Genomic DNA, 108,905 nt, shown 5'->3' with positions numbered 1-108,905 from the left:
GATCGCGGCTGCCACCGCGAGCAGAGCGACGACGGCCCGCGCGTCCCGGTGCTTCCGCTTCGACGGCAGCGCCCAGGTGACGACCAGCAGCACCACGGCGGCCAGCCCCGCGCCGAGGCCCACGGCCTGCGCCTGGCCGAGAGACCGCTTCAGCGCCTCGCAGTCGTCCGGGCCGCAGCTGTCCAGGGCCATGGGCGAGAGGCCGTAGCCCATCAGGCCGATGAACAGCAGCGGCAGGACCACGAGGGCGGTGAGGAGGCGGACGCCCCAGCCGTGGGACCCGGCGGCGGGGTCGTGCTCGGGCTCGGTGCCCGCGGTCTCGGCCATGTCGGCGGCGGCGTTCGTCGTCATGCCCCCCATCCCACAGCGGGCAGCGTCCCGGCCGCACCGGCCGGCGTACTCGTCCCCGTCTGGGCGCAGCTACTCAGTTACTCGGTGCTCCCGCTCACTGCTCCGGTATCCCGTCCGTGTACTGGCCCAGGAGGGCCACGCTCACGACCGCCCCGGCGAAGACCTTGATCGCGCGGAGGGCGTGGGCGAAGGGGGATTCCGTGGCGGCGTGCTGCTCGGGGGAAACGGTGGCGGTGGTCATGTGTCCATGGTCGGGCGCCCCGCGCCGTCGCACATCGCTCTGGCGGCCCAATTGCGCAGGTCACCGCGTACGACTCCAGGCGCATTCCTCCCCTACGGGAGGTGGATGCCAACCCTGAGAGCCTCCCCGGGGCGCGACGGGCGCGCGGAAAAATCGTTCGTCGTCGGCAGCGGTGCTCATTAGAATCGCGCCTTCCCGCCCTCCGCCGCGTGCCACCGGCCGCGCCCGCGGAGCGGCCGCCGTCCGGACGGAAACCGGCGGCTCCCACGTTCACGTACGTCTGGAGGCCGCACCGTGTCCGCCACCCCCGACCCCCTGCAGCGCGAACGCGCCCACCTGGCCGCCTCGCGCGCCGCGCTGCGGGCCATGCGCGCCGACGCCGAAGCGCTCGACATCAAGGACGTCGCCGCCAACTGGGTCAACGCGCAGGTCCTGCAACGGCAGATCGAGGAGCGCATCGCCGCGCTCGCCGACATGGCCGGCACGCCGCTGTTCTTCGGCCGGCTGGACTACGCGTACGCGCCCGGCGCGGACCTGGCCGAGGGCGCCGGTGGCGAGCGCTTCTACATCGGGCGGCGGCACGTCCACGACGCCGACGGCGACCCCATGGTCATCGACTGGCGCGCCCCCGTCTCGCAGCCCTTCTACCGCGCCTCGAAGAAGGAGCCGCTCGGCGTCCTCACGCGCCGCCGTTTCGGCTACACCGGCGGCGAACTGACCGCCTACGAGGACGAGGACCTCACCGACACCGCCGGCCAGGAGCGCGCCAGCGCCCTGCTCCAGGCGGAGATCGAGCGGCCCCGCGTCGGCCCCATGCGCGACATCGTCGCCACCATCCAGCCCGAGCAGGACGAGATCGTGCGCGCCGGCATCGGCGCCTCGCTGTGCGTGCAGGGCGCCCCCGGCACCGGCAAGACCGCCGTCGGCCTGCACCGCGTCGCGTACCTGCTGTACGCGCACCGTGAGCGGCTGGCCCGCACCGGCACCCTCGTCATCGGCCCCAACCGCTCGTTCCTCCGCTACATCGAGCAGGTCCTGCCCGCCCTCGGCGAGCTGAACGTCGCGCAGGCCACCGTCGACGACCTCGTCGCGCACGTCGAGGTGCGCGGCACCGACACGCCGGAGGCGGCGCGCCTCAAGGGCGATGCCCGCATGGCCGAGGTGCTGCGCCGGGCCGTGCGTTCGGGCGTCACGATGCCCACCGAACCGGTCGTCGTCGTCCGCGGCTCCCGCCGCTGGCGCGTGCCCGCGTACGAGCTGGAGGAGATCGTCCGCGAGCTGCTGGCCCGCGACATGCGGTACGGCGCCGCCCGCGACGCCCTGCCGCAGCGCATCGCGCACGCCGTCCTCGTCCGTATGGAGCAGGCCGGTGAGGCGCCCGACGACCGCGTGCAGGACGCCGTCGCCCGCAATGCGGCCGTGAAGGCCGCCGTGAAGGCGGTCTGGCCGGCCGTCGACCCGGCGAAGCTGGTCCTGCGCCTGCTGTCCGACGCGGAGTTCCTCGCGGAGCACGCGGACGGGCTGCTCGACGAGGACGAGCAGCGCACGATCCTGTGGGCGAAGCCGCCGCGCTCGGTGAAGTCGGCGAAGTGGTCGGCAGCCGACGCCGTGCTGGTCGACGAGGCGGCCGACCTGGTCACGCGTACCCCGTCCCTGGGGCACGTGGTGCTGGACGAGGCGCAGGACCTCTCCCCCATGCAGTACCGCGCGGTGGGCCGCCGGTGCGCCACCGGTTCGGCCACGGTGCTGGGCGACCTCGCCCAGGGCACCACGCCGTGGGCGACGGGCAGCTGGGAGGAGGCGCTGCGCCATCTGGGCAAGCCGGAGGCGGCCGTCGAGGAGCTGACGCAGGGCTTCCGCGTGCCGCGCGAGGTCATCGCGTACGCGTCGCGGCTGCTGCCGGACATCGCGCCGGAGCTGACGCCGGCGTCGTCGGTGCGGGAGTCGCCGGGCGACTTCACGGTGCGGCAGGTCGCCGGGGACGAGCTGGACGGCGCGGTGGTGGAGGCGTGCCGGCGGGCGCTCGGCCGCGAGGGCTCGACCGGCCTCATCGCGGCGGACGACCGCGTTCCGGTGCTGGCCGAGGCCCTGACGGCGGCGGGCCTGGCGTACCTGGCGCCGGGTGAGGAGACGAGCGCGGAGGCCCGCCTCACGCTGGTGCCGGCGTCGCTGGCCAAGGGTCTGGAGTACGACTACGTGGTGCTGGACGAGCCGGCGGCGGTGGTCGCGGCGGAGCCGGATGTCCGCACGGGCTTGCGGCGGCTGTACGTGGCGCTGACGCGTGCCGTCTCGGGGCTGGCGGTGGTGCACGCCCGGGCGCTGCCGGAGCGGCTGGCCACGACCGCATAGCCCGCGCCCCGCCCCTGGCCACGGCCGGATGGCCCGCGCCCCGGCCCTGGCCCCGCGCCCCGGCCCCGGGCTCCGGCCCGCCCCGGCCCCCCGCTCACGCGTCCACGGCCGCCCGCCACACCCGTACCGCTTCCGCGGCCACCGGCGAGTCCCAGCCGGCCGGGCGGGCCGCGCCGCCGATGTGGAAGGCCGTGACGCCGGCCGACTTGAGGACCGGGACGTGCTTGAGGTGGAGGCCGCCGCCCGCCATGACGCGGGGTTCGGCGGCGGCGCCGGTCTCCGCGCCGGCCTCGGCGACCAGCGTCGCCAAACCGTCGTCGACGCCCGACGCCGAGCCCGCCGTCAGGAACGTGTCCAGGCCCGCGAGCCCCGCCAGCTCCCGCCGCACCGCGGCGCGGTCCGCCGCGCGGTCCAGGGCGCGGTGGAACGTCCAGCGCGCGCCCGGGCCGAGCGCCGTCACCACCGCGTCGACGGCCCGTACGTCGGCGCGCCCGTCCTCCGTCAGGAAGCCGAGCACGAACTCGTCCGCGCCGGCCTCCCGCAGCTCCGCCGCGCGGGCGCACAGCGCGTCCAGGTCGTCCGCGCCGCCCGCGGAGAAGCCGTCGGCCGCGCGCAGCATCACGCGTACGGGGATGTCGACGGCGGCCCGGACCGCCGTGAAGGTCTCCAGCGCCGGCGTCAGCCCGTCCGCGGCCATGTCGCTGACCAGCTCGAGCCGGTCCGCACCTCCGGCCTGTGCGGCCTCCGCGTCCTGGGGGCCGAGCGCGATCACCTCGAGGATTGGTCTAGACATGTAGAACAGCGTGCCACATCGGCGACCGCCGCAGAAACCCATCCGCGGAACCGGCCCGGAACCGGCCCGCAACCCGCCCGCCCCCGGTCCCCCACAATGGGGCCCATGGTCCCGACGCCGCAGTCCCCGTCCGCCGCCGCCCTTCCGCACGGCGCCCTCCGCGCCCGCTGGCGCGAGACCGTCGAGCGGGTCCGCAGCACGCCCGGACCCGACCCCGACCGCTACGCCGACGACCTGCTCGCCCGCTGGTCCGAACCGCAGCGGCGCTACCACACGGTCGCCCACCTCACCGCCGTCCTGGACCACCTCGACACGCTCGCCCCGCACGCCGACGACATCGACACCGTCCGCCTCGCCGCCTGGTTCCACGACGCCGTGTACCGCCCCGACCGCTCCGAGAACGAGGAACGCAGCGCCCACCTCGCCGAGCGCGCCCTGCCCGAGCTCGGCATCGACGCGGCCCGCACCGCCGACGTCGCCCGCCTCGTCCGGCTCACCACCGACCACGACCCGCAGCCCGGCGACCGCGACGGCGAGACGCTGTGCGACGCCGACCTCGCCGTGCTGGGCGGCACGCCCGAGGCGTACGCCGCCTACGCGGCCGCCGTCCGCGCGGAGTACGGCTTCGTGCCCGACGACGCCTTCCGCGAGGGCCGCGCCGCCGTGCTGCGCCAACTCCTCGGCCTGCCCCGGCTGTTCCGCACCCCGCTCGGCCACGACCGCTGGGAACTCCTCGCCCGCCGCAACCTCACCACCGAGCTGGAGCTGCTCACCACCGCGGCCGGCTGAGCCCCGGCCGACCGGATTGTGGGACGGCGCCTCCGGGGGGAATACCTCCGGGGGCGATCTTGCTGGCACTCGGTATGCCCCCTACCAGCCGCTCCCGCCCCTCCATGCCCGTCGCCGTCTACGTCCTGGGCCTGTCGGTCTTCGCCCTCGGGACGTCCGAGTTCATGCTGTCCGGGCTGCTCCAGCCCCTCGCCCGCGACCTGGGCGTCTCCATCCCGCAGGCCGGACTGCTGGTGTCCGCCTTCGCCATCGGCATGGTCGTCGGCGCGCCCGTGCTCGCCGCCGCCACGCTGCGGCTGCCGCGCCGCACGACCCTGATCGCGCTGCTCGCCGTCTTCGGCCTCGGTCAGGTGGCGGGGGCGCTCGCGCCCTCGTACGGGGTGCTGTTCGCGTCCCGGGTGGTGAGCGCGCTGGCATGCGCCGGGTTCTGGGCCGTGGGCGCCGCCGTAGCCGTCTCGCTCGTGCCCGAGGACGCGCGGGCGCGGGCCATGGCCGTGATGATCGGCGGCCTGTCGATCGCCAACATCGCCGGCGTCCCCGCCGGCGCGCTGCTCGGCCAGCACGCCGGGTGGCGGTCGGCCTTCTGGGCCGTGGCCGCCCTGTCCGCGGTGGGCCTCGTCGGCGTCGTCGCACTCGTCCCCGCGACCAAGCCCGGAACCGGCGCCGACACCCCCCGTCTCCGCCGCGAACTGGCCATCTACCGCGACCGCCAGGTCTGGCTCGCCGTCATCGCCACCGCGCTGAACGCCGCCGCCGTCTTCTGCCTCTTCTCCTACCTGGCCCCGCTCCTCACCGAGACCGCCGGCCTGAAGGAGAGCTGGGTGCCCAGCGTGCTCGCCCTCTTCGGCGTCGGCGCGCTCATCGGCACCGCCGTCGGCGGGCGCATCGCCGACGCGCACCTCTTCGGCACCATGTACGGCGGCATCGGCGCCTCCACCCTCGTCATGGCCGTCCTCGCGCTCACCGCCCACATCGCGGCCGCCGCCATCGGCCTGGCGGTGCTGCTGGGCGTCGCCGCGTTCACCACCGCGCCCGCCCTCAACGCCCGCATGTTCAACGTGGCCGGCGCCGCGCCGACGCTCGCCGGGGCCACCACCACGGCCGCCTTCAACACCGGCAACACCCTCGGCCCCTGGCTCGGCGGGCTCGTCATCAGCGCCGGCCTCGGCTACTCCGCCGTCGCCTGGACCGGCGCCGGCCTCGCCGCGCTCGCCCTCGCCACCACCGCCGTCGCCTCCCGGCTGCACGGCGGCACCTCCCGCGTCGTGGCCCGGTCCGCCGCCGCGCCCGCTCACGAACAGCGGGACGAGCAAGCCGCGCAGCCGACCGTCACCGGCTGACGTGCCTCCGCTCCGGGCGGCGCAGCCCCGCCGCCCGGAGCCGGCGCACCAGCTCCTTGCTGCCGGTCTCCTGCGCCCCCAGCAGCACCGCGTCCGCGTACCGCTCCTCCGGCACGTCGTAGTGATCGCCGTCGAAGGCGCGCGCGGACATCCCCAGCCGCGCCGCGAACGCGTGCAGCTCGTCGAACGACTCGTCGCTGACCAGGTGCGACCACAGCCGCCCGTGGCCCGGCCAGACCGGCGGATCGATGTACAGCGCCATCGCCGTGCGGCCGCTCAGCGCCGCAGCGCCGTCGCCAGCGAACCCACCGCGGCCACCACCACGGCCTGCTTGCCGCAGGTCCAGTGCGGGTCGGGGCCCAGCTCCGGCTCGACCGACAGGGCGTGCGGGTCCCCGGCGTCCGTGCACACCGGGCACAGCGGCCAGCGGCCGTGCCGCTCCAGCAGCGCGTCCTGGACGTCCTGCGCCACCAGCCCGGCCAGGAACGCCGCGCCCTCCGGCCACTGCTCGACCCACCACCGCCGGTGTGCCACCGCGTCCTCGACGAGCGACACCACGTCCGGGTCCGCCGCGTCACCCGCCACCAGGTCCGCCAGGACCAGCGCACGCGCCGCGTGCAGTGCTTGTTCGAGCTCCATGTGCTCCATTGTCCGCGTCCCGCGGGGTTGACGGCGCGGCGGCCCGGAAATAGCTTTCGCAGCGTGAGCGGCCACGTGAAGGAAACCTTCGCCGGCACCCCGCCGACGCCTCCCACCCCGCCGACGCCTCCTGCCGCGCCGACGCCGCCCGCGGCGCTCGCCGCCAAAGTGCGCACGCTCGCCCCCACCATGACGCGCTCCATGCAGCGCGTCGCCGAGACGCTCGCGAGCGACCCCGCCGGCGCCGCCGCGCTCACCGTCACCGGCCTCGCCGAGCGCACCGGCACCAGCGAGGCCACCGTCGTGCGCACCGCCCGCGCCCTCGGCTACCCCGGCTACCGCGACCTGCGGCTCGCCCTCGCCGCGCTCGCCGCCGCACAGGCCGCCGGCCGCGCACCCGCCGTCACCGCGGACATCACCGTCGACGACCCCCTGCCCACCGTCGTCGCCAAGCTCGCCCAGGACGAGGCCCAGTGCCTCGCCGACACCGCCGCCGCCCTCGACACCGCGGCCCTGGAGGCCGCCGTCGCCGCCGTGGCCGCCGCCCGCCGCACCGACGTGTACGGCGTCGGCGCCTCCCACCTCGTCGGCCAGGACCTCGTCCAGAAGCTGCTCCGCATCGGCCTCATCGCGCACGCCCCCGCCGACCCCCACCTCGCCGTCACCAACGCCGTGCAGCTGCGCGCCGGCGACGTGGCCGTCGCCATCACCCACTCCGGCCGCACCACCGACGTCATCGAACCGCTGCGCACCGCCTTCGAACGCGGCGCGACCACCGTGGCCATCACCGGCCGCCCCGACCGCGAGATCACCCAGTACGCCGATCACGTCCTCACCACGTCCTCCGCACGGGAGAGCGAGCTGCGCCCCGCGGCCATGTCGAGCCGCACCAGCCAGCTCCTCGTGGTGGACTGCCTGTTCATCGGCGTCGCCCAGCGCACGTACGAGACGGCGGCGCCCGCCCTGTCCGCCTCGTACGAGGCGCTGGCGCACCGGCACGACCCGCCGGACCGGCGCGACCGGCGCTGAGAGACACCGAGAGAGGAGAGCCGCCACCATGACCTCCGACGCATCCGGGGCTTCCCTCCCCGCGCTCCGCGCCCGGCTGGCGGCCCTCACCACCGAGGCGTACCGCCCCGACCTGGCGGACATCGACCGGCTGCCCACCCGCGCCATCGCCGAGATCATGAACGCCGAGGACGCCGGCGTGGCCGGCGCCGTCGCCGCCCGGCTCCCGCAGATCGCCGCCGCCATCGACGCCACCGCCGAGCGCATGGCCGCCGGCGGCCGGCTGATCTACGCGGGCGCCGGCACCGCCGGCCGGCTGGGCGTGCTGGACGCCAGCGAGTGCCCGCCCACCTTCAACACCGGCCCCGAGCAGGTCGTGGGGCTGATAGCGGGCGGCCCGCAGGCCCTGGTGACGGCCGTCGAGGGCGCCGAGGACGACGCCGCCCTCGCCGCCGCCGACCTCGACGCGCTCGCCGTCGGCGCCCTCGACACCGTCGTCGGCGTCTCCGCGTCCGGCCGCACCCCCTACGCCGTCGGCGCCGTCCGGCACGCCCGCGCCGCCGGGGCGCTGACCGTCGGCCTGGCCTGCAACGCCGGCTCGGAGCTGGCGGAGGCGGCCGAGCACCCCGTCGAGGTGGTCGTGGGCCCCGAGCTGATCGCCGGCTCCACCCGGCTGAAGGCCGGCACGGCGCAGAAGCTCGTGCTCAACATGGTCTCGACCATCACCATGATCCGGCTCGGCAAGACCTACGGGAACCTGATGGTCGACGTCCGCGCCACCAACGACAAGCTGCGCGCCCGCTCGCAGCGGATCGTCGCCCTCGCCACGGGAGCGCCCGACGCCGACATCGAGGCGGCGCTCGCGGCCACCGGCGGCGAGGTGAAGAACGCGATCCTCGTGCTGCTCGGCGACGTCGACGGCCCCACCGCCGCCAAGCTCCTCGACGCCTCGGACGGCCACCTGCGCGCGGCCCTGCGCGCCGCCGGGCCCTGAACCACGCCGCACCAGGCCGCACCGCGCCACGCCGCCCGGACCCGGGCCCCCGGACCAGTGAAAGCCCCGCCCCTCATGGAACCTCATGGAACAAGGCACCACCCCCGCCGGTGACGAGGAGACCGCCGCCGCCGTCCTCCCCCTCCTCGGCGGCCCCGGCAACGTCCGCTCCGTCGCCGCCTGCATGACCCGCCTGCGCGTGGAGGTGCACGACCGCGCCCGGGTGCGCGACGAGGCGCTGCGCGCGCTGCCCGGCGTACTGGGCGTGGTGGACGACCCCGAGTCCGTCCAGGTGGTCCTGGGCCCGGGCCGGGTCACCGGCGTGGCCCGGCACCTGGAGCGCCTGACGGTCGCCACGGCCCCGCCCCTCACCGGCGACGCCCTGGCCGCGCGCGGCGCCGCCCTGCGGGCCGGCCGGCGGGCCCGCAACGCCACCCCCGGCAAGCTCCTCCTGCGCCGGATCGCCCAGGTCTTCGTCCCGCTGATCCCCGCGCTCACCGGCTGCGGTCTGGTCGCGGGCCTGGCCGGGCTGCTCACCACGCTGCACCGCGCCCCCGGCCTGGTGCCGGCGCTGACGGCGATCGCGTCGGGCTTCATGGCGCTGCTCGCGGTGTTCGTGGGGTACGGCACGGCGCGGGAGTTCGGCGGTACGCCCGTCCTGGGGGCGGCCGTGGCGGCCGTCGTGGTGCACCCGGGCGTGTCCCACGTCGACGCGTTCGGCGTGGGGCTCGCGCCGGGTCAGGGCGGAGTGCTCGGGGCGCTGGCCGCGGCCCTGCTGGCGGTGGGCGTCGAACGGGTCTGCCGCACGGTGGTGCCGGCGGCGCTCGACACGCTCGTCACGCCGCTGCTCACGGTGTTGCTGCCCGGTCTGGTGACGCTGTACGGGCTCATGTACGCGGCGGGCGCGGTGTCGTCCGCGACGGGCCGCTTCGCGACCTGGCTGCTGGCGAACGGCGGCGCGGTCGCGGGGTTCGTGCTGGGCGGGCTGTTCCTGCCGCTGGTGATGCTGGGCCTGCACCAGGCGCTCATCCCGCTGCACGCGACCCTCATCGCCGAACAGGGCGCCACACCGCTGCTGCCGCTCCTGGCGATGGCGGGCGCGGGCCAGGTGGGCGCGGCGCTCGCGGTGTACGTACGGCTGCGGCGGAACGAGTCGGTCCGGGCGGTGGTCCGTTCGGCGCTGCCCGCGGGGCTGCTGGGCATCGGCGAGCCGCTGATCTACGGCGTGTCGCTGCCGCTGGGGCGGCCGTTCGTGACGGCGTGCGCGGGCGGCGCGGTGGGCGGTGGCGTGGTGGGGCTGCTCGGCCAGTTGGGCGGGGCGGTCGGCTCGACGGCCATCGGCCCGTCCGGCTGGGCCCTCTTCCCGCTGCTGAAGGACGGCCACGGCCCTGTGCACGCGGCGGCGGTGTACGGGGCGGGGCTGCTGGCGGGGTACGGGGCGGGGTTCGTGCTGACGTACTGCTTCGGGCTGAGCCGGCACGTACGCCGACAGCACTCCGGGGCCTGAACGCGCCCGAGGGCGGCACCCCTTGCGGGGTGCCGCCCTCGGCGTACAGCGTGCTGAACGACTGATCCTCCCTCCTCGCCCGCCTTCGGCGAGGAGGGGCCCAGATCAGAAGTCCATGTCACCGCCCGGCATGCCGCCCGGAGCGGCCGCGGCGGCCTTCTCCGGCTTGTCGGCGATGACGGCCTCGGTGGTGAGGAACAGCGCGGCGATGGACGCGGCGTTCTGCAGGGCGGAGCGGGTGACCTTCGCCGGGTCGATGATGCCCTCGGCGATCATGTCGACGTACTCGCCCGTGGCGGCGTTCAGACCGTGGCCGACGGCCAGGTTGCGCACCTTCTCCACGACGACGCCGCCCTCGAGACCACCGTTGACGGCGATCTGCTTGAGCGGGGCCTCCAGGGCGGCCTTGACGGCGGCGGCACCGGTGGCCTCGTCGCCCTCGAGGTCCAGCTTCTCGAAGACCGAGGAAGCCTGGAGCAGGGCCACGCCACCACCGGCGACGATGCCCTCCTCGACGGCGGCCTTGGCGTTGCGCACCGCGTCCTCGATGCGGTGCTTGCGCTCCTTGAGCTCCACCTCGGTGGCGGCACCGGCCTTGATGACGGCCACGCCGCCGGCCAGCTTCGCCAGGCGCTCCTGCAGCTTCTCGCGGTCGTAGTCGGAGTCGCTGTTCTCGATCTCGGCGCGGATCTGGTTGACGCGGCCCTGGACCTGGTCGCTGTCACCGGCACCGTCGACGATGGTCGTCTCGTCCTTGGTGATGACGACCTTGCGGGCGCGGCCGAGCAGGTCGAGACCGGCGTTCTCCAGCTTGAGGCCGACCTCCTCGGAGATGACCGTGCCGCCGGTGAGGATGGCGATGTCGCCCAGCATGGCCTTGCGGCGGTCGCCGAAGCCCGGGGCCTTGACGGCGACGGACTTGAAGGTGCCGCGGATCTTGTTGACGACCAGCGTGGACAGGGCCTCGCCCTCGACGTCCTCGGCGATGATCAGCAGCGGCTTGCCCGACTGCATGACCTTCTCCAGCAGCGGGAGGAGGTCCTTCACCGCGGAGACCTTGGAGTTGACGATGAGGATGTACGGGTCCTCGAGGACGGCCTCCATGCGCTCCATGTCGGTCGCGAAGTACGCCGAGATGTAGCCCTTGTCGAAGCGCATGCCCTCGGTGAGCTCGAGCTCCAGGCCGAAGGTGTTGGACTCCTCGACCGTGATGACGCCTTCCTTGCCGACCTTGTCCATGGCCTCGGCGATCAGCTCGCCGATCTGGGTGTCGGCGGCGGAGATGGAGGCGGTGGAGGCGATCTGCTCCTTGGTCTCCACGTCCTTGGCCTGCTCGAGCAGGGCGGCGGAGACGGCCTCCACGGCCTTCTCGATACCGCGCTTCAGCGCCATCGGGTTGGCACCGGCGGCCACGTTGCGCAGACCCTCGCGGACCAGCGCCTGGGCGAGGACGGTCGCGGTCGTCGTGCCGTCACCGGCGACGTCGTCCGTCTTCTTCGCGACCTCCTTGACCAGCTCGGCACCGATCTTCTCGTACGGGTCCTCGAGCTCGATCTCCTTGGCGATGGACACACCATCGTTGGTGATCGTCGGCGCGCCCCACTTCTTCTCGAGGACGACGTTGCGGCCCTTGGGGCCGAGGGTGACCTTGACGGCGTCGGCGAGCTGGTTCATCCCGCGCTCGAGACCGCGCCGTGCCTCCTCGTCGAACGCGATGATCTTGGCCATGTGAAGTGGTCCTCCCAGACGGGACGGGGGTCGATTGCGCAGGACCGCACAGGCGCCCGCGACGGACGGCTCGCGGACCCGGCGGTTCCTTGCTCCGCCCGGTCCCCGGACCTCACCGACGGTCCAAATCTGTCACTCTCACCCGGAGAGTGCTAAGCCCAATGATTAGCACTCGCCACCCGAGAGTGCAAGGCCGTCCCGCTCGAGCCTGCCCCGGACGACACGGCGGTACACCTCCGCTCCAGGAGACCCGGACATGCGCGAGGGGCCCGCGCCCGTAAGGACGCGGACCCCTCGGCGAGCTGAGTGAACCGGTGGTCGATGCGCGCCGGTCAGGCGGTCACCTTCACCATGTCCGCCTGCGGCCCCTTCTGGCCCTGCGAGATCTCGAACTCGACCCGCTGCCCCTCCTCGAGGGTGCGGTAGCCGTCCATCTGGATCGCGCTGTAGTGGACGAATACATCCGCACCACCGTCGACCGCGATGAAGCCGTACCCCTTCTCCGCGTTGAACCACTTGACGGTGCCCTGAGCCATGCCTAACTCCCCTATTACTGGCCCTTGCGCAGGACCGCACTTCGCGGACCCGGGTCAGACCTCACCCCCGGCACCCTTCCGCCCCTGACGGCACGGGAGCACCCCGGAGATGTGCGCCGGAACGCGTCGACCGCGGCTGAATGTATCTGCACGGATGCCGTCCGCAACAGGTCAGAGGGACGAGAATTCCAGGCGCCGCCGATCGGCTATTTCACCAGAATTCCCTTGAATTCCGGGCAAGGCAGGCCGGATAAAACACCACAAACCCGGCAATTCGTACACGCACTTCGTGCACAGATTGACGGGTTCTCATATGCGTTCGGCGATGACGCCGAGAGGGGGAACGCCACAACTGTATCGCGCTTCAACAGGCGGAATCGCCCCGTCCGTTTTGGGCCGGGGCGATTCCGGGGGCGATGACGTGAATGCGCGGGACGGCGCGGCTCAGCCGCCGGCGACGGCCGGAATGATCGACACGCCGGCACCGTCGGGCGTGGCGGCCGCGAGCCCGCCCTCGAAGCGGACGTCGTCGTCGTTGACGTAGACGTTCACGAAGCGGCGCAGCCGCCCCTCGTCATCGAGGACGCGTGTGGCGATGCCGGGGTGGTCGCGCTCCAGCGACGCGATCACGTCGCGCAGGGTGGCGCCCTCGGCGCTCACCTCGGCCTGGCCGCCGGTGTAGGTGCGCAGGATGGTGGGGATACGGACGGTCACGCTCATGGGGTCACCTCTGGGGCTCGGGGGGCAAACGGACAAGGGGCGGGGACGGGGGCGCTACAGCCCCGCCGCACGGAAGGCGTCCAGCGACGGCCGGATCGTGGCGCGCGGCCCGGCGGCCACCGCATCGAGCGTCTTGAGCCCGTCCCCCGTGTTGAGCACCACCGTCGTGAGCGAGGGGTCGAGCACCCCGGCCTCGACGAGCTTCCGCGTCACCCCCACCGTCACCCCGCCCGCCGTCTCCGCGAAGATGCCCTCCGTCCGGGCCAGCAACCCGATCGCGTCCACGATCTCCGCGTCCGTGACCTCCTCCACCGCCCCGCCCGTCCGGCGCGCGATGTCGAGCACGTACGGCCCGTCGGCCGGGTTGCCGATGGCGAGCGACTTGGCGATGGTGTCGGGCTTCACCGGGCGTACGACGTCGTGCCCGGCCTTGTAGGCGCGCGCGACCGGTGCGCAGCCCTCCGCCTGCGCACCGAAGATCCGGTACGGACGGTCCTCGACGAGGCCCAGCGCGATCAGCTCCCGCAGCCCCTTGTCGATCTTCGTCAGCTGGGAGCCGGAGGCGATGGGCACCACGATCTGGTCCGGCAGCCGCCAGCCCAGCTGCTCGCAGATCTCGTACGCCAGCGTCTTGGAGCCCTCCGCGTAGTAGGGGCGCAGGTTGACGTTGACGAAGCCCCAGCCCTCGCCCAGCGGGTCGCCGATGAGCTCGGAGCAGAAGCGGTTGACGTCGTCGTACGTGCCCTCGATGGCCACGAGGTCGCCGCCGTAGACCGCGGCCATGACGACCTTGCCGGCCTCCAGGTCGTGCGGGATGAACACGCACGACCGCAGCCCGGCCCGCGCGGCCGCGGCGCCCACCGCGCCGGCGAGGTTGCCGGTGGAGGAGCACGACAGGGTGGTGAAGCCGAAGGCACGCGCCGCCTCGACGGCGACGGCGACGACGCGGTCCTTGAAGGAGTGCGTGGGGTTGCCGGAGTCGTCCTTGACGTACAGGCCGCCGGTCACGCCCAGCTCGTGGGCGAGGCGGTCGGCCTTGACGAGCTTGGTGAAGCCGGGGTTGAGGTTGGGCTTCTCCGCGACGTCCGCGGGCACGGGCAGCAGCGGCGCGTACCGCCAGATGCCGGCCGGCCCGGCCTCGATGCGGGCGCGCAGCGCCTCGGGGTCGCCGGCCGGGAGGTCGTAGGCGACCTCCAGCGGGCCGAAGCACGCGGCGCAGGCGAAGACGGGGCCGAGCGGGGTGCGCTCGCCGCACTCGCGGCAGGACAGCGCGACGGCGGGGCCCAGGGAGACGGCGGAGTCGGCGGAGACGTCGGAGGTACGGCTTTCAACGGCTTGGACAGCCATGGCAGGCGAGGCCCTTTCTCCTCATCTTCCTCGCGGCGCACCTCGCCGCGAGACGGAATTGGCACCTTCCCCACCGGGAGCCTCGCCGCTGGTCGCGCCATGGATGCGCGGACGGGAGTACCGGCTGGAGGGTTGCCGGGGCTTCATCGGGCCGTGTCCCTCTGCCCCTCTGGATGAGCGGTGTGACGGCGGGCCCCGTGGTGGGGCCCGGTCGTGTTTGTGGGCGCGGGACGACGACCCCGGCACAGGGAGGCCGTCCGCGTTGTTCAAGACTGTAACGGAGAGGACGGCCGTCCGAGGGAGCCGTCCGCACCGCGAGATGCGTCACAAGGGCGCCCCTCACATCCGTCCACTCACATCCGTTCACATCCGTTCACATCCGTCGCATCAGGGAGTCGTACACGTGCTGGAAGAGGTGGAGCGCTGGCTGGCCCGGCGGTCCTGGTCCGCCGCCGACCGTCCGCTCGGCCGGCTGCTCGCCGCGAAACGCGCGTCGGGCACCACGGTCAGCGTCGTCCTGCCGGCGCTGAACGAGGAGGCGACGGTCGGCGCGATCGCGGCGACCATCCGGCGGGAACTGATGGCGCCGGAGGGCGTGCCCCTGGTCGACGAGCTGGTGGTGCTGGACTCCGGGTCGACGGACCGCACCGCGGAGGTGGCGGCGGCGGCCGGGGCGCGCGTGGTGCACCGCGACGACGTGCTGCCGCGGCTGCCGGCGCTGCCGGGCAAGGGCGAGGTGCTGTGGCGGTCGCTGCTGGTGACCGAGGGCGACGTCGTCTGCTTCGTCGACGCGGACCTGCGGGACTTCTCGCCGGCGTTCGTGTCGGGCATCGTGGGCCCGCTGCTGACCGACCCGGACGTGGCGTTCGTCAAGGCGATGTACGACCGGCCGCTGGGCGGCGCGGCGGGCGAGGGCGGCCGCGTCACCGAGCTGGTGGCCCGTCCGCTGCTGAACCTGCACTGGCCGCAGCTGGCCGGCTTCGTGCAGCCGCTGGGCGGCGAGTACGCGGCGCGCCGCTCGCTGCTGGAGCGGCTGCCGTTCCCCGTCGGCTACGGCGTGGAGCTGGCCCTGCTGGTCGACGCGCTGAACCAGGTGGGCCTGGACGCGCTGGCGCAGGTGGACGTCGGGGAGCGCAAGCACCGGCACCAGGACGGCCGGGCGCTGGGCCGGATGGCTGCGGCCATCTACCGCACGGCGCAGCTGCGGCTGGCGCGGGCGCACCTGGTGCGGCCGGCGCTGACGCAGTTCGAGCGTACAGAGGACGGTTTCGAGCCGCGCACGTACGCGGTGGACACCGAGGAGCGTCCGCCGATGGCCGGAATACCCGAATACGCGCGGCGGCATGCCGCGTAAGCGTACGTTTGAGCGGTTCTTCGCAGGGCAAGGCTTGCCCACATGGTCGTCGATGAGATCCACCGCTCCGCTCCGATCGTGCTGGCCTCCAACCGGGGCCCGGTCTCGTACCGGCTCGGTGAGGACGGCTCGCTGACGGCGGGCCGGGGCGGTGGCGGGCTGGTGTCCGGGCTGAGCGCGATCGGCCCGGAGGCCGGGGCGGTGTGGGTGTGCGCCGCCCTGGGCGAGGGCGACCGCGTGGCGGCCCGCCGGGCGGGCCGCAGACTGGACGCCGCCGACACCGGCGGCCAGCCGGTGCGGATGCTGGACGTGCCGGCGGAGACGTTCGCCGCGGCGTACAACGGCATCGCGAACTCGGTGCTGTGGTTCGCGCACCACATGCTGTGGCAGACGCCGCTGGAGCCGTCCTTCGACGCGGAGTTCCGTGCGCAGTGGGCGGCGTACGAGGCGTACAACGCGGCCTTCGCCGAGGCGGTGGCCGAGGAGGCGGCCGAGGGCGGCTGCGTGCTGGTGCAGGACTACCACCTCACGCTGGTGCCGGGCATGCTCCGGGTGCTCCGCCCGGACCTGCGCATCGGCCACTTCTCGCACACGCCGTGGGCCCCGCCGGACTACTACCGGCTGCTGCCGGACGACATCGCCGAGCAGGTGCTGCGCGGGGTGCTGGGCGGCGACCGGGCGGGCTTCCTGACGCACCGCTGGGCGGACGCCTTCGCGGCGTGCTGTGCGGCCACGCTGGGCGCGGAGGTGGTGCGGACGGCCGACGGCTCGGCGGAGGCGGTGCGCTTCGAGGGCCGTACGACGCGGCTCGGGGTGCACGGGCTGGGCGCGGACGCCGACTTCCTGCGCGAGCGGTCGCGCCGCGCGGACGTGGACGCGTGGCGGGCGCGGCTGCGCGAGCAGGTGGGGCCGGGCCGGCGCACGATCGTGCGGGTGGACCGCACGGAGCTGTCGAAGAACATCGTGCGGGGCCTGCGCGCGTTCCGGCGGCTGCTGGAGGAGCGGCCGCAGTGGCGCGGCCGGGTGGTGCACGTGGCGTTCGCCTACCCCTCGCGGCAGGACCTGGCGGTCTACCGCGACTACATGGCCGAGGTCGGCCGCACGGCGCAGGAGATCAACGCGGCGTTCGGCACGGAGGACTGGCAGCCGGTGGCGCTGCATCTGGACGACGACTTCCCACGCTCCCTGGCGGCGTACCGGCTGGCGGACGTGGCGCTGGTCAACCCGATCCGGGACGGCATGAACCTGGTGGCGAAGGAGGTCCCGGTGGTCTCCGACGACGGCTGCGCCCTGGTGCTGTCCCGGGAGGCGGGCGCCGCGGCGGAGCTGGGCGAGGACGCGCTGCTGGTCAACCCGTACGACGTGGAGGCCACGGCCCGCGCGCTGCACGAGGCGCTGTCGATGGACCCGGCGGAGCGGGAGCGGCGCACCAAGCGGCTGGCGGCCGCGGCCACGGCGCTGCCGCCGGCCCGCTGGTTCGTGGACCAGCTCGCGGCGCTGCAGGAGAGCTAGAGGAGGGCAGGCCGGGGCACCGGGGCACAACCCCGGCGCGCGAATGCCTCGGGCCGCCCCGGGCTCCCCGTCTGTCCGCACCGACGCGCGGGTAGCCCTGCGTACATGACAATAGGACCCCGTCGCCGGGCCGCGCTCGCCACGGCCGCCGCCCTCGTCCTGTCCCTGGGCGCCTGCTCGTCGAACTCCTCGTCGGGCACGAAGTCCTCGCCGACACCGTCCGGTGCGTCCTCCGGCTCGTCGCCCTCCGCATCCGCGCCGGCCGACGGCAAGGCCGCCGCCGTCCCCGTGGGCCCCGGCCCCCAGGGCTCGTACACCGTGCAGAAGCAGCCGTCCCAGGGTTCCTGCACGTACCGCTACACGAAGGACAAGCAGCCGCTGCCCGACCGGTCGTGCACGCCGGGCGCCACCAATCCCAAGGTCACGCAGGCCACCCTCAAGACGACGATCTGCCGCAGCGGCTACACCGCCGACATCCGTCCCCCGACGAACATCACCAGCCGGGAGAAGACGGCCAACGCCGCCTCCTACGGCTACACGGGCCCGCTGCGGGACGCCGAGTACGACCATCTGATCAGTCTCCAGCTGGGCGGCGACCCGAACGACGCGCGCAACCTGTGGGTGCAGCCGCCGTCCCCGGGCCACAAGCCGGGCGCGGGCCCGAACAACCCCAAGGACAGCGTCGAGAGCAAGCTGAAGGCGGCCATCTGCGCGGGGAAGACCGACCTGGTCAAGGCGCAGCAGGCGATCGCCACGGACTGGACGACCGCCCTTCAGGTCCTCGGCCTGACGAAGCAGGCCGAGGCGTCGAAGGACCCGAAGGCGGAGGACGGCGAGTAGTCACGGGGCAGTCCCGGGGCAGCCCCGGGGAGGGGCCCCGCCGGGGCTCAGACCCGGTCGGCCAGCGCCGCCAGCAGCCCGGCCACGCCGGCGGGCCCGTCCACCACCAGGTCGGCCCGCTCGGCGAGCTCCGTCACCTCGGCACTGCCGCTGCACACGAGCACGCCGGGCACCCCGTCCTCCCGCAGCCGGGCGACGGCCTCGAAGGCGGCGATGTCGCCCAGGTCGTCCCCGGCGTACAGCACGGCCTTGGCGCCGGTCTCGCGGACGTACTCCACCAGGGCGACGCCCTTGTCCATGCCGGGCGGGCGCAGCTCCAGCACCAGCCGGCCGGGCTCCACGACGAGGCCGTGCCGCTCGGCGAGCGCGGTCAGGGGGCCGCGCAGCGTCTCGAAGAGGGCCTGGGGGTCGGGGGCGCGGCGGGTGTGCACGGCGATGGCGCGGCCGCCCTTGTTCTCCGTCCAGGCGCCGGACCAGGCGCCGGCCGCGTCGAGGACGCCGGGGAGCTCGGCGCGCGCGGCGGCCACGCCGGGGTGCGGCTCGGGGGCGCGTACGGCACCGCTGACGGCGTCCCAGCGCTCGGCGCCGTAGTGCCCGAGCACCACGAGGTGCTCCAGGCCGGGCACCCCGGCGAACCCGCCGTACCGCACCGCCACCCCGGCCGGGCGGCCGGTGATCACGGCGACGGAGGCGAGCCGCGGCGCGAGCCGGGCCAGGGCCGGCACGGCCCCGGGGTGGGCGCGGGCCTGTTCGGGGTCGGGGACGATGTCGGCGAGGGTGCCGTCGAAGTCGAGGCCGACGACGGCGCGCCCCGGGTCGTCCAGCAGCGCGGCCAGGCCCTCGCGGCCGGCGGCGGTCACGGGTTCCGGTAGCGAATGGCTGCCCATGGGGCGACCCTACCGGGCGGCACGCCGCCGCGCGGCGGTTGTCCACAGGTCCGCCGGCGGCACGCCGTCCGGCGGACCCCGGCGGCCCGGCGGCGTCAGCGGCGCGCCCGCCGCGCCTCGCGCAGCCGGCGCAGCCGGTTGACGGTGACGGGGTCGTGGGCCAGGGCCCGCGGGTCGTCGAGGAGGACGTTGAGCAGCTGGTAGTAGCGGGCGGGCGTCATGCCCAGCTGCTCCCGTATCGCACGCTCCTTGACGCCCGGCCCGGCCCAGGACCGGCGCTCCAGGGCGAGGACGGCGAGGTCCCGCCCGGGCAGCTCGGACGATGCGCGCGGCTCGGGCGATTCCGGCAGCTCGGGCAGTTCGCTCTCCACGCCTTCCAACCTACTTGGCGGCCTCCAGGGCCGTCGCCTCGCGGTCGATCTCGCTGAGGACGGCGCGCGGGTCGGCGCCCTTGCGGACGGTCCCGCCGATCTTCTCCTTGATCATGGAGCTGATCTTGGCCCACGAGGTCTTGTCGGCGGGGTAGAAGTGGGCGTTCTGCAGACCCGCGAGGAACTGCCACAGCTTCTCGTAGGCGCGGTCGCCCTGCATGGCGGCGGAGGCGGACTCCGTCACGGGCAGCAGGTTGTACTGGCCGGTGAAGCGCAGGACGTTGGACTTGGTGTACACGAAGTCGAGGAACTTGCCCGCGAGTTCCCGGTTGCCGCCCTGGCTGAACGCCATCATCCAGTCGGCGACGCCCATGGTGGCGGTGGACAGGCCCTTGTAGCCGGGCAGCGGCGCCATCTCGTACTCGATGCCGTGGCCCTCGGCCTGCTGCATGAGGGTGGGGTGGCCGTTGAGCATGCCGACCTCGCCGCGCGTGAAGGCGTCGAAGACGTCCTGCCGGTTGGTGCGGGCCGGGTCGAGGCCGCCGACCAGGTCCTTGCCCACCAGCTCGTCGCGGAGCCAGGTGAACGCGTCGACGTTCTCGTTGGACGCGATGGTGTAGGCGCCGTTCTTGTCGGTGTAGCCGCCGCCGGCGCCCAGCATCCACAGGAACGTCTCGGCAGGGGCCTCCTCGGGGCCCAGCGGGAGGCCGAAGGGTATCTTCACGCCCGCCGCCTTGAGCTTGACGGCGGCGGCCTGGAGCTCGCCCCAGGTCTGCGGCGCCTTGGCGACGCCGGCCTTGGCGAACAGCTTCTTGTTGTAGAAGAGCAGCCGGGTGCTGGCCACGAACGGCAGGCCGTACTGCACGCGGTGCACCTCGCCCGCGCGGACCAGGCCGGTGATGAAGTCGGCCTGGGTGGGGATGGAGAGCATCTTGTCGACGCTGTACAGCTTGCCGGCGGCGGCGAAGTCGGCGTACGCGCCGATCTGCGCGATGTCGGGGGCCTTGCCGGCGGCGACCAGGTCGGCGACCTTCTTGTCGACCTCGGTCCAGCTGTAGACCTCGACGTCGACCTTGACGCCGCTGTGCTCCTTCTCGAACGCGTTCGCCAGGTCGTCCCAGTACTTCTTGGAGCTGTTGGCCGGTTTGTCACCGTAGTCGGCGGCGATCAACTTGAGCTTCTTGCTGCCGCCGGGGGTCGTGCCGCCGCACGCCGTCAGCGTGGGCGCCAATGCCGCCGTGGCGGCACCCGCCGCCGTCATCCCCAAGAACCGCCGCCGCTGCACTCCTGCTACCCACCTTGTGGTTCGTGTTCGTCCCGTGGAGACCGTGAATCTCTCCCCCCGGAGACCGTGGTTCTCATGGAGACCGTGAGTTTCTCCCGCGCGCCACCTTAAGGGCTACGTTTCCGGCGTTGCGCTTCGGTATCGCCGTAGTGGCCGTCCTCGCGGTCTTCCCCCAGGTCAGCGCGGACTGCTATGCACAGCGCGGACGCCCCGACGGCAGGACCGACGGCAAGGAGCCGTGAAGAGATGAAGCCCTCACGCACCTCACGCCCCTCACCCACCTCACGCACCGCCGAAGAACTCGCCACCCAGCCCGCCTGCTGGCGCCGCGCCGCCGGGACGGCCCGTACGGCGGGCGGCCTGCCCGTGCCGGGCGAGCGGGTGGCGGTGACGGGATGCGGCACGTCGTGGTTCATGGCGCAGGCGTACGCGGCGCTGCGGGAGGCGGCGGGCCAGGGCGAGACGGACGCGTACCCGGCGTCGGAGTTCCCCGTGCGGCGCCGCTACGACCGGGTCGTGGCCATCACCCGCTCCGGGACGACGACGGAGGTGCTGGACCTCCTCGGCCGGCTGACCGATCCGGCCACGACCATCACGGCAGACCCATCGCAACTCCCCCAAAGGCCTTCAGCGGAACATATCGCCATACCTTGGGCGGACGAGGAGTCGGTGGTGCAGACCCGGTTCGCCACCACCGCCCTCGCCCTCCTGCGCGCCGGGCTCGAACGGCACGGCGCGCTGCCGCCGGACGTCCGTACGGTCGCCGAGGCGGCCGCCCACGCGGAGGAGGCGCTGGCCGCCCCGCTGCCCCCGGCCGCCGTCCGGGCCGGGCAGTGGACGTTCCTGGGCCGGGGCTGGGCGTACGGCCTGGCGCAGGAGGCGGCGCTGAAGATGCGCGAGGCCGCGGGCGCGTGGACGGAGGCGTACCCGGCGATGGAGTACCGGCACGGCCCGGTGGCGATCGCGGGGCCGGGCCGGGTGACGTGGGGGCTGGGGCCGGTGCCGGAGGGCCTGGCGGCGGAGGTGGCCCGCGCGGGCGGCACGTACGAGGGGGTCGCGGGGCGCGACCCGATGGCGGAGCTGGTCCGGGCGCAGCGCCTGGCGGTGACGCTGGCGGAGCGCGCCGGCCGCGACCCGGACGCGCCCCGCAACCTGACGCGCAGCGTGATCCTGGACGGCTGACCGGGCCGGCGCGCAGGCCGGCCGGGGCCCCCGCCCGGCGAGTGGACTAGACCTTTCCATCCGTCCGCGCGAAACTACAGGCGTGAAACACGTCATCGCCCTCGACGTCGGCGGCACCGCCATCAAGGCCGCCCTCATCGGTGCAGACCACTCGCTGCTCCACGAGACCCGGCGCCCCACCGACCGCCACCGCGGCCCCGGCGCCGTCGTCGAGGGCATCCTCGCCCTCGCCGAGGAGCTCCACGCGCACGGCCTGCGCACGCTCGGCACCGCCGCGGCCGCCGCCGGCGCGGCCGTGCCCGGCATCGTGGACCCGGCCACCGGCACCGCCGTCTACGCCGCCAACCTCGGCTGGAAGGACGTACCGCTCCGCGACCTCCTGCGCGAGCGCCTCGGCGGCATCCCCGTCGCCCTCGGGCACGACGTCCGTACCGGCGGCCTCGCCGAGGGCCGTATCGGCGCCGGGCGCGGCGCCGGCCGCTTCCTCTTCGTGCCGCTCGGCACCGGCATCGCCGGCGCCATCGGCATCGACGGCCGCATCGAGGCGGGCGCCCACGGCGCCGCCGGGGAGATCGGCCACGTCGCCGTGCGCACCGGCACGGACGCCGTGGCGTGCGGCTGCGGCGGGCGCGGCTGTCTGGAGACGCTCGCCTCGGCGGCCGCCGTCTCGCGCGCCTGGGCGCGGGTGAGCGGCGACCCCGGCGCGGACGCGGCGGCGTGCGCCGCGGCTGTGGCGGCGGGCGACCCGCGCGCCCGCGCCGTGTGGCAGGAGGCGGTGGACGCCCTCGCCGACGGCCTGATCGTGGCGCTCAGCCTGCTCGACCCCGGCACCCTGATCATCGGCGGCGGCCTGGCGGAGGCCGGCGAGACGCTGTTCGCCCCGCTCCGGGAGGCGGTGCGGGAACGGCTCGCGTTCCGCACGATGCCCCGCATCGTGCCGGCGGCGCTGGGCGACCGCGCGGGCTGCCTGGGCGCGGGCCTGATGGCGTGGGACGCCCTGGAGACCGCCGGGACAGCTCTGCCCGGCCCCCGTACCCCCCACCACCCCAGCACCCCGAACCCCACCACTCCCACGGAGGTATCCGCCTGATGGTCGAACGAACGGTTCTCGCCGGCGCCCGCGTGGTGCTGCCGACCGGTGTCGTGGAGGGGGGCCGCGTCACGGTCGAGGGCGGACGCATCGTCGCCGCCGCCGGCGACGGACGCGCAGCGGCGGCGGAGTTCGTGCTGCCCGCGGACCACACCGTCGTCCCCGGCTTCGTGGACGTCCACTGCCACGGCGGCGGCGGGGCCTCCTTCTCGTCCGCCGACCACGACGAGGCCCTCACCGTCGTCCGCACGCACCGCGCGCACGGCACCACGACCCTCGTCGCGTCGACCGTCACCGGCGACCTCGACGACCTCGGCCGCCAGGCGTCCGTCCTCGCCGACCTCACCGAGCAGGGCGAGCTCGCCGGCATCCACTTCGAGGGCCCGTTCATCTCCCCGCACCGCTGCGGCGCGCACCAGCCGGAGCTGCTGCGCGAGCCGCACCCGGCGGACGTGCGCAAGCTGCTGGACGCGGCGCGCGGCGCCGCCCGGATGATGACGCTCGCGCCGGAACTGCCCGGCGGCCTGGACTCGGTGCGCCTGCTGGCCGAGAGCGGCGTGATCGCGGCGGTCGGCCACACCGACTCGTCGTACGAGGCGACGCGGGAGGCCGTCGACGCGGGCGCCACGGTCGCCACCCACCTCTTCAACGCGATGCCGTCGCTGCTGCACCGCGAGCCCGGCCCGGTCACGGCCCTGCTGGAGGACGAGCGGGTCACGGTCGAGCTGATCAACGACGGTACGCACCTGCACCCGGCCGTCCTGCAGCTGGCGTTCGCCCGCGCGGGCGCGGACCGGGTCGCGTTCATCACGGACGCGATGGGCGCCGCCGGCATGAGCGACGGCCCGTACCGCCTCGGCCCGATGGCGGTCGAGGTGCGCGACGGCGTGGCACGCATCAGCGAGGGCCCGACGGCGGGCTCCATCGCCGGCTCGACGCTGACGCTGGACACGGCGTTCCGGCGCGCGGTGACCGTCGACGGCCTGTCCCTCCCGGACGCCGTGCGGGCCCTGTCCGCGACCCCGGCCCGCCTGCTGGGCCTCGCCGACCGCGTCGGCTCGCTGGAGCCGGGCAAGGACGCGGACCTGGTGGTCCTCGACGGCGCGTACGAGGTCGTCGGCGTGATGCGCCGCGGCGCCTGGCTGGTACGCCCGGACTCGCCCCGAATGTCCGGCGACTGACGGCTGCTGACGCTGCCTCACCACAGCGGCGGCGGGCCCGAGGTCTGGGCCTGCCGCCGCTGTTTTGGCATGATCGCTGCGCATGTCCGCGACGCCGCCGAGGATGTCGGCCGGGCTGCCGTCCGCGAAACCGCCGCAGGGGCCGAGTCAACGAGAGAGGCGCAGATGATCCTCACGGTCACGCTCAACGCCGCGCTCGACCTGACCTACCGCGTACCCGTACTGACCCCGCACGCCGCGCACCGCGTCGCGCGGGTCACCGAACGGCCCGGCGGCAAGGGCCTGAACGTCGCCCGCGTCCTGGCCGCACTGGGCCACGAGACGGTGGCCACCGGCTTCGTCGGGGGCGCCACGGGCGAGGCCGTGCGCCGCCTGCTGGAAGAGAGCGCCGGCCCGCTGACGGACGCGCTGGTGCACGTCTCCGGCAGCACCCGGCGCACCGTCACCGTCGTGGAACCCGCCGGCGAATCCCCCGACCCGGCGGCGACGACGCTGCGCCTCGCCACCGAACCGACCCGCTTCGACGAGCCCGGCCCGCACATCACGCCCGAGGAGTGGGCGGCGTTCGGCGAGCGGTACGCGCGCCTGCTGCGGGACGCCCGCGTGGTGGCGCTGTGCGGCAGCCTGCCGCCGGGCGTGCCGGTGGGCGCGTACGCGCACCTCGTACGGCAGGCGCGGGCGCACCACGTCCCCGTGCTGCTGGACACCGCCGGGGAACCGCTGCGCCGCGGCATCGCGGCCCGCCCCGACGCGGTGAAGCCCAACACGGCGGAGCTGGCGGCCCTCACGGGCTCCACGGACCCGCTGCGCGCCGCGCAGGACGCCCGCCGCCGGGGCGCGCACGTGGTGGCGGCGTCCCTGGGCCCCGACGGCATGCTGGCGGTCACGCCCGAGGGCACGTGGCTGGCGGCCCCGCCCCGCCCGCTGTACGGCAACCCGACGGGCGCCGGCGACTCGGCCGTGGCGGCCCTGCTCGCCGGCTGGCTGGAGGGCCGGCCGTGGCCGGACCGGCTGGCGGACGCGGTGGCACTGTCGGCGGCGACGGTACGGGCGCCCGCGGCGGGCGAGTTCGACGCGAAGACGTACGACGACCTGCGCGACCGGATCCGCGTGTCGCCCCTGTAACCGGCGTAACGCCTCGCCGCGCTGGGAAGAGCAGTGCTCATGACACTCGTCCGCACCGGCGACCTCATCGGCGAGGCGCGCGCCGCCGGCAGGGCCGTCCTGGCCTTCAACGTCATCACCGTCGAGCACGCCGAGGCCGTCGCGGCGGGCGCCGAGGCGGCGGGCGCGCCCGCCGTCCTCCAGGTCTCGGAGAACGCCGTGAAGTTCCACGGCGGCCGGCCCGGCCCCCTCGCTGCCGCCACAGCCGCCGTCGCCCGCGCGGCCGCCGTCCCCCTCGCCCTGCACCTCGACCACGTGGAGAGCGAGGAGTTGCTGCGCTCGGCCGCCGTGCACGGCTTCGGCTCCGTCATGTTCGACGCCTCCCGCCTGCCGTACGCCGACAACGTGAAGGCGACGGCGGAGGCGGTCCGCTGGGGCCACGCCCGCGGCATCTGGGTGGAGGCGGAACTGGGCCGCATCGGCGGCAAGGCGGGCGACGCCCACACACCGGGCGTCCGCACCGACCCGGCCGAGGCGGCGGCCTACGTCACGGACACCGGCGTGGACGCCCTCGCCGTGGCCGTCGGCAGCACGCACGCCATGACGGAACGCACCGCCACCCTGGACCACACCCTGATCGCAGCCCTCCGCACGGCAGTCCCGGTCCCGCTCGTCCTGCACGGCTCCTCGGGCGTCCCGGACGAGGAACTACGCCGCGCCGTCCAGTCCGGCATCACAAAAATCAACGTCGGCACGGCCCTGAACAGGGCCTACAGCGCCGCTGTACGCGCCTACCTGGAGACCCACCCCACGGTGGTGGACCCCCGGAAGTACCTCGCGCCGGCGCGTAGGGCGATGGCGGAGACGGTGACGGCGTACCTGCGGGCTACTTGCTGAGCCAGATCTGGTCGAGGTGCACTTCGCACCGGTTGCCGGGCTCGCAGGAGAGCTTGATGACGTTGGTGCCCTTGTTGAGGTCGATGTTGGCCCAGGTGTTCTTCCACCCGGCCTCCCAGTCGCCCTCCTTCGTGCCACCGAAGTTGTTCATGCGGATGGCGCGGGTGTCGCCCTTGCCGTTGGCGGTGATCGTGAGGTCGGCGTCCTTGCCGGGCACGCCGTAGCGGACATTGAGCTTGTACGTCGCGGCCGCGTCCACGTCCACGGTCCACTCGACGGCGGCACCCACCGAGTTCATCCCGGTGATGTACAGACCACCCTCGGACTGAGCGCCCTTGACGGTCCTCTCGGTCGTGGCGCCACCGCTGAGCTTGAGCGTCGCGGCGTCGCGCTTCAGCAGTCCGGCCGCCGAGGGGTTCTTGGACTTGTCGTCCTTGCCCTGCTTCTTGTCCTCGTCGTCCTTCTGCTTGCCCGAGTCGTCCTGGTCCTTGCCGTTGTTCTGGGTGACGACCTTGTCGCTGCTGCCGCCGGCCTGGCCGCCCTTGTCGTCCGAGCTGTTGGTCATCATCGCGACGCCGATGCCGCCCGCCACGACCACCACGACGGCTATCGCGGCTATGAGCAGCCCGCGCCGCTTCGGCCGGGCCGCGCCGGGCGCGGGCTGGGCGGCGTGGCCGGACCGGGCGGGCGTGCCGCCCGGGAGGGTCTCGGGTGCCGCGTAGTGCGGGTTCGGCTGCCGGGCGGCGGACTGCTGGCCGCCGTACGTGCGTGAGCCGACCGGGCGCACCTGGTTGTACGACGTGCGCGGGACGCCCGGCTGGCGGGCGGCGCGGCCGTCGTCGGTCTGCCCGTCACCGCCCTCCGAGCGGTACAGGTAACCGAACGGGTCGTCGTTCTCCGGCGTCCCGGTGCCGTTCGTACCGGCCGTCATCCCTGTCACTCCCCACATGGTGCTGCCCATCGGCTGCCCACGCTCGTACGCTCAACGGTCGGCGGCGCTGCCGCACCGGCGCAGCCTACCCCGAGCCGGGCGGACCACGCCGGGCGGCAGTCGTACGGAACGGGTGTAAAAACGGTCGTAAAGCAGGCGTAAGTCAGCTGTAAGTGCACAAGCGACCCGCGCACCACGGCGTGCGGCCCGGCGCGCGTCGGCCGACGTGTCAGCCCGCGCGTCTGCCCGCCTTGGCGCGCGACCGCTTCTCCCGGTACATGCGCTGGTCGGCGGAGTGCAGCACCTCGTCCGCGGACATGCCGCAGCCCGCCCAGCCGATGCCGAAGCTGGCCCCGACCCGTACCGCCCTGCCGTCGACCCGCATGGGCGGCAGGATCGCGTTGCGCAGCCGCTCCGCGAGGTCCTCCGCGTCGGCCAGTCCCAGGCCGTCGGCGAGGACGACGAACTCGTCGCCGCCGAGGCGCGCGACCGTGTCGCCGTCGCGGACACCGTTGCTGAGCCGCCGCGCGACCTCGATCAGCACCGCGTCACCGGTGTGGTGCCCGTACTGGTCGTTGATCGACTTGAAGCCGTCCAGGTCGCAGAAGAGGACGGCCAGGCCCTTGGCGCCGTCCGCGCCATCGGCGTCCGGCGCCACGACGTGCTCGTGGTGGTCGTAGGCGTGCCGGTCGTAGCCGGCGCCGTACTCCTCGGGCGGGAAGTCGGGCGCGTACTCGCACCCGGCGTCCGCGCCGAAGCCGTGCGCGGCACCGCCGGCCACCGCGTCGAGCCCGTGGCCGTGGCCATGACCGTGGCCGTGGATGGCCACGCCGTCGCCGTCCACGAAGCCGTCCCGGAAGCCCTCCGGGTACGCGCCCGGGTACGCCCCCTGGAACGTGCCCTCGTACACGCCCGAGGGGGCACCCGCGTGTGCGCCCTGGTGCGCGCCCTGCGGCGCCGTGAGCGCCGGCGCGTGCGTCTCGCTGCCCGGCGGCCGGCCGCACAGCCGGGCTGCGAGGCGCGCGCGCAGCTCGGCGCTGTTGGGCAGGCCGGTCAGCGAGTCGTGGCTGGCGCGGTGCGCCAGCTGGAGCTCGTGCCGCTTGCGCTCCTCGATGTCCTCCACGTGGGTGAGGAGGAACCGTGGCCCGTCGGCGGCGTCGGCGACGACGGAGTTGCGCAGCGAGACCCAGACGAACGTGCCGTCGCGGCGCGCCAGGCGCAGCTCGGCGCGGCCGCCCTCGGCGGACGTGCGCAGCAGCGTGCCGATGTCGTCGGGGTGCACGAGGTCGGAGAAGGAGTAGCGGCGCATCTGGGAGGCGGAGCGGCCCAGCAGCCGGCACAGGGCGTCGTTGGTGCGGTGCAGCCGGCCGTGCTGGTCGCCGCCGAGCTCGGCGATGGCCATGCCGCTGGGCGCGTACTCGAACGCCTGCCGGAAGCTTTCCTCACTGGCCCGCAGCGCCTGCTGTTCGCGTTCGAGCCGGACCAGGGCGCGTTGCATGTTTGCGCGAAGACGAGCATTACTGATCGCAATCGCCGCCTGGGAGGCGTACATCTGGAGCGCCTCACGGCCCCAGGCGCCGGGGCGGCGGCCGTTGCGCGGCTTGTCGACGGATATGACGCCGAGGAGCTCGCCGCCGGCCGGGCCGGTGGTGAACATGGGCGCGAAGAGGCGGTCCATGGGGTGCCACTCCTCCGCGAAGCGCGGCGCGGGCCCGCCGGTGTGCCACTGGGGGACGTCGTCGTCGTCGAGGACCCAGCCCTCGGTGTACGGGATGAAGCGGAGGTCGCCCCACTGCTCGCCCATGGCCAGCCGCCGCTCCCAGGACACCCGGGAGCCGACCCGCCCGGCCATCAGGGCCTCCGCGCTGGCGCTGCCGGCCACGGCGGCGACGACGAGATCGCCGTCGGGGCGGACGAGGTTGACGGCCGCGAGCTCGTAGCCGAGGCCGGCGACCACGCCGTCGGCGACGGTCTGCAGGGTGTCCGCGAGGCTGCGCGCGGTGTTCAGGTCCGCGATCGCCTTATGGACCTGCCTCAAGGTCGCCAGGCGGACATACGGCTCCGACTCGGTCTCCATAGCTCGCTCTCCCCCGAGACCTCGACAGCATCTCCAGACTTGTACGTGTGGCTCGTCCGTTTACCGGGCCACTGAATCACAGCGAGCTGACCACCCGGTACACAGGGTCAACAATTACCGCCCTATGTGACTCATGTCACATGATCGGATGAACGTCGCCTACTGGCGTTCGAGCGGCCTTTTATGCTTCGTGAACGCAAATCGCCGGGTCGGGCACATGCCGCCCGCATACCTCCCCACCTGCGACGACATGGCCGGAGCAGACCCGGATGAACGGCGTGCGACGAACAGCGGAACAGCATGTGAACACGGTCGGCGCGGACCTCCGCAAAGGACCGGCGCGGGCCCTAGGACCCGTCTGGTCCCCCAGCCCGATGCGCCGCCCGGGCCGGGCGAGCTAGCGTGCGGAATGTGTTGCAGACGACTTCGGCTCCCTCGGCCCCCGAGACCGGCATAGCTCATTCTGAAGGAGTGACCGCCGACGAATTCCGCGCCGCCCTCGCCCGCCTCGCCGCGGGCGTGGTGCTGGTGACCGCGCACGACCCCGAGGACGGGCCGCGCGGCGAGGACGTCGGGATGACGGCCACGTCCTTCATCTCCGTGTCCCTGGACCCGCCCCTGGTGCTGATCAGCGTCCGCGACGGCTCCCGCATGGACGAGCTGCTGGAGCGGCAGCCCCTGTGGGCGGTCTCCGTGCTCTCCGAGAGCCAGCGGCACATCGCCGGGCGGTTCGCGATGAAGGGCCGGGTCAGCGACCGACTGCTGTTCGAGGACATCGCCTACGAGCGGGGCGCGGCCAGCAGCGCGCCGCTGGTGCGGGGCGCGCTCTCCGTCCTGGAGTGCCGGACGGAACAGCGGGTGCGCGCCGGGGACCACACGCTGGTGGTGGGCCGGGTGCTGCGCGCGGACGCGCCGCCGACGGAGAGCGGCCCCCTCGGGTACTTCCAGGGCAAGTACCGCCGCGTCACGTAAGAGGCCGTGGGGGCGGTGGGGGCGGTCGGCGAGGGGCGTCAGCCCCAGTCGCGCCCGGTGCGGCCCCGCTTGGTCTCGCCGCGCTGCTTCTTCTCGCGCAGCCGCCGCTCGTTGATGCCGCGCGGGATCTTCGTGGGCCGCCGCTTCCGGGGCGGGGGCGCCGACGCCTCGGCCAGCAGCGCCGCCAGCCGTACGGCCGCCGCCTCGCGGTTGCGCCACTGCGAACGGTGCTCGGAGGACCGTACGGCCACCACGCCGTCGACGAGCTGGCCCGCGAGCCGCTCCAGGGCGCGCTCCTTCCACACCTCGGGCAGGGCCTGCGTCGCGGCGAGGTCGAAGCGCAGCTCCACCTGGCTGTCGCTGGTGTTCACATGCTGGCCGCCCGGCCCGGAGGAACGCGAGAAACGCCACATGAGCTCGGCCTCGGGCAGCGAGACGGAGCCACGGATGACGTAGGGACCGGACATGTGTCCCATGTTCCCCCGGCGGGCGGGCCGGCGTCACATCGTTTTGTCGGGCGCGACTGGAACCCGGGGCGGGGGGATCGGCGTTTACCGGGGTGACTGCGTGCCGCAGGGCCGCATCGCAGCACCGACGTATCGAAGTACCGATGCATCCGACGAAAGGGACACATCCCATGGCTGTAAGCCTGTCCAAGGGCGGCAACGTCTCCCTCACCAAGGAGGCCCCCGGCCTGGCGGCCGTCACGGTCGGCCTCGGCTGGGACGTCCGCACCACCACGGGCACGGACTTCGACCTCGACGCGAGCGCCATCGCCGTGAACGCGGCGGGCCGGGTCTACTCCGACGCCCACTTCGTCTTCTTCAACAACAAGTCGACGCCGGACCAGTCCATCGTCCACACCGGCGACAACCGCACGGGCGAGGGCTCGGGCGACGACGAGCAGATCAACGTCAACCTGGCGGCCCTCCCGGCCGACGTCGCCAAGATCGTCTTCCCGGTCTCCATCTACGACGCCGAGCAGCGCGGCCAGAACTTCGGCCAGGTCCGCAACGCCTACATCCGCGTCGTCAACCAGGCCGGCGGCGCCGAGATCGCCCGCTACGACCTGAGCGAGGACGCGGCCACCGAGACGGCGATGGTCTTCGGCGAGCTCTACCGCAACGGCGCGGAGTGGAAGTTCCGCGCGGTCGGCCAGGGCTACGCGTCGGGCCTCGTGGGCATCGCGAAGGACTTCGGCGTCAACGTCTGAGGCGCGGGCGGGGGGTGGGGCCGCGCCCGGCTCCACCCCCGTTCCTGTCGCGTGCTGCGCCGTCAGGCGGCGGTGCGGGTGAAGAACTCCAGGTTGTGGCCGTCGGGGTCGTTGACGTAGAAGCCCCGGCCGCCGTGCATGGCGTTCAGCTCACCGGACCGCTTGTGGTACGGGTCGGCCCAGTACTCCAGGCCCTTCTCGACCACGCGGGCGTGAATGGCGTCGAACTCCTCGTCGCTGACGTGGTAGGCGAGGTGCTGCATCTGGATCTGGTCGCGCGGGATGAAGTGGTCCGCGTAGTCGATCGTCACGCCGTTCTCCACGACGACGGCGGCGAACGGCCCGTTGACCGCCGGCTCCGGGGCGCCGATGAGCTCGGCGAAGAACCGGGCCGCCACAAAGCGGTCACTGCTGTTGACGACGGTGTGGTCCAGACGGACGGGCATCGGTGGCTCCTCGACGAGCTGACGTGTGTAAGGGTCTCTCTCGACTTGCACCTATGACAGTACGCGGAGGGCGCCGCTCCCGCATCAGACCGGGGCCCTAGGCCGCACAGTTGCACGCGCACGGTCGTACGGCCTGCCCCCCTGCTCGAACGGCCTCGGTCTCAGGTGAGGTTCTCCTGCGCCCACCGCGAGACCCCGCCCAGCGCGGCCGCCGCCCTGTCGACGGCGCCGGTGGCGACGGGCTGGCCGGCCTGGCCGTCGTAGCCCTGGAGGCCCGTCTCCGCCTCGACCATCCGCGCAACGCGGTACAACTCCTCGGCCGCCCGCCGGGCGTCCGGTCCGGCGTGGCGGTAGGCCACCTGGAGCGCGGCCGAGTCGCCGTCGTAGTCCAGTTGCAGATAGCCCGGCGGCGCCGTACGGCACAGCGTCAGGCAGGACGGGTACTCCTCGCACTCGACCGGTCCACCCACAGCCTCGCCCACCCGTCGCACGAGCCGCTCCCACACCGCGCGCTGACCGGCGGTCAGCCTCATCGGCTCGGGGTCGGCGTCCGGGTCGTACGCCGCGTTGATGTCGTCCAGCACCTCGTCATAGGTGCGGCCGGCAGGGACGCGCAGGAAGTGGATCTCGTAGGGCACCATCCGTAGCGTACGGACCGCCGTGCCCCGTGCCTCACTCCAGCGTGCAGGCGACGCACCGCACGGCGAAAGGCCGGCCCCCTTCGCCGACCATCACCGTCTCGCCGCGCCCCGCGCACACCGTGCACCCGCGCCAGGCCCCACGGCCCCGCGCCCGTCCCCGCGCGGCCTCGCGTTTCCGGTGGAAACGCACCACGTCCGCCTGCCGGGGGTCGGCCCACTCCCGCGGCCGCTGAATCCCGTACCCGGAGTCACTGTCGGCCATGCGAAACCCCTTCGTCGACGAACGTGGGGGGACTGTACCGCCCGGCCACCCGCCCCGGACCGCGTTGTCAGTGGCCCGTGCCATCGTGGGTCCCATGCTTGCGATCCGCGTGGAGACGGAGAACGGCCGGCGGTACGTGGAGCCGGCGGCCGGCGAACTCGACGGCCTGGTGCGCCGCATAGGCGGCGACGGCGACCGGTTCCTCGTCGTCCAGCGCGTCCCCGACCTGCCCGACGTCTTCATACAGGTGTGGCACGAGGAGAGCGGCGACTACCTGCTGGAACACCGCGCCGGCGACCCCGGCCGCCACTTCCAGGTGGCGCTGGACGACCCCGGCACGGTCGCCGCCACGATGACCGCCTGGGCGCGCCTGGCGCCGGACTGGGATGCCGGCCTCGCATGGGAGCCGCTCGCCTTCCCGCCCGCGGCCCCCGTACCGCCGCTGGAGCTGGACGAGGCGGAGCGCAGGGATCTGGAGGAGTGCGTCCGTACGGCACTGGCCGGTGGCTACGTGACGCGCGACGGCCTGGCCGAACTGGCCGAGGACCACCTCGTGTCGGGCGACCGGCGCCCCGTCACGCCGGACCAGGCCCGTCACCTGGCCGACCGCATGTGGCTGGAGCGCGTCGCCGAACAGGCCGGCTGGCCCGTCGAGACGGACCCGGACCGCGTCCACCGCGCCTTCACCGCCCTGGAGTCCACGGGCGTCACCGCGCGCGAGAACTTCACGTGCTGCTCCACCTGTGGTCACGCGGAGATAGCCGAGTCGGGGGCCCCGGACGCCCGCGGGTTCGTCTTCTTCCACCACCAGAGCACGGACGCCGTGGCAGCCGGGCACGGCCTCACGCTCCACTACGGCGGCTTCGACGACTCGCCGGAGACGACGACGGCGGTCGGCCACGAGGTCGTGGCGGCGCTGCGGGCGGAGGGCCTGACGGTGGAGTGGGACGGCGACGCGCGGAAGGCCATTACGGTGGCACCGCTGACGTGGCAGAAGCGGCTGGTGGGATAGGAGCGACGCGACACATGGTCTTCGGGAGGAACGCGGCGAGGCGCGGGGACACCGAGCCCGGCCTGCCGGTGGCCGACTGGCGTGACGTCCGGCGCTTCGTCGTCGACATCGTGGAGCGCGAGGCCGGCCCCGGCCGGAAGCGCCCGGTGCTGGGCTCGGGCGGCAACGCGATACGCGTCCCCCGCCGTGTCGGGCAGGACCGTGTGAAGCAGCCGTGCGCGTTCGTGGGGTCCGGCACGGTCGGCGTCCGTGACACCGGCAGGGTGGTCTACGCGGACCAGGAGCGGCAGCGGGTGCTGTGCCGCCTCGACGAGGTGCCGGGCGAAAGCGGCGGGGACGAGCGGCGCTACGTCGTGCGCGACGGGGAGGGCCGGGAGATCGGCACGGTCCGCCGGGTCCCGCCCTCGAACGCGGTGGTCCGCCACACGTGGCGCATCGAGCAGCCGGGCCGGCCGGAGATCGTGGGCCGCAACAAGTGGGTGGCGGTGCCACGGCAGGAGGTACCGGCCCGCGCACTCGGCACGCTCCTCGGCGGCATGCTCGACTCCGCCCTCTCCTTCGGCGCCGAGGAAGGCGACCAGCCGCGGGAACGGACGCTGCTGTGGCTGGCGGACGAGGAGGAAGTGATGCAGTCCACCGGGCCCGACTTCCGCATCGAGGCCGCCTGGCTGGACCGTCGCCTGGCGTTCGCGGTGGCGTGCCTCGGCGACCGCTGAAGCGGGCCGGGGCCCGGCTCGCTACCGTTCCCGGGCGGTGGATTTCTACATCTCCCGGGCGGCGGAGGTGAGCGACATGTCCGCGTAGCGTTCGCCCGCCACCCGGCCGGCGATCGGCTCCAGCAGCGCCAGTTCCCCGGCGGTGAGCGTGATGCGCGTGGCGGCCGCGTTCTCCAGGAGGCGGGCGCGCTTCCGGGTGCCGGGGATCGGCACCACGGTCAGGCCGTGCACCTCGGCCCGTTGCTGCACCCAGGCCAGGGCGATCTGCGCCGTGGTCGCGCCCCGCTCGGCCGCGATCCGGTGCAGGGGCGCCAGGAGAGCGGCGTTCGCCCGGGCGTTGTCGCCGGTGAACCGCGGCAGCAGCTGCCGGAAGTCGCCGCCGGAGAGGTCCTTGTGCGCGTCGGCGAAGGCACCGGTCAGGAAGCCCCGCCCGAGCGGCGAGTACGGTACGAACGCGACCCCGAGCTCCGCGGCGGCGCCCACCGCGCTGCGTTCGACGTCCCGGCTGAAGACCGACCACTCCGTCTGGAGGGCCGTGATCGGGTGCACGGCGTGCGCCTCCCGCAGCTCCGCGCCGGTGACCTCGCTCAGGCCGAGGTACTTGACCTTGCCCTCCCGGACGAGGTCGGCCATGGCGCCGACCGATTCGGCGAGCGGCACCTCGGGGTTGCGGCGGTGCATGTAGTAGAGGTCGATGACGTCGGTGCCGAGCCGGCGCAGGCTCGCCTCGACGGCCTTCCTGATGTAGCCGGGGTCGTTGCGGATGGCCCGGTACGAGGGGTCGTCGGCGCGGTACTCGAAGCCGAACTTGGTGGCGAGGGTGATCTCGTCGCGGTGCGCGGCGACGAACGGCGCGAGGAACTCCTCGTTGGCGCCGGCCCCGTACATGTCGGCGGTGTCGATGAGGGTGACGCCCGCCTCGACCGTGGCCTCCAGCGTGTCGCGGGCAGCGGCGGTGTCCGTCTCCCCGTAGGCCGCGCTGATGCCCATGGCGCCGAAGCCCTGGATGCCGACGAGGGGGCCGCCGGTGCCGAGTTCGGTCCTGCGTATCTGTTCGGTGGTGTTGCTCATGGTGGCGCTCAGGCCCCTTCCGGCGCCCGGTGGGCACCCGCATAGAAATCGATCTTTGCGTCGAGCACGGCGACGGTGTCCTGGAGCTCCGCGATGCGCGTGAGGACCTCCTGGCGGGTCCGCTCCAGGATGTCCCGCCGTTCGTCGTAGGTGGCCTCGCCCTCGAGGACCAGTTCCGCGAACCGCACCATGTCGGCCACCGGCATCCCGGTCAGCCGCAGCCTGCGCACGAAGTCGAGCCAGTCCAGGTCCCGGTTGCCGAACAACCGTTGCCCACTGTGCGACCGCTCGACCTGCGGCATCAGCCCGATCTGCTCGTACCAGCGCAGCGTGTGGGCCCTGAGCCCGGTGAACGCCGCCACCTCACTGATCGTGTACCGGTCCTGGCCGTCGGGCCGGGGGTGGTCCGACCCGGCGGCCACACAGATGTCGTTCGCCGTCATGCCGATCACGCTAGGACCTTCAAGTGCACTTGAAGCAAGAAGACGGTGGTAGCACACCATGGCACCACGTGGCACCACGCCGCGCCGACCACCGTTTCCCCAGGTCAGGCAGCACAGCAAAGCCCCCGACACTTCGATGACACCATCGGGGGTTGCATGTGGCACCAAAGTGGTGCCACACTAACGTCATGGATCTGACTCCGTATGTCGACACCCTCCGCCGTGAACTCGCGGTGGCCGCCGAAGCCGGCGGGGACGATGCCCGCGAGCTGGCCGAGCGGCTCACCACTCCGCTGGAGTCGGCGACCCGCCTGACCATGCTCAACGTGCTCTCCGCCGCGATGGACGAGATCACCCGCGAACTCGCCCCCGGCTCGGTCGACGTACGGCTGCGCGGACTCGACCCCGACTTCGTCGTGACGCTCCCGCCCTCCCACGGCGGCTCCGCCGAGGCCGCGGCGGCCGCCGGGCCCGCCGAGCCGCTCGCGGCCCCCGCCCCGCCGCCCGCCGACGGCGACGAGGGCGGTACGGCCCGCGTGAATCTGCGCCTGCCGGCGCACCTCAAGGCGCGCGCCGAGGAGGCGGCGAGCCGTGAGGGCCTGTCGGTCAACGCCTGGCTGGTACGGGCCGTGTCGGCCGCGGTCGACGGCGGCACCCGGCCGCGTGCGCCGCAGAAGACCCACACCGTCGGGCAGAGCATCACGGGCTGGGTGCGCTGACCGCACCGCCCGCCCCTCCCCCTTCACACCACGTCACACCACGTCCCACCTGCGGGGACGCCCCCACGACCCAAGAGGACGGTACAGCCATGCCTTCTTTCGCCACTCCCGAGCCGATCGCGGTCACGGCGCAGGTCGAGGCCGGTTCCATCCGGTTCGCCGCGAGCGACCGCTCCGACACCGTCGTCGAGGTGCGGCCCCGCGACCCGAAGAAGGACCTCGACGTGCGGGCCGCCGACCAGACCGAGGTCACGTACGCGAACGGTGCGCTGACGGTCCGGACGCCCAAGCCGCGCTACCTCGTCGGCCGCACCGGGGTCGTCGACGTCACCGTCGAACTGCCCACGGGTTCGCGCGTCGACACGACCGGCGCCTGGGCCCAGGTCGTGGGCGAGGGCCGGCTCGGCGAGGTCCGCGTGAAGACCTCGTCCGGGGACGCCCGCCTCGACACGACCGGCCCGCTGAAGCTGACCGCGTCGCACGGCACCATCACGGTCGGCCACGTCCAGGGCCCGGCCGAGATCACCACCAGCTCGGGCAGCCTGCGCGCCGGCGTCCTCGACGGCCCGGCCGTCCTGAAGAACTCGCACGGCAGCACGACCGTCGACGCCGCCCTCGGCGAGCTGCGGGTGAGCGGCGCCCACGGCGACATCGAGGTCCGGCGCGCCGCGGGCTCGGTCACCGCCACCACCGCGCACGGCACCGTGCGCGTCGGCGAAGCGGTTCGCGGCACCGTGCAGCTGGAGACCTCCTACGGCTCCATCGAGGTCGGTGTCCGCGAGGGCACCGCCGCCTGGCTCGACGTCAGCTCCGGCTCGGGCCAGGTCCGTAACACGCTGACCGCGACCGAGGGCCCGGACCAGGCCGAGGAGACCGTCGAGGTCCGCGCCCGGACCCGGCACGGCAACATCGACATCCTCCGCGCCAAGGCGTGAGCGCTCCCCTCCTCGGCACCACCCGTCACCCGCCGCCACGACCTCCGAACGGGAGGGCCCCATGGGCTCCTTTGTCATGCTCACAACCAGCCGTGCGGACGGCCGGCAGCCGTCCACCGCCACCTCCGCCGCCATCTCCGCCACCAACCTGCGCAAGTCCTACGGCGACAAGCTCGTCCTCGACGGCATCGACCTGCACATCCCGGCCGGCAGCATCTTCGCGCTGCTCGGCCCCAACGGCGCCGGCAAGACCACCGCCGTCAAGATCCTCTCCACCCTCGTCTCCCCCGACGCCGCCTCCGGCGACATCCGCATCGCCGGCCACGACCTCGCCACCGACCCCCAGGCGGTCCGCGCCGCCATTGGCGTCACCGGCCAGTTCTCCGCCGTCGACGGCCTGATCACCGGCGAGGAGAACATGCTCCTCATGGCGGACCTCCACCACCTGTCCCGCCGCGAGGGCCGCCGCACCGCCGCACGGCTCCTGGAACGCTTCGACCTCGTCGACGCCGCGAAGAAGCCGGCCTCCACCTACTCCGGCGGCATGAAGCGCCGCCTCGACATCGCCATGACCCTCGTCGGCGACCCGCGCATCATCTTCCTCGACGAACCGACCACCGGCCTCGACCCACGCTCCCGCCACACCATGTGGGGCATCATCCGCGAACTCGTCACCGGCGGCGTCACCGTCTTCCTCACCACGCAGTACCTGGAGGAGGCCGACGAGCTCGCCGACCGCATCGCCGTGCTCCACAACGGCCGGATCGCCGCCGAGGGCACCGCCGCGCAACTCAAGCGGCTCGTCCCCGGCGGGCACGTCCGCCTCCGCTTCACCGACCCGGCCGCGTACCGGTCCGCCGCCATGGCACTGCCCGAGGCCGGCCGGGACGACGAGTCCCTCACCCTCCAGCTCCCCAGCGACGGCAGCCAGCGCGAACTGCGCTCGATCCTCGACCGGCTGGACTCGGCCGGTATCGAGGCCGACGAGCTGACCGTGCACACGCCCGACCTCGACGACGTGTTCTTCGCCCTGACCGCCCAGGAGACCGCCCGATGAGCTCCCTCTCCCTCGCCCTCCGCGACTCGTCCACGATGCTGCGCCGCAACCTCCTGCACGCCCGGCGCTACCCCTCCCTCACGCTGAACCTGCTCCTCACGCCGGTCATGCTGCTGTTGCTCTTCGTCTACGTCTTCGGCGACGTGATGAGCGCGGGCATCGGCGGCGGAGGCGCGGACCGCTCCGCGTACATCGCCTACCTCGTGCCCGGCATCCTGCTGATGACCATCGGCGGCACCGTGGTCGGGACGGCGGTGTCCGTCTCCAACGACATGACCGAAGGCATCGTCGCCCGCTTCCGCACGATGGCGATCCACCGCGGTTCGGTGCTCGTCGGGCACGTCGTCGGCAGCGTGCTCCAGTCCGTCATGAGCGTCGTCCTCGTGGGCGCCGTCGCCGTGGCCATCGGCTTCCGCTCCAAGGACGCCGGCCCCCTCGAATGGCTCGCGGCGTTCGGCCTGCTCGTCCTCTTCGCCACCGCCCTCACCTGGATAGCGGTCGGCATGGGCCTCGTCAGCCCGAACGCGGAGGCCGCGAGCAACAACGCCCTGCCGATGATCCTGCTGCCGCTCCTGTCCAGCGCGTTCGTCCCGGTCGATGCCATGCCCGGCTGGTTCCGGCCGGTCGCCGAGTACCAGCCGTTCACGCCCGCCATCGAGACCCTGCGCGGCCTGCTGCTCGGCACCAGGATCGGCCACAACGGCTGGCTCGCGGTCGCCTGGTGCGTGGGCCTCGCGGTGCTCGGCTACGCCTGGTCGACGTCGACGTTCCACCGCGACGGGAAGTGAGACCGGCCCCGTCCGGCGAGCGGCCGGTCAGCCGGTCATGGGGGCGCAGCGCATGCCGATGTAGACGCAGCGTGTGCCGTCGGGCAGGGCGGAGAAGACCACCGGCGTGTAGTCCGTACTGAAGGCCGAACCCACGCCCGTGCCGGCGAAGGCCGTCCCCGTGACCGGCAGCAGGTCGATCCCAAGGGGCTTCGAGAAGTCCTTCATGCCGTCGACGAATTCGTAGAGCGCGTGCCCGGCGCCGTCCTTCTCGGTCACCGTGATGACCACGCCCTCGCGCCGGTACGTACCGACGAGCGGTGCCCAGTCCACCACGGGCGGCGTGGCCGGCGGGGCGAAGGGCTCCGGCATGGCCACCCCCGCCAGATCGGCGAGCAGCTCGCGGTAGAGCGCCGCGTACACCTCGCGCGCACCGCCGCCGTTGGTGAGCAGCGCGACGGCGACGCCGGCCGACGGCACCACGCGCAGGTAGCCGTACTGCCCGATGGAGGCGCCGTCGTGACCGTATCCCTCGACACCGTTCCAGTCGTACAGGGTCCAGCCCAGGCCCCAGCCGTCCGAGCTGACCGTCCACTTGTCGGGGCAGTCCACCACCCGGCGCTGCATCAGGGCGACCGTCCCCTCGGAGAGCACGCGGGTGCCGTCCTCGGCCACACCGCCGGCCAGGTGCATCCGTGCGAACCGGGCGAGGTCGCCCGCGGTGGCGATGACCCTGCCGTACGGGCCCGCCGACCGCGGCATCATGTCCCACTCCGGTGCCGGTGCAGGATCCTGGCCCGGCTCGCCCAGGTGCCCCATGGCTGCGCGGAAGCGCAGCGCCTCTTCGGGCAGGGTCATGGTGTGCGTGAGACCGAGCGGGGTCAGCAGCAGGTCCTTGAGCGCTTCGTCCCACGTCGTGCCGGTCACCACCTCGACGATCCGGCCGAGCACGTTGTAGCCGACGCTGCTGTACGAGATCGCGGTGCCGGGCGGGCAGTCGAGCGCGACGTCCTTCGCGGCCTCGACGTACTTGGCGAGGCAGTCGTCGCCGCGCCCGCTGTCGTGGTTGAAGTCGCAGGTGAGCCCGCTCGTGTGGCTGAGCAGGCGGCGGATGGTGATCATCCTGGTCGTTTCGGGGTCACCGACCGAGAACTCCGGCAGCACGTCCGTGACCGGCGCGTCCAGTTCGAGCCGGCCGGACTCGACGAGCTGCATCACCAGGGTGGCCGTGTAGAGCTTGGCTATCGAGCCCATCTGGAAGACCGAGTCGGTCGTCGTCTCCACGCCCGTGCCGCGGTGCAGGACGCCACTCGCCCATGCGTGGACGGTTCCGTCGACGAGAACGGCCAAGGACGCTCCCGGCACGTGGTGCTCGGCGCAGAGCTGGTCGAGGCGGGCCTGCCACCGGGCGAGATCCAGCTTCCGCCCGGCCGAGTTCCGGGTCCCCCATGCCCCTTCGACGCTCCAGTTGCCCTGTTCGTCAAACTTCATACCGTTCCGCACAGTTGACTCCCCCTCGACGCAAGGCGTTCTCGCGATGCGAACACTGTACGCATCAGCGATCACCGTTCGCAAGGTGCGTACGGCGTCGACTACGGTGAGAGGCAACAAACAGCAGATCGACCCATGGGAGTGAGCGCGTATGCCTGCCGACGCGAAGCCGATCACCTCGGTGTGGACTCGTCCGCACCGCCCGCAGCGCGAGCAGCTGACGCGGGAACAGATCGTGGCCGCGACGATCGAGCTCCTGGACCTGGAGGGCGTCGAGGCGCTCAGCATGCGCAAACTCGGCACCCGCCTGAACGCCGGCGCCACGTCCCTCTACCGCCATGTGGCCAACCGGGACGAGCTGATCCAGCTGGCCGTGGACGACGTGTTCGGCGAACTGGACCCGCCGGCCGCCGTCACCCGCGGGACATGGCGCCCGGCGGTCGCCCGCGCCGCCGCCGATCTGCGGGCGATGGTCCTGCGCCACCCGTGGGTCGGCCCCGAACTCGGCCAGGTCGGCCTCCTCCACGTGGGCCCGAACGCCGTCCGCATGACATCGGGCCTTCTCGCACAGTTCAAAGCGGCCGGATTCCCCGCAGGCGAGGACGACCAGGCCACGGGTGCCCTCATGGCCTACGTCATCGGGGTCGCCACCAGCGAGGCCGCCTACCTCTCGTTGATCACCCGCAGCGGCGTCCCCGAACGCGAATGGCTGTCACACCACAGCCCGGACTTCGACGAGGACGCGGATCCGCAGCGACTGCGCGACGACCGCTTCGCCTACGGACTCGACCGAATTCTGGACGGCCTCGCCGGCCGGCTCACGCCGGGGAAGTGACTGTGCCTTTGCCGCGCTGGGAGCGCGGCGCGGTGCGGTTGGGCACTGGCGGCCCCTAAGCGGACGTCTGCTTCAGCTCGGCGATGAAAGCGGCCCATGCGGGCCGGGGCGGGGAGAGGGTGGGCCCACCGGGGCGTTTGCTGTCCCGTATGAGGACAACAAGGGGGTTGTTGGGGGCGACTTCGACGCAGTCGTCATGCCCTGAGCCACCACCACCCCCGCTGTAGCTGCTCTTGCGCCAAGCCGGGCCAGTTATGTGCCCTTCCGCGATCATCTGCCGTACTCCTCCGCGACGGATTCCACCAAGGCCAAGGATGCCTCTCGCGGCAGTGCCGCAGCTCGCGCGAAGTCGTAGGCGAGCTGGAGCTTGGCGACCAAGGCCGGATCGTCCAGCAGGCTGCCGCTCATGGCACCTTCGGTGTACGCCACAGGCGGGGCGTCGTCAAAGGCCATGAGTTTCACGTACCCGCCTAGCACGGGCGCGCCCGAGCTGAAGGGCAGGACCTGCATGACGATGCGCTCTCGGCGCGCCAGCTCGGCCAGCCTCGCCAGCTGCTCGTGCATGACTGCGGCTCCACCCGTCGGCCGTCGGAGAACGTGCTCGTCGATGACAGCCCACAGCACGGGCTTCGGCGCCTGCTCCACGAGGTACTGTCGCTCGAGCCTCCCGGTCACCCACGCCTCGACCTCGGATTTCTCCGCCAGGGGGAACGCACCCCTGAAGACGGCGAAGGCGTAGGCCGCCGTCTGGAAGAGTCCCGGGACGAACATCGGCGTGTACGTGTGGATCTCGGTGGCGATGCTTTCCAGGTATGCAGCCTCAGCGAAATAGTGCTGCGCTCCCGTGCTGTCGATCAGCTCCTCACACACCCGCACGAAGAAGCCGTCCGTCTCCAGTTCGGTGTCGATCCGCTGCGCCACGTCCTTCTGCGGTTTCCTGCGCCCTGCCTCGAACTGGCCGATGTACGAACCGGAGCAGAACACCCGCCTGCCCAGCTCATCCTGTGACAGGCGGAACTTCTCACGACGCAGCTTCAGCTCGGAGCCGAAGAAGTCCCACCCCAACTTTCCCTGCCGGATCCGTCCAGCACCCCGCGAACCCATGGCCATGACCTAACTCTCCCCTCCTACACCGACGTTGTGGGCAACAACCCCCTTCCGGACCCTAATCACGCGCCGCGAGGCTGTGACCGCAATCCGCAAGCACAACCCGAAGGGGACATTCCGTGACCTACCGCGAAGGCGCATACGTGGTGGACACGCGTAGCGCGGCGCTCGGGCAAGTCGTCGGGCGCGACGGGGCCGACGTGCAGGTGAGGGAGCCCGGCAGCGGGCGGGAGTGGGGCGTGCCGCCGGACGCGTTGCGGCTGGCGAGTCACGCGGAGCGGGTGGCCGCCGGGTTGCGGGAGACCGCGGCGCTGCTGGCTCCCGGCTCGCCCGTGGGGTGCACGGAGTGCACCGACCTGGAGGCCGCCCGCCGCGCAGCCGTCAACCGCGGTGGGCACGACGCGATCGTGGACGCCACCGTGGCGCTGCGCACCCACTTCCGTGACGCCCACATCCTGTGGCGGAGGCCCAGGTGAAACCGGGAAGAACGTGCGGGCACGACGCGTCGTGGACGTACGACGACGGCGGCGGCGCCGCGCGCTGCACCCGGTGCGATACCCGGCGGTTCGCCGATTATGCCGCCGTGCGGCCCCCGGGTCTCCCGGAGGCGACGGAGGGCGAAACGTCAGGGTTCCGTCAGGGACCTACCCGGTGCCGCGGCTCTGGGGTGGAAGCGCAGAATGTGCGCATGAGTTCCTCTGCCGAACCTCAACCACGGCCGGCACGCAGGCATGTCGCGTCCCAGGTCGTCATGGCGGTCGTCCTCGCACTCGCGGCGTCGATCCCGCTGTTCTTCTTCGCGCGACCCGCGCTGGAGGAGGAGCGGGCCTACACGGCCTCGGCCGTGTGCACGACGGGCGGCCGCGACTGCCGTCACACCGTGGCGGCCACCGTCGACAAGACGGAGACCGAGTCCACGGGCAAGAAGTCGGGGCCCTACTACTGGCTCTCCCTCACCGAGAAGGACGGCACGGCCCACCGGCTGCGCATGGACGGTGAGTACCCGGTCTTCGCCAACGCGTCGCGGGGCGACGCCGTGACCGTCACCTACTGGCGCGACCGGATACGTTCGGTGGAGCTCGGCAACCTGCGGCAGTCGACGGCCGAGGACCCGCGAGGGGCCTACCGCATGCCGACCGCCATAGGTCTGACCCTGCTCGCGCTCGCCTACCTCTTCGCATGGTCGGCCTGCTGGACGGCCCGTTGGGCCGGCAGGACGCGCGCGGCGTTCCCGCGGGAGCTGAGGGTGCCGGCGGTGGTCTTCACACTGCTCGTCGGCGGGGCGTTCGGCGCTCCCTTCGTCACGGACGGGCCGGGGCCGGCGGCCCTGCTGGTGGCGGGGGCCGCCGTGGTGGTCACCGCGCTGTCCGCGGTGTGGACAGCCGCGATGCGCCGCCGGCACACGGACGACACGGTGCCGCTCGTGCCGCGGGTGCCCGACGAGGAGAAGGTGTTCCCGGGCGTGGTGCACGGCGAGGTGCCGTACGACAGGCCGGGCCGTGTCGTGCTGGTGGTGGGGCCGGGGGTGTTCGCCACCTCCCTCGACCCGACCGGGACGTCGTACCGCACGGCCGTGCCGCGGACGCTGGTGCCGGTGCGGGTGCGCCCGCCGTACGTGACGGACCCGCACGCGGGTGCGTACCCCAAGTTCCTCACCCTCGAATGCCTCGACGGCGAGACGCCCGTCTTCATATCCGCCGCGGAGAAGCACCTGCCCTGGGTGCTCGGCATGCTCGGCGCCCCCGTACAGACCACGGCCCCGCAACCCGCGTCACCGAAGTGAGCCCCGCCCGCCCCGTCGGCGCCCCGGGCGCCCCCTGGGTCCGGATGCGGGCGGGGCGGACGGCGACGATCCTGAAAGGAGGCAAGGGGGGACGGACGACACGAAGCGACAGGAGGACGTCATGGGGATGCTCGACAAGCTGAAGAGCATGGTCAAGGGCCATGAGGACGTCGCGCGGCAGGGCGTGGAGAAGGGCGGTGACGCGTTCGACGCCCGGACCGGGAACAAGTACCAGTCGCAGGTCGACACCGCTCAGCAGAAGATCAATGAGCAGCTGGGCACTCAGGAGCAGCGCCCCGGCGACGAGCAGCCCCCGCGCTGACCAGCACGCCGCACCGGCTCACCACAGCCTGGCTCACCACAACCTGTCCGTCTCGCCCGGATACAGCGCGATCCGGGCGCCGCGGAACGTGTGCGCGTGCTGCCGCGCCCGTTCCGTGAAGAACGCGGCGAGCGTCACCTTGTCGAAGCCCGGCGTGTCGCTGGGGAAGGGGGCCTGCGGTGTGCCGCCCAGGAGGACGGTGCCGTCGAGCACGGTCCAGCCCGCGTTCTCGTAGAAGGCGCGCAAAGGGCGGTCGCAAGTAAAGATCCCAAGGTCCGCACCGCGAATTGCCATGATTTCTTGGGCGGCGGCCACGAGCCGCCGCCCATTTCCTTTGCCTCGTTGATCAGGGGCCGTGACGACCGCGCTCAGTCCTGAGATGCGGTAACTCCGGCCTTCGTGCTCGATTTCCTTGCTGAGAATGTCGAGCGCCGCGATCACGGCGCCACGGGCCGTCACGAGAAGCACCGTCCAGGGGTCGAGTGCCGGGTCGTGGGGGCTGTCGCCCGCGTCCGGCCACGCCTGTTGGTGAAGAACCGTCACCTGTTCACGCAACGCTGCCGGAACCTTTGCCTCCGCATAGCGGACGATGCACGGTTCCTCGCGCTCCGTCGCCCCCGGTGTCACACCCTCCCCCTCCACCTGCCCGTCTTTGGGCGGGAATGACACCGTACCTTCCCCTCCCCTTACGCCGAATTGACGTCCGTTCAGGTCCAATCGGATCGAGCCGTTCCGGCCAACGTCACGTGACGGACAGTTGAACACCTCGCCAGTTCAACCCAACTCACCGCATAGCGGACGCAATTCACCGCCATTCGTTTACCAACAGATCAAATCCTTGTTGCGCCCCTGTCAAACAGACGTTTTCGGTGGCACGCTCTCCTCAATTCGCTCATGTAGCACTCCTGTTCTCTCGGGCGGCTGTTCGCGGCTGCCCGTAACCCCCCTCATAGGAGCCAGAGTTGAGAAGCATGTCCGCCACCTCCCGTAAGAACACCGTGCGCGCCGCCGCCCTCGTCGCTTCCGCGGCCATGGTCGTGATCGGCGTGCAGACGGGTTCTGCCACCGCTTCGGCCGGCAAGAGCACGAGCGAGCCGCTCGCCCTCTCCGCCGGGGCGCGGACGACCCTCATCAAGGACGCCCAGGGCCAGGCGAGCGCCACCGCCGGCACCATCGGCCTGGGTGCCAAGGAGAAGCTGGTCGTCCGGGACGTCATCAAGGACGCGGACGGGACGGTGCACACCCGCTACGAGCGGACGTACGACGGGCTCCCGGTGCTCGGCGGCGACCTCGTCGTGCACCAGAAGAAGAGCGGCACCAAGAGCGTCGACAAGGCGACCGAGGCGAAGATCGCCGTGCCCAGCACGACGCCGTCCGTCGCGCCCTCGACGGCCAAGAAGGCCGCGCTCGGCGTGGCCGCCGACCAGAAGACCGCCAAGGCCGACGCCGGCAAGGCCCCGCGCAAGGTGATCTGGGCCGCCGACGGCAAGCCCGTGCTGGCCTGGGAGACCACGGTCACCGGTGTGCAGAAGGACGGCACCCCGAGCCGCCTGCGCGTGATCACGGACGCCACCAGCGGCAAGAAGCTGTACCAGGAGGAGCAGATCCACACGGGCTCCGGTACCAGCACCTACAGCGGCACGGTCAACCTCGACACCACCAAGACGTCCGGCGGCTACGCGCTGCAGGACGGCGTGCGCGGCGGCCACAAGACGTACGACCTGAACCAGGGCACCGACGGCACGGGCAACCTGTTCACCAACTCCACCGACACGTGGGGCGGCGGCCGCCAGACCGCGGGCGTGGACGCGCACTACGGCGCGGCCGTGACCTGGGACTTCTACAAGAACGTGCTGGGCCGCACCGGCATCCGCAACGACGGCCAGGCCGCCTACTCGCGCGTCCACTACGGCACCGGCTATGTCAACGCCTTCTGGGACGACGACTGCTTCTGCATGACGTACGGCGACGGCGAGGGCGACTCGCACCCGCTGACCTCGCTGGACGTGGCCGCGCACGAGATGAGCCACGGCGTCACCGCCGCCACCGCCAACCTGCGCTACAGCGGCGAGTCCGGCGGCCTCAACGAGGCCACCTCGGACATCTTCGGCACCGCCGCCGAGTTCTACGCCAACAACCCGGCCGACCCGGGCGACTACCTCATCGGCGAGAAGATCGACATCAACGGCGACGGCAGCCCGCTGCGCTACATGGACAAGCCGAGCAAGGACGGCGCGTCGAAGGACTACTGGTCCTCGTCGCTCGGCAGCGTCGACGTCCACTACTCGTCCGGCCCCGCCAACCACTTCTTCTACCTGCTGTCCGAGGGCAGCGGCCAGAAGACGGTCAACGGCGTGACCTACAACAGCCCCACCTACAACAACGTCAAGGTCACCGGCATCGGCCGGGACAAGGCCACCAAGATCTGGTACAAGGCCCTGACCACGTACTTCACCTCCACCACCAACTACAAGGCGGCCCGCACCGCCACCCTGAAGGCCACCGCCGACCTGTACGGCTCGACGAGCGCCGAGTACAAGGCCGTGGCCAACGCCTGGACCGCGATCAACGTCAAGTGACCCACAAGCCCCACCTGACGTGACCCCGACCGGGCCCGTGTTCCCGCCGTCCCTCCACGACGGCGGGGGCACGGGCCCCGGCGCGGGTCCGTACCATCGAAACGTGATCGACCTCGGCTACTCCCTCTCCCGCCGCTTCCCCGACCCCCCGCAGACGGACTACCGCACCGCGGAGGTGCACGCGCTGCGCCACGACCTGTTCTGCGGCGACGTCTACCTCGCGGACGTCAAGGCGGACCGGGAGCTGTCCACAGCCTGGGGATGGGTGCCGGTCCTCGACTTCGCCTGGGCGCTGTGCGACATCGTCGAGCGCCTGGACCGCGACCCGCGCGGCAGCCGGTCGGCCGAGACGCAGTTCGCCGAGCTGGACTTCACCGAGTCCACCGACTGCCTGGTCTTCGAGCGCCGCTTCGGCTGGGTCGACGTCACCGCCGACTGGGCCCCGGACGAGCCGCCGCTCACCTTCAACCACCAGGAGCTGCGCCGCGAGGCCCGCGACTTCCTGCACGACCTGATCGCCGACCTCGCCGACATGCACGAGGGCCTCGCGGACAACCCCGTCGTCTGGGACCTCCAGAGCCGCTACCCCCGCGTCTAGCCCCTCCGAACAGGCACGACGCGCCCGCCCGCCCTACGCTGGAACGCGATGCGGGCACAGCAGACGGCCAGAGGTGACCCCCGCCGCTGGTGGGGGCTGGTGGTCATCGCCCTCGCCCAGCTGATGGTCGTCCTCGACGCCACCATCGTGAACATCGCGCTGCCCTCCGCCCAGCGCGACCTGCACATGTCCGACACGAACCGGCAATGGGTGATCACCGCCTACACCCTCGCCTTCGGCGGGCTGCTCCTCCTCGGCGGCCGGGTCGCCGACCTCATCGGCCGCAAGCGCGCCTTCCTCGCCGGCCTGGCCGGCTTCGCCGGGGCCTCGGCGCTCGGCGGCGCCGCGCACACCGCCGGGCTGCTGTTCACCGCCCGCGCCCTCCAGGGCGGCTTCGCCGCCGTCCTCGCGCCCGCCGCGCTGTCCCTGCTCACCACCACGTTCACCGACCCCCGCGAACGCGGCAGGGCCTTCGGCATCTACGGCGCCATCGCCGGCGGCGGCGCCGCCATCGGCCTCATCGCCGGCGGCCTGCTCACCGAATACCTCGACTGGCGCTGGTGCCTGTACGTGAACGTGCCCATCGCCCTCGCCGCCGTGCTCGGCGGCACCTGGCTGCTCCACGACCACCGGCCCGGCCGCGCCGAACGCCCCCGGCTCGACCTGCCCGGCGTACTACTGGGCTGCGGCGGCCTCGTCGCGATCGTCTACGCGTGCAGCGAGGCCGAGCCCCGCGGCTGGGACGATCCCCTCGTCCTCGGCCTGCTGTGCGGCGGCGTCGCGCTGCTCGCCGCGTTCCTCCGCTGGCAGGCCCACGCCGCCGACCCGCTGCTGCCGCTGCCCGTCCTGCGCGACCGCGACCGGGCCGGGGCGCTGCTGGTCATGGCGCTGGCGTTCATGGCCATGTTCGGGCTGTTCCTCTTCCTGACGTACTACCTCCAGCAGGTCCTCGGCTACTCGCCGCTGCGCACCGGCCTCGCCTTCCTGCCGATGTCCGCCGCCATCGTCGTCTCCTCCACCCAGATCTCCGCCCGCCTCCTGCACCACCTGCCGCCGCGCGTCCTCATGACGCCCGGCGCGTGCCTGGCGGCGGGCGGGCTGTTCCTGATGGGCTTCCTGCCCGTGGAGCCGGCCTACGTCAGCCACGTCCTGCCCGCCGAGATCCTCACCGGCCTCGGCATGGGCCTGCTCTTCATGCCGGTGATCGACACGGTCACCTCACGCGTCGCACCACGCGACGCGGGCGTCACCTCCGCCACGGTCAACACGGCGCAGCAGGTCGGCGGTTCGATCGGCACGGCGCTGCTCAACACGATCGCCATCTCCACCGCCACCGCCTACATCGGCCCGCGCCTCCACGCCCCGGCCACCGCCGACGGCCTCTCCCCGGCCGTACGCGACCGGATCGTCAAGGAGGGGGTGGTGCACGGCTTCGACGTGGCCCTCCTCTGGGGCGCCGGCATCATGCTGGCCGGCGCCGCCGTGGCCTGGACGGTGATCACCCGCCCCGCCGCCGCCCGTACGCCCACCGCCTCCGACCCGGCCACGGCGTACGCCACCGACTACGACCCCCACCGCATGCGCGCCGACTGAACCGAAAAGCAGTGGCGCGCCCGGTCCGGCCCCCGCATGCTGCCCCCATGCTGATCCGCGACGCCGAGCCCGGCGACTGGGCCGCCATCTGGCCGTTCTTCCACGAGATCGCCGCCGCCGGCCGCACCTACACGTACCCCACCGACCTCACGTCGGAGCAGGGCCGCGCGATGTGGATGCTCACCGCCCCCGGCCGCACGGTCGTCGCCGTCGACGAGACCACGGGCGCCGTCCTCGGCAGCGCCAAGATGAACCCCAACCACATGGGCCCCGCCTCCCACATCGCGAGCGCGAGCTACATGGTCGCCGCCGAGCACCGCGGCCGCGGCGTGGGCCGGGCCCTGGGCGAGCACAGCATCGCCTGGGCCCGCGCCGAGGGCTACCGCGCGATGCAGTTCAACGCCGTCGTCCAGACCAACACCGCCGCCGTCGCCCTCTGGCACTCCCTCGGCTTCACCACCGTCGGCACCCTCCCCGAGGCGTACCGGCTGCCCGACGGCAGCTTCACGGGCCTGCACATCATGCACCGCCACCTATAAGGCACGGGGTCAGCGCACCACCCGCAGCTCCCGCTCCGTGTTGTTGAGGCGGCGGCCGCCCGACTCGGTGCACACCACGATGTCCTCGATGCGCACCCCGAAACGGCCCGGCAGATACACCCCCGGCTCGATCGAGAAGGTCATCCCCGGCACGAGCGGCAGGTGCTCGCCCTCCACCAGGTACGGCGGCTCGTGCGTCGTGACGCCGATGCCGTGGCCCGTGCGGTGGATGAAGTACTCGCCGTAGCCCGCCCGGCGGATCACCTGCCGCGCCACGCGGTCCACGTCCTGGCACGCCGCACCCGGCCGTACCGCCTCGAACGCCGCCTGCTGCGCCTCCCGCACCAGGTCGTGGACCTTCCGCTCCTCCGCCGACGGCTCGCCCACGTGCACCGTACGGGTCGTGTCCGAGCCGTAGCCGTCCTTGAGGCCGCCGAAGTCGAGGACCACCATGTCCCCGTCCTCGATCACACGCTCCCCCGCCTCGTGGTGCGGGTTGGCGCCGTTCGGGCCGGAGCCCACGATCGTGAAGTCCACCTGTTCGTGGCCGTGCTCCCGCAGCAGCCGCGCCAGGTCGGCCGCCACCTCGCGCTCCCGGCGGCCGGCGAACGGCAGCTCCACGACGGCCTCGAACGTGGCGTCCGCCGCCGCGCCCGCCGCCGCCAGCCGGTCGACCTCGTACGCGTCCTTCACCGCCCGCAGCATCGGCAGCGCCTCGGTCAGCGCGCCGTAGCGCGACTCCGGCAGCGTGCGCTGCAACGCCAGCAGGTGCAGCGCCCAGGCGTTGTCGGACACGCCGAACCGGCCGCCGCCGGCCAGGAACTCCGCCGCCAGGCCGTACGGGTCCTGCCCGTCCGTCCAGCCCGACAGCTCGAACGCGCCCGCTCCCGGCGCCTTTTCGGCGTCCGGCCGTTCCAACTGCGGGACCACGAGCAGCGGTTTGCGGTCCGGCACCAGCAACAGCGCCGTCAGCCGCTCCGTCTCGGCCGGCGGCGCGTACCCGCACAGCCACACCAGGTCCGGCCCCGGCGTCACCACGAGGCCCGCCAGCCCCGCCCCGGCCGCCGCCCGCACGGCCCGCTGCATGCGCGCCGCGTAGAACTCGACATCGCTCATGGGGGCAGCGTAGACCCGTAACGGATCACGCACCCTCCGGAAACGGAAAAAACGGACCGCAGGCCCCTGGGCCCGCGGTCCGTCGTGGTGAGCCGCCTGTCGGACTCGAACCGACGACCTTCGCTTTACAAGAGCGGTGCTCTACCAGCTGAGCTAAGGCGGCATGCGCACCGCAGTCTACCCACACCGCCCTCACCCCCCGCCACCTGCTGACAAGCAACCCGCACACAGGTACCGTCACCGGCAGTCCGTCCCCCTGGACGGACCACGCAGGACCACTCCCTCTACAACGGATCGTCCGGCACGTTCCTGCCGGTGAAGGGACCACGAGAACACCATGGCCACGGTCACGTACGACAAGGCGACCCGGATCTACCCCGGCGCCGACAAGCCCGCCGTCGACCAGCTGGACATCGCGATCGAGGACGGGGAATTCCTCGTCCTGGTCGGCCCGTCCGGCTGCGGCAAGTCCACCTCGCTGCGCATGCTCGCCGGCCTGGAGGACGTCGACGGAGGCGCCATCCGCATCGGTGACCGCGACGTCACCCACCTGCCGCCGAAGGACCGGGACATCGCCATGGTGTTCCAGAACTACGCCCTCTACCCGCACATGACCGTCGCCGAGAACATGGGCTTCGCCCTGAAGATCGCGGGCGTGCCGAAGAGCGAGATCCGGCAGAAGGTCGAGGACGCGGCCCGTATCCTCGACCTCACCGAGTACCTCGGCCGCAAGCCCAAGGCGCTCTCCGGCGGCCAGCGGCAGCGCGTCGCCATGGGCCGGGCCATCGTCCGGGAGCCGCAGGTCTTCCTCATGGACGAGCCGCTGTCCAACCTCGACGCCAAGCTGCGCGTGCAGACCCGCACCCAGATCGCCGGGCTCCAGCGCCGCCTGGGCATCACCACGGTGTACGTCACGCACGACCAGGTCGAGGCCATGACGATGGGCGACCGCGTCGCCGTCCTCAAGGACGGCCTGCTCCAGCAGATCGACTCGCCGCGCAACATGTACGACCGGCCGGCCAACCTCTTCGTCGCGGGCTTCATCGGCTCCCCCGCCATGAACCTGATCGAGGTGCCGATCACCGACGGCGGCGTGAAGTTCGGCAACAGCGTGGTCCCGGTCGCCCGCGAGGCGCTGACCGCCGCCGCCGACAAGGGCGACCGCACCGTCACGGTCGGCGTCCGGCCCGAGCACTTCGACGTCGTCGAGCGCGGCGGCGACGCCCTCCGCAAGGACTCCGGCGACGGCGCCGCCCCGGCCGGCCTGGCCGTCACGGTGAACGTGGTGGAGGAGCTCGGCGCCGACGGGTACGTGTACGGAACGGTCGAGGTCGGCGGCGAGCAGCGGGACCTCGTCGTCCGGGTCCCCGGCCGGCAGGTGCCGGACAAGGGCTCGGTGCTGCGCGTCGTGCCGCGGGCGGGCGAACTGCACGTCTTCTCCACCTCGTCCGGCGAGCGCATCGGCGACTGAGCGGTCCACCGAGCGTTCCCCGGGGGTCACCCGATGGGGTGTGCCGAAAACCCCGGCACACCCCTCATTTCGAGCGGTGTACGTCAATCCCGGTCCTTCGGCGACCGGGCAGACATCGCCCGATCGGGTTACTAAATGTCGCCGCCGCATTACGCGTCGCTACCATCTGCGGCATGAACCAGGCCGCCCGCCGCATCGGCAGAACCCTCGCCCTCGTCCTTCCGGTCGTTCTTGTGCTCTCGGGTACGCTCGCGGTCACGCGCGTGCCCTGGGCCGCACCGAACGCCGAGTCGCAGGTGCTCACCGCCTCCTCCGACAACGCCTCGACCGTCGCCACCGTCCGCGCCCCGCACGAGGTGCTGCGCGACCGGCTGCTGAGCGAGCTGCAGGAGAAGAACCCCGGCGTCGCACTGACGCACCTCCAGGAGGCCACCAACGGCCGCCCGTCGCTCGCCGCGCACTGCGCCGAGATCGCCCGCGCGCTGGGCCGCGCGGCCGTCGCCAAGTACCGGTCGGTCAAGCAGGCGCAGTCCTACGCCCGGCCCGTCTGCGACGTCTCGTACGCCACCGGGGTGGTGGGCCAGAGCCACTGACCACCCGCGGGGCGCCCGGCGCGCCCCCGTACGGCCTGGGCGGCCCCACCGGCCGCACCCCCGCCCGCGGCACGGCATATCGTGCGGAGCATGACCGGCACGCAGCCCAGCCCGTACCACCACGCGACGTACCACCACGCGAACCGACGTCCGACGCAAGCCGTGATCCTGGCCGGAGGCCAAGGGTCACGGCTTCGTCCGTACACCGACGACCGGCCCAAGCCCATGGTCGAGATCCCCGGCACCGGGGTGCCGATCATCGGCCACCAGCTGGCCTGGCTCGCCGAGGAGGGCGTCACCGACGCCGTCGTCTCCTGCGGTCACCTGGCGGAGGTCCTGCGCGACTGGCTCGTGGCGGCCCGCGACGACCTGCCGCTGCGCGTCACGACGGTCGTGGAGCCGGAGCCCCTGGGCCGCGGCGGCGGCCTGCGGTACGCCGCCGCCTCCCTCCCCCGGCCCGACGAGCCCTGGTACGCCACCAACGGCGACATCTGGACCCGTTTCTCGCTGCGCGAGATGGCCGCCTTCCACCAGGAGCGCGACGCCGTCGCCACGCTGGCGCTGGCCCGCCCGCGCATCCCCTGGGGCGCGGTGGAGACCGACGAGTTCGGGCACGTCCTCGACTTCGTCGAGGCGCCGCCGTCGCCGTACCTCATCAACGCCGGCGTGTACGTCTTCTCGCCGGAGTTCACCGCGCTGCTGCCGGAGCGGGGCGACCACGAGCGGACGACGTTCCCGCGGCTGGCCCGCGAACGCCGCCTGGCCGGCTTCCCGCTGCCGCAGGGCGCGTACTGGCGGGCGATCGACACGGCCAAGGACCTCCAGGAGGCGGCGAAGGAGCTCGCCGCCCGCGGCTGAGCACGGAAAGAACGGGAGGGGCTCCCCACGCGGGGAGCCCCTCCCGTTTCCGCAGGAGTACGGGTCTCAGCCCAGCAGGCCGCCCAGCGCCCCGCCGCCGCCCGTCGGGCCGCCGGAGCCGCCCGAACCGCTGCCGGAGCCGCCCGTGGACGTCCCGGTCGTGGAGCCGGAGGAGCTGTGCGGCGGCGCGGCCGGGGCCGGCGCCTGGCGCGGCGACTGGGGCGCGGGCCGGGAGCTGCCGGCGCTGCTGCCCGCCGGGCCGCCGCCGGCCGAGCCGGCCGGGGTGTGCGGCGTGCCGGGTGCCGACGGGGTGGCGCCGGGGGTCGGCGCCTTGTGGTTGCTGGGCGTCGGCTTCGGCGTGCCGGCCACGGCGGGCCCGTGCGAGCCGCGCGGCGTGGAGGACGAGGGCCGCTGCGGCAGCGGCGAGCCCGGCAGGCTGTTGGCGGGCGGCGCCGGGGTGCCGGTGGTCTCGGGCACCCGGGCCGACCGCACCGCGCCACCGAGCATGGACCCGGTGAGCAGCGAGATGCCGATGAGCACCGTCGCCATGATCGTGCCGCGGCGCAGGACGCGGCGGCGCAGGTCCCACAGCCCGGCGCGGGGGCCGAGCCGGCGCCACGCCTCGGAGGCGAGGCGGCCGTCGAGGGAGTAGAACGGGGCGCCCGCGATGATCAGGGGGCTCCACGCGGCCAGGTAGATGATGTCGGGCGCGTCGTAGACGGGGGCGGAGCGCCAGCTGACCGTGACGAGGAGGACCACGGAGAGCAGGGCGCCGATGGCGGCGGCCAGCCGCTGCCAGAGGCCGAAGATGGTGAGGACGCCGACGACGACCTGGAGGAAGGCGACGGTGAGCCCGGCGCCGACCGGGTGGCTGAGGGCGAAGTCCCGCAGCGGCGTGCCCAGGCCCCAGGGGTGGAGCTGGTGCAGCCAGGCCACCATGGAGCCGCGTTTGCCGCCGTCGAAGTAGACCGGGTCGCAGAGCTTCCCCATGCCGGCGTAGACCGTGACGATGCCGAGGAACACGCGCAGCGGCAGCAGGACGACGCCGAGGTTCATGCGGCGGCCGGGGTAGTAGCCCTGGCGTTCGTCCTCGGCGCGGCGGGCGCGCTCGTCCTCGTCGTACTCGTCATCCGCCCCGTCGTACTCGTCGTACGCGCCCTCGGCGGAGCCCGTCCCCCGCTCGTAGCGGTCGTACCCGTCGTACCGGTCCTCGTCGTAGGCGCTGCCCGTGGGGCGGACGCCGTCGAGGAGGGGGGTGGCCCGGGTGGCGTCCGCGGGGTCGCGGGGGCCGACGACGGTGGTGGGGGTGTCCACGCCGATGCGGGGCAGCACCTGTGTGGCGCCGGCGTCCCCGCCCGCGGCGAGGGTCCCGGGGCTGCCGGAGTCCCGGACCGCGTCGAGGAGTTGGGTGGATGCCGAGTCGCCCGGCCCCGTCCGCCCGCTCCACACCACGGGGGCGCGGCGCTTGGCGCCCGCGGTCTTGACGGTGGGCAGCTGCGCCGTGGTCGCTCCTGCGGCGGTCGGCCGGCCGGTGCGCGGGGGGCGGGCGAGCTGCACCCGGAAGCTCATGTGATTGACGATGACCTGCGCGGGGTCGGAGGGGACCTTCACCGTGCTCAGCGCGGGCTGGTCGTCGAAACCCGAGGAGCTTCCCCCCGTAGGTGTGCGGGGTGTTCTGGTGTCCACACTCATCTAACCGAGTGACCGGAGGTTAGGACACTGCCTTGACCGCTTGGATGTGTCCGAGACCCGTCAAGCCGATCAAGAAGCCACGGAGAAGCCGCAAGAACCATCGGCGGCGGACAGAAAGAGGCGGCGGCCGGGGATCACCCCGGCCGCCGCCTCACAGCACTCGTGTTCAGGCCCGGCGGCGCGACGCCTCGTAGAGGACGACGCCCGCGGCGACGCCCGCGTTCAGCGACTCGGCGCCACCCGGCATCGGGATGCGGACCCGGTAGTCGCAGGTCTCGCCGACGAGGCGGGAGAGGCCCTTGCCCTCGCTGCCCACGACGATCACGACCGGGCCGTCCAGGACGTCGAGCTCGTGCAGCTCGGTGTCGCCGTCGGCGGCCAGGCCGACGATCATCAGGCCCTCCTTCTGGTACGCCTCCAGGGTCCGCGTCAGGTTGGTGGCGCGGGCCACGGGCGTCCGGGCGGCGGTGCCGGCGGAGGTCTTCCAGGCGCTGGCGGTCATGCCGGCCGCGCGGCGCTCGGGGACGACGACGCCGTGGCCGCCGAACGCGGAGACGGACCGGACCACGGCGCCGAGGTTGCGCGGGTCGGTGATGCCGTCGAGAGCGACGATCAGCGCGTCCTCGCCGTTGTCGGCGGCGTGCGCCGTCAGGTCCTCGGGGTGCGCGTAGTCGTACGGCGGGACGGAGAGGACCAGGCCCTGGTGGTTGAGGCCGTTGGTCATCCGGTCCAGCTCGGGACGCGGGGCCTCCATGAGGTTGAGGCCCTTGCCCGTGGCCAGCTGGATGGCCTCGCGCACGCGCTCGTCGCTGTCGACGAACTGCTGCACGTAGAGCGTGGTGGCGGGCACGCCCTCGCGCAGCGCCTCGACCACGGAGTTGCGGCCGACGACCAGCTCGTTGGTGCCCTTGGGGCCGCCGCGCCGGGGCGCGGGGCGGCGGGCCGCCTGCTTGGCCTTGGCCTGGGCGAGCCGGTTCTTGACGTGTCCCTTACGGGCGGACGCGGGCGGGGTGGGGCCCTTGCCCTCCAGGCCCCGGCGCCGCTGCCCGCCACTGCCGACCGTCGCACCCTTCTTGTTGGACGTGCGGCGGTTCCTGCGCTGGCTGTTGCCGGCCATGGGTCACCTGTTTCTTCACTGCCAGAGCCGCCGGACGCGGCTCGTCATAAACGTACGTACGAAAAGTGTCTCTCAGGACAGGGACCAGCGCGGGCCGGCCGGGGTGTCCTCGATCGCCAGGCCGGACTGCTGGAGCCGGTCGCGGATGGCGTCGGCGGTCGCGTAGTCCTTGCGGGCGCGGGCGGCCTCGCGCTGCTCCAGCACGAGGTGGACGAGGGAGTCCACGGCGCCGTGCAGCTCCTCGCTGCGGCCGCCGCCGGTGCCGGCCCACTGCGGGTCGAGCGGGTCGAGGCCCAGGACGCCCAGCATGGCGCGGACCTCGGCCGTGCGGGCGACGGCGGAGTCCTTGTCGTCGGCGGTCAGGGCGGAGTTGCCCTGGCGGACGGTGGTGTGCAGGACGGCGAGCGCCTGCGGGACGCCCATGTCGTCGTCCATGGCCTCGGCGAACGCCGCGGGCACCTCGGCCGCGGGCTGGACGGGGCCGGCCAGCTCGGTCACGCGCTGGAGGAAGCCCTCGATGCGGGCGAAGGCCGCCTCGGCCTCGCGCAGGGCCTCCGGGCTGTACTCGATCATCGAGCGGTAGTGCGGGGTGCCCAGGTAGTAGCGCAGCACGATCGGGCGCCACTGCTTGAGCATCTCGGAGACGAGGACGGAGTTGCCCAGCGACTTGGCCATCTTCTCGCCGCTGATGGTCACCCACGCGTTGTGCAGCCAGTACGCGGCGAAGTCGTCGCCGAACGCCTTCGCCTGGGCGATCTCGTTCTCGTGGTGCGGGAAGATCAGGTCCAGGCCGCCGCCGTGGATGTCGAACGCCTCGCCCAGGTACTTGTGGGCCATGGCCGAGCACTCCAGGTGCCAGCCGGGCCGGCCGCGGCCCCAGGGCGTCTCCCAGCTGGGCTCGCCGGGCTTGGCGGCCTTCCACATGGCGAAGTCGCGCGGGTCGCGCTTGCCGGTCTCGCCCTCGCCGGAGGGCTGGAGCAGGTTGTCCAGCTCCTGGTTGGAGAGCTCCAGGTAGCCGGGGAAGGAGCGGACGTCGAAGTAGACGTTGCCGTCGGCGGCGTAGGCGTGACCGCGCTCGATCAGGCCGCGCATCATCTCGACCATCTCGGTGACGTGGCCGGTGGCGCGGGGCTCGACGGTGGGCGGCAGGCAGCCGAGGGCGTCGTACGCGCTGCCGAACGCGCGCTCGTTCTCGTAGCCGATCGCCCACCAGGGGCGGCCCTGCTCGGCGGCCTTGGCGAGGATCTTGTCGTCGATGTCCGTGACGTTCCGGACGAAGGTCACGTCGTAGCCGCGGTAGGTGAACCAGCGGCGCATGATGTCGAAGTTGAGGCCGGAGCGGATGTGGCCGATGTGGGGCGGCGCCTGCACGGTGGCACCGCACAGGTAGATCGAGACACAGCCCGGCCGGAGCGGGGAGAAGTCACGGATCTGCCGGGCGCGGGTGTCATACAGGCGAATGGTCACGGCACCAGGGTAGTGGGCTCGCGGAGCGGGCCCGGCACCACACGGGGGCGGGGGCACGACGGGGGAGCATTTTTTCCGTTATGTGCTTTATGCGGCATAAATACAAACGCCTCTGGTAGCTTCCGCGGCACAACTCGACTACGACTTTCCGATGAGACGCGAGACCGCCGCGGACCCCAGGAGGGGCGTTGCCTTCCACTCTTCCGGTTCAGCAGGAGCACCCGGAACAGAAGCCGGAACAGAAACCCGGGCCGAACCCCGAGCAGCATCCCGGGCAGAATCCCGGCCAGAATCCCGGGCAGAAAACGCCCCACGTGCCGCCCCCGGCGGGCGGCCGCGGCGTCCGCCGCCCCAGGCTCCCCGCCCTGGACGGCCTGCGGCTGTGCGCCGCCCTGATGGTGGTGGCCTACCACTACGCGGCCTTCGACAGCGGCGCCTGGGGCGCACCCGCCCGCACCGTGTTCCCGGTGGGCCACGTGCCCGCCTCGTACGGCTGGCTGGGCGTGCAGCTGTTCTTCCTCATCAGCGGCTTCGTGATCTGCATGAGCTGCTGGGGGAAGACCGTGGCCGACTTCGCCGTCTCGCGCGTGACGCGCCTCTTCCCCTGCTACTGGTTCGCCGTCCTCGCCGTCTCGCTGGCCGTCACCCTGTGGCCCGTCGTCAACGACGCCCCCGCCCCGCGCAGCGTCGCCGTCAACCTCACGATGCTCCAGGACCCCCTGGGAGTGGAACCGGTCGACGGGGTCTACTGGACCCTCTGGATCGAGATGCGGTTCTACCTGCTCTTCGCCCTGGTGGTGTGGAAGGGCCTCACCTACGCACGGGCGGTCGGCTTCTGCGCCGTGTGGGGCTTCGCCGCCGTGCTGGCCAGGGCCGCCGACAACCAGGTCCTCGACCAGGTGCTCATGCCGCAGGACTGCTGGTACTTCATCGCCGGCATCGCCTTCTACCTGATGCACCGCTTCCGCCCCAACGCCGTGCTGTGGCTCATCACCGGCGCCTGCCTGGCGATCGCCCAGCACGACCTGCTGGAGGCGCAGTCCCGCGCCGAGAGCCATATGGGCCACCATGTGCCCAAGTGGCCGACGCTGGTGCTGGTGACGCTGTTCTTCCTGGCGGTCATGGCGATCGCCCTGGGCTGGACGCGCCGCCTGGACTGGCGCTGGCTGCCCGCCGCCGGAGCCCTGACGTACCCGCTCTACCTGCTCCACGAGCGCATGGGCTGGATCGTCATCCACTACGCCGACGGCCACGTGCCCCGCGGCGTCCTGCTGTGCGGCCTGGTCGCCGGCATGCTCGGCGCGGCCTGGGTGGTCCACCGGGTGGTGGAACGCCCGCTGTCGCGGGCAGTGGGGCGGGGGCTGCGGCGCGCGGTGACCGAGATCCGCTCGCGATGAGCCGGCATCGGTTACGGATGGAGTCCTTGATGGACACGCGCGCGGCCGTTCTGTGCCAGCATGCCTCGCACGGCCGCGCGGAGACGGAGCCCGACGGGGTCCGCCGGTGCCGTGCCGGGCCCCCACCAGCGCCACGGGAGAGGACCTCATGCGCTTCACCGGACCAGTCACCGGACGGGGCGAGGGCGACGGCGGCCGGGAAGCCCTCCGCCGGCAGCCCACCACGGGCAGACCCCGGCTGTACGTCCTCGACGGCCTGCGCATCCTCGCCGCCCTCATGGTCGTCGCCTACCACTACACCGCCCTGCGCGGCGGCTGGGGCCGCCCCGCGCACGAGGTCTTCCCGCACCTGGAGACCGTCACCCGCTACGGCTGGACCGGCGTCGAGGTCTTCTTCCTCATCAGCGGCTTCGTCATCTGCATGAGCACCTGGGGCCGCACCCTGGGCGACTTCGTGATCTCCCGCGCCACCCGCGTCTACCCCGCCTACTGGGTGGCCGTCCTGCTCACCGCCTGCGTCGTCATGCTGTGGCCGCAGGTGCGCAGCGTGAAGAACTGGGACGTGGTGCTCACCAACCTCACCATGCTCCAGCAGGGGCTGGGCGTGTGGGACGTCGACGGCGTCTACTGGACGCTCTTCGCGGAGCTGAAGTTCTACGTGCTGTTCGCGGTGGTGGTGGCCACCGGCGTGACGTACCGCAAGTGCGTCCTGTTCTGCGCGGTGTGGACGGTGGCCGCGGTGACCGCGCCCCAGGCCGGCAGCAAGTTGCTGGAGCTGTGGGCCCAGCCGCTGTTCGCGCCGTACTTCGTCGCCGGCATCGCCTTCTACCTGATGCACCGCTTCCGGCCCACGGCCCTGCTGTGGGGCATCGTCGCCGTCTCCCTGCTGCTGGCCCTGCACACCGTGCCCAAGCGGGTGCACGACAACGTCGAGGGTGCCGTGCCCACCTGGCCGGCCACCCTGATCGTCACGCTGGCCTTCGCCCTCATGGCGCTCATCGCGCTGGGGCACCTGGACCGCGTGCGCTGGCGGTGGCTCACCACCGCGGGCACGCTCACGTACCCCCTGTACCTGCTGCACCAGTACATCGGCATGACCGTCGTCTACGCGCTGCGCGAGCGCGTCCCCGCGCCGCTGCTCGTCGCCGGGCTGGTGCTCGTCATGCTGGGCGCCGCCTGGCTGCTGCACCGGCTGGTGGAACGGCCGCTGGGCAAGCGGCTGCGGACGGCCCTGCGGACCGCCATGGACGACGTACGGACCGGCGGCGCCGCGGCCGGGCCGGCGGGCCTGCCGCTCCCGCTGCTGCGAGAGACGCGCCCGTACGACCCGGCGGCCGCGGCCGAGCCGGTCAGAGGGAGCCGACGACCTTACGTGGGGTGAGGCGGAGGACGACGCGCTGCGCGTCGTCCTTGGCGGCCGGGTTGAAGTCGGCGTAGTCCTTGCCGGTGTACTTCCGCGACAGCTCGTCGATCAGCTCGTTCCCGCCCTCGGTGGTGATCTCGACCGTGCCGCGGACCTCCACGTACGTGTACGGCGCGTTCGGCGGGTTGATCATCACCGTCATGCGCGGGTCGCGGCGCAGGTTGCGCTCCTTGCGGCGGCCCACGGTGGTCGAGACGAGGAGGTCGTCGCCGTCGCGCTTGATCCAGGTGACGGAGAGCTGCGGGCTGCCGTCGGGCTGGATCGTGGCGACGACGGCGAAGACGGGGTTGTCGTCGATGTACTTCTTCAGGTCTTCGGACAGGGCGGACGCCATGGCGGTCTCCGGAGGTGGGGGCGGTCGTTGTGCGGGGATCCCTTCCCCGCCCGCCCCCTTCCCGTAACCGGGGGGAACTCCCCTAGGCCCGGCACACCAGGGCCGTGGCGATGGCCGCGAGGCCCTCCGCCCGGCCGGTCAGGCCGAGCCCGTCCGTCGTGGTGCCGGAGACCGAGACGGGCGCGCCCACGGCGGCCGAGAGGGCCTTCTGCGCCTCGTCGCGCCGCTTGCCGATCTTCGGGCGGACGCCGATCACCTGGACGGCCACGTTGCCGATCGTGAAACCGGCCTCCCGGACGATCCGCGCGGCCTCGGCCAGCAGGGTGACGCCCGAGGCGCCCGACCACTCGGGCCGGTCGGTGCCGAAGTGCGCGCCGAGGTCGCCCAGGCCCGCGGCGGAGAACAGCGCGTCACAGGCGGCGTGCGCGGCGACGTCGCCGTCGGAGTGGCCGGCGAGGCCGTACGCCTCGCCCTCCCACAGCAGGCCGGCGCACCACAGCTCGCGGCCCTCCTCGAAGGCGTGCACGTCGGTGCCGACGCCGATGAGCGGCAGTGGCAGTGGCATTTCAGAAGCCATCGTTGGCCCTCCTGCGGGCGAGTACGGCCTCGGCCAGGACGAGGTCCAGCGGCCGGGTCACCTTGAACGCCTCCTCGTGGCCGGGCACGACCACCACGGGCAGCCCGAGGCGCTCGACCATCCCGGCGTCGTCGGTGGCGCCCTCGCCCTCCAGGGCGACCTTCTCGTGCGCCTCGGCCAGCACGGCCCGGGCGAAGCCCTGCGGCGTCTGCACGGCGCGCAGCAGCGCCCGCTCGGGCGTGGCGACGACCGGCTCCGGCTCGCCGCTGCGGGGCTCGACCTGCTTGACGGTGTCGGCCAGCGGCAGCGCCGGCACCACGGCGGGCGCCCCGGCGCGCACGGCGGCGGCCACGGCGTCGACCACGTCGACGGGGACCAGGGGGCGCGCGGCGTCGTGCACGAGCACCGTGGCGACGTCGGCGGGCAGCGCCGCGAGGCCCAGCCGGACCGACTCCTGGCGGGTCTCCCCGCCGGCGACGACCTGGACGTCCGTCCGGGTGCTGTCGTGGTCGGCGAGCGGGTACGCGTCGAACAGGGCCCGCACCTCGGCGACGCCGTCCGGCGGGGCGACCACCACGACGAGGGAGACCGCGCGGGAGGCGGCCATCGCCCGGACCGCGTGGACCAGCATCGGCGTGCCGCCGACGGCCCGGAGCGCCTTGGGCGCGCCGGGGCCGAGTCGGACGCCGCGGCCGGCTGCGGGAATCACGGCGGCGGTGCGGGAAGGGGCGGGTGTGGCCTGTGCGGCGTCTCGATCAGACATTGCGTTCGCGTTCAGGTTTGCTTCCTCGGCCGAATTGGGTATGGCCTCACCGTGCCGGGCACGCTGCCCCGACCAGCCCCTTCCGTGACGACTGGCCGGGCCGTTGCCCGGGCCCGGCACGCCGAGTGACGGCGTTCACACGTTTACAGCGGTACAGCGGTTCAACGCATTACGTGCGGTACAGCCGTTCGCAGCTGAAGATGCCGCAGCGCCCGGCGGACAGCACGAACGGATGTCGTGCGTCCCGCGGGCACCGCGGCAGTTCTTCGTCGGGTCTTCGTCGGGAGCCCCGTGCGTCAGGAGGCGAGGACCTCGTCGAGCAGCGTCTCGGCCTTGTCCTCGTTGGTGTTCTCCGCGAGGGCGAGCTCGCTGACCAGGATCTGGCGCGCCTTGGCGAGCATGCGCTTCTCGCCGGCCGACAGGCCGCGCTCGCGCTCACGGCGCCACAGGTCGCGGACGACCTCCGCCACCTTGATCACGTCGCCGGACGCGAGCTTCTCGAGGTTCGCCTTGTAACGACGGGACCAGTTCGTCGGCTCCTCGGCGTACGGTGCACGCAGCACCTCGAAGACCCGGTCCAGCCCGTCCTGGCCGACCACATCGCGAACACCGACGAACTCCGCGTTGTCCGCCGGCACCCGAACCGTCAGGTCACCCTGGGCGACCTTCAGCACCAAGTAGGTCTTGTCCACGCCTTTGATCTGGCGAGTTTCGATGGCCTCGATCAGCGCGGCCCCGTGATGGGGATAGACCACGGTGTCGCCAACCTTGAACGTCATGTGACAGGTACCCCTTCCGTGGCTATCCAGTCTAACACGGGACATGGCGGTTCTGAATGGCGTTTCCGCAGGTCAGGGCATATCTCGGGGCTTGACAAGTGTGTCGGCGACGTGCTGAGGAGGGGTTCCGGAAGCAGGTATTCGCAGGTCGGAGCCGTAGTACGGGTGGGGCGAAACGCGCACGTTACACCTGTCGGACGGCCGCCGCGAGCGGTCGAACGGTCCGTTTTGCCGGGCTCCGGTCGGCGCGGTTCCGGTACTCCGATCGGGGCGCGCGGGCCTTCCGCGGCGCCATTCCGGAATTGATCAAGTACGGCTTGATCAATTCCGGAAGATGTTCTTGCGGGGCCGCCCGGCTGTTCTTCCTCATTGATTGCGGAAATCCCCCGGAGTCCCCTCCGTGACACCTCCGGGACACCTGCGCGGCGCACCGGGGGAACCCACCGGCGGGACCCGTGTTGACCATGGGGCGGGTCGGGTGCGGCGGCCGTGGGGCGGCTCGGTAACCTAAGCCCGCTGACCCAGACCCTTATCTCGTACGTACCTCGTACGCGACCTCGTCCAAGGAGATGCCGCCGCCGTGAGCAGCAGCCTTCGACGCGGCGCTCTCGCCGCCACCGCAACCGTGCTCTCGATCGCCTCGCTCTCCGCCTGCGGGGCGGGCAACAGCGCGCAGACGCTCGAAGTCAAGCCGGACAACGCCGCCACCTCGGTCGGCGACATCAAGCTGCAGAACGTCAACGTGATCACCCAGCCCGACCAGGCCGCCTCCGGCCCGGCCGTGATCACCGGCGCGCTCTTCAACAACGGCGACCACGACCAGGAGCTCCGCTCGGTCAAGCTGGTCGGCAAGAACGTCACGGCCCAGCTCACGCCCGCCAAGGGCCAGAGCAAGCTGATCGTGCCCGCCCACGGCTCGGTCGTGCTCGGCGGCAAGGACAACGCCTCCGCCGTGCTGCCGCAGGGCCGCCAGGGCATGAAGGACGGCGAGAACCAGCGCGTCGCGTTCGACTTCAGCTCGACCGGCGAGGTCGCCATCGCAGCCTTCGTCGTGCCGGCCAAGAGCTACTTCAAGGAGTGGGGCCCCGCCGAGGGCTCCCCCGCCTCCTCCGCCTCCCCGTCGGCCTCCGGCCAGCCGTCCGGTGCCGCCTCGGCCCCGGCGGGCCAGGGCCAGCCGCGCCAGGGCCAGCAGGGCCGTCCGGGCGGGCAGAACGGCGAGTCGCCGGCGGGTTCGCCGGCCGCCGCGGGTCACTGAGACGCCGCGCGACAGCACGTATACGGGCGGGGCCCGGAAGGCATGCCTTCCGGGCCCCGCCCGCATGCCGTGGTGATCACGGCTCGAACTTGTAGCCCAGCCCCCGCACCGTGACCAGGTAGCGCGGCGCCCCCGGGTCCGGCTCGATCTTGGCGCGGAGCCGCTTGACGTGCACGTCGAGCGTCTTGGTGTCGCCCACGTAGTCGGCGCCCCAGACGCGGTCGATGAGCTGCATCCGGGTCAGCACGCGCCCGGCGTTGCGCAGCAGCATCTCCAGCAGGTCGAACTCCTTCAGCGGCAGGTCGACCTTGGTGCCGCCGACGGTGACCACGTGCCGGTCGACGTCCATGCGGACCGGGCCGGCCTCCAGCGCGGCCGGGGTGACCTCCTCCGGCTCGCCGCGGCGGCGCAGCACGGCGCGGATGCGGGCCACGAGCTCGCGCGAGGAGAAGGGCTTGGTCACGTAGTCGTCGGCGCCTATCTCCAGGCCCACGACCTTGTCGATCTCGCTGTCCTTGGCCGTCACCATGATCACGGGCACGTTGGAGCGGGAGCGCAGCTGCCGGCAGACCTCGGTGCCGGGCAGGCCGGGCAGCATGAGGTCGAGCAGGACGAGGTCGGCGCCGTTGCGTTCGAACTCCTCCAGCCCGTCGGGGCCGGTGGCCGCGACGGCGACCTCGAAGCCCTCCTTGCGGAGCATGTAGGACAACGCGTCGCTGAAGGATTCCTCGTCCTCGACGACGAGCACTCGGGTCACGGAAGGACCTCCGGTCGGGTCATGGGGCGGTACTGCGCGGTCGTTACGCGCGCTGAGGGCGGAACGGGGGGTCGGTGCGTGGCGGGCGTCACGGGCGGGGCCCGCGCGCGGGGAAGGGGCCGACGGCGCCGGTCAGGTCGTCGGTGCTGCCGGCGGTGAGGTCGTCGGCGAGGCCGGCATCGGCGGCGTCCGCGGCGTCTTCGGTGTCGCTGTCCTCGCCCACCGGCAGCCGGCGGGCGCGGCGGTCGCGGTCGCGCCCGGCGCCGGCCTCCGGCAGCCGCAGCGTGAACGTCGAGCCCTGGCCCTCCGCGCTCCACACGGTGACCTCGCCGCCGTGGGAGGCGACGACGTGCTTGACGATCGACAGGCCCAGGCCCGTGCCGCCGGTGGCCCGGGAGCGGGCGGGGTCCACGCGGTAGAAGCGCTCGAAGACGCGCTCGCGGTCCTTCTCCGATATGCCGATGCCCTGGTCGGTGACGGCGATCTCGACGAGGTCGCCGCCGGGGGCGGCGACGCGGCGGGCCGCGATGCCGACGCGCGTGCGCGCGGGGCTGTAGTTGACGGCGTTCTCCACGAGGTTGCCGAGGGCGGCGGCGAGCTGGCCGCGGTTGCCCCAGACGCGCAGCCCGTCGGAGCCGCCGGTGGCGATGGTGATCTGCTTGGTGCCGGCCTGGTGGCGGCAGCGGTCGACGGCCTCGTCGACGAGCTCGTCGACGCGCACGGGCTCGGCGTCCTCCAGCGGGTCGTCGTTCTGCACCCGGGAGAGGTCGATGAGCTCCTGCACCAGGTTGGTCAGCCGGGTGGCCTCGATCTGCATGCGCCCGGCGAAGCGGGTGACGGCCTCGGGGTCGTCGGCGGCGTCCATCACGGCCTCGGAGAGCAGCGAGAGCGCGCCGACGGGGGTCTTGAGCTCGTGGCTGACGTTGGCGACGAAGTCGCGGCGGACGGCCTCGATGCGGCGGGCCTCGGTGAGGTCCTCGACCAGCAGCAGGACGAGCCGGGAGCCGAGGGGCGCGACGCGCGCGGAGACCGCGAGGGCCTCGCCGCCGCGGCCGGTGCCGCGGCGCGGCAGGTCGAGCTCGACCTGCCGTATCTCCCCGTCGCGCCGGGTGTCGCGGGCCATCTGGAGCATCGGCTCCACGGCGAGCTTGCCGCCGCGGACCAGCCCGAGCGCGTACGCGGCGGAGCTGGCCTTGACCACGGTGTCGGCCTCGTCGAGGACGACGGCCGAGGAGCGCAGCACCGACAGCACGGTGTCGACGCCGGGCGGCAGCACCGCGTCGGTGTGCAGGGAACTGCGGGTGGGACGTTTCTGGTCCCGCTCGCTCCAGCGGAACGCCAGCATGGCGATCACGCCGGTCCCCACGCCGGCGATCGCTGCCGCAGCGGCGACGGCCGCGTCCACGTTCATGTCTCCAGGTTATGCGTGCTCCACGGGTCCTCCACAGCCCAATGGGGGACACCCCGAACACCCGTTGCCGAGAGTTCACCTTCAGGACGGCGGTGGTTCACCGCGGGGGTCGGCGGCCGTCGCGTACCGGCCGGATGGTGGCAGCGTGCCCGGGGTATCGGACCGGGGCGGGAGCCGTACAGGAACCGGAAGAGAAGAGACAGGACATGCGGGACGCGTACCACGAGGAGCTGGACTCGATCGGCGAGGGCCTGGTCGAGATGGCCCGGCTGGTCGGCTCCGCGATCGGGCGCGCCACCACGGCGATCCTGGACGCGGACCTGAAGCTGGCGGAGTCGGTGATCGCCGCCGACGCCAAGGTCGACGACCTCCAGCGGGACCTGGAGGCGCGGGCGATCAGCCTGCTGGCGCGGCAGCAGCCGGTGGCGACGGACCTGCGCATCGTGGTGACGTCGCTGCGGATGAGCGCGGACCTGGAGCGCTCGGGCGACCTGGCCCAGCACGTGGCCAAGCTGGCCCGGCTGCGCTTCCCGGAGTCGGCGGTCCCGGGCGACCTGCACGCGACGGTGCTGGAGATGGGGCAGCTCGCGCAGCGGCTGATGGCCAAGGCGGCCGAGGTGATCATCACCAAGGACGTGGACCTGGCGATGCAGTTGGAGCACGACGACGATGCGATGGACCTGCTGCACCGCACGCTCTTCCAGCATCTGATGGACGACCGCTGGCGGCACGGCATCGAGACGGCCGTCGACGTGACGCTGCTGGGCCGGTACTACGAGCGCTTCGCCGACCACGCGGTGTCGGTGGCCAAGCGCGTCGTCTACCTCGTGACGGGCGAGCACGCCGACGAACTGCAGGGCGCTCCGGAAGCGGGCCAGTGACCCACTGTGCTCCCATGCGCCCTCGGTGCGCCCGGACAGGTGCCCGTACGAACCATTGACGGGCGTACCGGGCCGCCTTTTGACTGGGGTGGAAGGCAGACCCCTTCGCGAGGAGGAATCCGATGAGCGGCTGTCAGTGTGGTCCCGGGTGCTCGTGCGGCTGCCAGAACGGCGGCTCCTGCCAGTGTGGCGGCAGCTGCAGCTGACACCTCACCCATGTCACTCGCGGAGAAGGGCCCCCGGCCGGCACACGCCGGCCGGGGGCCCTTCCCTTGCGCGGTCATCAGCCCGTCGCGCCCGCGTACGCCAACCCGAGGCCGGCGGGCTCCGGTTCCGGCCACTCCCAGCCGAGGCCGGCGAGGGCCCGGGCCCTGGCCTCGACCACGGCCATGCGGGCGGCGCGTTCGGTCTCGTCCACGTGGGCGGCCTGGCCGGTGACCTGTCCGGGCCACTTGCGGTAGAGCAGGCCCGTCTCGGCGGTGAACCACCCGGTGGCGACGGCGTTCAGCGCCAGCAGCAGCCCGGTGTCCTCGGAGGCGGGCAACGCCATCCACCCGCCGAGCGCGGTCAGCAGGTGACGGCGGACGCAGAGCGTCGCGGGGTGGACCTGCGCCCGGTGGCCGTGCGCCTTCCAGTGCCGCAGCACGTCCCCGCGCGCTATGGGCCCGTCCGCGGGGTCCTGGTCGAACCCGACGGTCGACCCGTCGGGCAGGAGGTCGAGGGCGCGGCAGGTCGTCCACCCCACCTCGGGGTGGTCCAGGAACACGGACAGGTCCCGGGCCAGCGCCCCGGGCGTGAGGACGTCGTCGGCGTCGAGCACCCGGACCACCTCACCACGGGCCCGCGCGAGCCCCATGGTCCGCGCCATGCCCGCCCGCCCCGGCCGGCCCTGCCCGAAGCTGATGCGCGGGTCGTCCGGCAGGTGCGGCACGACATCACCGGACTGACCGTCCTCCTGCACCACCCATTCCCAGTCCCACCCGTCGGGCAGCTTCTGTTCGGTGAGCGACGCGTACGCCTGGGGCAGGTAGTGCGCGCCGGGAGCGTGCACGGCCGTGATGACGGTGATGAGCTGGTTCTTGATCACCACCCGTTCGTACGCCGCCCCCGGCACTGCCCGCAGTGAGGCAGGACATAGAAGGAGGGGTTACTTCTTCTTGCCCTGGTTCTTCACGGCCTCGATGGCGGCCTTGGCGGCCTCCGGGTCGAGGTAGCGGCCGCCCGGGGTGACCGGGTTGAAGTCGGCGTCGAGCTCGTAGTGGAGCGGGATGCCGGTGGGGATGTTCAGGCCGGCGATGTCGGCGTCGGAGATGCCGTCGAGGTGCTTGACCAGGGCGCGCAGGCTGTTGCCGTGGGCGGCGACCAGGACGGTGCGGCCGGCCAGCAGGTCCGGGACGATGCCGTCGTACCAGTACGGCAGCATGCGGACGACGACGTCCTTGAGGCACTCGGTGCGCGGGCGCAGCTCACTCGGGATCGAGGCGTAGCGCGGGTCGTCGCTCTGCGAGAACTCGGTGCCGTCCTCGAGGGCCGGCGGCGGGGTGTCGTACGAGCGGCGCCAGAGCATGAACTGCTCCTCGCCGAACTCGGCCAGGGTCTGGGCCTTGTCCTTGCCCTGGAGGGCGCCGTAGTGGCGCTCGTTCAGCCGCCACGAGCGGTGGACGGGGATCCAGTGCCGGTCGGCGGCCTCGAGGGCGATCTGCGCGGTGCGGATGGCGCGCTTCTGGAGGGACGTGTGGACCACGTCCGGGAGCAGGCCGGCGTCCTTGAGCAGCTCACCGCCCCGGAGCGCCTCCTTCTCGCCCTTCTCGTTGAGGTTGACGTCCACCCAGCCGGTGAACAGGTTCTTCGCGTTCCATTCGCTCTCGCCGTGGCGGAGGAGGATCAGCTTGTACGGTGCGTCGGCCATGACCACGAGCGTAATCGACGTGCGGGGCGCGCCGCCGCCCGGGGACAATTGACGCGAACCGTCAATTGAATGGCGTGGACACGACGAAGTCGGTAAGTTGCGAGTACGTAGAGCACCACTTACCACTCGGGGGTTGTCGCGCCATGTCCACACCATCCGCAGCAGGGTTGCTCCAGGCCGCCCGACGGAGCATCGGCGGGTTGCCGCGGGCCTTCTGGTGGCTGTGGACCTCCACCCTCATCAACCGGATGGGCGGCTTCGTCTCCGTCTTCCTCGCCCTCTACCTCACCGTCGACCGCGGCTACTCCGCCTCCTTCGCCGGCCTCGTCGCGGCCCTGCACGGACTGGGCGGCGTCGTCTCCTCCATCGGCGCCGGCGTGATGGCCGACCGCCTCGGCCGCCGCCCCACCCTGCTCATCGCCCAGCTGGCCACCGCCGCCAGCGTCGCCGTGCTCGGCCTCGTACAGCACCCCGTCGCCATCGCCGCCGTCGCCTTCCTCGTCGGCATGAGCAGCAACGCCTCGCGCCCCGCCGTGCAGGCCATGATGGCCGACATCGTGCGCCCCGAGGACCGGGTGCGGGCCTTCGCCATCAACTACTGGGCCATCAACCTCGGCTTCGCCGTCTCCGCCGTCGCGGCCGGCGCCGTCGCCCGCTACAGCTACCTGATCGGCTTCTTCGGCGAGGCCGCGCTCACCCTCCTGTGCGCCGTCCTCGTCTTCGTGAAGATCCGCGAGAGCCGTCCCGAGCCGGACGCGGGCGCCGCCGGCGAGCCGGACGTCAGCATGGGCACCGTCCTGCGCGACGGCCGCTTCATGGCCGTCGTCGGCCTGTCCTTCCTCATGGCGCTGATCTTCATGCAGCACGCCACCGCACTGCCCGTCGCCATGGGCGAGGCCGGCTGGAGCAGCAGCGACTACGGCATGGTCATCGCCGTCAACGGCGTCCTGATCATGGCCCTCCAACTGCCCGTCACCCGCTTCATCGAGCACCGCGACCCGCGCATGCTGCTCGTCGTCTCGGCACTGCTGGCCGGCTACGGCTTCGGGCTCACCGCCTTCGCCGGCTCGCTCGGCGGCTACGCGCTCTCCATCGCCGTCTGGACCCTCGCCGAGATCGTCAACTCGCCGACCCAGATGGGCCTGGTCGTACGGCTGTCCCCGGTCACCGGCCGCGGCCGCTACCAGGGCATGTACAGCATGTCCTGGTCCGTGGCCGCGCTCGTCGCACCCCTCGCCGGCGGCGCGGTGATCGACACCTTCGGTTCCGACGCGCTGTGGGGCGGCTGCGCGGTCGTGGGCACGATTGCTGCGCTGGGGTACTGGGCGCTGATGCGGGGGTTGCCGTCGTCCGACCACGGGCCGGCCAAGGATGCGGCCCCCGCGGCCGACGAGGTACGCGAGGCGGAGCAGGCCGCGACCTGACCGGCAGCGGGGTTTCGGGGGCTCCGCCCCCGGGCCCCCGCGCCTCAATCTCCGGAGGGGCTTTCCTTGGTGATGCGGCTGAACGCCTCCAGGTTGCGGGTCGACTCGCCCCGCGCCACCCGCCACGCGTACTCCTTGCGGATCGACTCCGCGAAGCCCATCTCCAGCAGCGTGTTGAAGCTGCCGTCCGCGTTCTCCAGGATCACGCCCAGGATGCGGTCGATCTCCTCCGCCGTCACCGCCGCCAGCGGCAGCCGGCCCACCAGGTAGATGTCGCCCAGCCGGTCCACCGCGTACGCCACCCCGTACAGGCGCGTGTTGCGCTCCAGGAGCCAGCGGTAGACCGCCTCGTGGTTCTCGTCCGGGCGGCGGACGACGAAGGCGTTCACGGACAACGAGTGGTTGCCGACGACCAGCGAGACCGTCGTCGACAGCTTGCGGGTGCCCGGGAGCGTCACCACGTACGTGCCCTCGGAGGGGCTCTCCCAGGTCAGTCCCGCGTCGCGGAGCGCCTTCTCGATCAACTCAGCCATGTGCCGAGCGTAGGCGAGAGCGCCGCTCGCCGACCGCCGCGGTGTACACCTCGGCGGTCGCCGCCGCCGCGACGTCCCAGCCGAAGCGCCGGGCGTGCCGCGCCGCGGCCTCGCCCATCCGGTCCGCCAGCCCCGGCTCGTCGGCCAGGCGGCGCAGCACCTCCGCGTAGTCGGCCGGGTCGTGGCCGTCGACGAGGAAGCCGCTCACGCCGTCGGCCACCGCCACCGGCAGGCCGCCGACCGCCGCCGCGAGCACCGGCGTGCCGCACGCCTGCGCCTCGACGGCCACCAGCCCGAAGGACTCGCTGTGCGAAGGCATGACGAGCACCGACGCGGCCCGGTACCAGTCGGCGAGCCGGTCCTGGCCCACCGGCGGGCGGAACCGCACCACGTCCGTGATGCCCAGCCGGGCCGCGAGCTTCTGCAGGCCCTCCGGCTTCGCCAGGCCGCTGCCGCTGGGCCCGCCGACCACCGGGACGACCAGCCGCGACCGCAGGTCCGGGCGCCGGTCCAGCAGCTCGGCCACGGCCCGCAACAGCACGTCGGGCGCCTTCAGCGGCTGGATGCGGCCGGCGAACAGGGGTATCAGCGCGTCCGCGGGCAGGCCCAGCCGCTCACGGGCGGCGGCCCGCCCGTCCGCGGGCCGGAACCGGTCGAGGTTGACGCCGGGGTGCACGACGGCGACCCGCGCCGGGTCCGCGTCGTAGTGGTGCACCAGCTCCGCGGCCTCGCCGTCCGTGTTGGCGATCAGCCGGTCCGCGGCCCGTACGATCTGCGTCTCGCCGATGACGCGGGCCGCCGGCTCCGGCGTGTCGCCCTCGGCCAGCGCCGCGTTCTTCACCTTCGCCATGGTGTGCATGGCGTGCACCAGCGGCACGCCCCAGCGCTCGGCGGCCAGCCAGCCGACGTGCCCGGAGAGCCAGTAGTGCGAGTGCACCAGGTCGTAGTGGCCCGGGCGATGCCCGGCCCAGGCGCGCATCACACCGTGCGTGAACGCGCACAGCTGCGCCGGCAGCTCCTCCTTCGCCAGCCCCTCGTACGGGCCGGCGTCCACGTGCCGTACGAGCACGCCCGGCGCCAGCTCGACGGTGGGCGGCAGCGCGGCGGTGGTGGCCCGGGTGAAGATCTCCACCTCGATGCCGATCTCCGCCAGCCGCCGGGCCAGCTCGACGATGTAGACGTTCATCCCGCCCGCGTCGCCGGTGCCCGGCTGGTGCAGGGGGGAGGTGTGGACGCTGAGCATGGCCACCCGGCGGGGCCGGCGGGCCGCGCCGAAGCGCCGCAGCTGGGGCTTGGGGAAGGGGCCGAGGGTGCCGAGCGTACGGCCGCGGCGGGCGCCGAGCCGTGCTGCGTACTGGCTCACCGTGCGTGTCCTCCGTCTGCGTCCGTCGTGGTCCGTGCCTCACCGGGGCAACACCGACCGGGCCCTTCGGCCTTCCCGCTTTGCCAAACGGTGACGTTACCTCTGGTTACAGAGTGCCCGACCTGCGACGATTCCGGCGCGCCGGGCCCCGGGCAGTACGGTGTGCGCATGGCTCGGCCCATCGGCGCGGTGACGCGCGGCACCACCAACCCCAACCGGCTGCGCCGCATGGACCGCTGGATCGCCGCCACGCACGCCGCCGCACTGCGCCGCGCCGACGACCCGCTGGCCGTCGACCTGGGCTACGGCGCCGCGCCCTGGACAGCCGTGGAACTCCTGACCCGGCTGCACCGCGTGCGGCGCGACGTCCGCGTCGTCGGCATCGAGATCGACCCCGAGCGGGTCGCGGCGGCCCGCCCCTACGAGCGCGAGGGGCTGACCTTCGCGCACGGCGGCTTCGAGGTGCCGCTGCCCGGCGGCCGGCGGCCGCTGCTGATCCGCGCCGCGAACGTCCTGCGGCAGTACGACGAGGACCAGGTCGCCGAGGTCTGGGGCCGGCTGTGCGCGCGGCTCGCCCCGGACGGGCTGCTGGTCGAGGGCACCTGCGACGAGATCGGGCGCCGCCACGTGTGGGTGGCGCTGGGGCCGGCCGGGCCGCGGTCGGTGACGTTCGCGGCGCGCCTGGCGTCGCTGGACACGCCGTCGGACCTGGCCGAACGGCTGCCCAAGGCGCTGATCCACCGGAACGTGCCGGGCGAGCCGGTGCACGCCTTCCTCCGCGACTTCGACCGCGCGTGGGCGGCGGCCGCCCCCTACGGGGCGCTCGGCGCCCGGCAGCGCTGGATCCGTACGGCACACGCGCTGGCCGCCGGCTGGCCCGTGCTGGACGACGCGCGCCGCTGGCGCCAGGGCGAGCTGACCGTGCGCTGGGAGGCGCTGGCCCCGGCATAGGTGCGGGCGTTCCGCCACGGCGGGCGCGGCGCTGCTTTCCTTGCGGTCATGTCGTTGTTACTTGTGATTCAACCGCGGTTGCGAGTCTTGCGGAATGCAGCCCGCCGCGCCCCGAACCCCCGTACGACGCCTCCGCGCCGCCCCGGAGGCCCCGGATCCGGCCACGGAGCCGTCCGCGGACCCGTCCCCGGCGGCCTCCGACGCGTCCGGCGCGCCTGTCCGGCGTGCGGCGCGGAACAATGAAGGTATGACGCAGTCGTCCCCCGGCAGCGAGCGCGGCGGCAGCGACCGCGGCGGCACCGACGCGGTGGGCTTCATCGCCGCGCACCGGCCCAACGCCGCCGTGCTCAGGGGGGTCCCGCAGCTCGACGGCCTCGCGGGGCTCGACAGCCTCGCCGGGCTCGACGGCGTCGAGGAGCTCGTCGACGGCACCGGCGGCGGCTTCCCCGCGGGCCGGTCCACGGCGACCGCCGCGGGCCCCGGCCCCGGTCCCGGCGAGGAGCCGCTGCCCGGCGGCCGCTTCCTGGACCGCGAGCGCAGCTGGCTGGCGTTCAACGAGCGCGTGCTCGAACTGGCCGAGGACCCGGCCACGCCGCTCCTGGAGCGCGCCAAGTACCTGGCCATCTTCGCCGGCAACCTCGACGAGTTCTTCATGGTCCGCGTGGCCGGCCTCAAGCGCCGCATCGCCACCGGCGTGGCCACCCGCTCCGCGTCCGGGCTCCAGCCGCGCGAGGTGCTGGAGCTGATCTGGACGCGCTCGCGCGAGCTCATGGCGCGGCATGCCGCCTGCTTCCAGCAGGACGTCGCGCCCGAGCTGGCCGACGAGGGCATCCACCTGATCCGCTGGCCCGAGCTGACCGAGAAGGAGCAGGGCCGCCTCCTCACCCTCTTCCGGCAGCAGATCTTCCCCGTCCTGACGCCGCTGGCCGTCGACCCGGCCCACCCCTTCCCGTACATCTCGGGGCTCTCCCTCAACCTCGCGGTCGTCGTCCGCAACCCGGTCAGCGGCCACGACCACTTCGCGCGCGTGAAGGTGCCGCCGCTGCTGCCGCGCTTCCTGGAGGCGTCGGCGCAGCGGTACGTCCCCGTCGAGGACGTGATCGCGGCCCACCTCGACGAGCTGTTCCCGGGCATGGAGGTGCTGGCGCACCACATGTTCCGGGTGACGCGCAACGAGGACCTGGAGGTGGAGGAGGACGACGCGGAGAACCTGCTCCAGGCGCTGGAGAAGGAGCTCATGCGGCGCCGCTTCGGCCCTCCGGTGCGGCTGGAGGTCGAGGAGACCATCGACCCGTACGTCCTCGACCTGCTGGTCCGCGAGCTGAAGATCACCGACGCCGAGGTGTACCCGCTGCCCGGGCCGCTGGACCTCACCGCGCTGTACGCCATCGCCGACCTGGACCGGCCCGAGCTGAAGTTCCCCAAGTTCGTCGCCGGCACCCACCGCGACCTCGCCGAGGTGGAGTCCGCGTCGCCGCCCGACGTCTTCGCCGCGCTGCGCGAGCGCGACGTGCTGCTGCACCACCCGTACGACTCGTTCTCCACGTCCGTGCAGGCGTTCCTGGAACAGGCCGCCGCCGACCCCGACGTGCTGGCGATCAAGCAGACGCTGTACCGCACCTCCGGCGACTCCCCCATCGTCGACGCCCTCATAGACGCCGCCGAGTCGGGCAAGCAGGTCCTCGTCCTCGTCGAGATCAAGGCGCGCTTCGACGAACAGGCCAACATCAAGTGGGCGCGGAAGCTGGAGGAGGCCGGCTGCCACGTCGTGTACGGCCTGGTGGGCCTCAAGACGCACTGCAAGCTGTCGCTCGTCGTCCGGCAGGAGGGCGAGACGCTGCGCCGCTACGCGCACGTCGGCACCGGCAACTACCACCCCAAGACGGCCCGTGTGTACGAGGACTTCGGGCTGCTCACCGCGGACCCGCAGGTCGGCGCGGACCTCTCCGACCTGTTCAACCGGCTGTCGGGCTACTCGCGCCGCGAGACCTACCGCCGGCTGCTGGTCGCCCCGCGCTCGCTGCGCGACGGCCTCGTCGCGCGCATCGCCAAGGAGGCCGCCAACGCGCGCGCCGGCCGCCCCGCCTCCGTCCGCATCAAGGTCAACGCGATCGTGGACGAGGCCGTCATCGACGCCCTGTACCGCGCCTCGCAGGCGGGCGTGCCGGTGGACATCTGGGTGCGCGGCATCTGCGCCGTGCGGCCGGGCGTCGCCGGGCTGTCGGAGAACATCCGCGTGCGCAGCGTCCTCGGCCGCTTCCTGGAGCACTCGCGCGTCTTCTGCTTCGGCAACGGCGGCGAGCCCGAAGTGTGGCTGGGCAGCTCCGACCTGATGCACCGCAACCTCGACCGGCGCATCGAGACGCTCGTCCGCGTCACCGACCCGGCCCACCGGGCCTCGCTCAGCCGGCTGCTGGAGGTCGGCGTCTCGGACAGCACCGCCTCCTGGCACCTGGGCCCCGACGGCAACTGGACGCGGCACGCCACCGACGCCGACGGGCGGCCGCTGCGGAACGTGCAGGAGATGCTCATCGACGCGCGGAGGCGCCGGCGTGGACCGTCGGCCTCGTGAGACGGCGTACGGCGGCCATGAGGACGCGGCGGGGAACACGGCGCTTACGGTCGCCACGGTGCCAGGGGGGCAGCAGCACATGACGCGGGAGACGACGCTCGGCCGTACAGCGGCCGGCGGGACGACGGCCACCGCCGGGGAGGTGCTCTCGGGCTACCTGCACGGCCAGGCCACCGACTTCCTGCGCAGCCTGCGCGTCTACACCGACAACGGCGCGGACGCGGAGGACGCGTGGGAGGCGGGCCACGCGCTGCGGCGCGCCGCCCGGCGCATCACGGGCACCCTGTACGTGTACCGGCCGCTGACCGACCCGGCGTGGACCGACCCGCTGCGGGCCGAACTGACGTGGCTGTCGGAGCTGCTGGGGCGGGAGCACGCGTACGCGGCCCGGCTGGCGCGGCTGCGCGGCGCCCTCCACCGGCTGTCGGGCGCGACGGGCCCGGAGATGGGCGCGGCCCGCGCCGGCGCGCTGCTCGACCGGCAACTGACCCTGGCGCGTACGCGGGCGCACACCGCGGCCCTGCGCGCCGTGGGCTCGGACCGCTTCCACGCGGCGGTGGACGCGGTGGCCGTCCTCGCCTCCGAGGTACCGCTCGACGCGGAGACACGCGACCTGCCGGCCGGGCAGGCGCTGGCGCGCCTGGCGGAGGAGACGCAGCGGCAGTTGCTCGACGCGGTGGAGGCGCTGCCGCTGGCGGTGGCCGGCCGCGCGTACAACGCGGAGGGCCTGACCCAGGGCGACACGCCCTGGCACGAGGTGCGACGGCTGGTGCGGCTGCGCCGGTACGCGCAGGAGGTGCTGGACGAGCAGGCCGCGGTGGCGTGCGGAACGCCGTCGGCGGCGGTACGGCTGCTGGGCGCCGGGCAGGCGCTGGACAGGCACCGGGACGCGGCGGAGGCGGCCGCCGCCGCGGCCGCGGCGGCCTGCACTCCGCGGATCGCCGCGGCGACGGCGTACGCGCTGGGGGTGCTCCACGCCGACCAGCGGCAGGAGGTGGAGGCGGCGCGCTACACGTTCGGCCGCATCTGGCAGCGCCTCGTCGGGGCAGAGGTGGGGGTGGGCTGAATGACGGACGCGGGTACGGGGGCGGGGACGGTACGGGCGGCGGGCTGCGTGCTGTGGCGCCGGAGGACGCACCCCGGTGAGGGGATCGAGCTGGCGCTGGTGCACCGCCCCAAGTACGGCGACGACTGGTCCCTGCCCAAGGGCAAGCTGAAGCGGGGCGAGGACTGGCTGGCCTGCGCGGTGCGGGAGGTCCGCGAGGAGACCGGCATGGAGTGCGCGGTGGGCCCGCCGCTGCTGGTGCTGCGGTACGACGTGGCGGGCCGGCCCAAGGAGGTCCGCTACTGGGCGGCGGAGGCGACGTACGGGACGTTCCGGCCGAGCCGGGAGGTCGACCGGCTGCTGTGGCTGCCACCGGCGGCGGCCCGTGCGCGGCTGACGCACGCGCACGACCGCCCGCTGGTGGACGCGCTGCTGGAGGTGGTGTAGCCCCGGCCGTGGGGACGGGTCCCAGGCGGGTCTCGGGCGGTCTCAGGGGTACGCGCGGCGTACGTACGCCAGCGCCGCCGCGGCCAGCGCGACGGCCGCAGCCGCCGTCAGGCCCGCCTCGGCCCACTGGAGCTCCCACAGGTGGGACGCGGGGTGGTAGTCGAGGTACCAGCCGAGCGCGTCGTGCTGGGTGACGCACTGCTCGGGGGTGATCCCCACCTTGCAGCCGGGTTCGGGGACACGGCCCCCGTCGGGCGTGATCAGGCCGCGCTCGACGACCCAGTCGCCGGGGCCGAGGATCAGGCCCGGCATGTCCTTCGACAGCTCGGTCACGGGCGCCACCAGGCCGCTGTCCCGTAGCGTGCCGATCAGCCACTCCAGCACTCCGGAGGCGACGAGCGTCACGGCCATCGCGCCCACCGTCCGCCGCACCAGCAGCCCCACGAGCGCGCCCGCCGCGACGGCGAGCAGGCAGCGCGCCACGGGCAACGGCCCGATGGTGTCGAAGACGGAGTGCCACCGCTCGCCGGGCAGCAGCGACGCCGGCACGACGCTCCACGCCCAGGTGCGCGCCGCCGTCAGCAGCGACACGCCGCCGAGCACGGCCACCACCGGCACCGCCAGCTTGGCCGCCAGCCAGCGCGCCGGGCTGACCGCCTGCGTCCAGGCCATGCGGTACGTCCCGGTCTCCAGCTCCCGCGCGACCATCGGGCCCGCGACGAACAGCCCGGCCAGCAGCGGCAGGTAGCCCAGGAACAGGCCCGAGTAGTGCAGCAGGTCGCCATAGACCGAGCGGAAGTGCTCGACGGCGGCCATCCGTTCCACGGCGCAGTCGGCGCCCGACACGTCGCAGGCGTCCCGCAGGCCGTGGCGGTCGATGTAGCCGGCCATGGTGAAGCGCAGCCAGACGAGTTCGACGAGGAGGGCCGCCAGCAGGCCCAGCGCGATCCAGGCGGTCGTACGGTGCTGGCGCAGGACCAGCCACGCCGCGCCGCGGGGGCGGGGCAGCCACGGCCACCGCTCCCCCTCCTGCTGCCGCATCGTTTCCGCAGCGGGAGAGCCGGTCGTCGTCCGCTGCTCGTGGTGGTGTCCGGTCACGGCCGTCATGCCGCCTCCACCTCCCGCCGGAAACCGGGCCGGGGCTCGGCGCTCGGCGCGATCAGCGCGGGCGCCGCGGGGGCGCGCAGATGGGCCAGCACCATCTCCTCCAGGGACGGTTCGGAGACCTGCCAGTCGCCGGCGACGGGCCCGTCGGTCCGCAGCAGCGCGGTGAACTGCCGCCCGCGCGCCCGCGCCTCCACCACCTGGTGCGTGGCGAACTCGCGGGGCACGCCCTCGCCCTCGTACCGGCCCATCACCAGCCGGTGCGCGGAGAGCAGGTCCTCCACCTCGCCGGCCAGCCGCACCCGCCCGTCCGCGACCATCAGCAGATAGTCGCAGGCGCCCTCCAGCTCGGTCAGCACGTGCGAGGCGAGCACGACGGTCGTGGCGCGCTCGGCGGCCTCGGCCATGAGGGCGGCCATCATCTCGTGCCGCACGAGCGGGTCGAGGTCGCTCATCGGCTCGTCCAGGAGCAGCAGCCCCGGCCGCTTGCCCAGCGCCAGCGCGAGCGCCACGCGGGTCCGCTGACCGCCGGAGAGCGTGCCGACGCGGGCGTCGAGGGGGATGTCACCGGCGCGTACGAGCCGCTCGGCGACGCCCTGGTCCCAGCGGCCGGGGTTCAGCTCGTGGCCCATGCGGAAGGTGTCGGCGACGGTGAAGGACGGGTACAGCGGCTTGTCCTGGCCGACGTAGGCGACGCGCGGCCGCACGCCGGGGTCGGCGGGCTCGCCGCCGAAGACCCGCAGCCGGCCCGCGTCGGGCCGGCGCAGCCCCGCGGCGAGGGCCAGCAGCGTCGACTTGCCGGCGCCGTTGGGGCCGACCAGCGCGCACACGCGCCCGGCCGGCAGCCGGAACGCGCAGTCGCGCAGCGCCCAGCCGCGCCGCCGGTACTTCACCCCCAGGCCGACCGCTTCCAGGGCGGTGCGGTCCGGGAGGAACGTGAGGTCTGTCATCGGCTCCCCGCTCGGTGATCGGTGGGCTGATCGGTACTCGTCGGTGGGCGGCTGCTCGTGCGCCGGTCAGCGGGCGCCGGCGGGGTGGCCGGCTTCGTGGGTGGCGTCGTGGGTGGCGTGGGCGGTGTCATGGAGGGGCCGGTCGCCCGCCGGCCGGTCGCCCGTCTGCTCTGGGCTTCCGTAGCTCTCCTCCAGGACGGACGCGACGAGCGCGGCCACGTCCTCGCGGTCGAGGCCGGCCGCGCGGGCCCGTTCCATCCAGGCGCCCAGCTCGACGCGGAGCGGCGAGCCGGCGGCCGCGCCGGGCCGGGCGAGGGAGCGCCGGACGAAGGTGCCGAGCCCGGGGCGCGCCTCGACCAGGCCCTCGCGGTCGAGCTCGCGGTAGGCCTTGAGCACGGTGTTGGGGTTGATGGCGGTGGCGGCGACGACCTCCTTGGCCGTGGGCAGCTTGTCGCCGGGCGTGAGCAGCCCGAGCCGCAGCGCCTGCTTCACCTGCTGGACGATCTGCAGGTACGTGGCCACACCACTGCGCCGGTCGATGCGGAACTCGACCACGCGCACCACCCTTCCACTACTTGACTAGTGAAAGGGTGATGGACCGGGTCCTGCCCTGTCAAACGACGCGCCGCCGGACGAGGCGCGAGGGTGACGAGGAGCGGGGGCTCAGCTCTCCGTGCGGTACATCAGGTCCGTCTCGTGGGTGACGAAGCCCAGCCCCTCGTAGACGCGCACGGCCGCGGCGTTGTCCGCGTCGACGTAGAGCATCGCCGTCGGCAGCCCCCGCCCGGCCAGGTGCCGCAGGCCGATCGTCGTCAGGGCCTTGCCGAGGCCGCCGCCCTGGGCACCGGGGCGGACGCCGAGCACGTACACCTCGCCGAGGCCCTCGTCCGCGTGCACCTTCGTCCAGTGGAAGCCGACGATCTCCCCGGCCCGCTCGGCGAGGAAGAAGCCCTCGGGGTCGAACCAGTCCTGCGCCTTGCGGTCGTCCAGGTCGCGCTGGGTGAGCGAGCCCTGCTCGGGGTGGTGCGCGAACGCCTCGGCGTTCACCGCCAGCCACGCCGCGTCGTCCTCACCCGGCCGGAACGTCCGGACGGACACACCGTCCGGCAGCACGGCCTCCGCCGTCTGCGGGCCGTCCGGGCCGGTCAGCGGGCGGCGCATCTGCCGCAGCTCACGGAACAGGCTCATGCCGAGCACCTGCGCCAGGTGCCGGGCGGCGGGGTGACCGCCGTGCGCCCACACGCGCAGCCGCTTGCCCGACTCCGCCATCAGGGCGTTGCCCAGCGCGCGCCCGTGCCCGCACCCGCGGTACGCGGGGTGCACGACGAGCTCGCCCGCCGGCGCCTCCACGGGGTCGCTGCCCTCCAGCTGCCCGTACCCCACCAGCCGGCCGGTGGCGTCGTGCAGGAGGACGTGCCGTACGCCCTCGCGCCGCCCGTCGAGCTGGAGCCGCCCCTGCTCGGACACGGCCGGCTGCCCGTCCTCGGCGGCGGCCTCCCCGATCAGCGCCAGCACCTCGCCGGCCTGCACGGGGGACAGTTCGTCGAGCACATCGACCCGCCGGCGCCCGTTGTCGTCGTCCATGCCGTCCATGTCGTCCGTGCCGCCCATGCCGTCATTCACCACGTCGCTGCTCATGGGGCGAGCCTACGGCGCGTCCTGCACGCAGCCGACACCCATCCGTAACCCGCCCCCTCCTGCCGGGCTACGCGCGTCAACCGTATGCTGCGCCCGACCTGACAACACCCTTCACCACCAGGGGAACACATGCTCAGACGGCTGACCTCGACCGCCGCCGTCCTCGCCGTCTCGACCGGCCTCACCGCCGGCCTCACCGTCGGAACGGCCGCCGCGGCCACCGGCCAGGAACCCGGCCACGGTCACGGCCACGGCCGCACCGTGGACGTCCAGCTGCTCTCCTTCAACGACCTGCACGGCAACCTCGAACCGCCGCAGGGCTCGTCGGGGACGGTCAGCGAGACGCAGGCCGACGGCAGCAAGAAGGCCATACCGGCGGGCGGCGTCGAGTACCTCGCCACGGCGCTGCGCACCGCCCGCAAGGGCCACGAGTACTCGGTCACGGCCGCCGCCGGCGACATGATCGGCGCCAGCCCGCTGATGTCGGGTCTCTTCCACGACGAACCGACGGTCGAGGCGCTGAACAAGCTGAAGCTCGACGTGACGTCGGTAGGCAACCACGAGTTCGACGAGGGCCGCACCGAGCTGACGCGCATGCAGCGCGGCGGCTGCCACCCGAAGGACGGCTGCTACGAGAAGGGCCGCACCTACAAGGGCGCCGACTTCCCCTACCTCGCGGCGAACGTCACCGACGCGAAGACCGGCCGGCCGATCCTCAAGCCGTACACGATCTGGCAGCACAAGGGCGTGAAGATCGGCTTCATCGGCGTCACGACGAAGGACACGCCGAACGTCGTCACGGCGGAGGGCGTCAAGGGCCTGAAGTTCGCCGACGAGGTCGAGACGATCAACAAGTACGCCAAGGAACTGGACCGCCAGGGCGTGAAGTCCATCGTGGCCCTGATCCACGAGGGCGGCATGCCGGCCTCGGGCGCGTACAACTACGACTGCGACACGCCGGGCGCCGGCGCGGGCATCTCCGGCCCGATCACCGACATCGCGAAGAAGGTCACGCCGAAGGTCGACGCGCTGGTCACCGGCCACACCCACCAGGCGTACGCGTGCACGGTCCCCGACCCGTCGGGCGCGCCGCGCACGGTGACGTCGGCGGCGTCGTTCGGCCGGCTGTACACGGACACGACGCTGAAGTACGACCGCGCGACGAAGGACATCGTCCGCACGCGCACCACGCACCTCCGCGCCACCAACCACGTCGTGAACCGCGAGCAGCCCAAGGCCCCGGACATGACGCGCCTGATCGACCACTGGAAGAACCTGGCGGCCCCGGTCGCCAACAAGCCGGTGGGCTACATCAGTGCCGACATCAACGGCCGCGGCTCCGACCAGTACGAGACGCCGCTCGGTGACATCATCACGGACGCCCAGGTCGAGGCCCTCGCCCCGGCCGACAAGGGCGGCGCCCAGATCGCGTTCATGAACCCCGGCGGCCTCCGCTCCGACCTCGCCTACAAGGCGTCGGGCCAGGAGGGCGACGGCGTCGTCACGTACGGCGAGGCGTTCACCGTCCAGCCGTTCACCAACATGATGCAGACCGTCGACCTCACCGGCGCCCAGGTCCTGGCCGCCCTCCAGCAGCAGGTCAGCGGCCCCAACGAGGCCCAGCCCAAGATTCTCCAGATCAGCCGGGGCCTCACCTACACGCTCGACCTGACGAAGAAGGGCGCCGACCGCATCGTCGCCTCGTCGGTGAAGGTCGACGGCACCGCCCTGGACCCGGCGAAGACGTACCGCGTCGCCGCGAACGAGTTCCTGATGGGCGGCGGCGACGGCTTCCCGGCCTTCAAGGAGGGCAGGAACAAGAAGATCGGCCCGTCGGACCTCGACGTGTTCATCCAGTACCTCCAGGCCCACTCGACGAAGGACAAGCCGCTGTCCCCGCCGAAGGCGGAGCGCATCACGGTCCTCAAGTAGTGCGGTGAGCGCGGACTCTGCCCGTGGCGAATCTGCGGCGGGCAGAGAAAGCGCATCGGGGGCTCTCCCAAGGCCAAGAGTGGGGGCAACAACCTCTCCCACTCCGGCAAGGAGACCCGATGACTCCCCTCGTGGCGACTCCCCTCATGGAGGAGGGCGGCACACCGCCCAGCCGCTTCGACGACCACCTCGCGGCACAGCTGCTCGCCCACCGGATCGTGCTCCTGGGCACGGAGGTCGACGACGTGTCGGCCAACCGGGTGTGCGCGCAGCTGATGCTGCTCTCGGCGGAGGACCCGCGCACCGACATCGGCCTGTACATCAACAGCCCCGGCGGGTCGGTCAGCGCGGGCCTCGCCATCTACGACACGATGCGGCTCATCCCGAACGACGTCTCGACGCTGGCGATGGGGTTCGCCGCCAGCATGGGCCAGTTCCTGCTCACGGTGGGAGCGCCCGGCAAGCGGTTCGCGCTGCCGAACGCGCGCATCATGATGCACCAGCCCTCGGCGGGCATCGGCGGCTCGGCCGCGGACATCGCGATCCAGGCGGAGAACCTCGTGTTCACCAAGAAGGCCATCGAACGCATCACCGCCGAGCACACCGGTCAGAGCGCGGAGACGATCGCCCGTGACGGCGACCGGGACCGCTGGTTCACGGCCGAACAGGCCAGGGAGTACGGGATGGTGGACCAGGTCGTGGAGTCGCTCGCCGACATCCGTCCGGTCGTGTCGCGCCGACGGATGGGGCTGTGACATGGGGTCGTACACGGTTCCCTACGTCGTCGAGCGCACCGCGCAGGGCGAGCGGTCCTACGACGTCTTCAGCCGGCTGCTGAACGAGCGGATCATCTTCATCGGCACCGAGATCGACGACGGCGTCGCCAATGTCGTCATCGCGCAACTCCTCCACCTGGAGTCGGCGAACCCCGAGCGCGAGATCTCGCTCTACCTGAACTCCCCGGGCGGGTCGTTCACTTCGCTGATGGCCATCTACGACACGATGACGTTCGTGCAGGCGCCGATCTCCACGTTCTGCGTCGGCCAGGCGGCGTCGACGGCGGCGGTGCTGCTGGCCGGCGGCGACCCGGGGCGCCGGTTCGTGCTGGAGCACGCCCGGGTCCTGCTCGGCCAGCCCGCCAGCGGCGGCCGCCGGGGGACGGTCTCCGACCTCACCCTCGCGGCCAAGGAGATGGCCCGCATCCGCGCGCAGGTGGAGGAGGTCCTGTCCCGGCACACGCACCACGACGTGGCGACGCTGCGCGCGGACATGGACCGCGAGAAGGTCCTCACCGCCGAGGAGGCCGTCGCCTACGGCCTCGCCGACGAGGTCCTGAGCCGCCGGCTCACCGTTTAGGCGGCTCAGGCGGCTCAGGCGGCGAGGCAGAGGCCGCCGTACCGAGCGGTGGGCGCCGTCCGTCCCCGGGCGTACCGGGCCAGCTCGTCCTGCGCCAGCGAGAGCAGGTCACCGAGCCCCAGCCCGAGCGCCCGGGCGGCGGCCGCGAGCACCTCGGACGAAGCCTCCTTGCGCCCGCGCTCCACCTCCGACAGATACGGCATCGAAATCCGCGCCGCCTCGGCCACGTCCTTCAACGTGCGCTCCTGAGCGAGCCGCTCACGCCGCAACACGTCCCCGACAAGGTCCCGCCACAGGGGCTCCCGCGGCATGGGCGCGTGCGGTCCCTGCGGGACCTGCGGACGAAGGGGGACGACACGGGCTTCGCTCGGCATGTTCGGCGTCTTGGGCGTCTTCGGCGCATGAGTGCTCACCCCTTCAGCCTAGGGACCGGGGACGCCGGGGAAAGGGAACGGCGTTCCGCCCTGGGTGAAGCCGCGCGGGCGGCACCGTGGAGAATTCCGGGTGTGTCCGAGATATCCGCCCTGTGGCCCGTGGCGCCTGCGAGCGAGGCTCGCTGGCTTGTGGAGCTGAACGACGATCCGTACGGCACCACCGGCTTCCAGGTGCCGTCCGGGCTCTATGAGGACGCCGCGTGGGTGCTCAACGCCATGTACGAACACGTGGACGGGCCCGGGGAGCTCTCCCGTGACGCGTTGGTGCGCAGCAGCCGGGAGGCCATGGGTGCGCCGGTGCCTTGTGGGGTGTACAGCGGTGGGCTCGGACGCGCCGAGCATCCCGGGGGCGGGTACCGGCGGTTGCGGTGGGCGGAACTGGCGCGGCGGACCGGTGATCCTGTGGTCGCTCCCGGCTACCTGCCCTCGTACCGCAGTGCGCCCGACGGGCGGTTGCCCGACGGTGGGTGGCCCGCCGGTCTGGAGACACCCACCGAAGGGGCCCTCGACCGGCCGACGTGGGACCGGTTGATCGAGGTGCTGATCGCGCACAGCCCCGAGGGGGCCGGCACGCGGTGCTTGGCCTTCTACAACCCTCTGCTCACCGAGGAGCAGGACTTCGACGACCACCGGGTTCTCGCCGGCCGGCTCGGCGACGCCTTTGCGCTCTACGACCACCCCGGCCACCGGTCCAGCCCTTCCAACCTGTGGCCCGAGGACCGGTCCTGGGTCACGTACACCGACTGGGACCTGTGGGGCACCAAGGTGGCCGGGCCCGCTGCCCTGATCGGGGCGTTGCTCGGAGACCATTTCATCGAAGCCGTGCGGCTTCCCTGGGACTCCTGACCCGTCCCGTCCCGCCCCGTCCCGACCCGATCCGATCGGGCACAGGATGTCGGGTCCGGTACCGGCCCCGTCCGTAGCGTCGGGGACGTAAGCAAGGAAGGAAGTCCGCGTGCTGGACCGTCTCAACCAGGCCCTGGACCACATCGAGCACTGCATCGGGCAGCCCGAGCCCCGTGAGGTCGACGTGGCCGAGCTCGCGCGGGTGGCCGCGACGTCGGAGTACCACTTCCGGCGGCTGTTCTCGGCTCTCGCCGGGATGCCGCTGTCGGAGTACGTACGCCGGCGGCGGCTCACGCTCGCGGGGGCCGAGGTGCTCGACGGGCGGCGGACGTTGCTGGAGGTCGCCGTGCGGTACGGGTACGGGTCGGGCGAGGCGTTCGCCCGGGCGTTCCGTGCCGTGCACGGGGTCGGTCCCGGCGAGGCCCGGCGCGGCGGGGCGACGTTGCGTTCCCAGCCCCGGATGTCCTTCCGTCTCGTCGTCGAAGGAAGCAGCGACATGCGGTACCGCATCGTGGAGAAGGACGCGTTCCGGGTGGTGGGCCCGTCGACCCGGGTGCCGTTGGTGCACTCGGGGGTGAACCAGGCCATCGCCGAGTTCGTCCGGGGCATCGGGCGGGAGACGCTCGACCGGCTGGCCGGGCTGTCCGACCAGGAGCCGCAGGGCATCGTCAGCGCCAGCGTCAACCTCGACCCCAGCCGCGCGGAGGGCACCGAGCTGGACTACCACCACGGCGTGGTGACCGGTGCCGACGCCCCCGAGGGCGCCGACGTCCTGGACGTGCCCGCCGGCACGTGGGCCGTCTTCACCAGCACCGGCCCCTTCCCGCACGCCCTCCAGCTCCTCTGGCGGGACGTCTTCACCCAGTGGTTCCCCTCCAACCCGTACGCCACCCGCCCCGGCCCGGAGATCCTGCGCGTCTGCCACGTCACGCCGGACGGCAAGGAGGCCGAGGCCGAGCTGTGGATCCCCGTGGAGCGGACCTCCCCGGCCGCCTAGGCAAAGGCGGCGTTGACGACCCCCATCACGTAGGGGCGTTCCGAGGCGGTGCCCGTGGGGTTGAGCGAGTAGACCACGCGGCGCTTCAGGTCCCGGGTGGCGAACGCCCCGTTCGTCCATCCGGGCAGCGAACCGGTCTTGCCCCACACCGTGACGCCGTTCTCCAGCGTGACCCGCATCAGGCCACCGGCGCTGAAACAGCTCCTTCCGTTGATGCAGTTCTTGTTGGCCGGGGCACTGGGCACCTCCGGCACCGCAAAGGCCAGCTCCTGCTCGGCCGGCGGCAGGAGCCGGCCACGGAACAAGGCGGTGACGAACCGGTCCAGGTCGGCCGCGGTGGAGATCATCCCGCCCTCCGCCCACGCCCACGGGCTCTGCTCGGTCACCTCGTCCCCGCCCACGTACACCCGGGCGTGCGGCCCGGGGACGGATATGTCGTCCGGCGCGGGCAGGCTGGTGTTCCGCAGGCCCAGCGGGCGGATGATGCGGCGCGTGAGCTCGGCCGCGTACGACCGGCCGGTCACCTTCTCGACCAGCAGCCCGGCGACGAACGTGTTCACGCCGTTGTACTGCTGCACGCTGCCGGGCGCCGGAGGCTGTCCCGTTCCCTTGGCTTCCGCAGCCGCGAACGCGTTGTGCACCACCTCCTGCGGTGACACGCCCTTCAGCCACCAGCCGGGGCCGTCGGCGGGCCCGGGTATGCCGGCCGGGGCCGGCAGGCCACTGGTGTGGTCCAGCAGCTGCCACACGGTGACCGCCCCGTAGGCGGCCGGTATGAGGTCGGGCAGGTAGCGGCGGGCGGGTGCGTCGAGCGCTATGCGGTGCTCGGCGGCCAGCTGGAGCACGACCGTGCTGGTGAACATCTTGGTCACGCTGCCGATGCGGAACCGCGCGTCGCGGGGCACCTCCCCCGCCGTACCCGTCCACGGCGCGGCCCGGCCGCCGTCCGTCACGCTCACCAGCGCGCCGGCGACCACCGGATCGGGCAGCCGGCCAAGCAACTCCCGCACGGGTGCGGGAGCGAAGGCCACGACAGTGGCGACGGTACGAGGCTGTTGAGCGCTCGCGGCGGGGACGGTCGCACCCACCGTGAGCGCGGCGAGAACGATCGCGGCCACTGCCAGGCGGCGAGCGGTGTGCGGGAAGGGGCGCATGAGATGCTCCGAGAAGGAATCGACTGGTCCCACCCTCTCGCCCCGGGCCCTCGCCACCCATCCGTGATCACCCTGATCCGTCCCTGACCGGCCCCTGAGCCGCCCCCGACAGGCGCGGGGCGGGAACTCCGCCGGCTTCCTCGTCCGTTGCGCAGTCGACCTCATCGTTCGACGTGTGCGCGGAAGTGGGCAACGCATGGCCATGGTCGGCCTGTTCTGGATCGCCGGTGGCGACGTGTACGTGGGCGCCAAGCCGTCCGGGCAGGCTCCCGGCATACGGCTGGCGCCCGAGGGCGTGGTGGCGCTCGGCGACGGGCAGGCCGGGCTCTACCCGTGGGAGGACGTGCACGGGCTGACCGTCGTGGACGTCCCCGTGAAGACCCTGAAGCGGCAGGTCGGCGCGGTCACGGACATGGCTCTGGGCACGGTGATGGACCTGGCCCTGACCGGCCCCGGCCCCGGCCTGCCGGGCCAGGCACCGTCCCTGCTGACCGTGCGCATCGCATCCACCGGCGGCAACCGCGAGTTGTCGGCCTACGTCGCCGCGGCCATCGGCTACTCCCGGACCGAGACCGACCTCTCCCTCGCCCTCCTCTCCCGCCTCACCGAGGGCGCCGCCACCATGGCCACGACCCTGGCGGCCATGGCGGAATGGGGCCGCACGTGGGAGGGCGGCGGGTCGCCGCGCAGGGCCGAGCGGGAGGCGTTGCTGCGCGGCTGGGTGGGCTAGGCCGCGCCCACCCGCTGCCGGCCGGAGAGCGCGCGGGCGCCCGCCGCCAGCATCAGCAGGCCCACCAGCACCTGCACGGCGTACGTGGCCAGCATCGCCGCCGTGACCGCCTCGTCGCCGCGCCCCGGCGCCGTCGCCGCCGCCAGCAGCAGCCAGCCGCCCCAGCACGCCGTGGCCGCCGAACCCACCCCCGCCAGCAGCAACGGCACCCGTACCGGCACGGCGACGACCCCCGTACGCCGCCGTGCCGCCCACAGGCCGACGCCCACCGCGGCCGCCACCGCGTACAGCACGAACGCGCCGTCCGCGACCGCCGCGTCCGGCCCGTACCGCCGTGCCGTCTCCGGCGGCAGCCCCAGGCCCGACCCCGACGCCCACACCGCGTGTGCCGTGACCGGCACGACCGTCAGCACCGCCGCCGCCACGGCCGCCCACGGCACGCCACCCCGGCCCGGGTCGCCGATGCGGCCCCGCCACAGGTGGCCCCACCTCGCCCGCGCGTACAGCACGAACAGCGCTCCCAGCGCCACCGCCTGCACGATGAAGCCGCCGTACACGACGTCGAAGACCCACTCGTCGAGGAACGGCTCCCCGCCCGTGCGGTCCTGCGGCTGCGTGACGCCCGCCAGGCGCAGCACCAGCTGCGCCGGGAAACCGACGGCGATGTGCGTCAGCAGGCCCACCGCCGTCCACATCGGCAGCACCAGCAGCCACGCCGGTATCCGCCGTCCCCACGGCCTGGTCAGGGCCAGCGCCAGGACGACGACGCACGCGTCCATCAGCACGGTCAGGCCGTTGACGGCCTTCAGCGCGGTGCCGGCCGTCCGCAGCGGGCTGCCCTCCGGTATCCCGACGGTGCTCCCGGCCAGCCACGCCACCTTCAGGGACAGGTACGGCAGGCACGCGGCGATCGCCACGGTGCGGAGGTGTTTCGGGTTCATGCGATCAGCTTGCTGCCGCACCCGTGCGGTGGGCGTCGGCCGGCGGGACGAACCGTTTCCGCCGCGCGGCGGAGCACATGCTCCTCCTCCCTTACGGGAGAATCCGCTCCACCACCGTCTCGACGAGGCGTTCCAGATCGACGTCCGACAACACGCCGGGCAGCGTGAAGTGCTCCAGCAGCAGGCCGGTCATCGCCAGGTACAGGACGCGCACGGTGTCCGCGTCGCCCGGCAGGCCCGCGTCGAGATGGAAGCGGATCGATTCCTCCAGCTCGGCGCGGACGGCGCGAGTGAGCTCCGCCTGGAGCGCGGGGCGCCGGGTGGCCTCCAGGCGCAGCTCCAGCAGCGCCAGGTAGCCCGTGCGCTCCTCCGTCATGCGCCGCATCAGCCAGTGCATGAGCTCGGTGACGAGTTCGCGGGACGGGGCCGGTCGCATGGCCACGTCGACCTGGGCCGGGTCCGGGGTCATCCGGACGTGGATACGGGCGCCGGCCTGCGTGAACAGTTCGTCGCGGTTCGCGAAGTAGTTGGACGCGGTGCCGGCCGGGACCCCCGCCCGGGCGTCCACGGCCCGGAACGTCAGCCCGCGCGCCCCTTCCTGGGCCAGCACCTCGATGGCGGCGTCGACGAGGGCGGTTCTACGGGCCGGGTTCCTGGCCATGTCGGGGTTCCTCCCTGGGAGCTCTTGCGCAACCACTACAGATGGAGCACTATGCATGCAGTGGTTTCAAGGTGTGCACAGCCTATCGGGGGGAGAACCGCCTTGCGCAAGCTCACGTACTTCGTCGCCTGTTCCATCGACGGCTTCATCGGTGACCCGGACGGCGACGCGTCGTCCATGTACGCCTTCCTGAACGAGGAGTTCGTCCAGTTCCTAGGGGCCGAGTACCCCGAGACGGTCTCCGCCGCCGGCCGCGCGGCGCTCGGCCTCGACGGCCTGCCCAACCGCCGCTTCGACACCGTCGTCCAGGGCCGCAGCAGCTACCAACTCGCCCTCGACATGGGCATCACGAGCCCCTACGGGCACCTGCGCGAGTACGTCGCCTCCCGCACGCTCGGCCCGTCGCCCGACCCGAATGTCACGCTCATCGACGACGACCTCGTCGGCACGGTCCGCCGCCTGAAGGCGGAGGACCACGAACAGGACATCTGGCTCTGCGGCGGCTCGCAGGTCGCGGGTGAGCTCCTGGACGAGATCGACGAGCTGATCATCAAGACCTACCCGCAGGTCTACGGCTCCGGCACGCCGATGTTCGGGGCGGGCTTCTCCGTCACGGATTTCTCCCTGGAGTCGGTCCGCACGTTCGACAACGGGGTGCTGGTACGGCGGTACGTCCGCGTCCGCTGACGGCGCGCGCCCCCGCGCGCACCCTTGCGCGGGGGCGTACGTCGTCTTGGGAGCGGCCCGCGGTGGTAGATCGTCCTGGACGTCCCCCCTGCCCCGCGACGAGGAGACCCCATGCAGCGCACCCTCCACCGCATCCTGGCCACCGCCACCGCCACGCTCCTCCTGGGCCTCGGCAGCGCAGCGCTGGCGACCCCGGCCCACGCAGATGTGGACGCCAACCTCCTGGGCGGTACGGTCACGGCCCTGGCGGACGGCGTAGTGGAGGCGGACGTTCTCGGCAGCCAGCTCCTCCAGATCCCCAACCCGGCCGAGGGCCTGGTCTGACGTTCCGGTTACGCAGGACGCGGGCGGGGACGGTGAGGACGGCGTCCGGCGCATCCCGCGCGACGGCTCGGCACGCGGCGCCCCGTAAGGGGCGCGGGGAACTGCGCGACAAGCCACGACGCGCCCGCAGTCGGGCCCCGGGGTGACGTGGCAGCTGCGGGCCGTCGCCGGCCGATCGCGCCCACGCGGCGGAGCCGCAGATCAACACCGCCCCGCGCCCCTACGGGGCACTGCATGATCCGCCGGACACGCCCCAGCCCCGCGGAGCGGCCCTGAGCGGCCCGCCTTGATCGCCCGCAGCAGCGCGGGCTGGGCTGGTGTCCGGCGCGGTGCCGATGTGGTTGCCGGCATCGTCGTGGAACGGCGGCTTCCCGCCACCGGCGCCCCGCCAGTACTCACCGAGCCAGCGCGCGCAGGAGGGCGCACAACGCCGTGGCGGAGAGGGTGATGACGGTGTCCGGCGCGTCGCTCTCCCGCAGGAGCAGCGAGCCGTCGCCCGTCGCCGCGACGTTGATGCAATTGCTGGCATCGCCGCTGAACGACGACTTCTGCCACCGGGGCCCGGGGATGCTCACTGATCACCTGCCGGGCCGGAACGTAGCACGCTGAGGAGTCCGCGCAGTGCCGCGGCGGGGACGTTTAGGACGGCGTCCGGGGCGGTGCTTTCCCGCAGGAGCAGCGAGCCGTCGTCCGTCACCCCGACGTTGATGCAATTGCTGGCTTGGGCGCTGAACGACGACTTCTGCCACCGGTGCCCCGCCGTGCTCATCGGGCGCCAACCGAACCCAGCCTGATCTGGCGCAACAGCGCGCCAAGGCAGCCGGGGGCGAGCGCCAGGACCACGCCAGGGTCGTCGCTCTCCCGTAAGAGGCAGGTCCCATCCCCCGTCGTGGCGACGTATATGCAGTTCGACGCGTCCGCGCTGTACGACGACTTGCGCCACTGGTAGCCGAGCACACTCCACCTCTCACATGCTGCGCAGCGGGTCATGGATGAAGTCGCGCGTCTCGACGGCGCCGAGGGCGCTCTCCTCCATCCGTTCGACCAGGGCCATGTACTTGGCCAGCTCCGCTTCGGCGTCGACGAACTGGCAGCCGTGAGCGGCATCGAGCTGCACGGTGTCGAGCTGCGGAACGGGGCCAAGGACATAGTCGAACGGCTGACCGGTGCCTGGGAATGCCCCGCGGCTGAACGGGATCACACGGATGGTGACGTTGCTCAACTCGCTCATCTCAAGCAGGTGTCGCAACTGGCCGCGAACGGTGTCGGCGCCGCCGAACTGCATCCGCAGCGCCGCCTCGTGGATCACTGCGGCGTACGGCACGGCCCTGTCACCGTGCAGCACCGCCTGGCGCTTCATTCGGTGTGACAGGCGATGTTCGACCTCGAACGCACGATAGGTGGGCGCCCCTGCCTGGATAACGGCCCGAGCATGGTCGAGCGTCTGCAACAACCCCGGCACATGCATCACCAACGCCACCCGCAGCGCACACGCATGATGCTCCAGCTCCGCCAAGTCCGCGAAGCTCGCGGGCAGGTACTCGCGGTACTCGTCCCACCAGCCCCTCGTCCGGCCACCCGTCATGTCCGCCAGTGCGTCGATCAACTCGTCGTCCGCACACGCGTACGCGCGCGCCATCGCGCGCACGCGGTCCGCGCTCACCGCGTAGCGGCCGGCCTCGATCATGCTCATGCGTGTCTGCTGGAAGCCGAAGTGTGCTGCCGCGGCCGTGGAGGACAGCCCCGCGCGCTCGCGCAGCTTGCGCAGTTCCGCGCCAAGTCGGCGCTGTCGGAGGGTTGGTGGATTCGTGGGCCGCATGAGCCCCAACTGTAGGGCGGCGCACCAAAGGGCCCCGTCACCCACACGAGCGCTTTTTGCATCCCTCCCACCGAACCGCTGGTAGGCGTATCAGCACCTGCCCTACCGTCGTGTCCTCCCACCCGCCGCCCCCGCGGAAGCGCACCGGAGCCTCGGCCCCCGGCAATGACACCGCACCACACAGCGGCACCCCGCACAGCTCGCGCGCAAGGAGCCACCCATGGCCGACGCATCACCGGAGAACCCCTGGTCCTACTCCCTCACCCTCCCGCATGACGCGCGCTCCGCGCGCATCGCGCGGCTCACTTTGCGCGGCGTCGTGGAGAGTCACGGGCTCGACGAGCTCGCCGATGTCGTCGAGCTCGTCGTGAGCGAGCTCGTGACCAACGCCTATCTCCACTCCGACGGGCCCGCCGAGATCCGTTTGAAGCTCGTCGGGCCCTCCACCGTCCGCATCAGCGTCTGGGACACCAGCCCCGACATCCCCGAGCCCTTCATGCGGCCCGTCAAGCTGGGCCGGGGTGCCGTCCCCGCCGTCGACACCGACGCCGACGGCGGCCGTGGGCTGCTCGTCGTGCGCCGGTGCGCCGGCAACTGGGGCAGCTGGGGTCTGGACGAGGACTTTCCCGGGCTCACCGGGAAATTGCTCTGGTGCGAGGTGGGGCGGGAGGGTGCCCTGGTGGGCGCCCCATGACCGGCCCCTCTGTGTGACCTTCTGTCCGACCTTCTACGTTCACCGCACATGTCGCGTGATCGTCGCGACTCCCCCGAGCGCGTGTCATACGGGAAACGCTAGAGGACGGTGTCGGCCATTGGGAAAAACCACGCCACAACGACCGGAAAACAACCTCAAGTTGCCCGTTTTCTTGTGCAGGCGCACGTTCAACTGCACGTGCATTCACTCGTTCACCCCAGCGGCGGCGGCTCCGTCGGTGCCCCCGGCAGCCGTACGCGCGCAATCGTTCCGCCGCCCTCCGCCCGGTCCAGCGTCGCCTCGCCGCCCGCCTGCCGTACCGTTCGGGCCACGATCGACAGGCCCAGGCCGCTGCCCGGCATGCCGCGGGCCGACGGCGAGCGCCAGAAGCGGTCGAAGACGTGCGGGAGTTCGTCGTCCGGGATGCCGGGGCCCTCGTCGCACACCGTCAGCTCGCCGTTCGTCAGCCGCACCTCGACCGTGCCGCCCCGCGGGCTGAACTTCACCGCGTTGTCGAGGACGTTGACCACCGCCCGTTCCAGCGCCGCCGGCTCCGCCCGGACGTACCACGGGTCGATGCGCGCATCGATGCGCAGGCCCGCGCCCGCGGCGCGCAGACGGGCGCGTTCCAGGGCGCGCTCCGCCGCCTCGTGGAAGGCGACCACCTGCGGTGGGCCGTCCGGGGGGCCGTCCGGGCGGGAGAGCTCCTGGAGGTCGCCGATCAGCGCCGCCAGCTCGGTCATCTGGGCCCGGACGCTGGCCAGCAGCTCCTTGCGGTCCTCCGGCGGCAGCGCCCGGCCGGTCTCCTCGCTCCGCGCCAGCAGGTCGATGTTCATCCGCAGCGAGGTCAGCGGCGTGCGCAGCTCGTGCCCGGCGTCGGCGATCAGCTGCTGCTGGCGGTCGCGCGACGACGCGAGCGCCGCCGTCATCGAGTTGAACGACCGCGACAGGCGCGCGATCTCGTCCTCCCCGTCCACGGGGATGCGCACGGCCAGGTCCTCGGTCTGCGCGATGTGCTCGACGGCGTCGGTGAGCCGGTCCACCGGGCGCAGCGCCGCACGTGCGATGCCCAGGCCGGCCATGGCCGCGGCCAGCGCGCCCACCCCCGCGGTCACGACCAGGACGACCGCCAGCGACTGCAACGGCTTGTCGATGTCGCTGAGCGGCTGCGCGACGGAGACGGCGGCGTTGCGGAGCCGGTCGTTGCGGGAGGTGGCGACGCGGAGCCGGGTGCCGTCGGCGGCGCGGGCGTCGTGCAGCACCTGGTTCTCGCGGCCGTCGAGGACGGCGAGGTCCTCGGCCTGCACGGTGATCGGCGACTTGCCGGGCGTCGTGCACACCACGCCGTTCGCCGTGATGATCTGCACGGTGTACGCGTTGGGCGCGGGTGGCAGGCCGGGCGGCCGGGCACCGCAGTTGCTCAGCAGGTTGCGCAGGTAGTCCTCGTCGGGCTGCACGTTGGTGAGGGTCGTGTCGCGCTGGTTGCCCAGCTGCTCCTTGGCGACGAACCAGCAGGCGCCCGCGGCCAGGGCCACCGCGACGGCGACGGCCGCGGCCGTCAGCAGCGCCAGGCGGGAGCGCAGCGGCAGGCGGCGGAAGCGCGTCAGCCAGCCGGACGGACCAGCACCGGACGACCCCGCACCGGGACCGGACCCCGTGGCGGTGCTCATCGCGTTCTCACTCCGTCCCGCCCTCGGCCCGCAGCACGTACCCCACCCCGCGCACCGTGTGCACGAGCCGCGGCTCGCCGCCGGCCTCCGTCTTGCGGCGCAGGTACATCACGTACACGTCCAGGGAGTTGGAGGAGGGCTCGAAGTCGAAGCCCCAGACCGCCTTGAGGATCTGCTCGCGCGTGAGGACCTGCCGGGGGTGCGCCAGGAACAGTTCCAGCAGCGTGAACTCGGTCCGGGTGAGCTCCACGCGCCGGCTGCCGCGGGTCACCTCGCGCGTGGCAGGGTTCATGCGCAGGTCGGCGAAGACCAGGTCCTGGTGCTCGGGCGCGCCGGCGGTGTCGCCGGCCGGCGCCGCGTAGGAGCTGCGGCGCAGCAGGGCGCGGATGCGGGCGAGCAGTTCGTCCAGCTCGAAGGGTTTGACGAGGTAGTCGTCGGCGCCGGCGTCCAGGCCGGTGACCCGGTCGCCGACCGTGTCGCGGGCGGTCAGCATGAGGATGGGCAGGGTGACGCCGGAGGCGCGCAGCCGCCGGGCGGCGGTGAGGCCGTCCATGCGGGGCATGAGGACGTCGAGTACGACGAGGTCGGGGACGTGGGCGGCCACCTTGTCGAGGGCGTCGAGGCCGTCGACGGCCAGCTCCGTGGTGTAGCCCTCGAACGCGAGGCTGCGGCGCAGCGCCTCGCGCACGGCGGGCTCGTCGTCCACGACCAGGATGCGGGCGGCGCGGGCGGGCTGGTCGCCGTTGCTCATGGGCGGGCTCTGCCTCTCGGTGTCGTCGGGGCCTCCTGCCCACACAACCTACGCCTGACCTGGGCCGGTGTCCGGCCCCGGCCTACGCGTTGCCGCCCGCGCGCAGCTTCTCCAGGTCGGCTTTGACGGTGTTGACGGGGATGGCGAAGCCGAGGCCGACGCTGCCGGCGGTCTCGCTGGAGGCGCCGCCCGCCGGGTACATGGCGGAGTTGATGCCGATGATCTCGCCGTTCATGTTGATCAGGGCGCCGCCGGAGTTGCCGGGGTTGAGGGAGGCGTCCGTCTGGATGGCCTTGTACGTGGTCTTGGACGAGCCGGTGTCGCCGTTGTACTGGTTGCCGCCGAACTCGAACGGCCACAGCGGGGAGCCGCCCTGCCGGCGGCCGCCGCCGCGGTCCTCCTCCTTGGAGACGGTGACGTCGCGGTTGAGGGCGGAGACGATGCCGCTGGTGACGGTGCCGGTGAGGCCCTCGGGCGAGCCGATGGCGACGACCTGGTCGCCGACGCGGAGCCGGCCGGAGTCGCCGAGCTTGGCGGCCTTGAGGCCCTTCGCGCCCTGGATCTTCAGCAGGGCGAGGTCCTTGTCGGCGTCGGTGCCGACGACCTTGGCGGTCTTGCTGCTGCCGTCGCTGAGGGTGACCTTGACGGTGTCGGCGCCGGCGATCACGTGGTTGTTGGTGACGACCTCGCCGTCGCCCGTGATGATCACGCCGGAGCCGGTGGACTGGCCGGAGTAGGTGGCGGCCTTGATCTCGACGATGCTGGGGCTGACGGCGCCCGCGACGGCGGAGACGCCGGTGCCCTTGGCGGAGACGTTCTGCACGGGCGTCGAGGCGCTCGTGCCGTGGCCGCCGCCGGTGAGCTCGCCGACGAGCGCGGCGGCGCCACCGCCGGCCAGGGCGGAGACGAGGGCGCACGCGGCGACGAGGGCGACGGGGCGCGGGGCGCGCCTGCGCCGGTGCGACTGCTCCGGGTGCGCGGGGGCCGGCTGCGCCGGGAGCTCCTCGAAGTGGGCGTAGCGCGCGTGCGGGGCGTACGCCGGGGGCGGCGGGTACTGCGGCGTCTCGTCGGTCATGCCTATGACTGTGCTCCGCGAATCTGAGAACAGTCTGAGGGAGCGGTGAGGATGCGCACAGAAGCGTGTACGCGCGCCGTAAGAGGTTTGATCCCGCGAGAGTGGATCAAGCCCGCAACCCGCCGGCCGGGGACGGTCTAGCCGCAGCCGCAGGAGCGGCGGATCACCAGGCGGCTGGGGAACTGCTTCAGCCGCTCGCGGCGCGTGCCCGCGATGCGCAGCGAGTCGTCCAGCACCAGGTCGACTGCGGAACGGGCCATGGCCTGCCGGTCGGAGGCGACCGTGGTGAGCGGCGGGTCCGTGAGGGCGGCTTCCTTCACGTCGTCGAAGCCGGCGACGGCCAGCTCGCCGGGCACGTCGATGCGCAGTTCGCGGGCGGCGCGCAGGACGCCGATGGCCTGGTCGTCGGTGGCGCAGAGGAGGGCCGGGGGGCGGTCGGGGCCGGAGAGCAGCTCCAGCGCCACGCGGTACGCGTCGTAGCGGTTGTACGGAGCCTGGAAGAGGCGGCCCTCGATGGACCGGCCGGCCTCGCGCATGGCGCGCCGCCAGCCCTCGACGTGGTCGGTGACGGGGTCGCCGACGACGGGGGTGCGCTCGGTGCCGCCGAGGCAGGCCACGTAGGGGTGGCCGTGCTCCAGCAGGTGGCGGGTGGCGAGGTGGGCGCCGCCGATGTCGTCCGTGACGACGGCGACGTCGTCGATGGCGTCGGGCCGGCGGTGCATCAGCACGACCTTGGCGTCCCAGGCGTCGATCTCCATCGCGGCCGTCTCGCTGGGGCCCTGGCTGATGAGGATGAGGCCGGAGACGCGCATGCCCAGGAAGGCGCGGAGGTAGTGCACTTCGCGCTCGTCGAGGTAGTCGGAGTTCCCGACGAGGACCATCTTCCCGCGCTCCGCGGCGGCCTGCTCGACCGCGTGCGCCATCTCCGCGAAGAAGGGCTGGCGCGCGTCCGGGACGATCAGGCCTATGAGGTCGGTGCGGCGCGAGGCCATGGCCTGGGCGACCCGGTCGGGCCGGTACCCCAGCTCCTTGATCGCGGCCAGCACCCGCTCCCGCGTCGCCGGTGCCACCGGGCGCGGTCCGTTGTTGATGACGTAGCTGACGACCGCGGTCGACGTACCCGCCAGTCGTGCCACATCGTCCCGCGTCACCTTGGCCACGCGCGGCAGTCTACGCGGGTCCACCTACCGCTTCACCGGTCGAGCCGTCCCGGCGTCGACGGCCGCCCGCGCCTTCTTGGCGGCGGCCGGTGATGCGGCGGAGGGCTTGTCCGGGTTCGCGGTGTTATGCGAGGCGTTCGATTCGTTCGAATCGCTGACCCTCTCTGATTTATCCGCCTTCTCCGGCTTTTCCGACTTCTCCGGCAGCACAAAGCGGTAGCCGACGTTCCGGACGGTGCCGATGAGCGACTCGTGCTCCGGCCCCAGCTTCGCCCGCAGCCGCCGTACGTGCACGTCCACCGTGCGCGTACCGCCGAAGTAGTCGTAGCCCCAGACCTCCTGGAGGAGCTGGGCCCGGGTGAAGACCCGCCCGGGGTGCTGGGCGAGGTACTTGAGCAGCTCGAACTCCTTGAAGGTCAGGTCGAGGACCCGGCCCTTGAGCTTGGCGCTGTACGTGGCCTCGTCCACCGAGAGGTCACCGGTACGGATCTCCATCGGGCTGTCGTCCGCGGAGATCTGCTGCCGCCCCATGGCCAGCCGCAGCCGGGCCTCGACCTCCGCCGGGCCGGCGGTGTCGAGCAGTACGTCGTCCACCCCCCAGTCGGCCGTGACGGCCGCCAGGCCGCCCTCGGTGACGACCAGGAGGAGCGGGCAGCCGGGGCCGGTGGAGCGCAGCAGCTGGCACAGGCTGCGCACGTGGGGCAGGTCACGCCGGCCGTCGATCAGTATGACGTCGGCGCCCGGGGTGTCCACCAGGGCCGGGCCCTCGGCGGGGGCCACCCGCACGCTGTGCAGCAGCAGACCGAGGGCGGGCAGCACCTCGGTGGACGGCTGCAGGGCATTGGTCAGCAGCAACAGGGAGCTCATCGGCGGGCACCGGCCTCCCCGTGCGCCGGCCGTGGCCGGCCGGGTCCGTGCTGTCGTGCGCTTCGCTCGCCCATGACGTCGGCTCCTCCTCGTTACGAGGACGTGTGGGGCACTGCTCGTCCACTGCTCTCGTGCAGGCCACGGCTCTCGTGCGGCCCGCTGCTCTCGTGCGGTGTGCGGTCCTCCGCGCACAGACGCGTCCGAATCCACAGAATGCACAAAAGGACCCGGGGGCCTCTCTGCCCGGATCCTCTCTGCGCAGCAGAATAACCCAGGTGGCTTCCCCGGGCCCGGGCGACTTTGCAGGACCTTGTGTTTCGTCGGTCACTTCGAGTGGTCATCGCATCGCGCCCTTGACGGTCGCGCCCGGTGGGAAACCGCGGGGCGGCCGCCCGGCCGGCGGTGCTCCGCACGGACAGTCTGCCGCGCCCGCCCGGCCCCGGGCCAGCGCTACCATGCCGCCGCCGCCCGCCCGTGGGGGCGGTACGGACAACGGCGGGCGCGCACGAAGGCCGCGCGCGCCCGCTCCCGCACCGGCGTACGCCGGTAGCAGCCACCGTTCGCCTAGGCCTCCACCACCGGCTCAGCGAACTGCGCCGCGTACAGCCGCGCGTACGCACCGTCCGCCGCCAGCAGCTCCTCGTGGGCGCCCTGCTCGACGATCCGGCCCGACTCCATGACGAGGATCACGTCCGCGTCCCGGATGGTGGACAGGCGGTGCGCGATGACGAAGCTGGTGCGGCCCGTCCGCAGCCGGCCCATGGCCTGCTGGATCAGCACCTCGGTCCGGGTGTCGACGGAGCTCGTCGCCTCGTCCAGGATGAGGATCTCCGGCTCGGCCAGGAACGCACGCGCGATGGTGATCAGCTGCTTCTCACCCGCGCTGACGTTCGAGCCCTCCTCGTCGATCACGGTGTCGTAGCCGTCCGGCAGGGTGCGGACGAACCGGTCCACGTGGGTGGCCTTCGCCGCCTCGACGATCTTGTCCATCGAGGTGCCCTCGGGGGCGCCGTACGCGATGTTGTCCGCGATCGAGCCACCGAACAGCCAGGTGTCCTGGAGCACCATGCCGATGTGCGAGCGCAGCTCCTCGCGCGGCATGGCCGCGATGTCGGTGCCGTCCAGGGTGATCCGGCCGCCGCCCACCTCGTAGAACCGCATCAGCAGGTTGACCAGCGTGGTCTTGCCGGCGCCCGTGGGGCCGACGATGGCCACCGTCTGGCCCGGCCGCACCGTGAGCGACAGGTCCTCGATGAGCGGCTTGTCCGCCTCGTAGCGGAACGACACGTTCTCGAACGCGACCTCGCCGCGCACCCGCTCCGGACGCTTCGCGTCCTTCGCCTCCGGGCTCTGCTCCTCGGCGTCCAGCAGCTCGAAGACCCGCTCGGCCGAGGCCACCCCGGACTGCACCAGGTTGGCCATCGACGCCACCTGCGTCAGCGGCTGGCTGAACTGGCGCGAGTACTGGATGAACGCCTGCACGTCGCCGATCGACAGCGAACCGCTCGCCACGCGCAGCCCGCCGACGACGGCGACCAGCACGTAGTTGAGGTTGCCGATGAACATCATCGCCGGCTGGATGATGCCGGAGATGAACTGCGCCTTGTAGCCGGCGAGGTACAGCTCCTCGTTCTCCTGGCGGAACGCCTCCGCCGACTCCTTCTGCCGGCCGAAGACCTTCACCAGCGTGTGGCCGGTGTACATCTCCTCGATGTGCCCGTTCAGCTTGCCGGTGGACTTCCACTGGGCCACGAACTGCGGCTGCGCCTTCTTGCCGATCCGGGCGGCCACGATCACCGACACCGGGACGGTGACCAGCGCGACCAGCGCCAGCAGCCACGAGATCCAGAACATCATCGCCAGCACGCCGACGATGGTCAGCACGGAGGTGATGATCTGGCTGAGGGTCTGCTGGAGCGACTGCGCGATGTTGTCGATGTCGTTGGTGGCCCGGGAGAGGATCTCGCCGCGCTGCTGCTTGTCGAAGTAGCTCAGCGGCAGCCGGCCGAGCTTCCGCTCGACGTCCTCGCGGAGCCGGAAGACCACCCGCTGCACCACGGTGGTGGCGATACGGGCCTGGAAGAAGCCGAACAGCGACGCCACCGCGTAGATGCCCAGCAGCCACAGCAGCACCACACCGACCGCGTGGAAGTCGATGCCGCGGCCGGGCGTGAAGTGCACGCCGGACAGCACGTCGGCGATCTTCCCCTGCCCGTGCTGGCGCATCTGCTCCAGCGCCTGGGCCTTGTCGATGCCGGCCGGCAGGCTCTTGCCCACCACGCCCGAGAAGATCAGGTCGGTGGCGTGGCCGAGCACCTTGGGGCCGATGACCGCCAGCGTCACGCTGGCGACGCCGAAGAACAGCGCGAGCCAGATCAGCGCCCGCTCGGGGCGCAGCAGGCCCAGCAGCCGGCGGCTGGAGCCGGCGAAGTCCATGGACTTCTCGGTGGGCTGGTTGCCCATGAAGCGGGCCATGCCGGTGGCCGGGGCGGGACCTCTGCGGGGGGCGGCACCGGGCTTGCCGCCGGGCTTGCCGGCGGGGCCGCCCGGCCCGGGTATGCCGTCCGCCGGTCCACCGGCCTTGGGCTCGGCGGCCTCCCCGGCGGGTTTCTGCGGGGCGCTCACGCCGCTTCCTCCTCGGTGAGCTGGGACAGGACGATCTCCCGGTACGTGGGGTTCGTGCCCATCAGTTCGGTGTGGGTGCCGGTGCCGACGACACGGCCCTCGTCGAGGACCACGATGCGGTCGGCGTCGCGGATCGTCGACACGCGCTGCGCGACGATCAGCACCGTCGCCTCGCCGGTCTCCCGGGCCAGCGCCGCGCGCAACCGCGCGTCGGTGGCGTAGTCGAGCGCCGAGAACGAGTCGTCGAAGAGGTAGATGTCCGGCTTGCGGACCAGCGCACGGGCAATGGCGAGGCGCTGCCGCTGGCCGCCGGAGACGTTGGTGCCGCCCTGGGCGATCGGGGCGTCCAGGCCGCCCTCCATCGACTCGACGAAGTCACGGGCCTGGGCGATCTCCAGCGCGTGCCACAGCTCCTCGTCGGTGGCCTCGGGCCGGCCGTAGCGCAGGTTGGAGGCGATGGTGCCGGAGAAGAGGTACGGCTTCTGCGGGACGAGGCCCACGGCGCCGCCCAGCGCGGCCGGGTCCAGCTCGCGCACGTCGACACCGCCGACCGTGACGGTGCCGGCGGTGGCGTCGGACAGCCGCGGCACGAGGCTCAGCAGCGTGGACTTGCCGCTGCCGGTGGAGCCGATGACGGCGGTGATCTCGCCGGGCCGGGCGACGAGCGAGACGTCCTTGAGGACGGGCTCCTCGGCGCCGGGGTAGCGGAACTCCACGCCCGACAGCTCCAGGTGGCCACGGCGGCGCAGCGCGGAGACGGCCGTGTCCGCGGCCGGCGGCACGACGCTGGAGTCGGTGGCCAGGACCTCCTGGACGCGCTCGGCGCAGACCTCGGCGCGCGGCACCATCATGAACATGAAGGTGGCCATCATGATGGCCATCATGATCTGCATCAGGTAGCTGAGGAACGCGGTCATGGCGCCGACCTGCATGCCGTTGTCCTCGATGCGCTGCCCGCCGAACCAGACGACGGCGATCGAGGACACGTTCACCACGAGCATCACGGCCGGGAACATCACCGACATCAGCCGGCCGGCGTGCAGGGAGACGTCCATCAGTGCCGTGTTGGCGCCCCGGAATCGTTTCCTCTCGTGGTCGTCGCGGACGAAGGCCCGGATGACGCGGATACCGGCGATCTGCTCGCGCAGCACCCGGTTCACCGTGTCGATGTGCTCCTGCACACGGCGGAACACCGGGCGCATGCGCCACACGGTCAGGACGACGATGGCCGCGAGCGCGGGGATCACGGCCAGCAGCAGCGCGGACAGCTGCACGTCCTGCTCCAGCGCCATCACGATGCCGCCGACGCACATGATGGGTGCGGAGACCATCAGCGTGAACGTCATCAGGGTCAGCATCTGGACCTGCTGGACGTCGTTGGTCGTCCGCGTGATCAGCGACGGCGCGCCGAACTGGCCGACCTCCCGGGCCGAGAAGGACTGCACCCGGTCGAAGACCGCCGCGCGCAGGTCCCGGCCGATGGCCATGGACGTGCGCGCGCTGTAGTAGACGGCACCGATCGCACAGGCGACCTGCGCCAGCGTCACCGCCAGCATCACGCCGCCGGTGGTCAGGATGTACCCGGCGTCGCCCTTGACGACGCCCTTGTCGATGATGTCCGCGTTGAGGGTGGGCAGATAGAGCGTTGCGAGAGTCTGAACGAGCTGCAAGAGCACGATCAGCGTGATCGCTCCGGAGTAGGGCCGGACGTAGGTCCGGAGAAGTCGCACCAACACACAAGCAGCCTATGCGAGCTGTTCGGCACGGAGCCTCCCCTTTACCGCCGGGGGCCGGGCGGCGCGTGGCACCCGTCATCATGGAGGCGACACAGGAGCGCGGAGAAGCGCGGAGAAGCGCGGAGAAGCCGGAGAGAGGAAAGGGGCCGACCGTGGCGACGAGAGGCACGCTCCGCTACTGGGCCGCGGCGAAGGCCGCCGCCGGTACGGCCGAGGAGCCGTACGCGGCGGGCACGCTGGCCGAGGCCCTGGCGGCGGCACGGCAGGCGCACGCGGCGGAACCGGAGTTCGCCCGCGTGCTGACGCGGTGCTCCTTCCTCGTGGACGGCGACCCCGTCGGCACGCGCGACCACTCGACGGTACGACTGACCGAGGGCGGCACGGTCGAGGTGCTCCCGCCCTTCGCAGGAGGGTGACCCCGGCAGCATGAACGAACAGCATCACCGCGACCCGTACGACCCGTACGGGGAGCAGGAGCGGTACCGCTCCTACGAGTCGTACGAGTCCCACGGGCAGCCGCAGGGGCAGTCGCAGGGGCACTCCCAGGGTCAGGGCGCGTACGCCTACCCCTACGACGGGCAGCACGCGGCCGCTCCGGCCGCCGCCTGGCCGCAGGCGCAGCAGGAGGAGCAGCCGACCCAGACGTGGCAGGCCCCCACGTGGGAGACCCACACGTGGGAACGGCCGCTGGTCCCGCAGGAGCCGGCACCGGCACCCGCGCCCGCGCCTGCTGACGCGTCGTACGGCGCGGGCGAGTGGCAGACGGCGTACACCGAGGAGGCCGCGCGCCAGAACTCGCACCAGAACTACGCGCCGTACGAGCCCGCACCCGCCGCCCCGGCAGCCGCAGCTCTCGCGGAGCCGTTCGCCGAGCCCTTCGCCGAGCCGGAGCCCGAGCCCGGCCCCGAGCCCGCGCGGCCGATGACCGCGGCGGAGAAGGCGAAGGCCGAGGGCCGGCCGCAGATCCTGCCGCCGGGGCTCCAGCCGGCGCTGATCACGGCCGTCCTCGCGGCGCTGCTGGCGGTCGCCGCGCCGCTGGCCCGGCCCGTGCTGGCCGTGCCCGTGGTGCTGCTCCAGGCGGTGACGGCGGCCGGCTGGTTCCGCCTGAACGGCATGTGGCCGGCGCGGCAGGGCATCGCCCTGGCGTTCCTGGGCGGCGTGGTCGCCGACGTGGCACTGCTGGCCGTGGGCGCGAGCGACGTCGTGAAGGCACCCACCGTGCTGCTGGGGACGCTCGGCGTCTGGATCCTGCTGACCCTCGTGCTCCAGCTGCGCAGCCACGCCGGGGCGGACGAGCGGCTGTACGGCCTGACCACCGCCACGGCCTCGGCGGCCCTCGCGGTGATCGCCGCCGGGCATCTGGCGGCGGACCCCGACGCGGTGGTCGCCGGTGCCCTGGGCGTGGCCGCCGCGGTCGTCGCCGCGGCGCTGCCGCTGCCGTCCGCCGTCTCCCTCGTCGTGGCGCTGATCGCCGCGGCCGGGGCGGGCGTCGCCGGCGGCCAGCTCACGGGCATGGGGCCGACGGGCGCGCTGCTGGGCCTGGCCGCGGGCGTGTGCGCCCTGGTCGGCCGGCGGGTGGCGAGCTACGACTACCCGTCCCGCTTCGTGCACATGACGGCGGGCGTGGCCCTGCCGCTGGCCCTGGCGGCCCCCGCCGTCTACGTCCTGGGCCGGGCCCTGGCCTGATCCGGCACACCCACACGGCCGAGGGGGCCGGGCCCGGCGGGGCCCGGCCCCCTCTCGGTTACCCTCACTGGACAGGCCAGGGGGCCTGCCGGACAGAACGACACGACAGGACCGACCTGCCGATCGTGGGGGGAACGACCAGCATGCGCCTCATACGCAACCTTGTGATCACCGCTGTGGTCCTCGGCGGAATCCTCGTCGGCGCGGACCGCGCGGCCGTCTGGTTCGCCGAGGACCAGGCCGCGGAGAAGATACGCAGCAGCCAGGGCCTCGCCGCCACCCCCGAGGTCTCGATCAAGGGCTTCCCCTTCCTCACGCAGGTCGCCTCCTCGCAGCTGGACGAGGTGGAGATCAAGCTGGACCAGGGCGTCACCGCGTCGGCCGGTGACCGGACGGTGCGGGTGAGCAGCTTCGACGCCACCCTGCGCGACGTCCGCGTGAACAGCAGCTACACCTCCGCCGTCGCGGGCAGCGCGACGGGCACCGCCCACCTCTCGTACGCGGACCTCGCGAAGGCCGCCGCCGGCCAGGGCGCCGAGGACCTCTCCGTGTCGTACAGCGGGGGCGCCCCCGACGAGGTCAAGGTCACGGGCACGGTTTCGGTCATGGGCCGGCCCATGCGGGGCGAGGTGCGCTCCTCGCTGACCGTGGTGAACGGCGACACGGTGCGCGTCCGGGCCAAGGAGGTCCCGGGGCAGGGCCTGCCGGGCGCCGAGGCGGCCGTGCGCTCCCGCACCGACTTCGAGCGGAAGATCACCGGCCTGCCCAAGGGCCTCAAGCTGGAGAAGGTCGTCGCCACGCCCAAGGGCGTGGACATCACCCTCACGGGCACGGACCTCAACCTGGCGGGCTGAGCCCCGCCTCCTCCCGTCAAGGACGGCGCGCGTTCCGCTTGTCGAGACGCCGGCGTCCGCAGGCCAGTACGAATCCGGCCGCCGGGGGTCGCGGGACGACCGGAAGCCACTGCTCAGGGCCGTACGGTCCCACCATGTGGCCGAATCTGTCTCATATTCCGGCATGGCGGTGACAGGCGTCCCCCCGTCTCCCTACCATCCATCCCATGCAACGACAGGCGGATCTCACGAAGCGGCGGGCAGTCGACCTGTGCCGCGTGTCCGCCATGCTGTGTCGCCGAGTCTGACGGGGAACCGCCTCCGGCTCCCCCGGCCGCCCCGCGCGGCCCTTCCGCACCTCGCACATCTCCATCCCGCTCCATCGCACCGGCGCGTGGCGGCCGCACGCCCGCCGCGCGTCGCCGCCGGCACACACCGCACCAGCCCCGGAGGAGAAACAGCATGAGCCGCAGCGCCGTCCTCGTGGACGCCGACTGGGTACAGGCCCGCATCGACGCAGGCGACCCCAAGACCGTTCTCGTCGAGGTCGACGAGGACACCTCCGCGTACGACAAGAACCACATCAAGTCGGCCATTCGCATCGACTGGAAGACCGACCTCCAGGACCCCGTCCGCCGCGACTTCGTGGACCAGGCAGGCTTCGAGGAGCTGCTGTCGGCGAAGGGCATCGCCAACGACGACGCCGTCGTCCTCTACGGCGGCAACAACAACTGGTTCGCGGCCTACGCCTACTGGTACTTCAAGCTCTACGGCCACCGCGACGTCCGTCTGCTGGACGGCGGCCGCAAGAAGTGGGAGCTGGACTCGCGCGACCTCGTCGCCGAGGTCCCGCAGCGCCCGCGCACCACCTACAAGGCCCAGCCGCAGGACACCGCGATCCGCGCCTTCCGCGACGACGTGCTCGCCGCGATCGGCGAACTCAACATCGTCGACGTGCGCTCCCCCGACGAGTTCAGCGGCAAGCTGCTGGCCCCCGCCCACCTGCCGCAGGAGCAGTCGCAGCGCCCCGGCCACGTGCCGACCGCCGTCAACATCCCCTGGTCGAAGGCGGCCAACGACGACGGCACCTTCAAGTCCGACGAGGAGCTCGCCGAGCTCTACGCCGCCGCGGGCGTCGACGCGGGCAAGGACACCATCGCGTACTGCCGCATCGGCGAGCGCTCGGCCCACACCTGGTTCGTGCTGCACGAGCTGCTCGGCCGGCCCAACGTGCGCAACTACGACGGTTCCTGGACCGAGTACGGCTCGCTGGTGGGCGTGCCGATCGAGCTCGGCGCGCAGTAGCCGCGGAACGCGAAACGCGAAACAGAAGCGAAGGGATTGCAGCACATGTGTGGAGCGAAGGCCGGCGGCCCCGACGCGTCGGGCGCGAAGCCCGGTGAGACCACGATCCAGGGTTCGGTGACCCGCGACGGCGAGCCGGTGACCGGCTACGTGCGGCTGCTGGACGCCGATGGCGAGTTCACCGCCGAGGTGCCCACGTCCGCGACCGGACAGTTCCGCTTCTACGCGGCCGAGGGCACGTGGACCGTACGGGCCCTGGTGCCCGGCGCAACCGCCGACCGGACGGTCGTGGTGAGCGAGAAGGGCGCGCTGACGGAGGTCGCCATCGCCGTCTGAGAAACGCCGCGGGGCGCCCGAAGGGCGCCGCCGATCGGGCCGGAGGGCCGCACCCCGGGGTTGGACGCCGTGAGGGAGGGTGCGGCCCTTCGTGCCGTCTCCGGGCCGTCGTCGCGCCGGCCGCCCCGCGGACGTACGGTGAAGAGGTGTACGCGCGGCGACGTCACCTCTACTTCGCCATGATGGGCACCTGCATCGGGCTGTTCGTCCTGGCGTGGGCCGTGGTGCGGCTCTGGTCGGTGCCGGCGGCGGTGGGGCTGTGCCTGTTCGCCATGGTCATCCCGCCGGTCGCGGCGATCGTGGCC

114 protein-coding genes, 1 tRNA gene, 2 pseudogenes and 1 riboswitch (2 of these 118 running past the window's edge) are annotated in these 108,905 nt (G+C 72.8%); of the genes and pseudogenes, 59 read left to right on the top strand and 58 right to left on the bottom strand.

Annotated features, from left to right (window positions below):
* Positions 1–351 carry the 5' portion of a hypothetical protein gene (locus IE305_RS14945; RefSeq protein WP_190130044.1) on the bottom strand. 36 nt of this gene lie to the left of the window's left edge, so the window shows 351 of its 387 coding nt (coding positions 1–351); it begins with the start codon at positions 349–351; its stop codon lies beyond the left edge, outside the window.
* A gap of 94 nt (positions 352–445) precedes the next feature.
* Positions 446–592 carry a hypothetical protein gene (locus IE305_RS14940; RefSeq protein WP_190130043.1) on the bottom strand — a complete coding sequence of 49 codons (147 nt, stop codon included), beginning with the start codon at positions 590–592 and terminating at the stop codon, positions 446–448.
* 294 nt (positions 593–886) lie between these two features.
* Here IE305_RS14940 and IE305_RS14935 point away from each other — a divergent pair, with 294 nt between their 5' ends.
* Complete coding sequence (locus IE305_RS14935) at positions 887–2,941, top strand: HelD family protein (RefSeq protein ID WP_229890986.1); 2,055 nt, start codon at positions 887–889, stop codon at positions 2,939–2,941.
* 94 nt (positions 2,942–3,035) lie between these two features.
* Here IE305_RS14935 and IE305_RS14930 read toward each other — a convergent pair whose 3' ends face one another.
* The gene (locus tag IE305_RS14930) at positions 3,036–3,734 is read right to left on the bottom strand and encodes a copper homeostasis protein CutC (RefSeq protein WP_190130042.1); all 699 of its coding nucleotides are present in this window, start codon (positions 3,732–3,734) and stop codon (positions 3,036–3,038) included.
* A gap of 96 nt (positions 3,735–3,830) precedes the next feature.
* Here IE305_RS14930 and IE305_RS14925 point away from each other — a divergent pair, with 96 nt between their 5' ends.
* Positions 3,831–4,523 carry an HD domain-containing protein gene (locus tag IE305_RS14925; protein ID WP_373311629.1) on the top strand — a complete coding sequence of 231 codons (693 nt, stop codon included), beginning with the start codon at positions 3,831–3,833 and terminating at the stop codon, positions 4,521–4,523.
* Between the two features lie 104 nt (positions 4,524–4,627).
* Positions 4,628–5,863, top strand: a complete 1,236-nt coding sequence (locus IE305_RS14920) for a Cmx/CmrA family chloramphenicol efflux MFS transporter (RefSeq protein WP_190130327.1) — start codon at positions 4,628–4,630, stop codon at positions 5,861–5,863.
* Here the strand turns inward: IE305_RS14920 and IE305_RS14915 are convergent.
* The gene (locus IE305_RS14915) at positions 5,853–6,125 is read right to left on the bottom strand and encodes a DUF4031 domain-containing protein (protein WP_190130040.1); all 273 of its coding nucleotides are present in this window, start codon (positions 6,123–6,125) and stop codon (positions 5,853–5,855) included. The two genes, IE305_RS14920 and IE305_RS14915, sit on opposite strands and share 11 nt — an antisense overlap.
* A gap of 14 nt (positions 6,126–6,139) precedes the next feature.
* A complete protein-coding gene (locus tag IE305_RS14910; RefSeq protein ID WP_190130039.1) occupies positions 6,140–6,502 on the bottom strand; it encodes a DUF8819 family protein in 363 nt (120 codons plus the stop codon).
* Between the two features lie 63 nt (positions 6,503–6,565).
* Here IE305_RS14910 and IE305_RS14905 point away from each other — a divergent pair, with 63 nt between their 5' ends.
* The 3 genes from IE305_RS14905 to IE305_RS14895 all read left to right on the top strand — a co-directional run bounded on the left by IE305_RS14905 (position 6,566) and on the right by IE305_RS14895 (position 10,011).
* Positions 6,566–7,531: a MurR/RpiR family transcriptional regulator gene (locus IE305_RS14905; protein WP_190130038.1), complete on the top strand. Its 966-nt coding sequence runs from the start codon at positions 6,566–6,568 to the stop codon at positions 7,529–7,531.
* 28 nt (positions 7,532–7,559) lie between these two features.
* Positions 7,560–8,504: an N-acetylmuramic acid 6-phosphate etherase gene (murQ, locus tag IE305_RS14900; protein WP_190130037.1), complete on the top strand. Its 945-nt coding sequence runs from the start codon at positions 7,560–7,562 to the stop codon at positions 8,502–8,504.
* An 85-nt stretch (positions 8,505–8,589) separates the two neighbouring features.
* Positions 8,590–10,011 carry a PTS transporter subunit EIIC gene (locus tag IE305_RS14895; protein WP_190130036.1) on the top strand — a complete coding sequence of 474 codons (1,422 nt, stop codon included), beginning with the start codon at positions 8,590–8,592 and terminating at the stop codon, positions 10,009–10,011.
* Positions 10,012–10,116: 105 nt separating this feature from the next.
* On the opposite strand, the gene groL is transcribed toward IE305_RS14895, so the two are convergent.
* The 4 genes from groL to thrC form a co-directional block, all read right to left on the bottom strand.
* Positions 10,117–11,739, bottom strand: a complete 1,623-nt coding sequence (gene groL, locus IE305_RS14890) for a chaperonin GroEL (RefSeq protein WP_190130035.1) — start codon at positions 11,737–11,739, stop codon at positions 10,117–10,119.
* Between the two features lie 332 nt (positions 11,740–12,071).
* Positions 12,072–12,275, bottom strand: a complete 204-nt coding sequence (locus tag IE305_RS14885) for a cold-shock protein (RefSeq protein WP_004954158.1) — start codon at positions 12,273–12,275, stop codon at positions 12,072–12,074.
* Positions 12,276–12,719: 444 nt separating this feature from the next.
* Positions 12,720–12,995 carry a MoaD/ThiS family protein gene (locus IE305_RS14880; protein ID WP_190130034.1) on the bottom strand — a complete coding sequence of 92 codons (276 nt, stop codon included), beginning with the start codon at positions 12,993–12,995 and terminating at the stop codon, positions 12,720–12,722.
* A 54-nt stretch (positions 12,996–13,049) separates the two neighbouring features.
* Complete coding sequence (thrC, locus tag IE305_RS14875; protein WP_190130033.1) at positions 13,050–14,342, bottom strand: threonine synthase; 1,293 nt, start codon at positions 14,340–14,342, stop codon at positions 13,050–13,052.
* Positions 14,343–14,360: 18 nt separating this feature from the next.
* Positions 14,361–14,522: riboswitch (SAM riboswitch) on the bottom strand.
* A gap of 223 nt (positions 14,523–14,745) precedes the next feature.
* On the opposite strand from thrC, the gene IE305_RS14870 reads away from it, so the two are divergent.
* The 3 genes from IE305_RS14870 (at position 14,746) to IE305_RS14860 (ending at position 18,048) form a co-directional block, all read left to right on the top strand.
* Positions 14,746–15,696, top strand: a complete 951-nt coding sequence (locus tag IE305_RS14870) for a glucosyl-3-phosphoglycerate synthase (protein WP_190130032.1) — start codon at positions 14,746–14,748, stop codon at positions 15,694–15,696.
* 42 nt (positions 15,697–15,738) lie between these two features.
* Complete coding sequence (locus IE305_RS14865) at positions 15,739–17,208, top strand: alpha,alpha-trehalose-phosphate synthase (UDP-forming) (RefSeq protein WP_190130031.1); 1,470 nt, start codon at positions 15,739–15,741, stop codon at positions 17,206–17,208.
* Positions 17,209–17,313: 105 nt separating this feature from the next.
* The gene (locus IE305_RS14860; protein WP_190130030.1) at positions 17,314–18,048 is read left to right on the top strand and encodes a hypothetical protein; all 735 of its coding nucleotides are present in this window, start codon (positions 17,314–17,316) and stop codon (positions 18,046–18,048) included.
* Positions 18,049–18,095: 47 nt separating this feature from the next.
* On the opposite strand, the gene otsB is transcribed toward IE305_RS14860, so the two are convergent.
* The 3 genes from otsB to IE305_RS14845 all read right to left on the bottom strand — a co-directional run bounded on the left by otsB (position 18,096) and on the right by IE305_RS14845 (position 20,567).
* Positions 18,096–18,935 carry a trehalose-phosphatase gene (gene otsB / locus IE305_RS14855; protein ID WP_190130029.1) on the bottom strand — a complete coding sequence of 280 codons (840 nt, stop codon included), beginning with the start codon at positions 18,933–18,935 and terminating at the stop codon, positions 18,096–18,098.
* Between the two features lie 95 nt (positions 18,936–19,030).
* Positions 19,031–19,306, bottom strand: a complete 276-nt coding sequence (locus IE305_RS14850) for a DUF3263 domain-containing protein (protein ID WP_373311628.1) — start codon at positions 19,304–19,306, stop codon at positions 19,031–19,033.
* A 10-nt stretch (positions 19,307–19,316) separates the two neighbouring features.
* Positions 19,317–20,567 (bottom strand): extracellular solute-binding protein, encoded by a 1,251-nt coding sequence (locus IE305_RS14845; RefSeq protein WP_190130028.1) that lies wholly within the window; start codon positions 20,565–20,567, stop codon positions 19,317–19,319.
* A gap of 270 nt (positions 20,568–20,837) precedes the next feature.
* On the opposite strand from IE305_RS14845, the gene IE305_RS14840 reads away from it, so the two are divergent.
* The 5 genes from IE305_RS14840 (at position 20,838) to IE305_RS14820 (ending at position 26,045) form a co-directional block, all read left to right on the top strand.
* Positions 20,838–21,773 (top strand): SIS domain-containing protein, encoded by a 936-nt coding sequence (locus tag IE305_RS14840; protein ID WP_190130027.1) that lies wholly within the window; start codon positions 20,838–20,840, stop codon positions 21,771–21,773.
* Positions 21,774–21,855: 82 nt separating this feature from the next.
* Entirely contained in the window at positions 21,856–22,863 is a 1,008-nt protein-coding gene (locus IE305_RS14835) for an ROK family protein (protein WP_190130026.1), read from the top strand.
* Positions 22,863–24,044, top strand: a complete 1,182-nt coding sequence (gene nagA / locus IE305_RS14830) for an N-acetylglucosamine-6-phosphate deacetylase (RefSeq protein WP_190130025.1) — start codon at positions 22,863–22,865, stop codon at positions 24,042–24,044. The genes IE305_RS14835 and nagA overlap by 1 nt, the downstream gene beginning before the upstream one ends.
* A gap of 165 nt (positions 24,045–24,209) precedes the next feature.
* Positions 24,210–25,169: a 1-phosphofructokinase family hexose kinase gene (locus tag IE305_RS14825; protein ID WP_190130325.1), complete on the top strand. Its 960-nt coding sequence runs from the start codon at positions 24,210–24,212 to the stop codon at positions 25,167–25,169.
* A gap of 39 nt (positions 25,170–25,208) precedes the next feature.
* Positions 25,209–26,045 carry a class II fructose-bisphosphate aldolase gene (locus IE305_RS14820; RefSeq protein ID WP_190130024.1) on the top strand — a complete coding sequence of 279 codons (837 nt, stop codon included), beginning with the start codon at positions 25,209–25,211 and terminating at the stop codon, positions 26,043–26,045.
* Here IE305_RS14820 and IE305_RS14815 read toward each other — a convergent pair.
* Together IE305_RS14815 and cdgB are read right to left on the bottom strand one after the other, a co-directional pair.
* Positions 26,035–26,976: a carbohydrate-binding protein gene (locus tag IE305_RS14815; protein WP_190130324.1), complete on the bottom strand. Its 942-nt coding sequence runs from the start codon at positions 26,974–26,976 to the stop codon at positions 26,035–26,037. The two genes, IE305_RS14820 and IE305_RS14815, sit on opposite strands and share 11 nt — an antisense overlap.
* Positions 26,977–27,205: 229 nt before the next feature.
* The gene (cdgB, locus tag IE305_RS14810; protein ID WP_190130023.1) at positions 27,206–29,053 is read right to left on the bottom strand and encodes a diguanylate cyclase CdgB; all 1,848 of its coding nucleotides are present in this window, start codon (positions 29,051–29,053) and stop codon (positions 27,206–27,208) included.
* Positions 29,054–29,464: 411 nt separating this feature from the next.
* On the opposite strand from cdgB, the gene IE305_RS14805 reads away from it, so the two are divergent.
* The gene (locus IE305_RS14805; RefSeq protein WP_229890985.1) at positions 29,465–30,025 is read left to right on the top strand and encodes a flavin reductase family protein; all 561 of its coding nucleotides are present in this window, start codon (positions 29,465–29,467) and stop codon (positions 30,023–30,025) included.
* Positions 30,026–30,063: 38 nt separating this feature from the next.
* Here the strand turns inward: IE305_RS14805 and arfB are convergent, their stop codons facing one another.
* Complete coding sequence (gene arfB, locus IE305_RS14800) at positions 30,064–30,501, bottom strand: alternative ribosome rescue aminoacyl-tRNA hydrolase ArfB (RefSeq protein ID WP_190130021.1); 438 nt, start codon at positions 30,499–30,501, stop codon at positions 30,064–30,066.
* Between the two features lie 161 nt (positions 30,502–30,662).
* On the opposite strand from arfB, the gene IE305_RS14795 reads away from it, so the two are divergent.
* Entirely contained in the window at positions 30,663–31,238 is a 576-nt protein-coding gene (locus IE305_RS14795; protein ID WP_190130020.1) for a TerD family protein, read from the top strand.
* A gap of 62 nt (positions 31,239–31,300) precedes the next feature.
* On the opposite strand, the gene IE305_RS14790 is transcribed toward IE305_RS14795, so the two are convergent.
* The 3 genes from IE305_RS14790 to IE305_RS14780 all read right to left on the bottom strand — a co-directional run bounded on the left by IE305_RS14790 (position 31,301) and on the right by IE305_RS14780 (position 32,587).
* The gene (locus tag IE305_RS14790) at positions 31,301–31,684 is read right to left on the bottom strand and encodes a VOC family protein (RefSeq protein WP_190130019.1); all 384 of its coding nucleotides are present in this window, start codon (positions 31,682–31,684) and stop codon (positions 31,301–31,303) included.
* 161 nt (positions 31,685–31,845) lie between these two features.
* Entirely contained in the window at positions 31,846–32,325 is a 480-nt protein-coding gene (locus IE305_RS14785; RefSeq protein WP_229890983.1) for a hypothetical protein, read from the bottom strand.
* A gap of 31 nt (positions 32,326–32,356) precedes the next feature.
* Positions 32,357–32,587: a hypothetical protein gene (locus IE305_RS14780; RefSeq protein ID WP_190130018.1), complete on the bottom strand. Its 231-nt coding sequence runs from the start codon at positions 32,585–32,587 to the stop codon at positions 32,357–32,359.
* 94 nt (positions 32,588–32,681) lie between these two features.
* Between IE305_RS14780 and IE305_RS14775 the strand changes: the two genes are divergently transcribed.
* Both IE305_RS14775 and IE305_RS14770 read left to right on the top strand, forming a co-directional pair.
* Positions 32,682–33,599 carry a DUF6891 domain-containing protein gene (locus tag IE305_RS14775; RefSeq protein WP_190130017.1) on the top strand — a complete coding sequence of 306 codons (918 nt, stop codon included), beginning with the start codon at positions 32,682–32,684 and terminating at the stop codon, positions 33,597–33,599.
* Positions 33,600–33,613: 14 nt separating this feature from the next.
* On the top strand, positions 33,614–34,315 hold the full coding sequence (locus IE305_RS14770) for a hypothetical protein (RefSeq protein ID WP_190130016.1): 702 nt from the start codon (positions 33,614–33,616) through the stop codon (positions 34,313–34,315).
* A gap of 45 nt (positions 34,316–34,360) precedes the next feature.
* On the opposite strand, the gene IE305_RS14765 is transcribed toward IE305_RS14770, so the two are convergent.
* A complete protein-coding gene (locus tag IE305_RS14765; protein ID WP_190130015.1) occupies positions 34,361–35,386 on the bottom strand; it encodes an aldo/keto reductase in 1,026 nt (341 codons plus the stop codon).
* Between the two features lie 8 nt (positions 35,387–35,394).
* Positions 35,395–35,829 carry a MerR family transcriptional regulator gene (locus IE305_RS14760; protein ID WP_190130014.1) on the bottom strand — a complete coding sequence of 145 codons (435 nt, stop codon included), beginning with the start codon at positions 35,827–35,829 and terminating at the stop codon, positions 35,395–35,397.
* Positions 35,830–36,017: 188 nt separating this feature from the next.
* Here IE305_RS14760 and IE305_RS14755 point away from each other — a divergent pair, with 188 nt between their 5' ends.
* From IE305_RS14755 to IE305_RS14740, 4 genes are all read left to right on the top strand, one after another.
* The gene (locus IE305_RS14755) at positions 36,018–36,548 is read left to right on the top strand and encodes a toxin-antitoxin system HicB family antitoxin (protein ID WP_190130013.1); all 531 of its coding nucleotides are present in this window, start codon (positions 36,018–36,020) and stop codon (positions 36,546–36,548) included.
* 89 nt (positions 36,549–36,637) lie between these two features.
* The gene (locus IE305_RS14750) at positions 36,638–37,483 is read left to right on the top strand and encodes a DUF4097 family beta strand repeat-containing protein (protein ID WP_190130012.1); all 846 of its coding nucleotides are present in this window, start codon (positions 36,638–36,640) and stop codon (positions 37,481–37,483) included.
* 76 nt (positions 37,484–37,559) lie between these two features.
* Positions 37,560–38,540, top strand: coding sequence for an ATP-binding cassette domain-containing protein (locus tag IE305_RS14745; RefSeq protein WP_229891043.1), 981 nt, complete (start codon positions 37,560–37,562; stop codon positions 38,538–38,540).
* Positions 38,537–39,328 carry an ABC transporter permease gene (locus IE305_RS14740; protein WP_190130010.1) on the top strand — a complete coding sequence of 264 codons (792 nt, stop codon included), beginning with the start codon at positions 38,537–38,539 and terminating at the stop codon, positions 39,326–39,328. The genes IE305_RS14745 and IE305_RS14740 overlap by 4 nt, the downstream gene beginning before the upstream one ends.
* A gap of 27 nt (positions 39,329–39,355) precedes the next feature.
* On the opposite strand, the gene IE305_RS14735 is transcribed toward IE305_RS14740, so the two are convergent.
* Entirely contained in the window at positions 39,356–40,798 is a 1,443-nt protein-coding gene (locus tag IE305_RS14735; RefSeq protein ID WP_229890981.1) for a serine hydrolase domain-containing protein, read from the bottom strand.
* Positions 40,799–40,949: 151 nt separating this feature from the next.
* Here IE305_RS14735 and IE305_RS14730 point away from each other — a divergent pair, with 151 nt between their 5' ends.
* The gene (locus tag IE305_RS14730) at positions 40,950–41,633 is read left to right on the top strand and encodes a TetR/AcrR family transcriptional regulator (protein ID WP_190130008.1); all 684 of its coding nucleotides are present in this window, start codon (positions 40,950–40,952) and stop codon (positions 41,631–41,633) included.
* Positions 41,634–41,688: 55 nt separating this feature from the next.
* On the opposite strand, the gene IE305_RS14725 is transcribed toward IE305_RS14730, so the two are convergent.
* The gene (locus IE305_RS14725; protein WP_190130007.1) at positions 41,689–41,907 is read right to left on the bottom strand and encodes a DUF397 domain-containing protein; all 219 of its coding nucleotides are present in this window, start codon (positions 41,905–41,907) and stop codon (positions 41,689–41,691) included.
* Positions 41,904–42,743 carry a helix-turn-helix domain-containing protein gene (locus IE305_RS14720; RefSeq protein WP_229890980.1) on the bottom strand — a complete coding sequence of 280 codons (840 nt, stop codon included), beginning with the start codon at positions 42,741–42,743 and terminating at the stop codon, positions 41,904–41,906. Before IE305_RS14720 ends, IE305_RS14725 begins: the two co-directional genes overlap by 4 nt.
* 116 nt (positions 42,744–42,859) lie before the next feature.
* Between IE305_RS14720 and IE305_RS14715 the strand changes: the two genes are divergently transcribed.
* The 4 genes and pseudogenes from IE305_RS14715 to IE305_RS14705 all read left to right on the top strand — a co-directional run bounded on the left by IE305_RS14715 (position 42,860) and on the right by IE305_RS14705 (position 44,845).
* On the top strand, positions 42,860–43,216 hold the full coding sequence (locus tag IE305_RS14715; RefSeq protein WP_190130360.1) for a hypothetical protein: 357 nt from the start codon (positions 42,860–42,862) through the stop codon (positions 43,214–43,216).
* Positions 43,198–43,401 (top strand): annotated as a pseudogene (locus tag IE305_RS33785) (DUF6255 family natural product biosynthesis protein); the annotation flags it as partial. The gene IE305_RS14715 and the pseudogene IE305_RS33785, both read left to right, overlap by 19 nt.
* 27 nt (positions 43,402–43,428) lie before the next feature.
* Positions 43,429–44,523, top strand: a complete 1,095-nt coding sequence (locus IE305_RS14710) for a hypothetical protein (protein ID WP_190130006.1) — start codon at positions 43,429–43,431, stop codon at positions 44,521–44,523.
* 121 nt (positions 44,524–44,644) lie between these two features.
* Complete coding sequence (locus tag IE305_RS14705) at positions 44,645–44,845, top strand: antitoxin (protein ID WP_190130005.1); 201 nt, start codon at positions 44,645–44,647, stop codon at positions 44,843–44,845.
* A 33-nt stretch (positions 44,846–44,878) separates the two neighbouring features.
* On the opposite strand, the gene IE305_RS14700 is transcribed toward IE305_RS14705, so the two are convergent.
* Positions 44,879–45,514 carry a GNAT family N-acetyltransferase gene (locus tag IE305_RS14700; RefSeq protein WP_229890978.1) on the bottom strand — a complete coding sequence of 212 codons (636 nt, stop codon included), beginning with the start codon at positions 45,512–45,514 and terminating at the stop codon, positions 44,879–44,881.
* 302 nt (positions 45,515–45,816) lie between these two features.
* Here IE305_RS14700 and IE305_RS14695 point away from each other — a divergent pair, with 302 nt between their 5' ends.
* From IE305_RS14695 to IE305_RS14680, 4 genes are all read left to right on the top strand, one after another.
* Complete coding sequence (locus tag IE305_RS14695) at positions 45,817–47,424, top strand: M4 family metallopeptidase (RefSeq protein WP_190130004.1); 1,608 nt, start codon at positions 45,817–45,819, stop codon at positions 47,422–47,424.
* Positions 47,425–47,527: 103 nt separating this feature from the next.
* Entirely contained in the window at positions 47,528–48,022 is a 495-nt protein-coding gene (locus IE305_RS14690; RefSeq protein WP_190130003.1) for a hypothetical protein, read from the top strand.
* 48 nt (positions 48,023–48,070) lie between these two features.
* The gene (locus tag IE305_RS14685) at positions 48,071–49,615 is read left to right on the top strand and encodes an MFS transporter (protein ID WP_190130002.1); all 1,545 of its coding nucleotides are present in this window, start codon (positions 48,071–48,073) and stop codon (positions 49,613–49,615) included.
* A 47-nt stretch (positions 49,616–49,662) separates the two neighbouring features.
* Entirely contained in the window at positions 49,663–50,154 is a 492-nt protein-coding gene (locus IE305_RS14680) for a GNAT family N-acetyltransferase (RefSeq protein WP_190130001.1), read from the top strand.
* A gap of 9 nt (positions 50,155–50,163) precedes the next feature.
* Here the strand turns inward: IE305_RS14680 and IE305_RS14675 are convergent, their stop codons facing one another.
* A complete protein-coding gene (locus tag IE305_RS14675; protein ID WP_190130000.1) occupies positions 50,164–51,270 on the bottom strand; it encodes an aminopeptidase P family protein in 1,107 nt (368 codons plus the stop codon).
* 90 nt (positions 51,271–51,360) lie between these two features.
* A tRNA-Thr gene (locus IE305_RS14670) sits at positions 51,361–51,433 on the bottom strand.
* 174 nt (positions 51,434–51,607) lie between these two features.
* Here IE305_RS14670 and IE305_RS14665 point away from each other — a divergent pair.
* The 3 genes from IE305_RS14665 to IE305_RS14655 all read left to right on the top strand — a co-directional run bounded on the left by IE305_RS14665 (position 51,608) and on the right by IE305_RS14655 (position 54,192).
* Positions 51,608–52,741 carry an ABC transporter ATP-binding protein gene (locus IE305_RS14665; RefSeq protein ID WP_190129999.1) on the top strand — a complete coding sequence of 378 codons (1,134 nt, stop codon included), beginning with the start codon at positions 51,608–51,610 and terminating at the stop codon, positions 52,739–52,741.
* Positions 52,742–52,914: 173 nt separating this feature from the next.
* Positions 52,915–53,334: a hypothetical protein gene (locus tag IE305_RS14660; RefSeq protein ID WP_190129998.1), complete on the top strand. Its 420-nt coding sequence runs from the start codon at positions 52,915–52,917 to the stop codon at positions 53,332–53,334.
* Positions 53,335–53,424: 90 nt separating this feature from the next.
* Positions 53,425–54,192, top strand: a complete 768-nt coding sequence (locus IE305_RS14655) for a nucleotidyltransferase family protein (RefSeq protein WP_190129997.1) — start codon at positions 53,425–53,427, stop codon at positions 54,190–54,192.
* Between the two features lie 66 nt (positions 54,193–54,258).
* Here the strand turns inward: IE305_RS14655 and IE305_RS14650 are convergent, their stop codons facing one another.
* From IE305_RS14650 to cysS, 3 genes are all read right to left on the bottom strand, one after another.
* Complete coding sequence (locus IE305_RS14650; RefSeq protein WP_190129996.1) at positions 54,259–55,884, bottom strand: DoxX family protein; 1,626 nt, start codon at positions 55,882–55,884, stop codon at positions 54,259–54,261.
* A 166-nt stretch (positions 55,885–56,050) separates the two neighbouring features.
* On the bottom strand, positions 56,051–57,001 hold the full coding sequence (rlmB, locus tag IE305_RS14645) for a 23S rRNA (guanosine(2251)-2'-O)-methyltransferase RlmB (RefSeq protein WP_190129995.1): 951 nt from the start codon (positions 56,999–57,001) through the stop codon (positions 56,051–56,053).
* Positions 57,002–57,073: 72 nt separating this feature from the next.
* Positions 57,074–58,468 carry a cysteine--tRNA ligase gene (cysS, locus tag IE305_RS14640; RefSeq protein ID WP_190129994.1) on the bottom strand — a complete coding sequence of 465 codons (1,395 nt, stop codon included), beginning with the start codon at positions 58,466–58,468 and terminating at the stop codon, positions 57,074–57,076.
* Between the two features lie 314 nt (positions 58,469–58,782).
* On the opposite strand from cysS, the gene IE305_RS14635 reads away from it, so the two are divergent.
* Together IE305_RS14635 and IE305_RS14630 are read left to right on the top strand one after the other, a co-directional pair.
* Positions 58,783–59,865, top strand: coding sequence for an acyltransferase family protein (locus tag IE305_RS14635; RefSeq protein ID WP_229890976.1), 1,083 nt, complete (start codon positions 58,783–58,785; stop codon positions 59,863–59,865).
* 148 nt (positions 59,866–60,013) lie between these two features.
* Positions 60,014–61,246, top strand: a complete 1,233-nt coding sequence (locus tag IE305_RS14630; protein ID WP_190129992.1) for an acyltransferase family protein — start codon at positions 60,014–60,016, stop codon at positions 61,244–61,246.
* Here IE305_RS14630 and IE305_RS14625 read toward each other — a convergent pair.
* The 4 genes from IE305_RS14625 to IE305_RS14610 all read right to left on the bottom strand — a co-directional run bounded on the left by IE305_RS14625 (position 61,215) and on the right by IE305_RS14610 (position 63,741).
* Positions 61,215–61,622: a PPOX class F420-dependent oxidoreductase gene (locus IE305_RS14625; RefSeq protein ID WP_190129991.1), complete on the bottom strand. Its 408-nt coding sequence runs from the start codon at positions 61,620–61,622 to the stop codon at positions 61,215–61,217. The genes IE305_RS14630 and IE305_RS14625 overlap by 32 nt on opposite strands.
* 82 nt (positions 61,623–61,704) lie before the next feature.
* A complete protein-coding gene (ispF, locus tag IE305_RS14620; RefSeq protein WP_190129990.1) occupies positions 61,705–62,199 on the bottom strand; it encodes a 2-C-methyl-D-erythritol 2,4-cyclodiphosphate synthase in 495 nt (164 codons plus the stop codon).
* Positions 62,189–62,962, bottom strand: coding sequence for a 2-C-methyl-D-erythritol 4-phosphate cytidylyltransferase (gene ispD / locus IE305_RS14615; RefSeq protein ID WP_190129989.1), 774 nt, complete (start codon positions 62,960–62,962; stop codon positions 62,189–62,191). The genes ispF and ispD overlap by 11 nt, the downstream gene beginning before the upstream one ends.
* A gap of 296 nt (positions 62,963–63,258) precedes the next feature.
* Positions 63,259–63,741, bottom strand: coding sequence for a CarD family transcriptional regulator (locus IE305_RS14610; RefSeq protein ID WP_010472787.1), 483 nt, complete (start codon positions 63,739–63,741; stop codon positions 63,259–63,261).
* 580 nt (positions 63,742–64,321) lie between these two features.
* Between IE305_RS14610 and IE305_RS14605 the strand changes: the two genes are divergently transcribed.
* On the top strand, positions 64,322–64,996 hold the full coding sequence (locus IE305_RS14605; protein WP_190129988.1) for a DUF461 domain-containing protein: 675 nt from the start codon (positions 64,322–64,324) through the stop codon (positions 64,994–64,996).
* Positions 64,997–65,072: 76 nt separating this feature from the next.
* Here the strand turns inward: IE305_RS14605 and phoP are convergent, their stop codons facing one another.
* Together phoP and phoR are read right to left on the bottom strand one after the other, a co-directional pair.
* Positions 65,073–65,744: a two-component system response regulator PhoP gene (gene phoP, locus IE305_RS14600; RefSeq protein WP_467035402.1), complete on the bottom strand. Its 672-nt coding sequence runs from the start codon at positions 65,742–65,744 to the stop codon at positions 65,073–65,075.
* Between the two features lie 97 nt (positions 65,745–65,841).
* The gene (gene phoR / locus IE305_RS14595; RefSeq protein ID WP_190129986.1) at positions 65,842–67,164 is read right to left on the bottom strand and encodes a two-component system sensor histidine kinase PhoR; all 1,323 of its coding nucleotides are present in this window, start codon (positions 67,162–67,164) and stop codon (positions 65,842–65,844) included.
* A 206-nt stretch (positions 67,165–67,370) separates the two neighbouring features.
* Between phoR and phoU the strand changes: the two genes are divergently transcribed.
* Positions 67,371–68,045: a phosphate signaling complex protein PhoU gene (gene phoU / locus IE305_RS14590; RefSeq protein ID WP_190129985.1), complete on the top strand. Its 675-nt coding sequence runs from the start codon at positions 67,371–67,373 to the stop codon at positions 68,043–68,045.
* Between the two features lie 283 nt (positions 68,046–68,328).
* On the opposite strand, the gene IE305_RS14585 is transcribed toward phoU, so the two are convergent.
* The gene (locus IE305_RS14585) at positions 68,329–69,132 is read right to left on the bottom strand and encodes a glycosyltransferase family 2 protein (protein ID WP_190129984.1); all 804 of its coding nucleotides are present in this window, start codon (positions 69,130–69,132) and stop codon (positions 68,329–68,331) included.
* A 60-nt stretch (positions 69,133–69,192) separates the two neighbouring features.
* Entirely contained in the window at positions 69,193–69,954 is a 762-nt protein-coding gene (locus tag IE305_RS14580) for a phosphoglyceromutase (protein ID WP_190129983.1), read from the bottom strand.
* A 143-nt stretch (positions 69,955–70,097) separates the two neighbouring features.
* Between IE305_RS14580 and IE305_RS14575 the strand changes: the two genes are divergently transcribed.
* On the top strand, positions 70,098–71,378 hold the full coding sequence (locus IE305_RS14575) for an MDR family MFS transporter (RefSeq protein ID WP_190129982.1): 1,281 nt from the start codon (positions 70,098–70,100) through the stop codon (positions 71,376–71,378).
* A gap of 44 nt (positions 71,379–71,422) precedes the next feature.
* Here the strand turns inward: IE305_RS14575 and IE305_RS14570 are convergent, their stop codons facing one another.
* Together IE305_RS14570 and mshA are read right to left on the bottom strand one after the other, a co-directional pair.
* The gene (locus IE305_RS14570) at positions 71,423–71,911 is read right to left on the bottom strand and encodes a type III secretion system chaperone family protein (RefSeq protein ID WP_190129981.1); all 489 of its coding nucleotides are present in this window, start codon (positions 71,909–71,911) and stop codon (positions 71,423–71,425) included.
* On the bottom strand, positions 71,904–73,274 hold the full coding sequence (gene mshA / locus IE305_RS14565) for a D-inositol-3-phosphate glycosyltransferase (RefSeq protein WP_373311626.1): 1,371 nt from the start codon (positions 73,272–73,274) through the stop codon (positions 71,904–71,906). Before mshA ends, IE305_RS14570 begins: the two co-directional genes overlap by 8 nt.
* A 168-nt stretch (positions 73,275–73,442) precedes the next feature.
* Here mshA and IE305_RS14560 point away from each other — a divergent pair, with 168 nt between their 5' ends.
* The 4 genes from IE305_RS14560 (at position 73,443) to IE305_RS14545 (ending at position 78,289) form a co-directional block, all read left to right on the top strand.
* Complete coding sequence (locus IE305_RS14560) at positions 73,443–74,225, top strand: class I SAM-dependent methyltransferase (protein ID WP_190129980.1); 783 nt, start codon at positions 73,443–73,445, stop codon at positions 74,223–74,225.
* A 247-nt stretch (positions 74,226–74,472) separates the two neighbouring features.
* On the top strand, positions 74,473–76,797 hold the full coding sequence (locus tag IE305_RS14555; RefSeq protein ID WP_229890974.1) for an RNA degradosome polyphosphate kinase: 2,325 nt from the start codon (positions 74,473–74,475) through the stop codon (positions 76,795–76,797).
* 79 nt (positions 76,798–76,876) lie between these two features.
* The gene (locus IE305_RS14550; protein WP_190129979.1) at positions 76,877–77,863 is read left to right on the top strand and encodes a CHAD domain-containing protein; all 987 of its coding nucleotides are present in this window, start codon (positions 76,877–76,879) and stop codon (positions 77,861–77,863) included.
* A complete protein-coding gene (locus tag IE305_RS14545; RefSeq protein ID WP_190129978.1) occupies positions 77,864–78,289 on the top strand; it encodes an NUDIX hydrolase in 426 nt (141 codons plus the stop codon). It begins immediately after the preceding gene.
* Positions 78,290–78,331: 42 nt separating this feature from the next.
* Here the strand turns inward: IE305_RS14545 and IE305_RS14540 are convergent, their stop codons facing one another.
* The 4 genes from IE305_RS14540 to mshD form a co-directional block, all read right to left on the bottom strand.
* Positions 78,332–79,396 carry an ABC-2 membrane transporter-related protein gene (locus IE305_RS14540; protein WP_190129977.1) on the bottom strand — a complete coding sequence of 355 codons (1,065 nt, stop codon included), beginning with the start codon at positions 79,394–79,396 and terminating at the stop codon, positions 78,332–78,334.
* Positions 79,393–80,343 (bottom strand): ATP-binding cassette domain-containing protein, encoded by a 951-nt coding sequence (locus IE305_RS14535; RefSeq protein ID WP_190129976.1) that lies wholly within the window; start codon positions 80,341–80,343, stop codon positions 79,393–79,395. Before IE305_RS14535 ends, IE305_RS14540 begins: the two co-directional genes overlap by 4 nt.
* Positions 80,344–80,409: 66 nt before the next feature.
* Positions 80,410–80,898 carry a GntR family transcriptional regulator gene (locus IE305_RS14530; RefSeq protein ID WP_190129975.1) on the bottom strand — a complete coding sequence of 163 codons (489 nt, stop codon included), beginning with the start codon at positions 80,896–80,898 and terminating at the stop codon, positions 80,410–80,412.
* Positions 80,899–81,006: 108 nt separating this feature from the next.
* On the bottom strand, positions 81,007–81,936 hold the full coding sequence (gene mshD / locus IE305_RS14525) for a mycothiol synthase (protein ID WP_190130319.1): 930 nt from the start codon (positions 81,934–81,936) through the stop codon (positions 81,007–81,009).
* Between the two features lie 174 nt (positions 81,937–82,110).
* Here mshD and IE305_RS14520 point away from each other — a divergent pair, with 174 nt between their 5' ends.
* The 3 genes from IE305_RS14520 (at position 82,111) to IE305_RS14510 (ending at position 85,269) form a co-directional block, all read left to right on the top strand.
* Positions 82,111–83,913: a bifunctional metallophosphatase/5'-nucleotidase gene (locus tag IE305_RS14520; protein ID WP_190129974.1), complete on the top strand. Its 1,803-nt coding sequence runs from the start codon at positions 82,111–82,113 to the stop codon at positions 83,911–83,913.
* A 119-nt stretch (positions 83,914–84,032) separates the two neighbouring features.
* Positions 84,033–84,668: a ClpP family protease gene (locus IE305_RS14515; RefSeq protein ID WP_190129973.1), complete on the top strand. Its 636-nt coding sequence runs from the start codon at positions 84,033–84,035 to the stop codon at positions 84,666–84,668.
* 1 nt (position 84,669) lies between these two features.
* Complete coding sequence (locus tag IE305_RS14510; RefSeq protein WP_190129972.1) at positions 84,670–85,269, top strand: ClpP family protease; 600 nt, start codon at positions 84,670–84,672, stop codon at positions 85,267–85,269.
* 14 nt (positions 85,270–85,283) lie between these two features.
* Here the strand turns inward: IE305_RS14510 and IE305_RS14505 are convergent, their stop codons facing one another.
* Positions 85,284–85,643, bottom strand: a complete 360-nt coding sequence (locus tag IE305_RS14505; RefSeq protein WP_190130318.1) for a helix-turn-helix domain-containing protein — start codon at positions 85,641–85,643, stop codon at positions 85,284–85,286.
* A 132-nt stretch (positions 85,644–85,775) separates the two neighbouring features.
* Between IE305_RS14505 and IE305_RS14500 the strand changes: the two genes are divergently transcribed.
* Entirely contained in the window at positions 85,776–86,549 is a 774-nt protein-coding gene (locus IE305_RS14500) for a hypothetical protein (RefSeq protein ID WP_190129971.1), read from the top strand.
* A gap of 109 nt (positions 86,550–86,658) precedes the next feature.
* Complete coding sequence (locus IE305_RS14495) at positions 86,659–87,546, top strand: AraC family transcriptional regulator (RefSeq protein ID WP_190129970.1); 888 nt, start codon at positions 86,659–86,661, stop codon at positions 87,544–87,546.
* On the opposite strand, the gene IE305_RS14490 is transcribed toward IE305_RS14495, so the two are convergent.
* Positions 87,543–88,700, bottom strand: coding sequence for a serine hydrolase domain-containing protein (locus IE305_RS14490; RefSeq protein ID WP_190129969.1), 1,158 nt, complete (start codon positions 88,698–88,700; stop codon positions 87,543–87,545). The two genes, IE305_RS14495 and IE305_RS14490, sit on opposite strands and share 4 nt — an antisense overlap.
* A 196-nt stretch (positions 88,701–88,896) precedes the next feature.
* Here IE305_RS14490 and IE305_RS14485 point away from each other — a divergent pair, with 196 nt between their 5' ends.
* Complete coding sequence (locus IE305_RS14485; protein WP_190129968.1) at positions 88,897–89,430, top strand: hypothetical protein; 534 nt, start codon at positions 88,897–88,899, stop codon at positions 89,428–89,430.
* Here IE305_RS14485 and IE305_RS14480 read toward each other — a convergent pair.
* Positions 89,427–90,371 (bottom strand): hypothetical protein, encoded by a 945-nt coding sequence (locus tag IE305_RS14480; protein ID WP_190129967.1) that lies wholly within the window; start codon positions 90,369–90,371, stop codon positions 89,427–89,429. The genes IE305_RS14485 and IE305_RS14480 overlap by 4 nt on opposite strands.
* A gap of 91 nt (positions 90,372–90,462) precedes the next feature.
* The gene (locus IE305_RS14475) at positions 90,463–91,032 is read right to left on the bottom strand and encodes a TetR/AcrR family transcriptional regulator (protein ID WP_190129966.1); all 570 of its coding nucleotides are present in this window, start codon (positions 91,030–91,032) and stop codon (positions 90,463–90,465) included.
* 102 nt (positions 91,033–91,134) lie between these two features.
* Between IE305_RS14475 and IE305_RS14470 the strand changes: the two genes are divergently transcribed.
* Both IE305_RS14470 and IE305_RS14465 read left to right on the top strand, forming a co-directional pair.
* Positions 91,135–91,719 (top strand): dihydrofolate reductase family protein, encoded by a 585-nt coding sequence (locus IE305_RS14470; protein WP_190129965.1) that lies wholly within the window; start codon positions 91,135–91,137, stop codon positions 91,717–91,719.
* Between the two features lie 111 nt (positions 91,720–91,830).
* The gene (locus IE305_RS14465; protein WP_190129964.1) at positions 91,831–92,043 is read left to right on the top strand and encodes a hypothetical protein; all 213 of its coding nucleotides are present in this window, start codon (positions 91,831–91,833) and stop codon (positions 92,041–92,043) included.
* Positions 92,044–92,438: 395 nt separating this feature from the next.
* Here IE305_RS14465 and IE305_RS14460 read toward each other — a convergent pair whose 3' ends face one another.
* From IE305_RS14460 to IE305_RS14445, 4 genes are read right to left on the bottom strand one after another with little or no spacing between them, the layout of a single operon-like run.
* Positions 92,439–92,618, bottom strand: coding sequence for a DUF397 domain-containing protein (locus IE305_RS14460; RefSeq protein WP_308440248.1), 180 nt, complete (start codon positions 92,616–92,618; stop codon positions 92,439–92,441).
* The gene (locus IE305_RS14455) at positions 92,615–92,812 is read right to left on the bottom strand and encodes a DUF397 domain-containing protein (RefSeq protein WP_190129963.1); all 198 of its coding nucleotides are present in this window, start codon (positions 92,810–92,812) and stop codon (positions 92,615–92,617) included. Before IE305_RS14455 ends, IE305_RS14460 begins: the two co-directional genes overlap by 4 nt.
* Positions 92,809–93,033 (bottom strand): DUF397 domain-containing protein, encoded by a 225-nt coding sequence (locus IE305_RS14450; protein ID WP_190129962.1) that lies wholly within the window; start codon positions 93,031–93,033, stop codon positions 92,809–92,811. The genes IE305_RS14455 and IE305_RS14450 overlap by 4 nt, the downstream gene beginning before the upstream one ends.
* Positions 93,011–93,862: a helix-turn-helix domain-containing protein gene (locus IE305_RS14445; protein WP_190129961.1), complete on the bottom strand. Its 852-nt coding sequence runs from the start codon at positions 93,860–93,862 to the stop codon at positions 93,011–93,013. Before IE305_RS14445 ends, IE305_RS14450 begins: the two co-directional genes overlap by 23 nt.
* 220 nt (positions 93,863–94,082) lie before the next feature.
* Here IE305_RS14445 and IE305_RS14440 point away from each other — a divergent pair, with 220 nt between their 5' ends.
* A complete protein-coding gene (locus tag IE305_RS14440; RefSeq protein WP_190129960.1) occupies positions 94,083–94,556 on the top strand; it encodes an ATP-binding protein in 474 nt (157 codons plus the stop codon).
* A gap of 212 nt (positions 94,557–94,768) precedes the next feature.
* Here IE305_RS14440 and IE305_RS14435 read toward each other — a convergent pair whose 3' ends face one another.
* The 7 genes from IE305_RS14435 to IE305_RS14405 all read right to left on the bottom strand — a co-directional run bounded on the left by IE305_RS14435 (position 94,769) and on the right by IE305_RS14405 (position 104,440).
* Positions 94,769–96,226 (bottom strand): sensor histidine kinase, encoded by a 1,458-nt coding sequence (locus IE305_RS14435; protein ID WP_190129959.1) that lies wholly within the window; start codon positions 96,224–96,226, stop codon positions 94,769–94,771.
* A 7-nt stretch (positions 96,227–96,233) separates the two neighbouring features.
* Positions 96,234–96,977, bottom strand: a complete 744-nt coding sequence (locus tag IE305_RS14430) for a response regulator transcription factor (protein ID WP_190129958.1) — start codon at positions 96,975–96,977, stop codon at positions 96,234–96,236.
* Positions 96,978–97,059: 82 nt separating this feature from the next.
* The gene (locus tag IE305_RS14425) at positions 97,060–98,052 is read right to left on the bottom strand and encodes a S1C family serine protease (protein ID WP_190129957.1); all 993 of its coding nucleotides are present in this window, start codon (positions 98,050–98,052) and stop codon (positions 97,060–97,062) included.
* Between the two features lie 137 nt (positions 98,053–98,189).
* Positions 98,190–99,212 carry a LacI family DNA-binding transcriptional regulator gene (locus tag IE305_RS14420; RefSeq protein WP_190129956.1) on the bottom strand — a complete coding sequence of 341 codons (1,023 nt, stop codon included), beginning with the start codon at positions 99,210–99,212 and terminating at the stop codon, positions 98,190–98,192.
* A 24-nt stretch (positions 99,213–99,236) separates the two neighbouring features.
* Positions 99,237–100,079, bottom strand: a complete 843-nt coding sequence (locus IE305_RS14415; protein ID WP_190129955.1) for a response regulator transcription factor — start codon at positions 100,077–100,079, stop codon at positions 99,237–99,239.
* 564 nt (positions 100,080–100,643) lie between these two features.
* Positions 100,644–102,542, bottom strand: coding sequence for an ABC transporter ATP-binding protein (locus tag IE305_RS14410; RefSeq protein ID WP_190130316.1), 1,899 nt, complete (start codon positions 102,540–102,542; stop codon positions 100,644–100,646).
* Between the two features lie 158 nt (positions 102,543–102,700).
* Positions 102,701–104,440, bottom strand: a complete 1,740-nt coding sequence (locus tag IE305_RS14405) for an ABC transporter ATP-binding protein (protein WP_190129954.1) — start codon at positions 104,438–104,440, stop codon at positions 102,701–102,703.
* A gap of 152 nt (positions 104,441–104,592) precedes the next feature.
* Here IE305_RS14405 and IE305_RS14400 point away from each other — a divergent pair, with 152 nt between their 5' ends.
* The 7 genes and pseudogenes from IE305_RS14400 to IE305_RS33775 form a co-directional block, all read left to right on the top strand.
* Positions 104,593–104,856, top strand: coding sequence for a MoaD/ThiS family protein (locus IE305_RS14400; protein ID WP_229890970.1), 264 nt, complete (start codon positions 104,593–104,595; stop codon positions 104,854–104,856).
* A 10-nt stretch (positions 104,857–104,866) separates the two neighbouring features.
* Entirely contained in the window at positions 104,867–106,126 is a 1,260-nt protein-coding gene (locus IE305_RS14395; protein WP_190129953.1) for a hypothetical protein, read from the top strand.
* A 143-nt stretch (positions 106,127–106,269) separates the two neighbouring features.
* Positions 106,270–106,980 carry an LmeA family phospholipid-binding protein gene (locus tag IE305_RS14390; RefSeq protein ID WP_190129952.1) on the top strand — a complete coding sequence of 237 codons (711 nt, stop codon included), beginning with the start codon at positions 106,270–106,272 and terminating at the stop codon, positions 106,978–106,980.
* A gap of 206 nt (positions 106,981–107,186) precedes the next feature.
* A complete protein-coding gene (locus tag IE305_RS33780; protein ID WP_373311649.1) occupies positions 107,187–107,267 on the top strand; it encodes a putative leader peptide in 81 nt (26 codons plus the stop codon).
* 154 nt (positions 107,268–107,421) lie between these two features.
* Positions 107,422–108,264: a sulfurtransferase gene (locus IE305_RS14385; protein ID WP_190129951.1), complete on the top strand. Its 843-nt coding sequence runs from the start codon at positions 107,422–107,424 to the stop codon at positions 108,262–108,264.
* Positions 108,265–108,309: 45 nt separating this feature from the next.
* Positions 108,310–108,600 (top strand): DUF1416 domain-containing protein, encoded by a 291-nt coding sequence (locus IE305_RS14380; protein WP_190129950.1) that lies wholly within the window; start codon positions 108,310–108,312, stop codon positions 108,598–108,600.
* Positions 108,601–108,734: 134 nt separating this feature from the next.
* Positions 108,735–108,905, top strand: a pseudogene (locus tag IE305_RS33775) (DUF3099 domain-containing protein) (its annotated part continues 120 nt past the right edge of the window); the annotation flags it as partial.

This window comes from Streptomyces mashuensis (assembly GCF_014654785.1).
Lineage (GTDB): Bacteria > Actinomycetota > Actinomycetes > Streptomycetales > Streptomycetaceae > Streptomyces > Streptomyces mashuensis.
The sequence above is the reverse complement of the archived record's forward strand: the minus strand, read 5'-3'. Positions and strand labels throughout refer to the sequence as shown.

Bases quoted from the DNA above. Each gene is read 5' to 3' on its own strand.
- IE305_RS14940 (WP_190130043.1), bottom strand. From the start codon at position 592: ATGACCACCGCCACCGTTTCCCCCGAGCAGCACGCCGCCACGGAATCC.
- IE305_RS14930 (WP_190130042.1), bottom strand. From the start codon at position 3,734: ATGTCTAGACCAATCCTCGAGGTGATCGCGCTCGGCCCCCAGGACGCG.
- IE305_RS14925 (WP_373311629.1), top strand. From the start codon at position 3,831: ATGGGGCCCATGGTCCCGACGCCGCAGTCCCCGTCCGCCGCCGCCCTT.
- IE305_RS14920 (WP_190130327.1), top strand. From the start codon at position 4,628: ATGCCCGTCGCCGTCTACGTCCTGGGCCTGTCGGTCTTCGCCCTCGGG.
- IE305_RS14915 (WP_190130040.1), bottom strand. From the start codon at position 6,125: ATGGCGCTGTACATCGATCCGCCGGTCTGGCCGGGCCACGGGCGGCTG.
- IE305_RS14910 (WP_190130039.1), bottom strand. From the start codon at position 6,502: ATGGAGCTCGAACAAGCACTGCACGCGGCGCGTGCGCTGGTCCTGGCG.
- murQ (WP_190130037.1), top strand. From the start codon at position 7,560: ATGACCTCCGACGCATCCGGGGCTTCCCTCCCCGCGCTCCGCGCCCGG.
- IE305_RS14895 (WP_190130036.1), top strand. From the start codon at position 8,590: ATGGAACAAGGCACCACCCCCGCCGGTGACGAGGAGACCGCCGCCGCC.
- groL (WP_190130035.1), bottom strand. From the start codon at position 11,739: ATGGCCAAGATCATCGCGTTCGACGAGGAGGCACGGCGCGGTCTCGAG.
- IE305_RS14885 (WP_004954158.1), bottom strand. From the start codon at position 12,275: ATGGCTCAGGGCACCGTCAAGTGGTTCAACGCGGAGAAGGGGTACGGC.
- IE305_RS14880 (WP_190130034.1), bottom strand. From the start codon at position 12,995: ATGAGCGTGACCGTCCGTATCCCCACCATCCTGCGCACCTACACCGGC.
- thrC (WP_190130033.1), bottom strand. From the start codon at position 14,342: ATGGCTGTCCAAGCCGTTGAAAGCCGTACCTCCGACGTCTCCGCCGAC.
- IE305_RS14865 (WP_190130031.1), top strand. From the start codon at position 15,739: ATGGTCGTCGATGAGATCCACCGCTCCGCTCCGATCGTGCTGGCCTCC.
- IE305_RS14860 (WP_190130030.1), top strand. From the start codon at position 17,314: ATGACAATAGGACCCCGTCGCCGGGCCGCGCTCGCCACGGCCGCCGCC.
- otsB (WP_190130029.1), bottom strand. From the start codon at position 18,935: ATGGGCAGCCATTCGCTACCGGAACCCGTGACCGCCGCCGGCCGCGAG.
- IE305_RS14845 (WP_190130028.1), bottom strand. From the start codon at position 20,567: ATGACGGCGGCGGGTGCCGCCACGGCGGCATTGGCGCCCACGCTGACG.
- IE305_RS14840 (WP_190130027.1), top strand. From the start codon at position 20,838: ATGAAGCCCTCACGCACCTCACGCCCCTCACCCACCTCACGCACCGCC.
- nagA (WP_190130025.1), top strand. From the start codon at position 22,863: ATGGTCGAACGAACGGTTCTCGCCGGCGCCCGCGTGGTGCTGCCGACC.
- IE305_RS14825 (WP_190130325.1), top strand. From the start codon at position 24,210: ATGATCCTCACGGTCACGCTCAACGCCGCGCTCGACCTGACCTACCGC.
- IE305_RS14820 (WP_190130024.1), top strand. From the start codon at position 25,209: ATGACACTCGTCCGCACCGGCGACCTCATCGGCGAGGCGCGCGCCGCC.
- IE305_RS14815 (WP_190130324.1), bottom strand. From the start codon at position 26,976: ATGACGGCCGGTACGAACGGCACCGGGACGCCGGAGAACGACGACCCG.
- cdgB (WP_190130023.1), bottom strand. From the start codon at position 29,053: ATGGAGACCGAGTCGGAGCCGTATGTCCGCCTGGCGACCTTGAGGCAG.
- arfB (WP_190130021.1), bottom strand. From the start codon at position 30,501: ATGGGACACATGTCCGGTCCCTACGTCATCCGTGGCTCCGTCTCGCTG.
- IE305_RS14795 (WP_190130020.1), top strand. From the start codon at position 30,663: ATGGCTGTAAGCCTGTCCAAGGGCGGCAACGTCTCCCTCACCAAGGAG.
- IE305_RS14790 (WP_190130019.1), bottom strand. From the start codon at position 31,684: ATGCCCGTCCGTCTGGACCACACCGTCGTCAACAGCAGTGACCGCTTT.
- IE305_RS14785 (WP_229890983.1), bottom strand. From the start codon at position 32,325: ATGGTGCCCTACGAGATCCACTTCCTGCGCGTCCCTGCCGGCCGCACC.
- IE305_RS14780 (WP_190130018.1), bottom strand. From the start codon at position 32,587: ATGGCCGACAGTGACTCCGGGTACGGGATTCAGCGGCCGCGGGAGTGG.
- IE305_RS14775 (WP_190130017.1), top strand. From the start codon at position 32,682: ATGCTTGCGATCCGCGTGGAGACGGAGAACGGCCGGCGGTACGTGGAG.
- IE305_RS14770 (WP_190130016.1), top strand. From the start codon at position 33,614: ATGGTCTTCGGGAGGAACGCGGCGAGGCGCGGGGACACCGAGCCCGGC.
- IE305_RS14765 (WP_190130015.1), bottom strand. From the start codon at position 35,386: ATGAGCAACACCACCGAACAGATACGCAGGACCGAACTCGGCACCGGC.
- IE305_RS14760 (WP_190130014.1), bottom strand. From the start codon at position 35,829: ATGACGGCGAACGACATCTGTGTGGCCGCCGGGTCGGACCACCCCCGG.
- IE305_RS14755 (WP_190130013.1), top strand. From the start codon at position 36,018: ATGGATCTGACTCCGTATGTCGACACCCTCCGCCGTGAACTCGCGGTG.
- IE305_RS14750 (WP_190130012.1), top strand. From the start codon at position 36,638: ATGCCTTCTTTCGCCACTCCCGAGCCGATCGCGGTCACGGCGCAGGTC.
- IE305_RS14745 (WP_229891043.1), top strand. From the start codon at position 37,560: ATGCTCACAACCAGCCGTGCGGACGGCCGGCAGCCGTCCACCGCCACC.
- IE305_RS14740 (WP_190130010.1), top strand. From the start codon at position 38,537: ATGAGCTCCCTCTCCCTCGCCCTCCGCGACTCGTCCACGATGCTGCGC.
- IE305_RS14735 (WP_229890981.1), bottom strand. From the start codon at position 40,798: ATGAAGTTTGACGAACAGGGCAACTGGAGCGTCGAAGGGGCATGGGGG.
- IE305_RS14730 (WP_190130008.1), top strand. From the start codon at position 40,950: ATGCCTGCCGACGCGAAGCCGATCACCTCGGTGTGGACTCGTCCGCAC.
- IE305_RS14725 (WP_190130007.1), bottom strand. From the start codon at position 41,907: ATGATCGCGGAAGGGCACATAACTGGCCCGGCTTGGCGCAAGAGCAGC.
- IE305_RS14720 (WP_229890980.1), bottom strand. From the start codon at position 42,743: ATGGCCATGGGTTCGCGGGGTGCTGGACGGATCCGGCAGGGAAAGTTG.
- IE305_RS14710 (WP_190130006.1), top strand. From the start codon at position 43,429: ATGAGTTCCTCTGCCGAACCTCAACCACGGCCGGCACGCAGGCATGTC.
- IE305_RS14705 (WP_190130005.1), top strand. From the start codon at position 44,645: ATGGGGATGCTCGACAAGCTGAAGAGCATGGTCAAGGGCCATGAGGAC.
- IE305_RS14695 (WP_190130004.1), top strand. From the start codon at position 45,817: ATGTCCGCCACCTCCCGTAAGAACACCGTGCGCGCCGCCGCCCTCGTC.
- IE305_RS14685 (WP_190130002.1), top strand. From the start codon at position 48,071: ATGCGGGCACAGCAGACGGCCAGAGGTGACCCCCGCCGCTGGTGGGGG.
- IE305_RS14680 (WP_190130001.1), top strand. From the start codon at position 49,663: ATGCTGATCCGCGACGCCGAGCCCGGCGACTGGGCCGCCATCTGGCCG.
- IE305_RS14675 (WP_190130000.1), bottom strand. From the start codon at position 51,270: ATGAGCGATGTCGAGTTCTACGCGGCGCGCATGCAGCGGGCCGTGCGG.
- IE305_RS14665 (WP_190129999.1), top strand. From the start codon at position 51,608: ATGGCCACGGTCACGTACGACAAGGCGACCCGGATCTACCCCGGCGCC.
- IE305_RS14660 (WP_190129998.1), top strand. From the start codon at position 52,915: ATGAACCAGGCCGCCCGCCGCATCGGCAGAACCCTCGCCCTCGTCCTT.
- IE305_RS14655 (WP_190129997.1), top strand. From the start codon at position 53,425: ATGACCGGCACGCAGCCCAGCCCGTACCACCACGCGACGTACCACCAC.
- IE305_RS14650 (WP_190129996.1), bottom strand. From the start codon at position 55,884: ATGAGTGTGGACACCAGAACACCCCGCACACCTACGGGGGGAAGCTCC.
- rlmB (WP_190129995.1), bottom strand. From the start codon at position 57,001: ATGGCCGGCAACAGCCAGCGCAGGAACCGCCGCACGTCCAACAAGAAG.
- IE305_RS14630 (WP_190129992.1), top strand. From the start codon at position 60,014: ATGCGCTTCACCGGACCAGTCACCGGACGGGGCGAGGGCGACGGCGGC.
- IE305_RS14625 (WP_190129991.1), bottom strand. From the start codon at position 61,622: ATGGCGTCCGCCCTGTCCGAAGACCTGAAGAAGTACATCGACGACAAC.
- ispF (WP_190129990.1), bottom strand. From the start codon at position 62,199: ATGGCTTCTGAAATGCCACTGCCACTGCCGCTCATCGGCGTCGGCACC.
- ispD (WP_190129989.1), bottom strand. From the start codon at position 62,962: ATGTCTGATCGAGACGCCGCACAGGCCACACCCGCCCCTTCCCGCACC.
- IE305_RS14610 (WP_010472787.1), bottom strand. From the start codon at position 63,741: ATGACGTTCAAGGTTGGCGACACCGTGGTCTATCCCCATCACGGGGCC.
- phoR (WP_190129986.1), bottom strand. From the start codon at position 67,164: ATGAACGTGGACGCGGCCGTCGCCGCTGCGGCAGCGATCGCCGGCGTG.
- phoU (WP_190129985.1), top strand. From the start codon at position 67,371: ATGCGGGACGCGTACCACGAGGAGCTGGACTCGATCGGCGAGGGCCTG.
- IE305_RS14580 (WP_190129983.1), bottom strand. From the start codon at position 69,954: ATGGCCGACGCACCGTACAAGCTGATCCTCCTCCGCCACGGCGAGAGC.
- IE305_RS14575 (WP_190129982.1), top strand. From the start codon at position 70,098: ATGTCCACACCATCCGCAGCAGGGTTGCTCCAGGCCGCCCGACGGAGC.
- IE305_RS14570 (WP_190129981.1), bottom strand. From the start codon at position 71,911: ATGGCTGAGTTGATCGAGAAGGCGCTCCGCGACGCGGGACTGACCTGG.
- IE305_RS14560 (WP_190129980.1), top strand. From the start codon at position 73,443: ATGGCTCGGCCCATCGGCGCGGTGACGCGCGGCACCACCAACCCCAAC.
- IE305_RS14555 (WP_229890974.1), top strand. From the start codon at position 74,473: ATGACGCAGTCGTCCCCCGGCAGCGAGCGCGGCGGCAGCGACCGCGGC.
- IE305_RS14550 (WP_190129979.1), top strand. From the start codon at position 76,877: ATGACGCGGGAGACGACGCTCGGCCGTACAGCGGCCGGCGGGACGACG.
- IE305_RS14545 (WP_190129978.1), top strand. From the start codon at position 77,864: ATGACGGACGCGGGTACGGGGGCGGGGACGGTACGGGCGGCGGGCTGC.
- IE305_RS14540 (WP_190129977.1), bottom strand. From the start codon at position 79,396: ATGACGGCCGTGACCGGACACCACCACGAGCAGCGGACGACGACCGGC.
- IE305_RS14535 (WP_190129976.1), bottom strand. From the start codon at position 80,343: ATGACAGACCTCACGTTCCTCCCGGACCGCACCGCCCTGGAAGCGGTC.
- mshD (WP_190130319.1), bottom strand. From the start codon at position 81,936: ATGGACGGCATGGACGACGACAACGGGCGCCGGCGGGTCGATGTGCTC.
- IE305_RS14520 (WP_190129974.1), top strand. From the start codon at position 82,111: ATGCTCAGACGGCTGACCTCGACCGCCGCCGTCCTCGCCGTCTCGACC.
- IE305_RS14515 (WP_190129973.1), top strand. From the start codon at position 84,033: ATGACTCCCCTCGTGGCGACTCCCCTCATGGAGGAGGGCGGCACACCG.
- IE305_RS14510 (WP_190129972.1), top strand. From the start codon at position 84,670: ATGGGGTCGTACACGGTTCCCTACGTCGTCGAGCGCACCGCGCAGGGC.
- IE305_RS14505 (WP_190130318.1), bottom strand. From the start codon at position 85,643: ATGCCGAGCGAAGCCCGTGTCGTCCCCCTTCGTCCGCAGGTCCCGCAG.
- IE305_RS14490 (WP_190129969.1), bottom strand. From the start codon at position 88,700: ATGCGCCCCTTCCCGCACACCGCTCGCCGCCTGGCAGTGGCCGCGATC.
- IE305_RS14485 (WP_190129968.1), top strand. From the start codon at position 88,897: ATGGCCATGGTCGGCCTGTTCTGGATCGCCGGTGGCGACGTGTACGTG.
- IE305_RS14480 (WP_190129967.1), bottom strand. From the start codon at position 90,371: ATGAACCCGAAACACCTCCGCACCGTGGCGATCGCCGCGTGCCTGCCG.
- IE305_RS14475 (WP_190129966.1), bottom strand. From the start codon at position 91,032: ATGGCCAGGAACCCGGCCCGTAGAACCGCCCTCGTCGACGCCGCCATC.
- IE305_RS14465 (WP_190129964.1), top strand. From the start codon at position 91,831: ATGCAGCGCACCCTCCACCGCATCCTGGCCACCGCCACCGCCACGCTC.
- IE305_RS14455 (WP_190129963.1), bottom strand. From the start codon at position 92,812: ATGAGCACGGCGGGGCACCGGTGGCAGAAGTCGTCGTTCAGCGCCCAA.
- IE305_RS14450 (WP_190129962.1), bottom strand. From the start codon at position 93,033: ATGACCCGCTGCGCAGCATGTGAGAGGTGGAGTGTGCTCGGCTACCAG.
- IE305_RS14445 (WP_190129961.1), bottom strand. From the start codon at position 93,862: ATGCGGCCCACGAATCCACCAACCCTCCGACAGCGCCGACTTGGCGCG.
- IE305_RS14440 (WP_190129960.1), top strand. From the start codon at position 94,083: ATGGCCGACGCATCACCGGAGAACCCCTGGTCCTACTCCCTCACCCTC.
- IE305_RS14435 (WP_190129959.1), bottom strand. From the start codon at position 96,226: ATGAGCACCGCCACGGGGTCCGGTCCCGGTGCGGGGTCGTCCGGTGCT.
- IE305_RS14430 (WP_190129958.1), bottom strand. From the start codon at position 96,977: ATGAGCAACGGCGACCAGCCCGCCCGCGCCGCCCGCATCCTGGTCGTG.
- IE305_RS14425 (WP_190129957.1), bottom strand. From the start codon at position 98,052: ATGACCGACGAGACGCCGCAGTACCCGCCGCCCCCGGCGTACGCCCCG.
- IE305_RS14415 (WP_190129955.1), bottom strand. From the start codon at position 100,079: ATGAGCTCCCTGTTGCTGCTGACCAATGCCCTGCAGCCGTCCACCGAG.
- IE305_RS14410 (WP_190130316.1), bottom strand. From the start codon at position 102,542: ATGGGCAACCAGCCCACCGAGAAGTCCATGGACTTCGCCGGCTCCAGC.
- IE305_RS14395 (WP_190129953.1), top strand. From the start codon at position 104,867: ATGAACGAACAGCATCACCGCGACCCGTACGACCCGTACGGGGAGCAG.
- IE305_RS14390 (WP_190129952.1), top strand. From the start codon at position 106,270: ATGCGCCTCATACGCAACCTTGTGATCACCGCTGTGGTCCTCGGCGGA.
- IE305_RS33780 (WP_373311649.1), top strand. From the start codon at position 107,187: ATGCAACGACAGGCGGATCTCACGAAGCGGCGGGCAGTCGACCTGTGC.
- IE305_RS14385 (WP_190129951.1), top strand. From the start codon at position 107,422: ATGAGCCGCAGCGCCGTCCTCGTGGACGCCGACTGGGTACAGGCCCGC.
- IE305_RS14380 (WP_190129950.1), top strand. From the start codon at position 108,310: ATGTGTGGAGCGAAGGCCGGCGGCCCCGACGCGTCGGGCGCGAAGCCC.